This is a genomic window from Allobosea sp., assembly GCF_035999205.1.
GTDB lineage: Bacteria > Pseudomonadota > Alphaproteobacteria > Rhizobiales > Beijerinckiaceae > Allobosea.
Map to the genome: position 1 here is coordinate 791116 of NZ_DASYHA010000025.1, position 112482 is coordinate 903597.

A 112482-nucleotide genomic window follows, 5' to 3' on the forward strand; every position below is an offset into this window, starting at 1 on the left:
CCTCGCCCCGCCATACGGAGGGCAGTCGCTTCTCGCTCGGTGACGGGGCGGCCAGGCCGTAATGGCTCGCCAGCGCCTTGAGCGCCAGACGCAGCACGACCTTGGCCGAGCGCGCTGGCCAGCCGCGCTCGCGCTCGACGCGGTCGAGCCCCTTCAGGAAGCCGCAGACATCGATGGCGAGGCCCGACAGGTCCGGCCCAAGGCGATCGCAGGCGAGCCTGACGCGCTGGCGCGCGGCAATGGCCGCATCCGAGGCCGCGGCCGGCCCGCGGCTGCCGGCACTGCTCCCGTCCGGGACGAGCGAGGCGTCCCAGTTCATTGTCGTGCGCGGCATCATCCGCGCCAGCGTCAGCTCCGCCCGAAAACGCTCGCCGGCAGCGAATTCCTCGGCCGAGATCTGGGGCTTGCCGTCCTTGCCCGGCCGGCGATGCAGCCAGAGCAACGGGCTTTCGCGCTCGTCCAGCATGACCTCCTGACGACCGCCCGCGACCTCGACGACGGCCGGCGCGACCCCGCTTCCCGCCTCGGTCGCGCGAAGGCGCCGGGCGCTGTCCTCCCCGCTCCAGACGGCGAGGCCATCGGCCAGAAGCGAACCAGCCGCGTCGGCCGGGACATAGCCGGCGCCCAGGCTGGTACCGCCGGTCGTCCGGTAGAGCGCGATCCGCCCGCAGCCCAGTGGCGAGACGCATGCGAAGGCTCCGGGCTGGGCCAAATGGCGCAGCAGTCGCGCGCTCGCATCATGGGCCGTGCTATGCTGGCCCGCGTGCTCCTGCCCTGCCCTGGTCATGACCGCCCCTCGACGCGAGCGGTCACCGTGAGCGCGCCGGTCAAGGCACGCAGCCCGGCTTCGAGGGCGGACAAGCCGAACTCCAGTGCCGGATCGTCGCGCCGATCCTCGATCAAGGCGCAGGCATGGCGAACGGTCGTCCGGTCGCGTCCGAAACAGATGCCGACGCGGGTAAAGGTCAGGCCGAAGGCGACATGGGCGAGATACATCGCCATCTGCCGGGCCAGCGCGATCGGGCGCCGGCCTCGGCGCGGGCTGCGCAGGGTCTCGGCCGGCACGTGCGTGACCGCCGCGATGGCCACTTCGGCCAGCCGTGCCAAAGCGGCATGTTGGACGGGGTCATCCGTTTTCGGATCGAGCATGTTCATGATATGTTCCTTCCATCGTTCGCGCCACTCGGCGAGCTCGACGCTCAGGATGCATGAAAATATTCCTATATCAAGGCTGTTGTAGGCCGGCCCCAGCTTATCCCCGCCGGCCATGCCGTGCGCGCACGAAAAAGGCCGCCGGGATGCCGGCGGCCTCTGCAAATTCCAGGCACATCCCGCCGAGGCGGAATTGAATGTCGGCTCAGCGGCGCTTGCGGCGCTGCTGCCCCAGACCCATCTTCTTCGCCAGCTGGGAACGCGCCTCGGCGTAGTTCGGCGCCACCATCGGATAATCCGGCGGCAGGCCCCACTTCTCGCGATACTGCTCGGGCGACATGTTGTACTGCGTGCGCAGATGGCGCTTCAGCGACTTGAACTTCTTGCCGTCCTCGAGGCAGACGAGATAATCGGCCGTGATCGACTTCTTGACCGGAATGGCCGGCTTGGGGGCCTCGGCCGGCACAACCGGAGCGGCTCCGCTGATGACGCGGCTCAACGCGGAGTGAACATCACCGATCAGCGCAGGCAGATCGGCTGCAGGAACAGAATTGTTCGAGACATAAGCAGATACGATGTCCGCAGTCAGCTCGATAAAATCCGATCCGTCATTGTCAGCCATGATGGCGTCGCTCCCTGAGATATGTTTCGTGAGAAACTTCGATTGCCGAAGGCACTATCCTACATAGATACCTTGCGCGATCCTGACCAAGAGCACCAAGCGTTATCGACTCGGACGCAACTCCGGCGGGCCGTTGTCGTTCATTTAGTCGATGGCCTACATCGCCGCAAGTGATCAACCCGGCGCGAATACGATTATCCTACAGAAATATTGCAACGCCTGCCAGATGATCATGGTAACCGAAATTCCGCGGAGCTCGTGTCTGCCTGCAGCGCAGCGGTCTTGCCAGCCCGGGCCCTGCTCTCTACCTGTCTGGGCCCGTTCCTCGTGGAGACGCCGTCGATGCGCTCAAATTCCGTTCCCGGCGCAGCGAGGCCTCGCCGGCGCAAGGTGTCGCCGCCGCGCGCCGAGATCCGCACCAAGAAGACCGTCGTCCACGGCGTCGAACTGCAGGACGCCTACGACTGGCTGCGCGCGCCGAACTGGAAGGAAGTGCTGCGCGAACCGGACGCCTTGCCTACTGACATCCGCACCTATCTCGAGGCCGAGAACGCCTATTCAAAGGCGCAGATGGCGCCGACCCGCACGCTGCAGCGGGACCTCGTCAAAGAGATGCGAGGCCGGATCAAGGAAGACGATTCGAGCGTCCCGCAGCCGGATGGCCCATTCCTGTACTATTCGCGCTACCGCAAGGGCGGCGAACATCCGCTGATCTGCCGCAAGCCCCGCAACGCGGTTGCTGGCAGGAAGACCCGCGAACAGATCATGCTCGACGCCGATGCGCTGGCAGACGGCAAGGATTTCTTCGATCTCGGCGACACCGTCCACAGCCCCGACCACCGCCTGCTCGGCTGGAGCGCCGACGAGGCGGGCTCCGAGTTGCACCTGATCCGGGTCCGCGATCTCGCCACCGGCGCGGATCTGCCGGACGCCATCCCCGACACGACGGGTGACATCGTCTGGGCGGCCGACGGCAGCGCCTTCTTCTATGTCGGCGTCGATGCCGATCACCGCCCCTCCAAGGTCTTCATGCACCGCCTGGGTGATCAGCCCGGACAGGACACCCTCCTGCATGACGAAGCCGATGCCGGCATGTTCGTCGACATCGACGAAACGCAGTCGGGACGCTTTCTGCTGATCTCGATCAGCGACCATGAGACCTCCGAGATCCGGATCGTCGATCTGCTGCAGCCCGACAAACAGCCCGTCACGATCGCGGCACGTGAAGTCGGCCGGCAGTATGACGTCGAGCATCATGGCGAGGACTTCCTGATCCTGACCAATGCCGATGGCGCCGAGGACTTCAAGATCGTCACCGCGGCGGTGGCCGATCCCTCGCCCGCGAACTGGCGCGATCTGATCCCGCACAAGGCCGGCCGGCTGATCCTGAACCATCTCTGCCTGAAGGGCCGGCTGATCCGTCTGGAGCGCGAAGAGGGCCTGCCCCGCATCGTCATCCGCGACCTGGCGAGCGGAAGCGAAAGCAGCATCGCCTTCGACGAGGAAGCCTATGGGCTGGGACTCGACGCCGGTTACGAGTTCGACACCGACACGCTGCGCTTCATCTACGCCTCGATGGCGCGCCCGGCCGAGACCTATGACTACGACATGGCGACCGGCGCGCGCGTGCTGCTGAAGCGGCAGGAGGTGCCGTCGGGTCATGATCCGGCCGCCTACCGCGTGCGGCGCATCTTCGCCACGGCGCAGGATGGCGAGCAGGTGCCGATCTCGATCCTGCACCGCGCCGACCTCGCCCTCGACGGCTCGGCGCCCTGCCTACTCTATGGCTATGGCTCCTATGGCTCGGCGATGTCGGCCTCGTTCCGGACGCGTCCGCTGAGCCTGGTCGATCGCGGCTTCGTCTATGCCATCGCCCATGTTCGCGGCGGCACCGACAAGGGCCGGCGCTGGTATCTGGACGGCAAGCGCGAGAAGAAGCGCAACACCTTCACAGACTTCATCGCGGCGGCCGAAACGCTGGCCGATGCCGGCTTTACGGCGCGCGGGCGGATCGTGGCAGAGGGCGGCAGCGCTGGCGGCATGCTGATGGGCGCCGTCGCCAACATGGCCCCTCGCCTCTTCGCCGGCATCATCGCGGAAGTGCCCTTCGTCGATGTGCTCAACACCATCCTCGACGACACCCTGCCTCTGACCCCGCCGGAATGGCCGGAATGGGGTGACCCGATCCGGGACGTGAAGGCTTTCGAGACGATCCGCAGCTACTCGCCCTATGACAATGTCTCGGCCCAGGACTATCCGCCAATCCTGGCAATGGGCGGGCTGACCGACCCGCGCGTGACCTACTGGGAACCGGCGAAATGGGTGGCGCGCCTGCGGGCGACCATGAGCGGCGGCGGGCCGATCCTGCTGCACACCAACATGGATGCCGGCCATGGCGGCTCGGCCGGCCGCTTCGACTCGCTCAAGGAAACGGCGCTGGCCTACGCCTTCGCCATCCAGGCTGCCGGCGCAGGTTGGCCGGAGGCGAGCGCCTGAGCACTCAGCCGGGCGTCTCATACGCCGAGGCGGCTTTTTTCGCTGGCGAGATAGACCTTGAGCTCGTCCATCGAGCCGAAGCTGTAGTCGCCATCGGGCGTGCGCGCCTGGATCGAGCCATCGGCATAGATCGTGAAATGCGCCTCGCCGACCTGATAGGCGCCGACGATACCCTCTTCGGAGGCAGCGGGGGCGGCATCGCCCTCGGCAGCCGTGGCGTCCGGAACGATCGGCTCCGCCTCGGATCCGCCCTGCTCCTCATCGTCGGATGCAAGCGCGGGAGCTTCTTCCCCACTCGCCTGCTCGCGGCCGGCATCGTTCCAACCCTGCCGTTGAGATGGGGGCGGCGCCGGCTCGAACGGCGCGGCGGCGCGAGCATGTGGCGGCCATTGCGGCAGGTCCCGACCGGGCACATCCGGATCGGTCGCCTCCGGCTCCGGCGCCTCCGGTCGCGATATGTCGAGCTTGGGCCAAACCATCTCGGAAGGGTTGGTGAATTGCGCCGACGTCGTGGGGATTTCGCGGTCCTCCGCGGCGGGTTCCGCGGGGCCGAACCAGGGCGTGCGGCGCGCCAGATCCGGCGTCATCCAGCTTGCGGCAGCGGCGAGATCGTCGTCACGACCGCTCTCGCTTCCGTCGCCGCCCTCCTCCTGACCATCGACCTCAGCAAATGAGGGCTCGATGCGTCCGTCGGTCGGCGCCGGCCCGACTCCCAGCCCCACGAGGCTCTCGCGCAGCAGCCCGAACTCGTCGGCCTCGCGCGAAGCGGCCGATGCCGGCTCGGGCGTCAGCGGATCCTCGATATCGGATGGGACGTACGGCTCAGCAAGGTGATCGAGGGGCTCGGCTGGCGGCGCGGCCGCGTCCAAGGACTCGCTCTGTTCGGCAACGACTCCAAGCGAATCGGGCTCGGGTTCGGACTCGACCTCCGGGGCATCGGCCTCGACCTCAATCTCGGCCTCGAACGTCGGAACCGGGACCAGATCGACTTCAGGCTCACGTTCGGCGGCAACTTCGGACACAGGCGCGGCTTCACCGATCGGGGCCATCGGGCGGAACGGCTCGAAGGCAGGATAGGCTACGACATCGGCCTCGCGCTCCGGATCGGGCGCAGGTTCGACGGGGTCAGCCGGAAGAGTGTCGGCAGGCCCGATTTCGGCGGCGCTGTCCTCGGGCTTCTCGGTCGCGGCAGACGCCGAAATCTGCGTTGCCGCGAGAACAGCGCCGGCGCCGACGAGCGCTCCCGCGCCGGCAACAGCCAGGCCCGGACGCGTCGTGCCGACGATGTCCTCGGGTTCCGAAGGCAGGCGGGGCATCGGGGCGATGTTGTCGGGTGCCGGGCCGCCCACCATCGATGCAACGGAGATCGCAGTCGCGGCATTGGACAGCGTCTTCCTGAGCCGCCGCAGCTCGACCAGGACCCAAGACAAGGCCAGCATCACGACACCGGCGGCCGCCACCACGGTGCCGATGATGACCTGGGTGAAGCCGCGTTCGAGCACCATGTAGGGCAGCCCGTCGACGATGGCTGCGATGCCGCCGCCGAGGAAACCGAGGCCGAGCAAGATGAATAAGGTGATCAACGTCGGGTCCCCGAAAACAACTCTAGCAGCTCAATAGCCGGGCGAGCCTCAGCCACCGCGCCCTGCCATTATGTAACGCATTGAATAAGAGAGAGTTTCAAATTCTAACGACGGTTAGGGCGAGGATTCGGGCGGGAGTGAGGCGCAGCCCCGCAATGACATGGACGCTTCGTCGGTGCGGCGGTTGCCGGAGAGCCGCCGGAGGCTTAACTAGCAAAGCGAATGGCGGGCGCCCCCAGCGGCAATCACCCGGCCCAGGCCGTACAGCGGCAAGCCATTCTCAGTTCAGGAAGTCATTCTCAGTTCAAGCGATTTTATCAGCCCAAGGAGAGGCCCCATGACCTTCACCCTTCCCGACCTGCCCTACGCTCATGATGCGCTCCAGCCCTTCATGTCGAAGGAGACGCTCGAGTTCCACCACGACAAGCACCATCTCGCCTATGTCACCAACGGCAACAACGCGATCAAGGGCACGGAATTCGAGGGCAAGTCGCTCGAGGAGATCGTCAAGGCCTCGCATGGCAAGAACCCGGCCGTGTTCAACAATGCCGGCCAGCACTACAACCACCTGCATTTCTGGAAGTGGATGAAGCCTAACGGCGGCGGCAAGATCCCCGGCGCCCTGGAAAAGGCGATCGTCGATTCCTTCGGCTCGGTCGACAAGTTCAAGGAAGACTTCGTGGCTGCCGGCGTCGGCCAGTTCGGTTCGGGCTGGGCCTGGCTCGAGGTCAAGGGCGGCAAGCTCGCCGTCTCCAAGACCCCGAACGGCGAAAGCCCGCTGGTCCATGGTGCGAGCCCGATCCTCGGCTGCGACGTCTGGGAACACTCCTACTACATCGATTACCGCAACCGCCGTCCCGACTACCTCAAGGCCTTCCTCGAGAGCCTGGTGAACTGGGAATACGTCGCGGAGATGTACGACGCCGCCAAGGCCTGAGCCGCGGCCATCGCACGAACGGAAAACGGGGCCTTGCGGCCCCGTTTTTTGTTCTTCCCATGCGCAGGCGAGAGCCGCGCCCAACCTGTTCAGGCGGCGACGCTGTGGAGGAACTGATCCACCGTCGAGCGCAGGCGCAGGGCCTGGGCCGCAACCTCCCCGGCCGCGCCACGCACATCCTCTGCCGAGCGGCCCGTCTCCTCGACACTGTCGGCCAGCACGCTGAGATCGCTCGACACCGACAGCGCCGAGGAACTCGCCATGGCGACGCCGCTGGCGATCTCGCCGGTGGCGATCGCCTGCTGCTCGATCGAGACGGCGACAGAGTTGGCGAAATTCTCGATCGCGCTCATCCGCTCGGCGATGTTCTGGATCGAGCCGACAACCTCCCCCGTGGCGGACTGGATCGCACCGACCTGGGCGACGATGCGGTCGGTCGCATCCGCGGTCTGCGAGGCCAGGCTCTTCACCTCCGAGGCGACCACGGCAAAGCCGCGCCCGGCCTCGCCGGCACGCGCAGCCTCGATCGTCGCGTTGAGCGCGAGCAGGTTGGTCTGGGCGGCGATGTCGCGGATCAGGTTGACGACCTCGCCGATGGCGCGGGCCGTCTCGTCGAGCGCGTGCACCGAAGTTGCGGTGTCGCGCGAGATCGAGGCCGCCTCGACGATCTCGGTGCGGACGCGGCGCACCTGGAATTCGACCTCGCGGATGGCGGCGCCCATCTCCTCGGCGGCCTGCGCCGCGCTCTCGACATTGCCCGACGCGCCATGGGCGTTCTGGGCGGCGCGTGCGGCACGGCTGGACGATTCGGCAGCGACGCGGGCAAGCCCGACGGAGGCCTCGCTCATGCGGTCGGCATTGCTCTTGAAAGCCTCGAGCGCGACGCCGACCTCACCACGAAACAGCGCGATCGCCTCGTCGACGCGCTGCTGGTGCAGGCGACGCTCGGCCTCGGTGACGTGCTGCTTTTCCTGCAGCGCCGCGCGCTCGGCCAGGCGGAGCTTGAGGACGCCCAGCGCATGGGCGATGGCGCCGATCTCGTCGCGCCGCGCCAGCGCGTCGATCGGCGTGTCGAGCTTGCCGTCCGAGATGCTCACGATGGCCTGCGTCATGCTCTTCAGCGGCTTCATGGTCCGCGACAGCGAGAACCAGAGCAGCGGGCCGAGGATCAGCAGGATGAGCACGCCGAAGCCGATGGTCATCATCTGCTCGAAGGAGACGCGCGCCAGCAGGCGAGTCTTGTCGAAGCGCAGCGCGATGTAGCCGATCTGCTTCTGATGGCCGCCGACCCGGACGACGTGCAGCTTGGTGATGAAGGTGTCGTCCTCGAATTCGGTCGAGGTCACGTCCTTCAGCACGTCCCAGGGCTCGCGACCGAGCTGGGCAGCCACCTTGCGCGGCGTCAGCGCCAGCCTGGCCTGCTCGGTGCGTCCCGCGCTCGCCAGGGCCGCCAGGTCATCGGCAACGAAGCCGGCCTCGAAATCGGGATCGCGCCGCAGCGACTCCAGGATGTAGCCGAGCGTATTGGTGTCGCGCGCAAGGATCAGCGAGGGCGAGGCGTTGACGACCATCAGGACGAGGGCCGTCATCTTCTGCTCGAGATCGTCGCGCGTCTTGGCATCGTTGTAGCGCGCCGCAGCAATCACCACGAACATGATGGCGAGCGCGACGATGGCGACAGCGGCGGCCGCGATCTGGCTGCTCAGGGAGCGGCCGCGCTTGCGTGCCGGGGTCGCCGTCTGCTGCACGGCCGTCTCTACGCTGGCCGCTCGCTTGAACCACGTCATTGCGCTGAAAATCCCTGAAATGGGCTCGGATAGACGACCGCCGCCGGGCATGAGCCTCGACTGCGAAGGTGCCAGAGTTAGGTAAATAATCGATTGCGCGGATGGGGCTCAGCGCAGCTGCGCGAAGCGGACCATCGCCAGTTCCGACGGCACGAAAGCCGCGAGCGCGGCATGCTCGACCGGCCGCGTGGCGACCACCGGATCGAGCCGGGCCAGCTCGTCGTCGATGAATCCGGGATGGCACATCACGAGATGGGCCGGGCCGGGCTTGAGCAGGAAACGCTGCAGATCCGCGGTGAAGTCGCGCCCCGGATCGAAGGGCGCAACACCCGAGAAGCCGCGATTGACGGGTATGCCGCGCCGCAGGGCAGCCCGCCGGAAGCCGAGCGCCAGCGCGGCGATGGTCAGCGCCTTGCCGACAGCGACGCCGCGCGTGCGGATCGCCACCGCCGAATCGGCCGGGTCGCGGAGATAGACACGGCCGGCGGGATAGCGCCGCATGACCGCCTCCAGCACGGCGCGGCGCACGCCCGGCAGCACATGCACATGCTGGTGCCCGTCGAGGTAGTCGGGCGCGCGGCCGAGCTTGTCCTCGAAGGCGTCGAGTTGGCGGGCGATCTCAGCCGCAATCTCCCGGCGCGCCACAGACGAAGTCGCGGCGGCCCGCGCCAGGTCGCGCAACGCCGGGAATTCACCGCCCGGAGCCAGCCGCGGCATGGAGCCAAGTGGTGCGGCGCAGGTCAGGTTGAGATGCAGGCCGAGATCGGCCCGTTCGGCCAGCGCGCCGAAGTCCGCGGCAAAGGTCTGCCAATGCCGCCGGTTGGTCATCGCGCCGGCAGCCGAGAGCTTGCCGGCCTCGATCAACGCCAGGATCGAGCGGCTGACGCCGTCCGTCAGGGCGAAGTCGTCGGCACACAAAACAAATCCGCTCGCCATTCGTGTCTGTTGTCCCCTGTTCAGGCGGCATGCGCTAAAGGCTCAGGCAGGTTTGTGCGCCTGCAAGCTTTACGGTTCCGTGCGGGCCGCGTCATCCGCGATGACCGAGGCTTGGGGCCGGAGGTCGCGAGGCGCCGCCAAGAGGTCGATCGCTGTGTCCGAATTGTCATCCCCTTCCGCCGCGTCGGTGCCAATGCATCCGTCCAGCCGGCCGGAACTCTCGATCGTCGTGCCGGTCCACAACGAGGCCGACAACCTGCCCCTGCTGGTGGAGCGCCTGAAACAGGTTCTCGACGGAGCGGTGTCCTCCTGGGAGCTCGTCTGCATCGATGACGGCAGCCGGGACGGCACGCTGTCGGTGCTCAAACTGCTCAGTGCCCAGGATCACCGGATCAGCGCCGTCTCCTTCAGCCGCAATTTCGGCAAGGAGATCGCGATCGCGGCCGGCCTCGACCATGCCGCGGGCGATGCCGTGGTGATCATGGATGCCGATCTGCAGCACCCGCCGGAGACGATCCTGGTCTTCCTGCAGAAGTGGCGCGAGGGCCTCCTTAACGTCTACGGGCAGCGCTCGGATCGCGCGGGCGAAAGCCGGCTGAAGCGCAATTTCGCCAAGCTGTTCTACCGCCTGTTCGCGAGCTTCGGCGAGACCGAACTGCCGGAAGGCGCCGGCGATTTCCGCCTGCTCGACCGCAAGGTGGTCGATGCGCTGCGTGCGCTGCCGGAGCGGGCACGCTTTTCCAAGGGCCTCTATGCCTGGGTCGGCTTCCCTTCGGCTGGCGTGACCTTCGATGTCGCTGACCGCGAGCACGGCGTTTCCAAGTTCAAGTACCGCAAGCTGTTCAGCTTCGCCTTCGACGGGCTGTCGTCCTTCTCGACGGTGCCGCTGAAGATCGCCACATGGGCCGGCGCGATGATCGCGCTGATCTCGACCTTCACCGCCGCCTTCTTCCTGCTGCGCACGCTGCTCTTCGGAACAGACCTGCCGGGCTTCCCGTCGCTGATCGTCTCGATCATGTTCTTCTCCGGCATCCAGCTCCTCTCGCTGGGGATGATCGGGGAGTATGTCGGGCGCATCTTCGCCGAGGTGAAGCGCCGGCCGCTCTATCTGATCGGCGAGCGTGTCGGTTTCGACGCGCGCACCGTCGACCATCCGCGCGGCGACGCACTGCCGCCGCTGATCCGGTAGACGCCGCTGCGCCGATCTGGAATGACCGGACGGTGATCCCCAGACGAATCGCCCCATCCTGATGCTTCGCAATATTCTCTCCGTCGGCGGCTTCACCCTGGTCTCGCGCGTGGCGGGTTTCGCGCGCGACGTCGTGCTCGCCGCCGTTCTGGGCGCGGGCGCGATGATGGACGCGTTCTCGGTCGCGCTGCGGCTGCCCAATCATTTCCGCGCCATCTTCGGCGAAGGCGCCTTCAACCAGGCCTATGTGCCAGCCTATTCGCGGATCGCCGAGCAGGAGGGGCCGGCCGTCGCCTCGCTGTTCGCGAACCGGCTGTTCACGCTGCTGCTGCTGGTGCAGCTCGTCTTGCTGGCGCTGGCACTGCCCTTCATGCCGGTCATGGTGACTTTGCTAGCCCCTGGCCTGACAGGCGATCCGGCGCGGTTCGAACTCGCAGTGACGCTGACGCGGATCACCTTCCCCTATCTGCTGTTCGTGACGATGGTCACCTTCCTCGGCGCGACATTGAGCGCTGTCGATCGCTTCGCCGCCTTCGCGGCGGCGCCGATTCTGCTCAGCATCAGCATCGTCGCGGCGCTGGCGGTTGCCTTTCTGTTCCCGAGCGCCGCCCATGCGGCAGCCTGGGGCGTGGCCGTCGCCGGCATCCTCGAATGGCTGCTGCTCTACGTCGCCGCGCGCCGGGCCGGCGTCGCAAGCCGGTTGGTCAGGCCCCGCATCGACGCCCATATCCGCAACTTCCTGCGCAAGTTCGGCCCGGCGGTGATCGGCTCGGCCGGCGTGCAGATCGCCCTCTTCGCCGATACGATCATCGCTTCGCTGCTGCCTCGCGGCGCCTATGCCGCGCTCTATTACGCAGAGCGGCTCTACCAGCTGCCGCTCGGGCTGATCGCGATCGCGGTCGGGACGGTTGCGCTCTCCGCGATGAGCCGACACATCGCCCGCGGCGACGAGGCCGGCGCCAACCGTGCACAAAACCAGGCCGTCGCGATCGCGCTCTTCGCCAGTGCTCCCTTCGTCGCCGCCTTCGTCGCCGTGCCGGAACTCGTCGTCGCCGCCCTGTTCCAGCGCGGCGCCTTCGACGCCCAGGCGAGCCAGGCGGCCGGCATGGTGCTGCTCGCCTACTCGCTGGGATTGCCGGCGATGGTGCTGGTGCGGACACAGGTTTCGGCCTTCCAGGCGCGCGGCGACACGACGACGCCGATGATCGTCTCGCTCGCCTCGATCGCCGCCAATCTCGCGCTGAAGCTCGTGCTGTGGCGCGACTGGGGCGCGCAGGGGCTGGCGCTGGCGACGGCTGCCGGTGCCTGGATCAATGTCGGGGCGCTGTTCGTTCTGGCGCTCAGGCGAGGCCTGACCGCGCCACATCCGCGCCTGCCGCAATTCGTGGCGCTGATCACGGCCGCCGCGGCGCTGTCCGGCTGGCTCGCCTGGCGGCTGGCTCCGCTGGCGCTCGGCGCCATGGCCGGCCTGCCCTTCGAGCCCCGGCTCTTCGCGCTGGCCCTGGTCGCGGCCGGCGCGGGGGTGGCCTATGCCACGGTTGCGGGGATTGGACTGAAGCTCTCGCGCCTGTTGCGGCTGCTGCGCTGAGACTTCAGGCGAGGAAGCCCTTCGCCTTCTCGCCGAGTAGCGTTGCCGCCTCGTCGACCATGCGCGTGACGATCTCGCCGGCCGGCGGGATGTCCGCGACGAGCCCGGCCGCCTCGCCGAAGATCACCGCGGCGTTCTGCGCGTCACCGGCAGCAAAGGCCGCGCGATAGGCGGGCGCCTCCTGCTCGATCGCGGCCCTGAACTCGTCATCGCGCCCTGTCCAGCGCTCGATGAAGTCGTTGTCAGCGACTCTAATGTCGAAGGGTTTCGGCCAGTCGAGCTGGCGCGCGATATCGGGCAGCGAAGTCCGCACCGTGCCGTCGCCGGTGGCAGCGACCGCCGCCGCATGGTGGCCGGCATGGACCAGGGCCTCCCGGCTCGCCCAGAAACGGGTTCCGACGAGAACGCCATCAGCGCCAAGCATCAGCGAAGCCGCGAGCCCGCGCCCGTCGGCGATGCCGCCCGCCGCCAGCAGCAGCGTATCCGGGCTCAGGCGGGCGAGCAGGTCGGCGACCTCGGGCACGAAGGGCAAGGTCGCACGACGGTGGCCATGGCCGCCCGCCTCGCCGCCCTGCGCGACGACGATCGAAGCGCCGGCGTCCAGCGCCTGCCGGACATGGTCGAGCGACTGGCACTGGCAGATCAGGGGCACCTCGGCCGCGGCGATGTCCGCGGCGAAGGGCTGCGGGTCGCCGAAAGACAGCATCAGCGCCGCGGGCCGATGCGCCAGCGCGGGAGCCAGCAGATGCGGCTGCTTCGCCAGCGACCAGGTGATGAAACCACAGCCGACACGCGTATTGCCGGCCTGCCCAAACTCGTTTTCGAGCCAGGCTCCGTCACCATAGCCGCCGCCGATCAGGCCAAGCCCGCCGGCGCGCGTGACTGCCGCCGCCAGTGCGCCGCCGGCCGCCAGCGCCATCGGCGCCGACACGACCGGGTGCTCGATGCCGAGACGGCGCGTCAGCCTGGTGACGAGCCGCGCCATGCTCAGACCTTCGCGCTCTTGGCGAAGTCCGTATAGAGCTCGCGCGCCTTGCGATAGAAAGGCCCGGGCTGGAGCTGGCGGTCGTCGATACGACCGACCGGCATGACCTTGGAGTAGTTGCCCGAGGCGAAGATCTCGTCGGCCTGCTCGAAGTCGCTGTAGCGCAGGCTGGTCTCCTCGACCGTGACCCCATCCTCGCGCAGGAGCTTGATGACGCGCTGGCGGGTGATGCCGTTCAGGAAGGTTCCGTTCGGCACGGGCGTCTTCACCACGCCGTCCTTGGCGAGGAAGATGTTCGAGGTCGCGGTTTCGGCGACGTTGCCCTGCATGTCGAGCACAAGCGCATTGTCGAAGCCAGCGGACTTGGCGGCGCGCAGCGTACGGGCGTTGTTGGGATACAGGCAGCCGGCCTTGGCGTCCGTCGGAGCCGTCTCGATGGTGGGGCGGCGGAAGGTGCCCTGCGTCACCGACATACCGGCACCCGGCACGCCCATCGGCGCCTCGAACAGGCACAGGCAGAAGCGGGTCGATTCCTCATCGGGGATGATGGTCGAGACGCCGTCGGCCTCGGCCCAGTACATCGGCTTGACGTAGAGGGCGGTGCCGCCGCTGAACTTCTTGAAGCCCTCGAGCGCCTTGGCGATGATCGCCTCGGTGGTCTCGGTCGGCTTCAGGCCCAGCGCCATGGCCGAGCGGTTGACGCGGGCTGCGTGCAGGTCGAGATCGGGCGCGACGCCATCATAGTAGCGGGCGCCGTCGAAAACGGTGGAGCCCTGCCAGCTCGCATGGCTGCGCGGCCCGATGAACGGCGGATTGCCCTCGAGCCACTCCCCCTCGTACCAGGTCCAAGTCTGCGAATACCAGGCCATTCCGTGCTCCTGCACAATCGGTGTCTTGATGGGCGCCACCGTCTGCCCCGCGTGGGCCGGCGTCAACATGCAGGTCCGCACATCCCAATGACGGGATGTGATGGAAGCGATCGCAAGGGCTGATGAATGCCGTGATGGATCAGAAGCCGAAGGCGCGCAGGGCCGCGATCACACTCATGCCGACGACCAGCGCGAGCAGCTCGCTGCGCCGGAGCACCATGCTGCCGATCGCCGCGAGAAGGGCGATCGCGGCAGCAAGCCCCAATCGTTCGATCAACGGCAGCACGGTCGCCACGATGATCGAGCCGGGCAGCGCGGCGAGCCCGCGCCGGACATGCGGCGTCAGCGGGATGAAGCCCATCAGCACAACGCCGGAGATGCGGCAGAGATAGGTCGCCAGCGCCATGGCGAGGATGGCGAGGATCGCGCCCCAGCTCCCGGGATCAGGCAGCGTCATCGCGGAACGCTCCCACGAGTGCGCCCGAGAGCGAGCCGACGATGATGAAGGCATAGCCGTCGAAGAGCTTGGCCGTGACAAGCGCGACGAGACCGGCGACGACCCAGGGCACGGCCGCGCGCTTGCCACGCCAAAGCGGCACGATCATCGCCGCAAAGAAGATCGGCATGACGAGGTCGATGCCATATTTGCGCGGATCGGAGACCAGGGCGCCGAGCAGATGCCCCAGCATCGTGAACAGCATCCAGACGATCCAAAGTGCGAGGCCCGCCCCGATTAGCACGCCGAGGTCACGGCCACCTTCGGCGCGATAGCGCGTGCCGATGAGCCAGTTGGCGTCGGTGAAGAAGAACAGGTGCAAGGCGTTCAGCGTCTTCGAGTAGGAGGCGAACCAGGGCTGCAACGACGCGCCCTGGAGAATCATGCGTGCATTGACGGTCGCGGTGACGACGGCGAGCCCGGCGATCGCGCCCCAGCTCCATTCCGGCCGCCAGATCTCGAGCGCGACCAGCTGCGAGACGCCGCCATAGACGAGGCCGCTCATCAGCATGGTTTCGAGCAGGCTCAGACCCTTGGCCGAGGCTGCCGCCCCAAAGGCGACCGCGAACACGACAATGCCGGGGATGAGCACCCCGACCTTGCGGATGCCCAGCAGAATGCCGGCCCGCGAGGCCGGAACCGCAGCATTGTCCATCAATCTGGCTCTCCCCGACGGCCGACGTTCGGGCGCCGGCGCGTGCGTCTCCCGGCCCGGTCCGGGGCAAGCGACATCGTTCCCTTCCAAGGACGAAGCCGGTCTGAGGTCAACGGCCCGCGACGAACAGGCCGCATGTGCCTGACACAGGACGACGCCACGCCATGGCAGGACGGTTACGGCAGTGCGGCGACTGCTCTAACCTGCCCGGCATGATCTGGCTCGACACACCCGAGATGACCGCCGCCACGCTGCCGGCCGCCTGGCTGATCGCGACCGGTGCGCGCCCCGGAAACCTGCAGGAGCGGTCGCAATTGCGGCGGGACGTCGCGCGGCAAGTCATCGCCCGGCAGCTCGGGTTGCGAGCGGACGCGGTCACCATCGGACACGACGCGCGGGGCTGCCCTCTGCTCGATCGACCTGGCGGCACGGCGCTGCATCTGTCGCTGGCGACGCGCGCCGGGCTGGTCGCGGTGGGGCTGGCCGAACGGCCGGTCGGCATCGATGTCGAGCGTGTCGACCCGGCTCAGGCGCTGCCACTGGCAGCCCTCCACCCCACGGAAGCCACGCTGCTGCTCGATCTGCCGCAGACTGCGCGACCGCTCGCCTTTGCGCGGCTCTGGGCCGCCAAGGAAGCCTATGTGAAGGCGCTCGGAACCGGCTTTGCCCGTCCGCCAGAGAGCTTCGCCGTGTCGGAGCAGACGTCGGAGCGGTTCACCATCGTCGATCCAGCCCGGCCCGGCGCGACGACCGGCGTCCGCCACACCATTAAAAACGGCGGCCAGGAGACCCTGGCCGCCGCAATGGTGATACTCGGTTGAGCAACCGGCTCAGCCCGGCTGGTCGGCGGGCTTCTTCTTGTTCTTGAGCATGTAGCCGACGGCGCAGACGAAGGCGGCGCCGATGATCGAGCTGACATAGTGCGGCATCGCGGCCAGTCCGATGCCGATCGCGCTGATCTCGGTCGGCACAGGCTTCACCCAGGTCGGCATGTTGACCTCGAGCCAGCGCAGCACGGCGATGTCGCCCAGGATCATTTCCGCAGCGATCCAGCCGAGAAGACCCGCGCCGATCCAGATCAGGATCGGGAAGCGCGCGATGATCGAGGTCAGGAACTGAGCGCCCATGATGATCAGCGGGATCGAGAGCAGCAGGCCGAAGATGAACAGCTCGGGATGTCCGCGCGAGGCCGCAGCGATCGCGATGACGTTGTCGAGGCTCATCACGGCATCGGCGATGGCGATGGTGCGCACGGCCTGCCAGAGCGAGGTCCCACCATCGATGTCGGCATGGGCTTCCTCCTCGCCGACCGCGAGCTTGACCGCAATCCAGAGCAGGAGCAGGCCGCCGACGATCTTCAGATAGGGCACGAGCAGCAGGTAGGTCACCACCAGCGCGAAGATGATGCGCAGGCCGATGGCGGCCGAGGCCCCGAGCCAGATGCCGACCTTGCGCTGTTTTTCAGGCAGCTGGCGGCAGGCGAGCGCGATCACCACCGCGTTGTCGCCCGAGAGGAGGAGGTCGATCCAGATGATCTGGAGTAGCGACACCCAGAATGTCGAGGATGAGAAGTCCATAGGTCGGTCAGTCCCTTTGTCAGAGGGCCGGATCTGGCCGGCGGTTTTTCAGGAGGTAGCCGAGGCCGACGACGAGCAGTGCGCCGATCAGGGCTGCCGGGAATTCGAAGCGATGCAGCGTCTCCGCGCCGAATTTGGTGATGAGCCAGGGGTCGCTGTCGAACATCTCGCCCGCGACCCAGCCGAGCAGGGCAGCGCCCGCCCAGACCAGGATGGGGAAGCGGGTCAGGAGGTTCGTGATCAACGAGGCGCCGAGCACGATCAAGGGGATCGAGATGACGAGGCCGCCGACCAGCAACGGGATCGAGTCCTTCGCGACCGCGGCGATGGCGAGGACATTGTCCAGGCTCATGACGATATCGGCAATCGCGACCGTCTGAACGGCCTTCCAGAGCTTGCTGCTGGCGGCGATCGAATCCTCGTCGCTCTCGCCATCCTCGACGATCAGCTTGACCGCAATCCAGACCAGCAGCAATGCGCCGACGATGTGCAGGAACGGCATGTTCAGCAGCGAAGCGATCAGCACGGTGAAGACCACGCGCAGCACGACCGCGACGCCGGCGCCGAGCGCGATGCCCTTCGCCCGCTGATCGGGCGCGAGTGCGCGACAGGCCAGCGCGATCACGACCGCATTGTCACCCGACAGCACGATGTTGAGCGCGATGATCTCGACCAGCTTGCCCCACAGGGCCGGGTCAAAAAGCGGTAGCGACGACAAATCCATTCCCAGCCCCCTGTTGTTCCCCACCCCTCGGCGGCCCGATGCCGCTGAGGGAACCGCGTTCCAGCGCGGCCGGGGTTCGATGCCTCAATGTGGCCGGCTTGTCACGGCGATGCCGCGACAGGCCGGCGGTGAATCAGGCCAAAGCCTGCTCGACGGCCTTGCCGGCCGCTTCGGTGCCCAGCGAACCGCCAAGATCGCGCGTGCGGGTGCGGGCATCGCCTAGCGCCCGCTCGATCGCGGCCTCGATGCCCCTGGCGGCTTCAGTCTCGCCGAGATGGTCGAGCATCATCGCGGCCGACCAGATCTGGCCGACCGGATTTGCGACACCCTGGCCGGCGATGTCCGGTGCCGAGCCGTGGACCGGTTCGAACAACGACGGAAAATCGCCGGTCGGGTTGATGTTGCCCGAGGGCGCAATACCGATCGTCCCGGTGCAGGCGGGGCCTAGGTCGGAGAGGATGTCGCCGAACAGATTCGAGGCGACGACCACGTCAAAGCGGTCAGGATTCAGCACGAAATGCGCGGTCAGAATGTCGATGTGATACTGGTCGACGGTCACGTCGGGGTACTTCGTCGCCATTTCCTTCACGCGCTCGTCCCAATAGGGCATCGTGATGGCGATGCCGTTCGACTTGGTGGCCGAGGTCAGCTTCTTGCGCGGGCGCTTCTGGGCGAGCTCGAAAGCGTACTTCAGGACGCGGTCGACGCCGACGCGGCTCATCACCGTCTCCTGCATGACGATCTCGCGCTCGGTGCCGGCGAACATGCGGCCGCCGACCGAGGAGTACTCGCCCTCGGTGTTCTCGCGCACGACGAAGAAGTCGATATCGCCGGGCTTGCGGCCGGCGAGCGGGCCGGGCACGCCGGGCATCAGGCGCACCGGGCGCAGATTGACGTACTGGTCGAATTCACGCCGGAACAGCAGCAGCGAACCCCAGAGCGAGATGTGGTCCGGCACCTGCGCCGGCATCCCCACCGCGCCAAAGAAGATCGCGTCATGGCCGCCGATCTTTTCCTTCCAGTCGTCGGGCAGCATCTTGCCGTGCTTGGCGTAGTAGTCGCAGGACGAGAAATCGAACTCATCGAGCTGCAGCTCGAATCCGTATTTCTTGGATGCCGCCTCGAGGATGCGCAGTCCCTCGGGCATGACTTCCTTGCCGATGCCATCCCCGGCGATGGCGGCGATACGATAGACGCGGTTGGTCCGGCTCATGACTTGTCTCCGAAGAATGCGGTGAATTCGGCTGCGACGAGATCAGGGATCTCCTCGGCCAGATAATGCCCGCCCGGCAAGCCGCGGCCTTGGACGTTCTCGGCGCGCCGGCGCCAGAGTTCCACCGGATCGAAGCATTTGCCGATGATGCCGTTCTCGCCCCAGAGCGCCAGAAGCGGCTGGGTCAGCTTTCGGCCGCCATCCTCGTCGTCATGCCGGATATCGATCGTCGCAGCCGCGCGATAATCCTCGCAGGAGCCGTGGATCGTCGCAGGATCGGAGAAGCAGCGGATGTATTCGGCTATCGCCTCAGGCGTGAACGGCTTCAGGCCAGCCGAGCCCGAGCCGCACTTCTTGCGCCAATAGGCTTCCGGATCGGCCCCGATCATCCGCTCCGGAAAGGGCGCGGGCTGGATCAAGAAGAACCAGTGCCAATAGGCGCGTGCAAAGGCATCGGTCGTGCCGGCATACATCTCGCGCGTCGGCGCGATGTCGAGCGTGGCGAGCCGGGTCACACGCTCGGCGTGGTCGAGCGCGAGGCGATGAGCGACGCGGGCGCCGCGGTCATGTGCGCCGACCATGAAGCGCGGATGGCCCAGCACCGTCATGACCTGCGCCATGTCGAGCGCCATGGCACGCTTCGAGTACGGCAGATGCTCGGCATCCGTCGCCGGCTTGTCGCTGTCGCCATAGCCGCGCAGATCGGCGCAGACGAGCGTGAAGCGATCCTTCAGCAGCCCGGCGAGTTTGTGCCAGAGCACATGCGTCTGCGGATAGCCGTGCAGCAGCAGCAGCGCCGGCCCCTGCCCTCCCGTCCGCACGCGAATCCGCGCCCCCGACGTGGCGACGTCGAGCAGGCGAAAGCCGGGAAAGAGGCTGTCGGAGACAGGAAGCTCGGTGATTGACATGCGCTGGCGGGTTTTGGGAACCGAAAGCGCTTAGCTCGAAAACCGAGGCTTTACGCCGTCTGATTATTACACAATTCACAACAATAAAATGGTGCAGCGCAGCAACAATGGAACGAGCCGGGCGCGCGGCATCGTCATGCCCGCGGGTAGCGAGCATGAGCAGAGCGATGTGACTTTGAACGGAACTACGCCGTCATCCCGGACAAGCTGCGAAGCAGCGCAGCTCCGGGATCCATCGTAAAGCTCCGGAGCCCTCCTATGGATCCCGGGCAAGCCCGGGATGACGGAGAGGTTCCGAGAACAATCCGCGGACGCCCGGTCAGCCCCGCAGCGACGCGCCGTAGCGCTTCGCCATCTCGGCGACGATCTTCGCGCCAACCGCCTCGATCTCGGCTTCGGTCAGCGTCTTCTCGACCGGCTGCAGCGTGACCGCGAGCGCCACCGACTTCTTGCCGGCCTCGACGCCCTGCCCCTCGTAGAGATCGAAGACCGAGACGTCCGAGATCAGCGCGCGGTCGGCGTTCTGGGCAGACTTGACCATCTCGCCGGCAGCCTTCGCCTTGTCGACGATGAAGGCGAAATCGCGCGTCACCGGCTGGAAGCCGGAGAGAGAGAGCTTCGGCTTGACCTTGGTCGGCTTGGACTTCGGCAGCGGCAGCGCATCGAGATGGATCTCGAAGGCGACCAGCGGCCCCTTGACGTCGAGCGCCTTGAGCACGCGGGGATGGACCTCGCCAAAGGCACCGATGACGCCCTTCGGGCCGAAACGCAGAGTCGCAGAGCGGCCGGGATGAGCCCAGTCCGGCCCGCCGGGAACGACCTGCAGCCCGCCTACGGGAACGCCGAGCCCTGCCAGCAACGCCATCGCATCCGCCTTGGCGTCGAACGCGTCGACGGCCTTCGCCGCGCCGTCCCAATGGCGGCCGGCACCGTCGAGACGGGCGGTTCCGCGGCGCAGGCCGGTCGCGGCGATGAGCTGGCCTTCCGGCTCGTCGCTCTGGAAGATCTGGCCCACCTCGAACAGCGCCACATCGGCGAAGCCGCGATCGGCATTGGCCTGCGAGGAGCGGATCAGCCCCGGCAGCAGCGAAGGCCGCATGTCCGAGAGCTCGGCCGCGATCGGGTTGGCGAGTGCAAGCTTCTGTGAACCGCCACCGAAGAGCTTCGCGGCATCATGCGAGATGAACGACCAGGTCACGGCCTCGACCATGCCCCGGCTGGCGAGCAGGCGCTTGGCGGCGCGGGTGCGCTTCTGCAGCACGGTCAGAACGGGCTTCAGGACCTCGCCCCTGATGCGCGGCAGCGGCGTCGAGTCGACACGATCGAGCCCGGCGATGCGAAGGATCTCCTCGACGAGATCGGCCTTGCCGCCGACATCAGCACGCCAGGACGGCGCCACCACCTCGACCCGGTCGCCCGCGCCCGAGACGTGGAAGCCGAGCGAGGTCAGGGCCAGCTGCATCTCGACCTGCGGCAGATCGAGCCCGGTCAGGCGCTTGACCTCCGACCAGGGGAAATCGATCGCGCGGGCGCTGTCGGGCAGTTCGCCCGCGAAGACCATCTCGGAGGCCTCGCCGCCGCAGAGATCGAGGATCATCGCCGTGGCGAGATCGAGCCCCGGCCGGCAGAAAGCCGGATCGACGCCGCGCTCGAAGCGGTAGCGCGCATCCGAGGTGATGCCGAGCGCGCGGCCCGAGCGAGCGATGTTGAGCGGATCCCAGAGCGCACTTTCGACCAGCACGTCGGTCGTGCCCTCGTCGCAACCCGAAGCCTCGCCGCCCATGATGCCAGCGAGCGATTCGACGCCGTGCGCGTCGGAGATGACGACCTGCTCCTCGGTCAGCGTGTAAGTCTTGCCGTCGAGCGCGAGGATGGTCTCACCGTCCTTCGCGCGGCGCACGACGAGATCGCCCTTGACCTTGGCCGCATCGAAGACGTGCAGCGGCCGGCTGCGGTCGAGCGTCATGAAATTGGTGATGTCGACCAGCGCATTGATCGGCCGAAGGCCGACGGCGCGCAGGCGCGCCTGCAGCCATTCCGGCGACGGGCCGTTCTTGACGCCGCGCACCAGCCGGAGAGCGAAGGCCGGGCAGAGCGGCTTATCCTCCGGAGCGAAGGATAGTTTGACGTCGACCGGACAGGGGAAGCTGCCGCGGACTGGCTGGACCGCCGGCGTCTTGATCTTGCCGAGGCCGGCAGCGGCGAGGTCGCGGGCGATCCCGGCAACGCCTAGCGCATCGGCGCGGTTCGGCGTCACCGCGATCTCGATCACGGCGTCGCTGAGGCCGGCGTACTCAGTGTAGGAGACACCGACGGGCGCATCGGCCGGCAGGTCGATGATGCCGTCATGATCCTCCGAGAGCTGAAGCTCGGCGGCCGAGCAGAGCATGCCGTTGGATTCGACGCCCCGGATGACACCCTTGCCGAGCGTCATATCCTTGCCGGGGATATAGGTTCCCGGCGGAGAGAACACGCTCTTCATGCCGGTGCGGGCATTGGGCGCGCCGCAGACGACCTGCACAGGCTCGCCCGAACCGGTATCGACCATGCAGACGCGCAGCCGGTCGGCATTGGGATGCTGCTTGGCCTCGATCACATAGGCGACGGTAAAGGCGGCCAGCGCCTTGGCTTTGTCCTCGACGCCCTCGACCTCGAGCCCGACGCGGGTCAGGGCCTCGGCGATCGCATCGACGGAAGCGTCGGTGTCGAGATGGTCCTTGAGCCAGGAAAGCGTGAATTTCATCGTTCGTCGTCCATCAGGCGCAGTGCCGGCAGGGATCGCTGGCGGGCGCACATCGTCATCATCTGAAAAGGGGTAGCGCCGGAAGGCATTTCAGCCGCCATCGCGCGCCACCTGCGTGGAAACGACCGGCAAGGCATCGTTCAGAGCGCTGTCGCCATCCGTGCGGATCTTCATGGCGTTGCCGCGCCAGCTCACCTCGCCGCCGACGAAGGCATAAGCCCAGACTCCGGGAAAGGCGATGTCGCGCACCAGCAGAGCGAGCGGCGTCCGCCAGTTCACGAACCAGCCGACGCCGAGCGACAGCGCGATGTCGCCGGCGTACCAGATCGCGAGCGCCAGAACCGGACCGAGCCAGATCGGCAGACCGAGAGCCGGCATGGCGAAGCCTGCAAGCACCGCGGGCAGGATCGGCGCGGCAAGGATCTCCAGCGCGAAGAAGGGCAGGAAGGTGACGCGACGCAGCCGCGCCCAGCGGAACTGGCGCTGCACGGCGTCCGCCAACCGGCGTGGCCCCAGCGGCTGCTCGAAGGGCTGCCCGACGAGGTGGACGTGGCGGCCGGCTCCCCGCACCAGCTTGGTCGCCGCCGCATCCTCGGCGATCTCGGCGCCGAGAGCCGCGATGCCGCCATTGGCGTCGAGGAAGGGCTTGTTCCAGAGCATCGACTTGCCCTGGGCGAAGCCCAGGCCGAGCGCCTCGCCGACATATTGCCAGCGTGCCTGGAAAGGGTTGAGGAAGGCGCACTCGACCTCGGCGCCAAAGCTCTGTGGCCGGGAGCCGGCCGGCGTCGAGCAGACGAGACCGGTATCGGCTCGCCAGGCCGCCAGCATGCGCTGGATGTAGTCCTTCGGCATGAGCACATTGGAATCGGCGAGGATGACCCATTCGGTCTCTGCCGCTTCCCAGCCGCGAACGCAGTTGTTGAGCTTGGGATTGGCGCTGACAGCGACGTCGCCGACGATCAGGCGGACCCTGTCGGCGCCGTAGACGCGCGCCAGCTCCTCGATCAGCGGGATGATCGGATCATCGGCATCGGCAACGCAGAAGATCGTGCTGTAGCGCGGATAGTCGAGCTCGAGCCCCGAGATCGCCGTCTCGCGGCTGAATGCCTCGATGCCGCGCACGGGGCGCACGATCGTGACCGGCGGCAACTGGTCGAGCAGCGCCGAGCGCGCGAAAGACTTGCGAAAGCGCCAGAAGGCGATCGCCTGACTGAGCAGATTCGTCGCGAGCAGCAGCCCGGCGAAGAGGGCAGCCCAATGCGCCGACGTCACACCGCCCTCCCCTGTGCGCGACGACGGCTCACGACGACAGGCCGCCGGTCAGCGTCGGCAGATCGAGCGGGCGGAAGCCGTAATGTGCGAGCCAGCGCACATCTGCCTCGAAGAAGGGACGCAGGTCCGGCATGCCGTATTTCAGCATAGCGATGCGGTCTATGCCCATGCCCCAGGCAAAGCCCTGATAGACCTCCGGGTCGAGCCCGCAGTTCTTCAGCACGTTCGGGTGAACCATGCCGCAGCCGAGGATTTCGAGCCAGTCGTCGCCCTCGCCGAAGCGGATCTCGCCGCCCTTGCGCGAGCACTGGATATCGACCTCGACCGACGGCTCGGTGAAGGGGAAGAAGGACGGCCGGAAGCGCATCTTGACCGTGTCGATCTCGAAGAAGGCCTTGCAGAACTCCTCGAGAATCCACTTCAGGTGGCCCATATGAGCCCCCTCGTCGATGACGAGGCCCTCGACCTGATGGAACATCGGCGTGTGGGTCTGGTCCGAATCCATCCGGTAGGTCCGGCCAGGGCAGATCACGCGGATCGGCGGCTGCTGCGCCAGCATGGTGCGGACCTGCACCGGCGAGGTGTGAGTACGCAGCAGCTTCCTCTCCCCGTTCTCGTCCGGCGCGAAGAAGAAGGTGTCATGCATCTCGCGGGCCGGATGGCCGACGGGGAAGTTCAGCTTGGTGAAGTTCAGGTCGTCGGTTTCGACGTCAGGGCCTTCCGCGATCGAGAAGCCCATATCGCCGAAGATCGCGGTGATCTCGTCGATGACCTGGCTGATCGGGTGGATGCGGCCACGCGCCTCAGGCCCTTCGCGCACGGGTAGCGAGACGTCGATCGTCTCGGAGGCCAGCTTGGCGGAGAGCGCCGCCTCGGCGAGCGCGTCCTTGCGGGCCGTCAGCGCGGTCTGCACGCGGTCGCGCAGGCCGTTGATCAGCGGTCCCTTTTCCTTGCGCTCGTCGGGCGTCATCGCGCCCAGCGTCTTGAGCAGGGCCGAGATCGAGCCGGCCTTGCCAAGCGCCGCGATGCGCAATTGCTCGAGAACGCCCTCGTCGGGGGCGGCCTCGACGGCGGCGAGGACGTCGCGTTCCAGGGTGGTGAGTTCGGTCATGGATTTCGGTCGCAACGTGCTGAATGCGTGGGAACGGCCGCGTTCTAGCGGGAACGGCCAGCATATGCCAGAGCGAAGCGGCACTTGCTGCTCGCCGAGATCGACGCAGGCAGCAAACGCGCAGCGAGGACCAGAGACCATGCCCGACAGCACCGCCCAGAAGAACTCGCCCTCCTACCGTCTCGCCGCTCTCGACCCGGATTTCATCCTCGGCGATTCGACGCGCGGCGCGCGCTTCATGCTCGAATACCAGAAGGCGGAGGACCACTTACGCGCACGCGGTGTCGTTTCGACCATCGTCGTCTTCGGCTCTGCGCGCGTGCGCGAAGGCGATACCTGGTATGAGGCAGCGCGCGCCTTCGCCAAGCTTGCCTCTGAGCGTGGCGGCGCGCTCGCCAAGGGCAATAGCGGGCGCGACCACGTCATCGCCACGGGCGGCGGTCCGGGCATCATGGAAGCGGCCAATCGCGGCGCGACGGAAGCCGGCGCCCTCTCGATCGGCTTCAACATCACCCTGCCACATGAGCAGGAGCCCAACGCCTGGTCGACGCCGGAGCTGACTTTCCGCTTCCATTACTTCGCGATGCGCAAGATGCATCTGGCGATGCGGGCGGCGGCGTTGGTGGTCTTTCCCGGCGGTTTCGGTACGCTCGACGAGCTCTTCGAGATCATGACGCTGGTGCAGACCGGCAAGATGGGGCCGGTTCCGATCGTGCTCTATGACAGCGCCTACTGGAAGGCGCTGCTCAACCTCGAGGTGATGGCGGAGGCCGGGATGATCCGCCCCGAGGACCTCACCCTGTTCTGCCATGCAGACACGCCGGAGGAAGCCTATGCCCGCATCGTCGAGGGCGCGGGCGAGAACTGGCGGCCGGCGGCCGAGGACAGCGTTCAGACGTGAGGCCACAGGCCTAGCAACGACCTCGATCAGACCGCGCAGCGACCCGTCTGCGTGCGCGGGCAGCGACGCGCCAAAACGCAACTGCCCGCAGCGGATTGACCGGCATTCTTCCATCGGACACCGGCTGGTCGCCCGCCAATTACCCGGCCGCTTCTTCAGTTCGAAACATCCAGCCGAACGACTATGACATTCTTATTTGACGATATCCGCCACCGACTGCCAACCTCGACAGAGAGTGGCAGCGGCTCTGCTGCGCTCGGAAAGGCTGCTTCGCCATGTCTCCAAGTGCTTTGCCCCTCACCCGCCGCTCGGCGATTGCGATTGCGGGGGGCTCGCTATGCGCGGCGATAGCACGTCCCTCTTTGGCGCAGGATCGCTCGCGCGTGCTGCGCTTCGTTCCCCACGCCAATCTGTCAACGCTCGATCCTCTGTGGTCGAGCGCTCTGGTATCCTTCTGCGCCGCCTCGATGATCTGGGAGCGGCTCTACGGGCTGGACGACTCGCTGACGCCGCGGCCGCAGATGGTCGCAGCCCATGAACGCTCCGACGACGGCCTGACTTGGCGATTCAAGCTGCGCGAGTCGTTGGCCTGGCATGACGGGACAAAGGTCACCGCGCGCGACTGCGTCGCCTCCATCGCTCGCTGGGCGCAGAAGGACGGCTTCGGTGTCAGGCTCAAGGCCCAGACCGAGGAGATGCGAGCCATCGACGACGACAGTTTCGAGATCCGGCTGAAGAACCCGTTCCCGCAACTGCTTTTCGCCTTCGGGGCCACCGCCTGCTTCATGATGCCCGAGCGCATCGCCGCCACCCCCGCCTCCTCGGGCGTCACCGAGTTCACCGGCAGCGGACCTTTCGTCTTCCGCAAGGACGAGTGGGTATCGGGCGCGCGCGCTGTCTTCGAGCGCAACGCCCGCTATGTCTCGCGCGACGAGAAGCCCGAATTCTGGGCTGGCGGCCGGCCGGTCCATTTCGATCGCGTCGAATGGCATATCGTTCCCGATCCGGCGACGGCAGCGTCCGCGCTGCAGCGTGGCGAGGTCGACTGGCTGGAGCGCCCGCTGACCGATCTGCTCCCGCTCTTCGCGCAGAGTAGGGATATCCGGACCGAAGTGCTCGACCCATTGGGAACCTGGTCCGCGCTGCGGCTCAACACCGCGATCGCCCCGTTCAACGACCCGAAGGTGGCGCGCGCGATCCTGCCGGCATTACGGCAGCGCGAGTTCCTCGAGTCGCTGCAAGGCGACCGGACCGATCTGATGAACGACCAGTGTGGTGTCTTCCTGCCCAAGACACCGCTGGCCAGCACCGCGGGCCTCGAACGGCTGACCGGTCCGCGCGACCTGGAACTCGCCCGCAGGCTGCTGCGGGAGTCCGGCTATGACGGACAGCCCATCGTCCTGCTCGAAGCCGCCGACCTGGCGGCCTCCGCGGCCTTTGCACCCGTCGCGCATCAGCTTCTCGAGCAGATTGGCTTCAAGGTCGACAAGCAGACCATGGACTGGGGCACCCTGCTGGCGCGGGTGAACACCAGCGGCAGCCGTGCACCGTGGCATTGCTACCCGACGTCCTGGGCCGGGCTGTGGATCACCAATCCGGCGATGCACCTGCACCTCTACGGCACCGCTCCCAACCCGGGCATGCAGGCGTTGCGCACGAACTGGTTCAATGCTCCCGACCTGCCGACTCAAAAGCGAGTGGCCGACGACATGCAGCTGCTGGCTTTCGACGAACCGCCCTTGGTCCCATGCGGGCAATACTTCAACGTTCAGGCCTTCAATGCGCGCCTGACCGGCTTCGTGAAGTCGCCGGTCGCACAGTTCTGGAACCTGCGCAAAGCCTGAGCCCATGCACGAGCCGACAGCGGACGACGCCCCCATCCAGCGTTGCGTCCAAGCACTGCAACCCTACCTTGCGGAGGTCGTTACCAAGGCAGCGGCCTTCCCCGGCAGCATCCTGGTGTGTGAATGGCGCGAGGACAGGCTGGCTGGTTTCGTTCTCGGCCTCGCTCGGCCGACCGGAGCTTTGCTGCGTCTACGCGCAAGCTGGGTGGCGCCAGGAGCTGATGCGGCAGAGATCGCGCGCCAACTCGCGAGCCAACTCGAGACGAGGAGCCGTTCCGCAGGCCTTCTGCTGTGGCGGCGCGACGCCGAGACGCTCATGGATGCCGAGTTGGCGCGGCTCCTCGGCGTCGAGCCGACCGGGCAGCGCTGGCTCGTCAACACCCTGTCCAACGTCGCGGGCCAGGTTCCCTATTGGCGACAGACAACGCGCTTCACCTGTGGGCCAGCCTCGCTGATGATGGGCATCGGGGCCTTGCAGCCGGGCACCCTGCCCGACCGGCACGCCGAGATCGCACTCTGGCGCGAAGCGTCGAGCATTGCCGGTTTGACAGGCCCGGGCGGCTGCGATCCGATCGGACTCGCGCTGGCGGCCGACACGCGCGGCTTCTCGGCACGCGTTTTCCACAGCACGGATCGGCCTATCCTGCTCGAACGGGTCGATACCGAGGAAAAGCGCGAGCTCGTAGGCTTCGTCCAGGCCGAGTTCCGCGAGCGCGCCGCCGCCGCGAAGCTAGCCATCGAAGCGCGGCCGTTCTCGCTGGAAGACGTCAGAGAAGCGCTTGCGCGCGGTGAGGTCGCCCTGGTCCTGATCAATCAGCGCCTGACCCACGGCCGCGACACGCCCCACTGGATCCTCGTGCACGGATACGAAGACGGCTGGTTTCTGGTGAGCGATCCCTGGTCCGAGCCGGAGCGCGGCGAAAGCGCGGCGGACGTCTCGGATCTGCCCGTGGCCTCCGCCAAGCTCGACGCGATGGCCTGGTTTGGCGAGCCACCTTATCGCTGCGCGGTCATGCTAGGCCATCGCCCGACAAGTTGATCGCCGGGGGCGCGCCTGCAGCGGACATCGGCCCCTCTCAACTGAAAAAGGCCGGCATCGCTGCCGGCCTTTTCCAAACTCACATCGAACCGAAGGCTCAGGCGGCCTTGGCTTCGGTGCCCAGCGCGGCCTTGACCGTCTCGACCACCGCCGTGAAGGAGGCGGCGTCGTCGATCGCCATGGCCGAAAGGGTCTTGCGGTCGAGCTCGATGCCGGCCTTGGCCAGGCCGCCGATGAAGACCGAATAGACCAGGCCGTGCTCGCGAACCGCGGCGTTCAGGCGCTGGATCCAGAGAGCGCGGAAGGAGCGCTTCTTGTTCTTGCGGTCGCGATAGGCGTACTGCATCGAACGATCGACGGCAGCCTTGGCAGCGCGGATCGTATTCTTGCGGCGGCCATAGAAGCCCTTGGCGGCCTTGAGTGTCTTCTTGTGCTTGGCGTGGGACGTTACGCCCCGTTTCACGCGAGCCATATCATGATCTCCGGAAGGTTAGGGGGCGTCAGCCGTTGGGGAGGAAATACTTCTTCACGTTGGCCGCATCACCCTCGAACAGGGTGGTGGTGCCGCGGTGATTGCGGATCTGCTTGTTGGTCCGCTTGATCATCCCGTGACGCTTGCCGGCCTGTGCGTAGAGCACCTTGCCGGTTCCGGTGATCTTGAACCGCTTCTTGGCGGCCGATTTCGTCTTGATCTTGGGCATTTCAGCTCCTGATAGGTCGCGAGCGCGCGAACTGCGCCGCTTCATGCTTTTGCTTGCTGGAAGCAAAGAACGATCGCCACGGCAGCCCTTATCAGCCGGGCGATCGAAGGCCGGGCGTATGACAGAAAAGGACGGGCATGGCAAGCCGGATGGCCGCAGCGGCTGCAGCGCGAGGCATCCACGCTCTCCCCGCCCCCCGGCGGCCAATGCTCCCGAGGCCCGCAACCCTATATCCATTCCTCGGCCTGAACGGGTAGAATGCAAGCTCCTCGGCGTGGGGGGTGCCATGAAGCGGCGTGAGTTCTTCACGTTGGTCGGCAGTGCGGCAGTTGCGTGGCCGCGCGCCCTTCCTGCCCAGCAGCGGGACCGGCCCGCCCGTATCGGCGTGCTGAATCCCGGAGCGGTCGACACGCCAGGGGCACTCGGGTTCTACCAGGGGCTGCGGGAACTCGGTTATGTCGAGGGCTCGAACGTCACGATCGAGCGCCGTTACGGGGATTGGGTCCCCGATCGATTCCCGGCACTGGCGGCCGATCTGGTTAGGCTGAAGGTCGATGTCATCCTGGTGGTGAGCACGTCACCGGCTCACGCTGCGAAGCAGGCGACGAACCTGATCCCCATCGTCGTGGGCGGCATGGCCGATCCAGTCGGCGACGAATTGATCGTCAGCCTGTCCCGGCCGGGGGGCAATATCACGGGAGCGTCCTTCCTTGGCCCGGAATTGATCGCCAAGCGCTTCGAACTCCTCAAGGACGCGATTTTGGGCATCTCCCGCGTCGCCGCCCTCTGGCATCCAACCGCGTATGGCAGACGCACGATGGAAAACCTGGTGAAGGAAACCGAGGCAGCGGCAAAGACGCTGAAATTGCAGCTTCACCTCGTTCCGGCCCAAGGCCCGGGAGATCTCGACGGCGCCTTTGACGAAATCGCCCGAGCCCGCGCCGATGCCGCCATCCTGCTGCCGAGTCCGATGCTCTTCGTCGAGCACAGGCGCATCGTCGAGCTCGCCGTGAAGAACCGGCTCGCGACAATGTACGCGGCAAGAGAGTTCGTCGAGGACGGAGGGCTGATGTCCTATGGCGCCAACCAGCCCGAATTGTTCCGGCGCGCGGCCATGCTTGTGGACAAGATCCTCAAGGGGGCCAAGCCAGCCAACCTACCGGTCGAGCAGCCGACGAGGCTGGAGTTTGCCTTCAACATCAAGGCGGCGAAGGAACTGGGACTGGCGATTCCTCGCGAAGTCCTGTCACTGGCCGATTTGGTGATCGAATAGGCGACCCGCGGGACAGGGGGACGCGCGTCCGCTCCCGCCTCCCTCTGCGCCTTACTCCGCCGCCCGAATGAAGTTCTCGGCGCCATCGCCCTGAAGGCGCGCGCCGAGCCGGTCGACATCGAGCAGCATCAGCATCCCGGCCGGCTCACCCTTGGCATTGCGGGTCGCGACCACGCCAAGGGCGGGCACATCCGTCTTCGTCGTCAATTCGCGCAGCGGCTGCAATTCGGAGGTGGCGATCTCCGGGATCAGGCCGAGCGCATCGACGATCAGCCCGAGCGTGCGACCGGCGGCGCGCACGATGACGATCTGCTGCTCCTCGGAGGACGCATCGGGAATGCCGAGCAGGCGCGCCAGCCGCAGCACAGGCACCGGCTGGCCCTGATGCAGCTTGTAGCCGGCGAGCAACCCGTCATCGGCCTTGCGTGCGGACGGCTTCAGGCCGGCGATATCGACGGCTTCGATGACGTCGCGGGCCTTCACGCCGAGCCAGTGGCGGCCGATATGGAAGGTAGCGACCTCGAAGGCCTCGACGCCATTGGCGGGCTTGTGCGCAGCGAGCGCGCCCCGCCCTGCCCCGCTCGCGCCCGACTTTGCGCCGGCGGCCACTTCGCCCAGCGGCACGGCGCAGAGCGCCACAACGTCCGTACGGTGCCCGTCGCTGGTCTTGTATTCGCGATAGCCCTTCGAGAGTGCGGCGCCGACGGCCATGTGCTTGCCCTCGAAGCTTCGGATGCAGGCGAGATCGCCATCGCGCTCCAAAATGGCGGGATCGACCGGCAATGGGCTTTCGGAGCCGATCGCGAAGCGCGGATCGCTCGAGGAGATCACTCGGCCGTCGCTGCCGACCAGGAGCGTGAAGGCGCCGGACAAGGCCGCACCATCCTCGGCAGTCGGCAGGGAATCCGTCAGGATCGCGGAGAACTGCGGGGTCGAATCGAAGACGATGGCGATGCCGCCGAGCGCCTTGCCGCCGGTGGGTGTCTGCACCGCGGCCGTGTAGACCAAGGTCGCGGCATCGTCATAGAGCGGGCTCGGCTCGAAGGCGGAGACGGCGTAGTGCTGGCCCGAACGCAGCGCGAGCGTCCGCGCCACCCATTCGGCATCGAGCGTGCTGCCGACAAGATGGGCCTGCGAGGGCTGCGAGACGGCGACGACGACGCCATACGCATCGAACAGGATGAGGTTGCTGTAGACCGTGTAGAGCGCGTTGATCGTGGCGAGGATCTCGCCGCAGAGCTTGTTGCCTTCGGCTGAGGGCGCCGCAAGCACGCGTGCGAAGCTCGCATTCAGCGCCCACCAGCGGCAGTCATTGGCACGCTCGTAGAGATTGCGGTCCATCACATCGATGGCGAAAGCGGCGCGCGAGCGACACTTCTCCATGATCGCCGCGACGACCGTGCGGTGCAGGTCGCCGATCGACGCGTCGCAAACGGCCTGCGTCTTGCGGCCGGCGCTGGAAATCTCCCAGAGCAGGATCTTGGAGAAGGCGGCGTTGGCGGCGGTCGAGCCGGCCTGGCGGATCGAGCCGTTCCAGACCGAGCGGTTGAGGTCGCCCTGGATCGCCGCGGCCTGACGGGAGACGCTGCGCAGTTCCGCCGAGAACAGGCCGGCCTGACTGGTGACGGCAGCGAGCAGGTCCTCGCTGATCTCCTTGCCGAGTTCGCCATCATCCTGGTCGAAGGCCGCTTCCAGCGGGATCAGGCCAAGTCCGACCCAGCCAGGGCCCATGTAGCCCTGATAGCCCGAGGTCTTGCAGGCCATGGCGAGATATTGCCGCCCACCCAGCCTGACGATCGGATCGCGGCCCTGCAGTGCCGAAGGCGACAGTTTCAGGCCGGCCGGCAGCTGGATCGCGCAGGAGCCTGCAATGACGTCCCCCTCCGGCGAGACGCAGCCGAGCACGGTCCAATCATGCTCCGGCAGGAGCTTGCGGAAGATGCCCGCCATTTCGTCGGCGAGGCGGAAAACCAACACGAGCACGCCGAGCGGGCGCTTGGCGGCATCCTCGACACGCCAAGCATAGACCAGCTTCTGTTCGTCCGAGACGAAATCCAGCACGCCGTAATGCTCGACATAGGCGCCATGCGACGACAGCGCCTCATCGATGATCGCGTGCCGCGCCGTCTGCGCCTCATGCGGCGCGAGCCGGGCCCGGATCGCGCCCGCGCAATCGACCAGCACGATGTCGGAATAGACCGAGTATTTCGCGACATAGTCGCGGAAGCGCGCCTGCATCGCGTTGCGCGCCTCGGACGAGGGCTCGCCCTCCAGCATCTCGCGGATATCGGTGTCGGCAGCAAGGAAGCCGATATCGGCCGTACGCTCAAACAGGTTGCGGACCAGAACGTCGATGGCGTTCTGCGCCTTGGTGCGCAGATCGGTCATGACCTTGTCGCGCGTCTCCTTGGCCAGATGGCCGAGCAGGCTCGCGGTCAGATCCTCGAAGGCCGAGCGCGTGCCCGACATCTCGGTGGCATTGCCGGAGAGCTGGCCGAGCAGGGTCAGCGTGTCCCAGGATGCCTGAAGACGATCGAATACCTGGCGGTAGTCGTCGATCGCCCGCATATGCCGGATCAGGCCGGCCAGCGCCGGGTCGATCTCGATACCCTTGTGCAAAGTCGGCAAAGTCGGCAGCCCTCTCGTCAGCCCGCCGCCGCGACCGCCGGGTCGCAAACGTCGGAAATAGCCGGGCATGACGAAGCTGCCCCCCGCGCGGGATGAGATCACCAAGCCCGCCGATTCGCATCAAATCACGCAGCAAAAATCGCTCAAATTTGAAGCAAAACGCCGCGTTCGACGGCGTTGCCCGACGCATGTCGTGCTAGGGTGGCCAGCCCGGCGGACGCGCAGACGTCCCGTTCCGGAGCCGCGCGGCGGCAAGCCCGCCGCCGCACGGTGCTTCCGACGGAAACCCCGGGGCGGGAGACGTGCCATGACGACCTACATCATGCTGGCGAATTGGACCGACCAGGGTGCGCGCAACGTCAAGGATTCACCGACCCGCCTCGATGCCGCCAAGAAGCTCATCGGGAGCATGGGGGGCGAGTTCAAATCGTTCTTCATGACGATGGGCGAGTACGACATGGTCATCGTCTGCGAGGCCCCGGACGATGCGGTACTCGCGCGCTTCTGCCTGCAGCTTGCCATGCTCGGCAATGTCCGCACGAAGACTCTCAAGGCCTTTCCCGAGGCCGCCTATCGCGAAATCGTCCGTTCGGTGAGTTAGCGCATGCTGGATTCCGTCTGACCACGACGTCATTCCGGACAAGCTGCAAAGCAGCGTTGCTCCGGCCTCCGCCGTAGAGCCCCAGAGCCCTCCGATGGATCCCGGGGCAAGCGCGATGGTGATGTGATTCCGCGCGAGATCCCGAAATTCACAGCCAGATGGCAAGCGGAACCATCGTCACGTCAGGCATGAAAAAGGCCCGGCGCTAGGGCCGGGCCTTTTTGGCAGATCATCTGATCGGCAGGGCTTACTTCGGTGCCAGCACCATGACCATCTGGCGGCCCTCGAGCTGCCAGTCGCTCTCGACCTTCGCCGTCTCGGCGAGGTCCGCCTTGACGCGCTCGAGAACCTTCACGCCGAGATCCTGGTGCGCCATCTCGCGGCCGCGGAAGCGCAGGGTCACCTTGACCTTGTCGCCCTCCTCGAAGAAGCCGAGCATGGCCTTCATCTTGACGTCGTAGTCATGCTTGTCGATGCCCGGACGCAGCTTGATCTCCTTGATCTCGATCGTGCGCTGCTTCTTGCGCGCCTCGGCAGCCTTCTTCTGCTCCAGGAAGCGGAAGCGGCCGTAATCGAGAATCTTGCAGACCGGAGGCACAGAATTGGGGGCGATCTCGACCAGGTCGAGGCCGGCATCCTCGGCAATCTTCAGGGCCTCGAAGAACGAAACCACGCCACGGTTGGCGCCGGTATCGTCGATGAGCTGGACGTCGCGAACGCCGCGGATGTCACGGTTCGAGCGCGGGCCGTCTTTGGTCGGGGTCGGGGCAGCACGGAAAGGACGACGAATGGCAGTATTCTCCTGTGAATGGCGCTTCTCGCGCCCGTGAGCAGACACATTGCACAAAGATGCGCGTTGTCAATGGACGAGGCGGATTTGATCAGATGGTTACCGTCCGAGCAGCGCGCAATAGACGTCGAGCGTCTCGCTGACCATCGCCTCCAGTGAAAAATGGCGCTCGACATGCTGGCGCGCCCGCGAGGCCAGGTTGTCGCGAGCGGAGGGACGCAAGCTCAGCGCCCCTTCGAGCGCCGCTGCGAGCCCGGGGGCATCGCCCGGCGGCACGCGCCAACCGGTGCGCTCGCCGGGGCTGACCTGCGGCGGGGCGAGCACGGTCTCGGGCACGGCGCCGAGATCCGACACGACGACGGGCGTGCCCATCGCCTGCGCCTCGACCGCAACGCGGCCGAAAGCCTCCGGCTCCGTCGAAGGCACGGCTACGACGGACGCCGCGAGCAGGGCGGCCGGCATATCCGCGCAATGACCGACCCTTTTGACGCGCCCTTCCAGCCCGGCCTTGGCGATCAGCTGGTCGAGTTCCTTGACATAGCCCTCTCGCCCCTGCGGATCGCCGGCCAGAATGAAGGCCGTGTCCGTATCGCCGCCGTCGCGCAGGATGCGGGCGGCCTCGATCAGCACGCGCTGGCCCTTCCAGTTGGTCAGGCGGCCGGGCAGCAGCACGATGCGCTGATGCGGCTCGATGCCCCAGGCCCGGCGAAGTGCCTGGATGCGCTCGGGGGTCACCGCCTGCGGGGCGAAGGCGGCGAAATTCGTGCCGCGGTTGACGATGCGGATACGGTCGCGCGCGAAGCCGTGCTTGGTCAGGATCAGCTCGGCCGTGTAGGCGGAGTTGGCAATGACGACATCGCCCCTTGCCATCACCGAGTTGTACAGCGTCTTCACCGCAGAGCGGCTGGCATAGGAGCCGTGATAGGTGGTGACGAAGGGCAGCTTGAGGATGCGCGCCGCGGCGAGCGCCACCCAGGCCGGCGCACGTGAGCGGGCATGGATCAGTTCGACACCCTCATGCCGGCAGAGCAGCACGAGCTTGCGCACGTTCATCGCCATGGCGAGCGGGTTCTTGGAGGCCGCCGGAAAGGGCAACCAGACGCCGCCGACGGCCTGCAGCTCGGCCACGAGCCTGCCTCCTTCGGTGGCGACGAGGGCACGGGCTCCGACATCGGTCAGCCCCTTGGCGATATCGACCGCCGTACGTTCGGCGCCGCCCGCTTCCAGATCGGGGATGATCTGCAGAATCGTCCGTCCGACGAGCGGATGGGTCTCGGTCGAGGGCAGCGAGAGATGCGCGCCTGGCTGGAAGGACATACTCACCGTTTCGGAACGACGCTTTCGGTTTGCGCGAGAATTCCCGCGCGGCTTTCAATTAGCACACCCTGGACCGGCATGCGGATCGCGCGATCATAGCCACGTTCGATTGGCGCGAGTATGCCCGCGTGCGGCCGCGACTTGCAGCCTATATTCGTCCATTACGCCGATTCGTCACAGGAGATTTGGGTTGGAGCGAGAGGCACCGCAATGGCTGGAGGTCGGCGACGGCGAGGAACGCCGGCGCATCGCCCATCTGTCGCAGGAGGGAGTCGGCGCGCCGGTGGTCTGGCTCGGCGGCTTCTGCTCCGACATGCGCGCGACCAAGGCGGAGGCGCTGGCACGCTGGGCGCGCGAGGCCGGACGGGCCTTCATCCGCTTCGATTATGCCGGCCATGGCGAGAGCGGCCGCGACTTCGCCCGCTGGACGCTGTCGCACTGGCTGGAGGATGCCCTGGCGGTGATCGGCGCCCGCTGCGGGCGGCAGCCGATTCTGGTCGGCTCCTCGATGGGCGGTTGGGTCGCGCTGCAGGCGGCGCGGCGCCTGCTCGGCAGCGCGCTCGCGCCCGCTGGCCTGGTGCTGATCGCACCGGCCGTCGACTTCACCGAAGAGCTGATGTGGGCGCGGATGCCCGAGGCGATCCGCGAGACCATCCTGCGCGACGGTGTCTGGATGCGCGCTTCGGAGTATTCGCCCGAGCCGACGCCGATCACGAGGGCACTGATCGAGGATGGACGCCGGCACCTGATGTTCGGGGGAGATATCAGGACGGGGTGCCCCGTCCATATCCTGCAAGGCATGCAGGATCCTGATGTACCCTGGCGCCATTCGCTCAGGCTGGTCGAGCACCTGAGCGGCGATCCGGTCGTGCTGACGCTCGTCAAGGACGGCGACCATCGCCTGTCGGGTCCGGACGACATCCGCCGGCTGACGGCCGCGGTCGCGGGCCTCGCGACCGCGGCGTGAATTGCCGCGTCAGTGAACGCTGACCATCCGGAGATCGTGCTCCCACGCGTTGGCGGTAGCCGCCTCGCGCGAATCGGTCACCAGGATGGGCGCACCATCCGCCGAGAGCAGAGCGAAGAGCTGCAGGCCGGACTGGATTTCCGGAGCCTGCGGAAAGATCCGCTGCAGCTCATCCGAGGTCATCGGCTTGAGATAGGCGACTTCGCCCGTGCCCAGCGCCGCAAACTCGGCGGGGGTCAGGGGGTTCGTCTGGATCATCGTCCTGTCGTTGTTCATCGCGCCCTCCTTCAGAGCAGTGCGAGTGCGGTTATCAAGATACGGTTGCAATTATGAACGGATGCAGAAACCGCGATTGCACCCTTCAGCCGTCGTTCTAGGCACCTTCAGTCACGGCTCATGATATCGATACGCCTGATGAGCCTCTCCGGTTCCGGTCGAACCAGATCAATCGCCAGCAGCCCGTTCGAAAGATCGGCCCCCAGGACCTGCATGCCCTCCGCGAGGAGGAAACTGCGCTGGAACTGGCGCGCCGCGATGCCGCGATGCAGGAACTGCCTGCTCTTGTCGTCGCTTTGCCGGCCGCGAATGGTCAGCTGGTTCTCTTCGAGCGTGATCTCGAGCTGTTCGCGCGCGAAACCCGCTACCGCGAGCGTGATCCGGAGCCGGTCCGGCTCGTCGTCACAACGCGGCATGCGCTCGATATTGTAGGGCGGGTAGCCCTCGCTGGCGCCCTTGGCGACCCGGTCGAGCGCTCTCTCGATATCGTCGAACCCAAGCAGAAACGGGTGCGACAGACTGGGCGTACGCGTCATTTCAGGGCCTTGCCTGACCTTGCCGAAGCCCCCGGAGGGCGCTCCCGATAAACCGGGGCCCGCCAGCGCAGCGCCCCGCAGGCGAAAGGCGAAGCCCTTCCGCTTAAGCAAGATATGGCGAAGGCTGACCGCAGCTTCAAGGGTAGCGATGCCGACGCGGTGGCGCAGCAGGGCTGTGCGGCGGCGGATGGGTGCGGGTGGTACAGCCACCCCGGCTTGAACGGGGGACCTCTAGATCCACAATCTAGCGCTCTAACCAACTGAGCTATGGCTGCCCGCACCCGGTGCTTGGCGATCGACCGCTTTCGCGTGATCGGCAGCGGCGCGGAACCTAGTGCCGACTCCTCGCGATTGCAACCGGGGAATTGCGGGTTTTACCGGAAGTTTCCGGCAAGCCCCGCAAGCACCACTTGAGACCTCGCTTTTCAGCCCTTGGCCAGCGCCTTGCTGGCGATCCGCGCCAGTTCCTTGAGGTGCTCGGCGTAGGATTCGTAGGAGCGGCGCACGGCCTTCGCCTGCAGCGCGACCGCATCGGCGGCGCTGTCGGTGCGCGCCAGCGTCTCGGCGTCGCCGAGCGTCGCCTTAAGCTCGGCGCAGGCGTGGTCCAGCATCTTGGCCTGGAGGGCACCGAATGCCTTCGCCATGACGAGCGCCTGCGTCATCACGGTGGTCGACGTGATCGCGGCGAACTCCGGCGGGCGCGGCAAGGGCATCGTGATCAATGAGGGCGCCGGGGCGGCCTTGGCCGGGACGGGCACAGCCGCCTTGACGGCAGCCTCCACGACCTCCGCGACAGTCTTGACCGGAGCAGCCACAGCTTTCGCGACAGACGCGCGCGTAGCCGGCGCGGCCACGGGAACGGCCGCGACTACCGGCTTGGGCGCAGGCTTGGGTGCGGATTTCGCCACAGGAGCGGGCTTGGAGGCAGCAACCGGCGCGAGCGCCGGAGGCGCTTTCGACGCAGCAACAGGCTTGGCGACAGGCGTGGCGGGCTGCGCGGGCTTCTCGATGCGGAGCTTCGCCGAAGCGACCCGCGTCTCGGCCTTGGGCTTGATCGATCGCGCCGCCTGCTTCGCGGAGGTCGGCTTGGGCGCAGTCTTCGCGGCCGGCTTGGCCTCGGTCGGTTTCGCGACGGGAGGCGCAGGCTGAACGGGCTTGGCAGCCGCGGGAGCAGCCGGCTTCGATTCGAGTGTCTTGACCTCGAGTGGCTTGACCTCGAGCGGCTTGGCTTCGGGCGCCTTGGGCTCCGGCAGCTTCGCTTCAACCGGCTTGGCTTCGGGAGACTTTACCGCAGGAGCCTTGGCTTCAGGAGACTTGACTTCAGCAGGCTGGGTTTCCGCCGGCTTGAGCGCGGGAGCCGGTGCCGGCGCGGCCATAGCGGGCGGCTTCGGCTGCGGCGCACCGGCGGGCTCGAAAGGTTCGGCCGGTACGGCGCCGGAAAGCGCCTTGACCGGGGACAGGCTGATCGGGGCCTTGGACTTGATCCGGGTCGGAGCAGGCTTGACCATCGCGGTTCTCCTTCGGCGCTGGAGCGGCCGGACCGGGCAGGCTGCCCGATCTTCCGCTCGTCATGGGGCGCGCCGGCGCTGTCCGGATGATCAGATCGGCGCAGTCATTCGGAACGGACCACGCTCGAAGCGGCCCGTTCCGTCGATATCGCTGTCGCCGGACTCCCTAGTCTTGCGGGATCGTCCGGCTCTCCGGAAGCACCCGGCCTCGCAGACTCACTTCGTCTTCGTCGCCTTGGTGACGGTCTCGGCGGCCTTGGCCGCAACCTCCTGCGCCACGGTGCCGATCTCCTTCAACTGCGTCTGGAGAGCGACCATCTGCGCCTTCACGAACTCGGACTGATGGGCCATGACCTCGGTCAGGTCCTTCGATTGCACCAGCTTCTGAGCGAGATCGAAGGCCGCAGCGACGTTGGTCTCGGCATAAGTGATCGCCTTGTGAGCGACGTCCATGGTGTTGACGCGGGCGCTCTCGGCCGAGCCGTGAGCGCTGTCGACCGCCTTGTGGGCCGCGCCGATGAAGCCGTCGAAGGCCTTGCGGGCCTGCTCGACGCTGCGCTCGGCGAATTCGCGCATTTCGGTGGGGACTTCGTAGGGGGTGTTGCCTGCCATAGGGTCGTCCTCCGGGTTTGGGTCGGCTATGCTGGCCGTGTGCTTCCGGCCGGTCTCCCGACCAAGCACCGCGCCACGTTATTGTGCGATGCAATATCATTGCTGCGTTGCGATGACAATCATAGCGTCAAGCGCGCCGCGCGTTAACGCTGTTTCGATGCGGGCGGGGACAGCCCGATGCGCCGCATGGCCTTGTAGGCATTTGGCCGCTATTAAGTCTTTGTTAGCCATATTGGCGCGGACCATGATGGCGCGAAGCTAGAGCGGGCGGGCATGAGCGAAGCCGGACAGGACTGGACGCGGCTGGGCGCGTTGGTGGCGGAGGATGCGAATCTCGCCGCCTTCGCGGCTGGCGGTGCGCTGCTGCTCTGGGACCAGCAGTCGGAGCGCCCGGGCTTCGCCAATGCAGCGGGCCAGGCCCTGCTGGGCGGGGACATCGAAGGCAGGGCCCTCCCCGCAGCGACGCGCCAGCGTCTCGCCCTGCTTGCGGGCGGTCTGGCATCGCGCCAGGGCGTCCGGCTGGAGCGGTTGCGGCTGACCTCGGGCTTTGCCGCAACACTCGTGACCTGCGGCTGCAAGCTCGTCAGCGATGGTGAGACCGAGCCAGTCCTGGCGATCGCGGTCCAGGCGGCGGAGTTGCGGCGCCTCGGTATCGTCGTACCCGCAGCGCCCGACCCCGCCCTCCAGGAGTCCACTCCGCTCGTCTCGGCGCCTGTAACGGAGGCGCCCATCGCCTCCCCCGCCCCCGTTGCCGACAAGGCGATCCGCTTTCTCTGGCAGAGCGATTCCGGCGGGCGAATCAGCAGCCTGTCCCCCAACATGGCCGAGCTGATCGGAGCCGAGGGGGTAGCCGCGCTGCGAGACCGCTGCTGGGCCGAGCTGATCGGGACCGAATTGATCGACCGCAGCGGCGACCTGATCGCGCGCCTGTCCGGCAGCGCGACCTGGAGCGGCCACGAGGTGCTGTGGCGGACGGCGCCGGGCGAAGGCGCCCGTGTCGAACTATCCGGCGTGCCTATGCTCGATGTGGCGCGGCAGGTCACGGGCTTCCGGGGCTTCGGCCTGGTGCGCCCCGGCCCACGCGAGCCATTCGTCCTGCCCGTCGACGCCGAGCCCCCGGCCGGGGTCGACGCCGAAGCCCCAGCCCAAGTCGAAGCCGACGAGGCTTCGGGACGCACTGTCGATTCGACGCCGGAAGCGGCGATCGTCGAGGCACTCGACGCCGCCGTCGTCGCGCCCGCACAGGATGATACCGAGACCGAGACGCTCACGCAGACCGGTGCGGACGAGCCTCTCCTTGCCGATCAGCCCGCTAGCGACGCGGTCGCTGAAGCCGCCCTCGACGAGGACGAAACACAGGCCGCCGAGACCGACGGGTCGCCCGTTGAAGCGCAGGCCGCCCCCGCGCGGCAACAACCGGCACAGGGCAATGCCAACATCGTGCCGCTGCATAACGGCCATCTGGCTTCGGTGCGCCCCGTGCTGGAGCCCTCGAAGGCCAATCTGAGCTCGGCGGAACGCAATGCGTTCCGCGAGATCGCCAAGGCGCTGGGCGCTCGGATCGCCGGCGACGACGAGGCGTTGGCGCCACGGCTTCCACCCGTCGCACCGTTGCAACTGAAGGAGAGCAAGGCGACCGCTGCCGCCGAGGCGCCTCCGCCCGGCGAGGCGACACAGGCCGCGGGATCCCCCGATCTCGTCGCCAGCACCCGGCCGCGCCTGCCCAATTCCCATGCCGACGTGCTCGACAAGCTGCCGATCGCAGTGCTGGTCAATCGCGACGAGGAAGCGCTCTATGCCAACCGGACGCTGCTCGATCTGCTTGACTACGCCGACCTCGATGACCTGACCGCCGGCGGCGGCGTCGGCCGGACGATCAGGGAAGCGACCCGCACCGATGGCGGCAGCATGATCCTGATCGACCGGCTCGGGCACCTCGTCAGCGTCGATGCGGTGCTGTCCAGCGTCGCCTGGCAGGGCGAACCGGCGACCTTGATGGCCTTCCGGCATCCTGCAGGCGGTGGCGAGGTCAAGGTGTTGACGCCGGAGGAGGCTGAAGAGGCTGAACTGGCGGCGGAGTTCGAGGCCGAGGAGCGTGAGAGCGCGGCGCGCGTCGAGGCGCTCAGGCTCGATGCCGGTGCCCGCGATGCGCGCATCAACGAACTCGTCGCGATGCTCGACACCGCGACGGACGGCGTCGTCACGGTCGACGAGCGTGGCCGCATCCTTTCGCTGAACAAGACCGCCGAGGCGCTGTTCGGCTACGATCAGCGCGAGGTCACCGGCGAGCTGTTCACGCTGCTCTTCGCGGCCGAGAGCCATGCGCCAGCGCTGGATTATCTCGAAGGACTCAAGGGCGGTGGCGTCGCTTCGGTGATGAATGACGGCCGCGAGGTCGTCGGCCGCGTCCGGCAGGGCGGCAAGATCCCGCTGTTCATGACCATGGGCCAGATCGCCGAGGGGCCGGAGCGCCGCTTCTGCGCCGTGCTGCGCGACATCACCGCCTGGAAGAAGACAGAGGGTGAGCTGGTCGAGGCGCGCAAAGCAGCCGAAAAGGCCAGCGCCCAGAAATCGGACGTGCTTGCCAAGATCAGCCATGAGATCCGCACGCCGCTGAACGCGATCATCGGCTTCGCCGAGGTGATGGCGGAGGAGCGCTTCGGGCCGATCGAAAACGAGCGCTACAAGGAGTATCTGCGCGACATTCACCAGTCCGGCGGCTACGTGATCAGCCTCGTCAACGACCTGCTCGACCTCGCCAAGATCGAGGCCGGAAAGCTCGACCTCGACTTCGTCAGCGTCAACCTGAACGAGATCGCGCTGTCGGCGGTGAGCCTGCTACAGCCGGAGGCGCAGCGCGGCCGCGTCGTGCTGCGCTCGGGGCTCTCGCCGAAGCTGCCGCCGGTCGTAGCCGACCAGCGCTCGATCCGACAGATCGTGATCAACCTCCTCTCCAATGCGGTGAAGTTCACCGATGCGGGCGGGCAGGTCATCATCTCCACCGCGCTGGGCGACCAGGGCGAGGCGGTCCTGCGGGTGCGCGACACCGGCATCGGCATGGACGACAAGGAGATCGAGCTCGCGCTCGAGCCCTTCCGGCAGGTGCCGACGACGCGCCGTGCCGGCGGCACGGGTCTCGGCCTGCCGCTGACCAAGGCGCTGGTCGAAGCCAACCGCGCCGCGATGTCGATCACATCAGTCAAGAAGGAAGGCACGCTGGTGGAGATCACCTTCCCGCCGCAGCGGGTTCTGGCGGGCTGAAGAAGGCGTATCACCCGACCGACTCTACGTCAGCCCAGACGCCTCAGAGACCGACGCAAGGGTTGGGCGGCCGCTTTTTCTGACGCGCCCGGTTGCTGAGGCCGGGTCAATCTGCCAAGAGCACGCGATCCGCCACCCTGGTCTTGTCGTTGTTCTGCCGAACGTCCCTGCTTTAGCGGGGATGGGATGCAGACGTCTGGATGAGTTGCCCCTTCCAATGCGTCCAGACAGCGAGAGTGCCGGGGGACGCCGCTTTTCATTAAGTCGCACAACCCTGCAGCAGCGCTTCCTGGCGGCCATCGCCGTCATCCTGGCCTGTTCGCTTGCATTGGGCTGCACGCTCATCGCCGGGTTTCATCGTAACCTGCAAGCCAACAGCGACAGCATCGCCAGGCTGACGGCCTTCCGGGAGGTCATGACCGCCGCCAACCGGCTGTCGGCAGAGCGCGGGCCGACCAATGCCGTTCTGGGCGAAGAGCCCACGCCCGACAGTCCCTCGCAGCAGAAGCTGCTGGCCTATCGGGCCGCAAGCGATGCCGCGCTGGCCGGCGTCTCCACGAGCGCCTCCATGGCCGAGGTAACCGCCGCGCTGCGGGAACGGCTGACGGCAGCGCGGCGGCAGGTCGATGAGCTGTCCGGGCTGCCTTTTTCGGCGCGCAGCAGTGCCGATATCGAGCGCGTCATCGAGGCGATGTTCGGCGTCTTTGACGCGTCGCAGCCCCTCATCGATGCAGCCATGACCGATCTGCTGGCCGACGCCCCCGTCCTCATCGGCCGGGCCCTGGTCGCCCGCATGCTCAGCGAACTGCGTGAGCATGCGGGCCGCATGGGCTCCCACCTCGTCATCCCGATCGCCCATGCCCGGCCGATCGACCCGGAGCGCCGCGCTGCCTTCGAGCAGACTCGCGCACGTGTCGTCGCAATCTGGCAACTCGCCCAGCAGCAGACGGGCACGCATGCCGATCCGCCGATCGGCGCCGCGCACCGGGCCGTCGTCGAACGCTTCTTCGGCGAGGGCATGCCGCTGCTGGAACGAACACTCGATGCCGGCCGAACCGGCCAATTCGGGCTGAGCCCGGCCGAATTCACCAACGCAATCGTGCCCAGCTTCGCGCCGCTCGAACAACTTCGCGACTCGTTCCTCGACGCTGCTGTGACGCAGCTGCATGTCGAGGGCGCTGCGGCCCGGACAGCGCTGATCACGGTCATTGCGGCGACCGCCCTCGTGCTGCTGGTCGAACTCGCGCTTCTCGCTGCCAGCCAAACGCTGCTGTTTCGCCCCCTGCTCGCCGCGCGCGACCACATCGTCGCGCTCGCCGCAGGCAAGGTCGACGAGCCGATCATTGCCCGGGGCGCGCAAAGCGAGATGCGCAGCCTGTTCCAGGCGCTCGATGCGTTGCGGCTTCAGTTGATCGAGCGCAACGGTCTCGATCGAGAACGCACCGCCCTCGCCGCCCAACTGAAGCAGCAGGCCGACACGGACGGGCTGACCGGCGTGCTGAACCGTGGCGCTCTGGAAAGACTGGCAGCACATCTCGCCGAGACCGGAGCGATACCCAGGCGGGTCGGCCTCATCCTTCTCGATATCGACCGCTTCAAGGGGATCAACGACGCCTTCGGCCACGCTGCCGGCGACGAGGTTCTCAAAGAAACGGCGCGACGGCTGCGCGCCGCGCTCAGGCCGGGCGACATTATTGCCCGGTTCGGCGGCGAGGAGTTCGCCGTCCTGCTGCTCGGTCAGGGCGGCGAATCGCCGTTCGGGATCGCCGAACGGCTGCGGCTGGCCATGCAGGTTCCGCATTATACGCTTGAGGGCGGCCGAAGCCTGGAGGTGACCGCCAGTTTCGGTACCGCCCTGATCGAGAATCGGCACTGCGCTTGGCCGAAGCTTGTCGCGGCCGCTGACCGCGCCCTCTACCGGGCCAAGGCAGCCGGCCGCAACCGCGTCGTCGCGGATGGCGACGACGCCTAGGCTTTGCCGTTCAGAGCAGCGTCCCGCTCAGGATCGCCGCCGCGACACCGAAGTAGATCACCAGGCCGGTGACATCGACCAATGTCGCGACGAAGGGCGCCGAGGCGCTGGCCGGATCGAATCCGAGCCGTTTCAACGCGAAGGGCAGCATCGAGCCGGTCAGCGAGCCGAAGGCGACGATACAGACCAGCGTCGCGCCGATCGTCGCGGCAACGAGCACCCAGTGCGGGCCATAGTCATAGAAGCCGACCGTCTGCCAGAGCACGATGCGAGCCATGCCGATCACACCGAGGATGGCGCCGAGCGTCAGGCCGGTCGGCAGTTCGCGCAGGGCGACGCGCCACCAGTCCCGCAGCGAGACCTCGCGCAGTGCGAGGGCACGGATGATCAGCGACGTCGCCTGCGAGCCTGAATTGCCGCCGGCCGACATGATCAGCGGGACGAACAGCGCGAGCACGATCGCCTTCTCGAGCTCAGCCTCGTAGACCTGCATGGCTGAGGCGGTCAGCATCTCGCCGACGAGCAGTACGGAGAGCCAGCCGGCGCGCTTCTTGATCATCGGCAGGAAGCCGATCTGGTCATAGCGTGCGTCCAGCGCCTCCATGCCGCCGAGCTTCTGCACATCCTCCGTGGTCTCCGCGATCATCGCGTCGATCACGTCGTCGACGGTGACGATGCCGATGACGTGCCCGCCTGCATCGACCACCGGCACGGCCAGGAGATTGTACTTGGAGATCAGCCGGGCGACGTCCTCGCGGTCGACCTCCGGCCCGACCGTGACCGGCTTGTGCTCGGGCGCGAGCGTCGCGATGGCGGCCTTCGGATCGCCGCTGATCAACCGGCGCAGCGACACGGCATGCAGCAGCGCCCCTTCGGCCGGATCGACGACATAGATCGCATAGACCGTCTCGCGCGAGCGCTCGACATGGCGGATGTGGTCCAGCGTCGCCTTGACCGTCCAGTTCGAGGGGACGCTGACGAATTCGGTGGTCATCAGCGAACCGGCGCTGTGCTCGGGATAGCTCAGGAGATGCGTCACCGCCGCATGGGTCTCGCGATCGAGATGCCGCAGCAGCCTCGCGCGCAGCGGCTCGTCGACCTCGTCGACGAGGTCGGTGACACGGTCGGCCGACATCGCGCCGAGAAAGGCGGAGGCCTGCGCGTCAGGCAGCAGGGCGAGCACGGCCGGCGCCGCGATGAACTCGGGCTGGTCCATCACCTCTACGGCGCGCTCGAACGGCAGCGCCAGCAGCACGGCGGCGGCGGTCTCCGCATCCTGGTCGTCGAGCGCTTCGACAATGTCGGCGACATGCTCGCCCGCGAGGCTGACCGCCAGCGTCCTGGCGAGCAGATCCGCTTTTGGATCGAGTCGGGGCTCGACCCGATCCTTGAAATCAGTGGTGTCGTTCATCGGCTTGTTCCTGTGAGCGGCCGTCATCGGCCGATCACAGGCGAGCCGGTTCCCCGGTCAGACCCGCTTCTCGGCGGCAGACGGCATCGACTGTCGACTGGGACTGTCGCTTGGCATCGGGGTAAGGGTTCCTGTTGAGCGGACGGCCTGAAGCGGTCGCCACGCGGCCGCATTGGACCCGCGCAGGACGCGCGTCAACCGGAATCTCTGCGGCCCTCGAGCGGCGTCAACCGGATAGGCCGGACGTCCGGCGACATAGGGAGCAATGGAGATCATCCGCCCCGGAAGCGTCATGTCACAGGACAAATATTCTTCCGGACGTGATGCGCGCGAACGGTCTCTGCTGTAACCACAGCCCGTCACATCTCTCCTGCAAAGGCCGCCTTCCCATGACCCTGACGATCTATGGCTGCTACCGCTCGCGCGCCACGCGCAATGTCTGGCTCGCCAACGAACTGGGCCTTGCCTTCAAGCATGTCCCGGTGATCCAGGCCTATCGCCTGGCCGATCCGTCGGCGCCGGATGCGCCGCTGCATACGAAGAGCGCCGACTTCCTGAAGGTCAATCCGAACGGGCATATCCCGAGCATCGATGATGACGGCTTCAAGCTGCATGAATCGCTCGCGATCAACCTCTATCTCGCCCGCAAGCATGGTGGCCCGCTGGCGCAGAAGGACGCCAAGGAGGAAGGCCTCGCGGTGATGTGGTCGCTCTGGGCCGCCACCGAATGCGAGACCCATGCGCTGAACATCCAGTACCACATGGCCGCCTATCCGCCGGAGAAGCGCGATCCGAAGCTGGTCGAGGCGGCGCTCGCCGCCCTGCCCGCTCCCTTCGCCGTGCTCGACAAGGTGCTGGCCGAGGGCGGCGGCTTCGTCATGGGTGGCCGCTTCACCGTCGCCGACATCAACGTCGCCGAGATCATCCGCTATGCGAAGCCGGCGACGTCGCTGTTTGACGCGGCGCCCCATGTCAAAGCCTGGCTCGACGCCTGCCATGCCCGCCCCGCCTTCAAGGCGATGTGGCAGGCGCGGGAAGCCGAAGCCGCCTGAGGCCGCCCTGCTCATCGGATCGCCTCATGTTCGATCCGGTGAGCAACTGCCCTCGTTCCTGCATCGGCCTGCCGCACTCCAGTTCTCGGTCCGATGCTTGCGGGAATCGGGTGGCCGGGCCCTGCCCGGCCGCCTACTGACGCAGGATGACCCGCTCCGCGAGCACAGTTCCTGCCATGACACAGCCAACGCCCGCTCCCTCGCTGCGCATGGGCCCGACCGAGTGGCTCCTGCTGGTCGCCCTGTCGATCCTGTGGGGCGGCTCGTTCTTCTTCAACAAGCTCACCGTGACGGAATGGCCGCCTTTCGCAGTGGTCCAGGTCCGCGTCGGGCTGGCGGCGCTGGCGCTGCTGCTGGTGGTGCGGATCAGCGGGCATTCGATGGCGGTGGGACGCAGCCTCTGGCTCGCCTTCTTCGGCATGGGCATCCTCAACAATCTGGTCCCGTTCAGCCTGTTCCTGTGGGGGCAGCAGCAGATCGCCAGCGGCCTCGCCTCGATCCTGAACGCGACGACGCCGATCTTCGCAGTGCTGGTGATGCATTGCTTCGGCAATGAGAAGGCGACCGGGCCAAAGCTCGGCGGTGTGCTGGCCGGCCTGATCGGTGTCGGCATTCTGATGGGCCCCGAAGCGTTCGGCGGCCTCGGCTCCAATCTGGCGGCGCAGCTCGCCTGCGTCCTCGCTGCGGTCTCCTATGCCTTCTCGGGCCTGTTCGGGAAGCGATTCCGCGGCCTGCCGCCGCTGGTCGCCGCGACCGGACAGCTTTCCGCCTCCACCATCATGATGATCCCGGTCGCCTTCGTCCTGCATCCACCCTGGACGCTGCCGGTGCCGTCGCAACAGGCGGTTCTCGCAGCAGTTGGCCTGGCGCTGATCTCGACGGCGCTCGCCTACATCATCTTCTTCCGGATCATGCGCGCCGCCGGGCCGAGCAACGTCATGCTGGTGACCTTCCTGATTCCGGTCAGCGCCATCCTGCTCGGCGTCGGACTGCTCGGCGAAACCCTCCTGCCGCGCCATTTTGCCGGCATGGCGGCAATCTTCGCAGGGCTGGCACTGATCGACGGTAGGCTGGTCCAGCGGCTGCGTCGCCCCGCCGCGGCCTGATCCGCCAGCTTTCCCAACAAATCGCGCCGAGCTTTATTTCCCAAAGATTATGAATTGTTCTAGGGTCGCTTTCGCGGCGCGAGCCGCTAATCGACTTGACGACAACGGCTGGAAGATATCGGTCAAACGATACGCCAGAGGGGAACAGAGGGACGCTTATGGATGTTCGGCAACTGCGATGTTTCATCGCGGTGGCGGAGGAGCTGCATTTCGGCAGAGCGGCAGAGCGACTCGGGCTCGCGCCTCCCGCCCTTTCCCGGCAGATCAGCACCCTCGAGGAAGAACTCGGTGCCGTCCTCCTGACGCGAACCACGCGGCAGGTCGCTCTGACGCGCGCCGGCCTCGTCCTTCTTGAGGAGGGCCGGGCGATCCTGGCCCGGATGGAATATGCCGCGCGCGCCGTGCGCGATGCGTCGCTGGCCTCCGGCAAGCTGCTCCGGATCGGCGCGATCGATGCCGCCTCGTCGAGCTTCGTCCCCGAGGCGCTCGTCGCTTTCCGGGAGCGCTATCCCGGCGTCGAGATCAAGTTCGTCGAGGCCATGACGGCACCGCTGATCCAGATGCTGGAGGCAGGCAAGCTCGATCTCGCCCTGACACGCCCGCCACGCAAGCCCACCGACTGCGCCTATGAGGTGCTGCGCGTTGAGCGCCCGATCGTGGTGCTGAACGAGGCTCACCCCCTCGCCGCGCGCGACGGCCTGACGATGCAGGATCTGGTCGGCGAGCCCTTCGTGGTGCCGTCGAAGCGGATCCGCCCCTTCGCCTACGACCTCGTCATGGCCTATTTCGAAAGCGTCGGCGCCGTGCCCAATGTCGTGATCGAAGCGACCGAAAAGCCCGCCATGATGTCGGCCGTCGCGGCCGGGCTCGGCATGGCGCTGGCGCCGGACTGGGTCTGCCGGCTGAGCTTCCCGGGCGTGACGCTGCGGCGCCTGCGCGGCGCGATGCTCGATCCGCCGCCGCCCGGCGCCCTCGTCGGCGTCGCCTGGCGGCCGCACCAGAAGCTCTCCGCCCGCGACGACTTCCTCGCCATCCTGCGTGAGAGCGTCACGCTGATCGACGAGGGCAGCCCGCTGCCCTTCACCATGCCGGCGCAGGCCCGAAAGCCCGCGACACGCGCCGCCGCCCCCCAAACCGGAGGACATTGATGAGTCTCAACAGAATCGAGGCGGCCCGGAGCCTGCGCATACGCTCGACACAGGATTTTGCGGCCGGCCTATTCATGCTGGCCCTGGCCCTGCTGGCACTCTTCCTCTCGCGCGACCTGCCAAGCGGAACCCTGCGCCAGATGGGGCCGGGCATGCTGCCCAAGGCCTTCGCGACGATCTGCGCCGTCCTCGGCCTGCTGCTGTCGGTGAACTCGCTGCGCTACAACGGCGAGAAGCTCACCGCCCTGTCCTGGCGCGGGATCTTCTTCGTGCTCGGCGCAGCCTGCCTCTTTGGCCTGACCATCCGCGGCTTCGACATCGGCTCGCTCAAGGTCCCGCCGCTGGGCATGTTGGTATCGGGCCCGATCGTCGTGATCTGCTCGGGCCTTGCAGCCCCGGATGTGAGGATCAAGGAGCTCCTGATCTTCGCCGCGGCGATGACGATCGGCTGCGCGCTCCTCTTCAAATACGCGCTCGGCCTGCCGATCCCGCTCGCGCCCTGGCTCCTGGGAATCTGATCCATGACGGAAATGTTCGCCCATCTCGGGCTCGGTTTCGGGGTCGCGCTTACCCTCAAGAACGTCGCGCTGTGCTTTGTCGGCTGTCTCGTCGGCACGCTGGTCGGCGTGCTGCCCGGCGTCGGCCCGGTGGCCACCATCGCCATGCTGTTGCCGATCACCTTCGGGCTCGACCCGGTCGGCGCGCTGATCATGCTCGCGGGTATCTATTACGGCGCCCAGTATGGCGGCTCGACCACTGCAATCCTGGTCAACATTCCCGGTGAGGCGACCGCCGTCGTCACCACGCTCGACGGCCACCAGATGGCCAAGCAGGGCCGTGCCGGTGTCGCACTCGGCACCGCCGCGATCGGCTCCTTCGTCGCCGGCTGCGTCGCCACCGTGGTCATCGCGGCGCTCGGTGCCCCGCTGACGCGGCTTGCCCTGCTGTTCGGCCCTGCCGAATACTTCTCACTGATGGTGATGGGTCTGTGCTTCGCCGTGGTGCTGGCGCGCGGCTCGATCCTCAAGGCCTTCTGCATGATCATGCTGGGCCTGCTGCTGTCGACCATCGGCACCGACCTCGAGACCGGTCAGGAGCGCATGACCTTCGGCTTCGCGCCTCTGGCAGACGGCATCGACTTCGCCGTGCTGGCCATGGGCGTGTTCGGCTTCGCCGAGGTGCTGCGCAACCTGGAGAACCCGGAAGCGCGCGACGTCGTCAGGCAGAAGATCGGACGCCTGCTGCCGGACTGGAACGACATCAAGCAGTCGACCGCTCCGGTGCTGCGTGGCACCTTCATCGGCAGCATTCTTGGCATCCTGCCCGGTAACGGCGCCGTGCTCGGCCCCTTCGCCAGCTACACGCTGGAGAAGAAGATCGCCAAGGATCCCTCCCGCTTCGGCAAGGGTGCGATCGAGGGCGTCGCGGGGCCTGAATCGGCCAACAACGCCGGCGCGCAAACCGCCTTCATCCCGCTGCTGACGCTGGGCATCCCGCCGAATGCGGTGATGGCGCTGATGGTCGGCGCCATGACGATCCACGGCATCATCCCCGGCCCTCAGGTCATGACCAAGAACCCGGACCTGTTCTGGGGCATGATCGCATCGATGTGGATCGGCAACCTGATGCTGCTGGTGATCAACCTGCCGCTGGTCGGGCTCTGGGTGAAGTTGCTGCAGGTGCCCTACCGCCTGATGTTCCCGGCGATTCTGATCTTCTGCTCGATCGGCATCTACTCGGTGAACAACCAGCCGGTCGACGTCGCCTTCACCGCCTTGTTCGGCCTGTTCGGCTATCTGCTCATCAAACTCGGCTTCGAGCCGGCGCCGATGCTGCTCGGCTTCGTGCTCGGCAAGCTGATGGAGGAGAAGCTGCGCCAGGCCCTGATCATCTCGCGCGGCTCGTTCATGACCTTCATCGAGCGGCCGATCTCGGCAGGATTGCTGGTGGTCGCGGTCGCGATCCTCGTCATAGCGCTCCTGCCGTCCATGTCGAAGAAGCGCGACGAGGTCTTCACCGAATGACGGGGTTGCCGCGCCTCCGGCGCGGCCCCACCTTGGCCCCAACGATAACGAGGAAGGATTCACCCATGAAGAAGCTCGCACTCGGCCTCGCGGCCGCCGTGTCGCTGGCCTTCGCCGGCAACGCTGGCGCCCAGGGCTACCCGAACAAGCCGGTCACCATGATCGTTCCGTTCGCCGCCGGCGGACCGACCGACATCATCGCCCGCATCGTCAGCGACCACATGTCGAAGACGCTCGGCCAGCAGATCGTCATCGAGAACGTCGCCGGCGCCGGCGGCACCACGGGCATCACCCGCGCCCTCACCGCCGCGCCTGACGGCTACACCATCGCGATGGGCCATCTCGGCACCTTCTCGGCTGCGCCCGCCACCTACCCCAACCTGAAATACGATCCGCTCGACGGCATGCAGGCGATCGGGCTTGCCGGCGGCACGCCGATCCTGATCGTCGCCCGCAAGAACCTCGAGGCGCCAGACCTCAAGGCCTTCGTCGCCGCGGTCAAAGCCACCCCGGACAAGTTCAACGAAGCCCATGCCGGCCTCGGCTCGGTTTCCTGGACGACCTGTACCCTTCTGAAGGGTCAGCTCGGCGTGCCGAAGCTCAACGCCGTCGCCTATCGCGGCACCGGCCCGGCGCTCAATGATCTCGTCTCGGGCCAGATCGACTTCATGTGCGACCAAATCGTCAGCGTCGCCGAGCAGGTGAAGGCCGGCACGATCAAGGCTTATGCCATCGCCTCGGCCGAGCGCTCGCCGGCCCTGCCGGACGTTCCGACCACGAAGGAGGCCGGCCTGCCGGAGTACCAGATCGAGGCCTGGAACGGCATCGCCGCCCCGAAGGGCACGCCGAAGGAGGTCGTGGACCGGCTGGTCGACGCGCTCAACAAGGCGCTGAACGACGACAACACCAAGAAGCGCCTGCTCGAGCTCGGCACGGTCTTGCCGACCACGGCCGAACGCACGCCAGAGGGTTTCTCCGCCCTGATCAAGCGCGACGCGGCCAAGCTCGACCCGGCCCTGAAGGCTGCTCCCAAGTAGGCTCGATCGTATCGAGAGCATCATGACGGCGGGCCTCGGCCCGCCGTTTTCGTTTGCGGCGAGGCTTTTCCTCCGCCGAACCGATAACGTCTCAACCTCTTGATAAGCCGCTTCTTTCGAGCGCGCCCTGCGCGATTGTTACACGTCGTGACCGATTCTTGCGGAACCGCGACCGCCTGCGCCGGTTGTCCCCCCGAACTTTCTCTCGGAAGGAGAACAACCATGATCAAGAAGTTTGCTCTCGTCGCCGCCATCGTCGCGATTCCCGCCACGGCCTTCGCTCAGACCCAAGTCCAGCAGCAGCCCTCGGGCGGCGCAACGGGCGGTGCCGTCAGCGGCGCGACCTCGGGCGCCATCGGCGGCGCGATCGTCGGCGGCCCGGTCGGCGCGGCTGTCGGCGGTGTCGGCGGCGCGGTAGTCGGCGCGATCATCGGTGACGCTGCGTCGCCTAAGTTCCGCACCTATGTGGTGGAGCAGAACGTCCCGTCCTACACCTATGCGCAGCCGGTCGCGGTCGGCACCGTGCTGCCCGAGCAGGGCGTGGTCTATCGCGAGGTTCCGACCGAATACGGCGCGCCGACCGGCTATCGCTACACCGTCGTGAACGATCGTACGGTCGTCGTTGAGCCGCGGACCCGCCGCGTCGTGCAGATCATCAACTGATCGCAAGGCTGCGCTTGCAGCGCGGCGCCGCGGCCCGCCCTGGCAACGGGGCGGGCCGTTCTACGTTTCGCATGGGGTCATGCGGATCGAGGCTTCGTTGACGCTGCGGCCTCCTGCACACTCGGCTTTCCGCCCTTTTCCCGGCAGTTTGCGATCTCTCTTCGGAACTTGGCCGCCGCAGCTTCGTTGGTTCGGTAATCCCCAACCGATCAAGGAGACCCAGGATGATGAAGAGACTTGCCCTTGCCGCGGCACTCGCCGTGTTTCCTGCCGCAGTCTTCGCCCAGAGCACGGGTCCGGTCATTCGCGACCCGGCCGGCGGCTCCACGCGTGATCCGGCACTGGGCGTCGTGGTGCCCGGCCCTGCAATGGTGCGCGATCCTGCCGGTGGCTCGATGATCGACGACACCCCGCGCTTCCACACCTATGTCGTCGAGCAGCGCATCCCGTCCTACAACTACGCGCAGCCGGTCGTCGTCGGCACCGTCCTGCCCGAGACGGGAGTGGTCTATCGCGAGGTCCCGGTCGAGTACGGCGTCCACGGCTATCGCTACACCGTGGTGAACGAGCGCGCGGTCGTGATCGATCCGCAGACGCGTCGCATCGTGCAGATCATCAATTGATCGAAGGGGCTGCGCTTGCAGCCTTGCGCCCTGTCCGCCTCGGAAGCGGGGCGGGCTCTTTTTCCTCTCTCTGCTCGCCTCACGGTGGAACCGCGGCAGGGCGGTCGCGTTGTTATGGCTGTTCCAACCCAGCCAGGAGGTGAGCCATGATGAAGAGCATCGCATTTGCGGCCGCGCTCGCGATCATTCCGGCCAGCGCCTATGCCCAGAGCTACGGCCCGATCATCCGGGATCCGGCCGGTGGCTCGATGCGCGATCCGGCACTCGCCGGATATGGCTGGTACGGCGGCGCCTACGGCACATACGGCACGTACGGCGCCATCAACGAGTCGCCGCGTGTCCGGGTCTATGTGATGGAGCAGCCCGCGCCTGCCTATCGCTACGGGCAGCCTGTCGTGGCGGGCCCGGTCCTGCCGCGCGGGAACGTCGGCTATCGCGAAGTCCCGATCGACTACGGGTATCGCGATACGGCGGTGAACGACGACATCGTCGTGATCATCCAGCCGCGCAGCCGTCGCGTCGTGCGCACCATCGACTGAGTTTCCGAGATCCGCCGGGCGCTCGCGTCATCGCGACCTGATCGTTCGTCCGGATGCGAGCCCGCCCCCGCAAGGAGGCGGGCTTCGTCAGGGTGTTATCGAGCGAAATGGACACTTGGTCGCGTCAGGACGTGACCCAGCGAGCCTCAGCGCGTGCCGAACATGCGGTCGCCCGCATCGCCCAGCCCCGGCACGATGTAGCCGTGATCGTTCAAGCGCTCGTCGATCGCGGCTGTCCAGATCCGGACATCCGGATGGGCGCCACGCAGGCGCTCGACGCCTTCCGGCGCCGCCAGCAGACAGACGAAGCGCAGGTCCTTGGCGCCGCGTTCCTTCAGCCGGTCGATCGCGGCGACGGCGGAGTTGGCGGTCGCCAGCATCGGGTCCATCACCACGATCATGCGATCGGCGACGTCGGAAGGCGCCTTGAAGTAGTACTCCACCGCCTGCAACGTGTCGGGGTCGCGGTAGAGGCCGATATGGGCGACGCGGGCCGCCGGCACGAGTTCCAGCATACCGTCGAGGAAGCCGACGCCGGCGCGCAGGATCGGCGCGAAGACCAGCTTCTTGCCGGCGATGATCGGCTGCATCGACTTCTGCAGCGGCGTCTCGATCTCGACCAGTTCGGTCGGCAGGTCGCGCGTCACCTCGTAGCAGAGCAGCATGCCGATCTCGTTGAGGAGCTGGCGGAAGCTCTTGGTCGAGCGGTCCTTCTCGCGCATCAGCGTCAGCTTGTGCTGGACGAGAGGGTGATCGACGACGGTGACCCCGTCCGAATGCATGGTCATGCGGTCCGTTTCCCTTCTTATCTGCCCTCAACAGGCATCCTGCGGAGCCGTGCAGCGGCGTCTCGACGGATGATCCAGTGCGCTCTGGAGCATCCTTCGAGGCGCAAGGCTCACGCCTTGCTCCTCAGGATGAGGGCTGAGTCTGCTTTTCCAGATCTAGAATACCGTGCCGTCGCTGACGATCGTCAAGGGCGGGCCACCGCCCTCGCGCTTCTGGGCCGCGATGCGCCGGCCGGCCGCCCAGGTGCCGCCTTCCAGCACCTTCGCCAGCGGCAGCTCATCGCGGGTGCGGCCGAGGCGCTTGCGGATCAGACTGCCGATCTCGTCGAGCAGCGCCACCGTCAGCGCGCGCCATTCGACGACGAGTTCCGAACCGGCCTCATGGGCGCGCACAGCGTCGGCCTCGTCCTTCAGCGCAATCACGCCCAAGTCGAGCAGGAGGCCGCCATTGCGGTACTCGGGCAGGCCGGTGAGCTCGTCGATGTCGATGACCGTGACGCCGGCCCATTGCAGCGGCTCGATCAGCGAATAGGTCAGCCATTGCGAGAGCTTGTGGAAGGGCACGAGCCCGGCCGTCGTCGAACCCGGCGCGATGAGCGGATGGCGCCAGGTGTCGCCGAGCGCGACGCCCGCCAGCGTCAGCCGCGACGGCCAGATGCCGCCGAAGCAGGCAAGGACCTCGCCCAGCATGTGGCTGGCGCGCAGGGTGCCGGTTTCGGCCGCGGCAAGGAAGTGGTCGAACAGGTCGCCAGGCCGACTCATCCCCTGGCGCTCCAGCTCCTCGCCGAGCCGGTTGAGCAGTGCGGCACGCCCCTCGACGGCAAGCAGGGGATTGGCCGGTCCGGCCTGGAAACCGATGGCTAGCGCCTCGGGCTCCAGCCGCTTCAGCGCCGCCGCATCGACACGCAGCGGATCGCCCGGATCGCTCGAGAACAGGCCGGCTGCGAACATGTCGAGCGAGGCGAGCGCCAGCCCCTCGGAGCGCGCGACCTGCTTGCCGGTGACCACATCACGATAGGACCAGTCTGGCCCGGCTCCGGCGTCGAGCAGGACGCTGACGATGGCGAGGTCATAGGCCGCACGTCCTCGCTCGGTCGCGTCGCGGAAGTTCGCGCCGAGATCGAGCACGCTCCAGCGGTCGATGCCGGCGACGACGAAATGGCGCCAGCGGGCATGGAACGGGATATCGAGCGTCGGGTAGTTCAGTCGGATCGTGTCGAGCACGTAGTCCGCGCAGGCCTCCAGCCGCTCGGGATGAACGGCAAAGTGCAGCAGGCGGCCGGCCAGCCCCAGTTCCAGCATTTCCTGGGCACGGTTACGGATCGAGGCCGGTTTCAGAAGAAGGCGGATGGCCTCCGGATCGCGGTCTGCCATTGGTTCAGAACTTGTCGAGGTCGCGGCCGACCGTCGCCTTGAGGGCATTGTCGCCCGGGGTTCCATCGGGCGAGTAGTAGCCGGCCGCCTTCTTGGCCTCGATCTCGACCGAGGCATCGGGCGGGATCAGCTCGGGCGGGATCGCGACGCGCTCGCCGATCTCGATGCCGGATTCGACCATCGCGTCGTATTTCATGTTCGACATCGACATCAGCCGGTCGATCCGGGTGACGCCGAGCCAGTGCAGCACATCCGGCATGAGCTGCTGGAAGCGGGCATCCTGCACGCCGGCGACGCATTCGGTGCGCTCGAAATAGGTTGCGGCGCTGTCGCCGCCCTCCTGGCGCTTGCGGGCATTGTAGACAAGGAACTTCGTGACCTCGCCGAGCGCCCTGCCCTCCTTGCGGTTGTAGACGATCAGACCGACGCCGCCGCCCTGCGCCTCCTTCACCGCCTCCTCGATGCCGTGGATGAGATAGGGCCGGCAGGTGCAGATGTCGGAGCCGAAGACATCGGAGCCGTTGCATTCGTCATGGACGCGGCAGGCGACGCGCTTCTTCGGGTCGGTGATGGCCGAGACCTCGCCGACGACATAGGCCGTGATCGAGCCGATCGGCGGCAGGAAGACGCGCAGGTCCGGCCGCGTCACCAGCTCGGGATACATGCCGCCGGTCTGCTCGAAGAGCGTGCGGCGGAGCTCGTTCTCGCTGGTGCCGAAACGCTCGGCGATGCCCGGCAGGTGCCAGACTGGGTCGATCGCGATCTTGGTGACACTGATGTCGCCCGAGGTATGCAGGATATGATCATCGGGTGCCAGCCGGTGCGCCGCCATCGCAGCCAGGATCTCCGGGAGGTTCAGCCGCGCCTTGGTGATGGCGATGGTCGGGCGGATGTCGATACCCTCGCCGATCCACTGGCCAAAATCCTGCGCGACGCGATGTCCGAACGGGTCCATCGAGACGATCTTCCCCGGCTGGAACCATTGCGGCTGCTCGGGGATGTCGACGGTCGGATAGGTGTTGCGCAGGTCCGGTCGCTGCGACGGGTTCATCGCACGGGCCGAGATCGCGAGCGCACGGTAGACGGAATAGGAGCCGCCATGGGCGCCGATGACGTTGCGGTCTCCCGGCGTCGTGGTCGACGCGATGATCGGGCCGCGCTCGGCCGGCGTCGCGGCACCCCATCGGATCGGAAACCGCGCCGCGGCGCTGCCGGGCTCGGGGTGCGAGGTCAGCCTGATATGGGTCGTGCGGTTCGACGCGCTCATGGCGATTTCGCCTGCAATAGGAAAGGGCCCCGCGACGGAACCGTCCGGGGCCCTCTGGACCTATCGAAGTGTGCATCAGCGCAGGCTAAGCGTCAATTGCGTCGTCATTTCCGGCCGCAGCGCAGCGAAGCGCCGAGAATCTCCCGCATGAGATGCTCGGGTCTTCGCCCGAGCATGACGTCGAGCCTCCTCAGAACACCGCGAGATAGCGCAGCAGCGAGATGATGCCGATGACGATGACGATGATCTGAACGACGTTCTTGATCTGGGCGTCGAGCGGCAGCATCCGCACGAGATAGAGCACGAGGCCGATGACGAGGACCGTGATCAGCAGCGAAATGAGAATGCCCATTGAAATGAACCTTTGAATCGGCCGTCAGCCGGCCCCCCGGAGCCGATGCCGCGACGCATTTCGCGGCACCCCAATCCGATGACAGAACGTCGCAGGGTGGGAATAGGTTCCGTGGGGGCGGCGAACGCCGACAAAGGGGCTCGTCATGGTCGGGGTTGACCCGACCATCTCATGAACCAGAGCCATCTCGTCACGAGATGCTCGGGGCAAGCCCGAGCATGATCGCGGCGTCAGCCCGCAATCCGCCCGAAATCGGCCACGGCGAGCGTCGCCGCGCGGAGCTGGTTCAGCAGCTTGAGCCGATTGGCACGCAAGGCCGGATCGGGGTCGTTGACCGTGACCTTGTCGAAGAAGGCATCGACCGCCGGGCGGATTTCGGCCAGCGCCGACATCGCGCCCTCATAGTCCTCGGCGGCGACGGCAGCCTCGGCCTTCGGTGTCGCCTGCGAGAGTGCGACGGCCAGCGCCTTTTCCTCGATCAGCCCGGCATCGGCGATGAGCTGGAGATCGGCCGCGCCCGCAAAGGCGCCCTCGCCGTCCTTCTTCTCCTCCGCCTTGAGGATGTTGGCTGCGCGCTTGTAGCCGGCGAGCAAGCTCTTGCCGTCCTCGGTTTCGAGGAAGCGCGACAGCGCCGCAACACGGCGGGTGATGAGGAGCAGGTCGTCACTGCCGGACGCCCCCTCGCCCAGAACGGCGTCGACGAGATCATGCCGCGCGCCCTGATCGCGGAGCATGACCTTCAGACGGTCGTGGAAGAAGGAGAGGAGATCGGCATCCTTGACCACCTGCGCCAGAGGCAACCGCACCCCGTTTTCCACCACCAGGCGGATCACGCCCAGCGCCGCTCGCCGCAGCGCGTAAGGGTCCTTGCTGCCGGTCGGCTTCTCGTCGATGGCCCAGAAGCCGACAAGCGTGTCGAGCTTGTCCGCCAGCGCCACCGCGACTGAGACCGGATCGCTCGGGACGCGGTCGGAGGGGCCGAGCGGCTTGTAGTGCTCCTCGATCGCCGCGGCGGCGGACGCGTCCTCGCCCTGCAGTTCGGCATATCTCCGGCCCATCAGGCCCTGCAGCTCGGGGAACTCGCCGACCATCTCGGTCGGCAGATCGGCCTTGGCGAGCTTGGCGGCGCGCTCGGCCTTCTCCGCGTCGGCGCCGGCGATCGGCGCGAGTTCCCGCGCCAGCGCGGCAATGCGCTGGACGCGCTCGCCTTGCGTGCCGAGCTTGGCGTGGAAGACGACGCCGAGCTTGTCGAGCTTGGCCATGCGCTGGTCGAGCGGCTTCGACAGGTCGAGCCCGAGCTTGTCGGCGCTCGCCTGCAGGGTGTCGAGGTCGGGCAGCGGGCCGCGATCGGTCTGCCAGAAATAAGCGGCATCCGAGAGGCGGGCGCGCACGACGCGGCCGTTGCCGGCGGTGATCGCCGTGCCGCCATCGCTGGCGACGAGATTCGCGGTCAGCAGGAAGCGATTGGCGAGATTTCCGGTCGCCGGATCGCGCAGCACGAAGCATTTCTGGTTGGCGCGGATGGTGGCGCGGATCGTCTCGGCGGGGATGTCGAGGAAGCGTTCCTCGAAGGATCCCATCAACACGACCGGCCATTCGACCAGCCCCGCGACCTCCTCCAGCAGGCCCTCGTCCTCGACCAGTTCGAGCCCCTGCGCGAAGGCGAGCGTCTTGGCGTCGGCGAGGATGATCTCCTTGCGCCGGTCGGCATCGAGCACGACCTTCGCCTTCTCCAACGATGCGACGTAGTCGTCGAAACGCTTGACCGTGATCGCGCCCGGCGCATGGAAGCGATGACCATAGGTGACGTTGCCCGAGACGATGCCGTCGACATCGAAGGCGACCACCTCCGGATCCTCGGTCTCGGCGCCGAAGGTGCAGAGGATCGAATGCAGCGGACGCACCCAGCGCAGGCTGGCGCCGGCGGCCGAAGCCTTGCCCCAGCGCATCGATTTCGGCCAGGGGAAGGATCGGATCACGGCCGGGACGATCTCGGCGATCGCGGCGATTGTTTCCTGGCCGGGTTTCTCGATGACGGCGATGTAGCTGTCGCCCTTCTTGGGGTCGCTGACGATCGTCGCCTGGTCGAGCGAACTCAGGCCGGAGGCCTTGAGGAAGCCCTGGATCGCGGCATCGGGCGCGCCGACGCGCGGACCCTTCCGCTCTTCGCGGACATCGCGGCCTCGCACGGGCAGGCCGGCGACGTGCAGCGCCAGCCGGCGCGGCGTGGCGAAGGCCTTGGCGCCCTCATAGACGAGGCCGCGTTCGACCAGCGCATCGGTGACGAGCTTGCGCAGATCGTCCGCCGCCTTGCGCTGCATGCGGGCGGGGATCTCTTCGGAAAAGAGTTCGAGCAGGAGATCGGGCATCAGTTGGCTCCCCCGCCGGCGGTCTTCAGCCAGGCGGCGCCGCAGGCCTTGGCGAGCTCGCGGACACGCAGGATGTAGCTCTGCCGCTCGGTGACCGAGATCACCCCGCGCGCATCAAGCAGGTTGAAGGTGTGTCCGGCCTTGAGGCACTGGTCATAGGCCGGCTGGACCATGAGATGCCGGTCGCCGGCCTCGCCTTTTTCGAGCAGGGCACGGCACTCGGCCTCCGCTTCGGCGAAGCGCCGGAACAGCGCGGCCGTGTCGGCATGCTCGAAATTATAGCGCGAGTACTCCTGCTCGGCCTGCAGGAAGACATCGCGATAGGTGACCTTCTGGTCACCTTCGAGGCCGTTGAAGTTGAGCTCCATGATGCTCTCGACGTTCTGCAGGTAGCAGGCGAGGCGCTCGAGGCCGTAGGTCAGCTCGCCGGAGACGGGCGCGCATTCGATACCGGCCACCTGCTGGAAATAGGTGAACTGGCTCACCTCCATGCCGTCGCACCAGCACTCCCAGCCCAGGCCCCAGGCACCCAGCGTCGGGTTCTCCCAATCGTCCTCGACGAAGCGGATGTCGTGCACGGCCATGTCGATGCCGATCGCCTTCAGCGAGTCGAGATAGAGCTCCTGCAGGTTCGGCGGGTTCGGCTTCAGGATGACCTGGAACTGGTAATAATGCTGGAGCCGGTTCGGGTTTTCGCCATAGCGGCCGTCCTTCGGGCGGCGCGACGGCTGGACATAGGCCGCGTTCCAGGGCTTCGGGCCGAGCGATCGCAGCATCGTGCCGGGATGCGAGGTGCCGGCGCCGACCTCCATGTCATAGGGCTGCAGCACGACGCAGCCACGCTCGGCCCAGAAGCGCTGCAAGGTCAGCAGCAGCCCCTGGAAAGAGCGCGTCGGGTTCAGAGCGTCGGGCAGTGCGGCGGGGGACATGTCTGGGGCGGCCAAGACTGAAGCCTTCCGAATTCTTTGGGATCGCCGCGTGCTTAGGGTCTGCCGCCCGCCCCGGTCAAGCGCGGGAGGGAACCGAACCGGACAGCTTCCGTTCATCCTTGGCACGATAAAGACCAAGCATCCGCTGGATTCGCGGCGTTCGGGGCGAGCGCTTGAGCCGGATCGGCGGTCTGTACGAGTAGGAGACCAACATGCTGCCAACCCGCATCGCCGCCGCCACACTCGGCGCTCTCGCCCTTGCGGCCACCGCCTTTGCTGCCGCTCCCGCAACGGCCGCGCCCATTTCCGCCGGCACCTTCCAGACCGCGCCGGCCGAGGGCGGGCTGGTCCAGGAGGCGCAATATTACGGCCCACGGCGCTATTACGGGCCGCGCCGCTATTACGGCCGCCCGGCCTATCGTCCGCGCTGCTTCTGGAGCGATCGTCGCGTCTGGAACGGCTATCGCTGGGTCGTGCGGCCGGTGCGCGTCTGCCGCTGAGGCGGGTTTCGCGCGCCGAGATGTGGCCGCAATGTGAAGACAAGCTGAACGGCGCGGCATGGTGCCGTTCAGCACCGGGGACCTAGAGTCACCCCACTCAGGACGGCGGTCGACCGCTTAGCGGAAGCTGGCGGCACCCTTTCGAGGAGGATCACATCCATGTTCCGCAAGGCGCTTCTCGCGATCGCAACGGCGACGACCCTCGGGGGTCTGGCGCTCGCCGCAGCCCCCGCCAGTGCGGCGCCTGTCGCTGCCGGCCAGACCGTTCAGACAGATGCCGGCCTGCTCGAACAGGCCCAGTATTACTATGGTCCGCGCCGCTATTATGGGCCGCGCCGGTATTACGGCCCGCCGCGCTACTACGGACCGCGCTATTATGGCCCGCGCCGCTACTACGGGCCGCCGCGTTACTACGGGGCGCCGCCGCCGGTCTTCGTACCGCCGGTCGCGCCGTTCTACGGGCCGCGCTACTACTACTGATCGCGGGATGGCGGCTCGGTCTCTGCCGCCATCGAAAGCCCCGCCCTGCCCCGGTGCAGCGCCTCGCTCTCCGGCGTGAAGCCGCCACCGCGCAGGTTGAGAACCAGAGCCGGCAGCAGCGCTGCCGGCTTTTTGCTGCCGAGCACGGCGGTCACCAGGATGCGGATCGCCGGGCGCTCGGCCAGGGCGTGAACCGGCCGGATCGCGACATCGCCGAAGCCGGTGGCGAGGCCGTCCAGCACCTGCGCCAGCGCCTCGGCCCGGTGGATCAGCACAATCCGCCCGCCCGGCCGTAGCAGCCGGCGTGCCGCCTTGAACCAAGGAGCGAGCGTGCCTTCCACGACATGGGCGCCTCGTCGGTTCGGCACGGGCGAGGCCTTGTGTTCCCCGCGCGGATAGAAGGGCGGGTTCATCGCGACGCAGGCGAAGCTTGCCGCGCTCAGGCCGAGCGCAGCCGCCGGGCCAGTGACGTCGCCGGCGACGACCGAAACCCGGTCATCAAGGTGATTCAGGCTGATGTTGTCGGCGGCCAAGGCCGCCAGCGCGGGATCGCGCTCGAGCAACACGACCCGCAACTCCGGCTGTGCCAGTGCAGCGGCCAGACCGATCGTGCCGACGCCGCTGCCGATGTCGAGCAGCGGGCCTTCGCCGAGTTTTGGCAGCGCCGCCGCGAGCAGAACCGCATCGCTGCCGGCGCGATGGCCGCGCTTCGGCTGGCGCAACAGGAGACGCCCGTCGAGAAGGTGATCCTCAACGATTTCGCCCAGCCCCCGGGTGTCGTCATTCATCGCGCAATTCGCCGCCGAAGCCAGCCTCGATCAAAAGAGCGCGAGCCCGCATGCGGTCGGCATCGCGCACAAGCAACCGGCGCGGGAAGGCACCGATCATGCCTTCGAGCGCGCTGATGTGCTGGTCGGCGACCAGGCAGTCGAGATTGGCCGAAGCCAGAAGCGCCTCGATGGCGCCAAGCAGGACGAGATCGTTGGTGCGGACGAGTTCATGCATCGTCTGATGGAGCCCATCCGCAGCCTTGCGCGCAAGTCCCCGTTTGCGCCTGCGGCGACATTGCCGGTTTGCGGGGGCTGGTCACCCATGCAAGGGATGTGGCAAGGCTTTACTGCGCCGCAAAATGCGCAGGCCAGCGGAGTGGATCGAGATGGGTGTCGTCGTCGCGTTCGAGGACAAGGAAGCTGGACAGGGCGCCGGAAACGCCCGGATCGAGACCCTGGTCGATCTCGTTCGCGCCGATATGGAGCGCGTCAATGCGATGATCCTGTCGCGCACCGGCTCCGATGTGACGATGATTCCGGAGGTGGCGAACCACCTGATCTCGTCGGGCGGCAAGCGCCTGCGGCCGATGCTGACGCTGGCGACGGCGGGCCTCTGCGGCTACCGCGGCGAGGGCCATGTCAAGCTCGCGGCCTCCGTCGAGTTCATGCACACGGCGACGCTGCTGCATGACGACGTCGTCGACCAGAGCGACATGCGCCGCGGCAAGCTCGCCGCGCGGATGCTCTGGGGCAACGAGGCCAGCGTGCTGGTCGGCGACTTCCTGCTCGGACAGGCGTTCAGGATGATGGTCGAGGTCGGCTCGCTGCGCGCGCTCGACATCCTGTCCACGGCTGCCGCCGTGATCGCCGAGGGCGAGGTTCTGCAGCTCTCCGTCGCCAAGAACACGCAGACCACCGAGGACGAGTATCTCGCCGTGATCCGCGGCAAGACGGCTGAACTCTTCGCCGCCGCCTGCGAGGTCGGCCCGGTGATCGCCAACGGCTCCAAGGCCGATGCCGCCGCCTGCCGCAGCTATGGCCTCAATCTCGGCATCGCCTTCCAGCTCATCGACGACGCGCTCGACTATGGCGGCGTCGCCGCCAAGCTCGGCAAGAACACCGGCGACGACTTCCGCGAGGGCAAGATCACGCTGCCCGTCGTACTCTCCTTCCGGCGCGGCAGCGATGCCGAGCGCGCCTTCTGGAAGCGCACGCTGCAGGACGGCGAGATCCGCGACGGCGACCTCGAGGAGGCGCAGGCGATCATGAAGCGCCATCGCGCGCTGGACGACACGATCGAGCGTGCCGAGCACTATGCCAAGATGGCCAAGGACGCGCTCGGCCTGTTCCCGGCATCGCCGATGAAGCAGGCGCTGAACGAGACGGTCGACTTCTGCGTGGCCCGCGCTCATTGAGCGGGCCAGAACGGGTCGGCTAGGGCACTCCCCAAGCACTGCTGCGCTGGCGTGGCGGACTCGATTTGCCTATCAGGCTCTGTGGTTCAGGGCTTGAGGGACGAGGCATGCGCGCCAACCGGGATGCGGTACAGCCAATGGCCGCACGAGCGCGCCGACTCGGGCTTGCAGGCAAGTTCGATGACGCGCATGCGCTGCTGGACGAGGCCGAGGAGTTGGCTGAGGGGTGCGCCGGCTCGCTGGCCTCCTGCGCCATCGAGCGCGGAAGACTTCAAAACAGCGCCGGCTTCCCACAGGAGGCCCTGCCCTTTTTCCTGAAAGCGTGGGAGCTGGCACGCGAGGCTGGTGAGCACGGCCCGGCCGTGGATGCTGCTCATATGGCCGCGATCGTCGCGCCTGTGGATGAAGCTGCTGCCTGGGTCCGGACCGCCCTCGCCTATATCGAGGCGCATCCCGGCACCGAGCACTGGCGCGGCCCACTCTACAACAACCTCGGCTGGAGCTATTTCGAGGCCAACCGCTTCGAGGAGGCTCTGGCCGCCTTCCGCCAGGGTGTGCTGATCCGCGAGGCATCAGGCCAGCCCCGTGAGCTGCGGATCGCGCGCTATACGGTGATCCGCAGCCTGCGGGCGCTGGCGCGGTACGAGGAGGCGATCGCGCTCGGCGAAATGGTCATCACGCTCGCAGACGCCAGCGGTGAGGCAGCCCCGTTCGTCTATGAGGAACTGGCGGAATGTCATGCAGCGACACGGGACGAGGCCATGGCGAAGGCTTATGCCAAGCGGGCCGTCGCGGCTTTCGAGCACGACATCCAGTTCCGCAGCAACGAGCCAGCGCGGTTCGCGCGGTTGCTCGACCTCGCCAGCAGTTTCAGTCCGGCGACGCAGTAAATCTAGCTCAGGGACCGGCCAGAAAGCGGTCGTGACCATTGCGATCCGGAACCGGCTGTTGGCGGGCGCCGTTGATCCACCGCCAATGGAGACATCCGGCGGAGGCGAAGAGATGACCATGAAACTCTCGGGCGGCTGCAATTGCGGACAGGTTCGCTACGAACTCGACGGCGATCCCATTCGCGTCGGCATCTGCCATTGCGAGACTTGCCGGAAGGGGTCCGGCTCGGCCTTTTCCTTCTTCGGCATTTGGCCCAAAGCCAGCGCAAGCTTCTCGGGTGAGCTCGGATGCTGGGAAAGTCGTGCGGGCGGCGAACGCTTCTGTCCGCAGTGCGGCTCGCCCCTGTTCTGCTGGGCGGACGATGCCAACGAGATCGAAATCAAGCTGGGCACGCTTGACGGCGGACCCAGCGAAATGCTGCCGGCCTATGAGCTCTGGACCATCCGCAGGGAGCACTGGTTAGGACGGCTCGAGTGCGCCGAACAGCATCAACGCGATCGGCATGAGCCTGCGGATTGACCGCGGCGCCCCTCAGCGCAGCATGGTCGGCTTCACCCACCAACCCGGCTGCGCCCGAGCCAGCGCCTTTCCGGCAGTGGCGCTGGCGCGGCAATCGTCGAAGAGGGCGAAGCAGGTCGCGCCCGAGCCGGACATGCGGGCGAGCCGGCAGCCCGGAAGGTCGCGGAGCTGGTCGAGCACGGTGTCGAGGACCGGCGCGACGCGTCTTGCCGGCGCTTCGAGATCGTTGCCGCCCTCCGCCAGCGACGCGACCAACCCGGGGACGTGGTCGTGCCGGAGCGCATTCGCCTTCCCTGCCCCTGGGCCGACGTCGCCGGCACGCAGCCCCAGCGCCCTGAAAACGGCCGCTGTTTCGACAGGCACGCCCGGATTGACCAGCAGTGCGAAGAGCGACGGCAGGGGCAGCGCCGGGCCGAGTCGCTCGCCAATGCCGGCCATGATGCGCGCACGTGACTCGAGGCAGACGGGGACGTCGGCGCCGACACTGGCCGCCGCGCGAAACAGTGCGGGATCGTCCGGCTTCAAACCGTTCAGCCGCGCGAGCAGACGCAGCGCGCCGGCCGCGTCGGCCGAGCCGCCGCCTATTCCGGAAGCCACAGGCAGCCGCTTGACGAGGTGAAAGCTGCCGCTGCGGAACTGGCCGGCGGGGCCCGCGACCTCGGCGGCAAGGGCCCGCGCCGCGCGCAGGACCAGATTGCCGTCATCGACCGGCAAACCCGCACCCTGCGGGCCTGCGATGGTCAGGGCGAGACGACGGCCGGGTTCGAGCGAGAGCACGTCACCGACGCCCGCAAAGGCGACGAGGCTTTCCAGTTCATGATAGCCATCGGCGCGACGTCCAAGCACGCGCAGCGTCAGATTGACCTTGGCGCGGGCGCGAGTGCTCAGCGATGCAGGCACGAAGGGCTCGGCGGCAGCGTTCAGCCGCCGTCCTTCTTCGGCTCGGTCTCGTCCTTGGGCTCGACCGCGTTGTTCGCCGAGGGGCCGTCCTCCATGCCACGCTCGATCTTCCGCTTGATCTTGACGAGATCCTCGGGCTCGGGATTGAGGTCGCGGGCATGGTTCCACTGGAAGCCGGCCTCAAGCCTGCGACCGACCTTCCAGTAGACATCGCCGAGATGGTCGTTGATCACCGGGTCGGAGGGGCGCAGTTCCATGGCGCGCTCCAGTTCGCGCGTTGCCTCGGCATAGCGACCGAGACGGTAATAGGCCCAGCCGAGCGAATCGGTGATGTAGCCATCGCGCGGGCGCAGTTCGACGGCGCGGCGCAGCATCTCGAGCGCCTCGTCGAGCTTGAGATGCTGGTCGACCAGCGAATAGCCGAGATAGTTCAGCACCAGGGCGCGCTCGCGGCCGAGCGGCTCGGGCAGCAGGTCGAGCGCCTTGCGCAGATCGGCCTCGGCCTCGGGCCAGCGCTTGATGCGCTCGCGGGCGATGCCGCGGAAATAGAACAGGTCCCAGTTGGCGCGGCCGGGCGAGGCCAGCTTGGCGATCGCCTTGTCATAGGTATCGGCCGCCTCCTGGAACATCTTGCGCGAGCGATAAATGTTGCCGAGCGCCGAAAGCGCGTCGATATCGTCCGGCCGCTCGGCGATCAGGGCCGTGAGGTGCTTCACCGCCTCATCCGCCTTGCCGAGATTCTCCAGAGCGAGCCCGGCCTGGATCTCGGCATTGGGACGCAGCGGCGAGGTGGTCGGCATCTTCTCGTAGACGGCGACCGCGTCCTCGGGCTGGCGCGCGCGCTCCAGGATGTCGCCCAAAGTCAGGATCGCGAGGTCGTGATTCGGGTCGAGATAGATGGCGAGGCGCAGATAGAGCAGCGCGGCCGCCTCATCGCCCTGACGATTGCCGGCGCTGGCGAGGCCGTAAAGCACTTCGGCCGCGCCCTGCTGGGCGTTGCCGACCTGCCGCGGGGGCGCCTGCTTCGCGGCGACCTTGGCGAGGCCGTCGCGGACGATCGGGTGATTCGGCAGCAGGCGATCGAAATCGCCATAGGTCACCGCCGCGGCTTCGAAGTCGCCGTTGCGCGCCTGCATGCGGGCCCAGAGATCGACCAGGCGGAGCGTCGTCTTCTCCGAATCATAGGCCGCCTTGAGGCGCTTCTCGGCATCGGCCTTGCGGCCGGCGGCATCGAGGATGAGGCCGGCGTGATAGTCGCGGAAGAGATTGTAGGAGGGCTCGCCCTTCAGCCGCTCCAGCGTCTCGATGGCGCGTGTCGCCTGGTTGGAACCGAGATAGGACCAGGCCGAGAGCAGCGTCGCCGTAATGTCGGCCGCACGGCCACGGCCGCCGCGCTGGAGATGGTTGCGGGCGGTCTGGTAACTCTTCTGCTTGAGCGCGCGGATGCCGATGGCCAATTGCGCCAGGCCGTTGCTCGGATCGCGCTGGATCAGCTTGTCGGCGGCGCGGAAGGCATCCGGCATCGCGCCATCGGCCAGGAAGGCCACGAAAGCGCGTTCGAGAAGATCGTTGTTCTGCGGATCGCCCTTGATCGCCTCGCGCAGATAGACCGACGCCGCGCCGAGATCGCGCCCGGCGCCCGCCACGATCGCGGCAAGGTAGTTGCCCTCGAGGCTTTCGGCCGTGTCCAATTGCTCGTTCGTGCGCGGGGTAGCCCCCTGCGCCGCCGCACCGACGGGCAAGGCGATGAGCAATGCCAAGGCAGCCGCCGTGATCGGGCCACGGCTCTTCATTCCAAATACCACGACTGCCATTCTCCCTCGGTCCGCCGCCACGATCATCGCGGGGGGCGTGGTCGTCAGCGCGACCGTGACCGCTTCGCGTATTGACGCAAGATGGCCCTTTCCAGGCAGGCGGGCAAGCCGTGCACCACCCGAAAGGCGCCGTTTCGTAGCAGGCGTGCCACAGTGGCGCGATGCGATGTGCGGCTATCGGGCCCGGCCAGAGATATCGCCCCGCCCGATCCTTGCTGCCCGCAAGAAAAAAGGGCGCGCCATCGTCGGCACGCCCTCCATTTACCCGCGCTTCGCGGCGAAACCGCGATGGCTGGCCGCGATAATCGGCCGCAATCACATATTCGCGTAGCCGGGCCCGCCGCCACCCTCGGGCGTCGTCCAGGTGATGTTCTGTGCGGGGTCCTTGATGTCGCAGGTCTTGCAATGCACGCAGTTCTGCGCGTTGATCACAAAACGCGGCTCGGTCTTCGCCTCGGCATCCTTGTAGACGACCTCGTAGACGCCGGCTGGGCAATAGAGCCGCGCCGGCTCGCCATAGAGCGGCAGATTCTTTTCGATCGGGATCGACGGGTCGGTCAGCTTCAGATGCGCCGGCTGGTCCTCCTCATGATTGGTCGAGGAGAGGAAGACCGAGGACAGCTTGTCGAAGGACACCTTGCCGTCGGGCTTGGGATAAGTGATCGGCGTGACCTCGGCGATCGGCTTCAGCGTCGCGTAGTCGGGCTTGCCATGTTTCAGCGTGCCGAAGGGCGACCAGCCAAAGAGCTGGTTCAGCCACATGTCGATGCCGCCGAGCGCGATGCCGGCGAAGGTGCCCCATTTCGACCAGAGCGGCTTGACGTTGCGCACCGGCTTGAGATCGGCGCCGATGGCGCTTTCGCGCCAGCTCGTCTCGATCTCGACGACCTCGTCATGCGAGCGGCCAGCGGCGAGCGCAGGCACCAGTTTCTCGGCCGCTAGCATGCCGGAAAGCACGGCGTTGTGGCTGCCCTTGATGCGCGGGACGTTGACGAAACCGGCCGCGCAGCCGATCAGCGCGCCGCCCGGGAAGGTCAGTTTCGGAACCGACTGGAAGCCGCCCTCGGTGATGGCGCGCGAGCCGTAGGACAGTCGCTTGCCGCCCTCGAAGACGTCGCGGATCAGCGGGTGCGTCTTGAAGCGCTGGAACTCGTCGAAGGGCGACAGAGTCGGATTGCTGTAGTTGAGATGGACGACGAAGCCGACCGAGACCAGGTTGTCGTCGAAATGGTAGAGGAACGAGCCGCCGCCGGTCGTGTTGTCGAGCGGCCAGCCGAAGGAGTGCTGCACGCGGCCCTTGTGGAACTTCTCCGGCTTGACCTGCCAGATCTCCTTGAGGCCGATGCCGTATTTCTGCGGCTCGCGCCCCTCGTCGAGGCGGAACCTGCGGATCGCGATCTTGGAGAGCGAGCCACGGGCCCCCTCCCCCAGCAGCGTGTAGCGGCCGCGCAGTTCCATCCCGCGGGTGAAGCGCTCGGAGACCGTGCCGTCCTTCGCAATGCCCATGTCGCCGGTGGCGATTCCGGCGACTGAACCGTCTTCATTGAAGAGGAGTTCGGCGGCGGCGAAGCCCGGATAGATCTCGACGCCCAGCGCCTCGGCCTGCGCGGCGAGGTACTTCGTCACCAGACCGAGCGAGCCGACGAAATTGCCGTGGTTATTCATCAGCTTCGGCATGCCGAAATTCGGCAGGCGAATGCCGTTGGGCGCGGTCAGGAAATAGAAGATGTCCTCGCTGACCTCGGTCGTCAGCGGGCGCGCCTCGTCCTTGCGCCAGTCCGGCAGGAGCTTGTCGAGACCAATCGGATCGATCACCGCGCCCGACAGGATATGCGCACCGACCTCGGCGCCCTTCTCTACGACGACGACGGAGATACTCTCGTCGAGCTGCTTGAGACGGATCGCCGCCGAAAGTCCCGCGGGGCCGGCACCGACGATGACGACGTCATAGTCCATGCTCTCGCGCGGTTCGGCCTGTGCCTGTTCGAGATCCATCCTGCCCTCCGAAGGCCCCGCACGGCCTCAAAGCCAATTAGTTTACATATGAACTATCTTGCTTGCCCGTTCAAGCCGGCCGGCGCGACAGTCTGGAAACCCTCTATCCAAGTGCGCGGTTCAATTTGCAACCGCATCCGCTCGCGAAGTCGCAGCCAGCCGTGATAGACAGAGCGACGATGTCCCTGACCGCAGCGCCCGACCCCGCCGAGCTCCTCGCCTGGTATGCCGATATGGGCATCACCGAGGCGCTGGACGAAGCGCCTCACGACCATTTTGCGCCTCCACAGGCCGCTTCGGATGCGTCGCGCGCCCGGCGGACACTGCCCCCGCGCGCCGGGCAGGACGCTGCCGTGATGCGCCCCAATGCCGCGGCCGCCACGGCACCCGACGACGCCACACTCAGCGCTAAGGCGCTGGCGCAGGAGGCGATGACGCTCGATGCGCTGAAGGATGCGCTGGCCCGGTTCGACGGCTGTGCCCTGAAGGCGACCGCGAAGAACCTCGTCTTCGCCGACGGCAACCCGGAGGCGCGGGTGATGATCGTCGGCGAGGCGCCGGGCGCCGACGAGGATCGCATCGGCCTGCCCTTCGTCGGGCGCTCCGGCCAGTTGCTCAACCGAATGCTGGCGGCGATCGGGCTCAGCCGCAAGGACGACGTCTACATCGCCAACGTCGTGCCGTGGCGGCCTCCGGGCAACCGCACGCCGACGCCGCAGGAGGCTGCAATCTGCCTGCCCTTCATCCAACGCCAGATCCAGCTCGCCGACCCCGACATCCTGCTCTGCCTCGGCGCGCCCTCGGCCCAGGCCCTGCTCGGGTTCAAGGGCATTACGGGTTCACGTGGCAAATGGGTGGAGTATGACACCGGGACACGGCGGATCCGCGCCGTCGCCTCGCTGCATCCGGCCTATCTGCTGCGCCAACCCTTGCAAAAGCGCTTCGCCTGGCGCGACCTGCGCGCGCTGAAGGCCGCGCTCGAAGCCGGTGCGGACGCCGGAACCGCAGGCGACAGCGCGGGTTGAATGACCGCTTGAGTTCCTGCCGTCCCTCGCTGAGATTGCGGGCAGGCTTGGAATGCGGGCAAGCTTCAAGATTGCAGGCAGGCTTGCGGGGATGACGCCATGCAGTGGGAAGATTATCGCCAATCGGAGAACCTCGAGGATCGGCGCGGCGGCGGCGGCAGTTTCGCCGGTCTCCCGGGCGGACGCGGCGGGATCGGCATCGGCACCATGGTCGTGCTCGGCCTGGTCGGCTGGGCGCTCGGCATCGATCCGCGCCTGCTGATCGGCGGGGCCGAGCTCATCGGTGGCATTGGCGGGCGCCAGGCGCCGACACAGGAATCGCGCCGCTCATCGGGGCCGCCCCAGGACGAGATGGGCCGCTTCGTCTCGGCCGTGCTCGCGCAGAACGAGGACATCTGGTCGAAGGTCCTGCCGCAGCAGGCGAATATGCGCTACGAGGCGCCGCGGCTCGTGCTGTTCTCGGGCGTCGACCGCTCGGCCTGCGGCACCGCGCAATCGGCGATGGGGCCGTTCTATTGTCCGCCGGACAAACGCGTCTATCTCGACCTCTCCTTCTTCCAGGAGATGCAGCGCAAGCTCGGCGGCGGCGGCGACTTCGCCTATGCCTATGTCATCGGCCACGAGGTCGGCCACCACATCCAGAACCTGATCGGCATCCTGCCCAAGGCCAATGCCCTGCGCGAGCGCTCGGACGAGCGGCGCGCAAACGAGATCTCGGTCCGGATCGAGCTGCAGGCGGATTGCTTCGCCGGCGTCTGGGCCCACAACATCCAGGCGATGGGGCGCATCGATCAAGGCGACATCGAAGAGGCGATGCGCACGGCGGCGGCGATCGGCGACGACAAGCTGCAGAAGGCCTCGCAGGGGGTCGTCGTGCCGGATTCCTTCACGCACGGCTCCTCGGCGCAGCGCCAGCGCTGGTTCAACACGGGCTTCCGCACCGGTTCGATGCAGAGCTGCGACACGTTCAAGACGCAGCAGCTCTAGGGGCCGTCGCATCCGTCATTGCGGGGAGCGAGAGCGACGAAGCAATCCAGGCAGACGTCTGACTCTGCCGCTGGATGACTTCGCTTGCTCGCAATGACGGGAAGGGCCCGCGCACCTCAGCCGCGATATTGCACGTCGCTGACATGCTCGAGCCAGTCGACCGGCGAGCCGTTCAGCTTCTCCTGAAGCGCGATATGGCTCATCGCGGTCGTCGCGGTCGCACCATGCCAGTGCTTTTCGCCGGGCGGGAACCAGACAACGTCGCCGGCGCGGACCTCCTCGATCGGCCCGCCTTCACGCTGGACCCAGCCGCAACCGGCGGTGACGATCAGCGTCTGACCCAGTGGGTGCGTGTGCCAGGCGGTGCGGGCTCCGGGCTCGAAGGTGACGAGCGCCGTCGCGATGCGGGCGGGTTCGGGCGGGTTGAACAAGGGATCGATCCGAACCGAACCCGTGAAATACTCGGCCGGCCCCTTCCCGGAAGGCTGCGAGCCGCTGCGCTTGATCTCCATCGTCGTTCTCTCCTGCCCTACTTCGGGACACCGTTGATGACGAAGAGGGCCCGGATGAACTGATCCGGCGGGAAACTGCCGAAGCTGCGGGCATAGATCTGCTTCACACGATCCGTGCGATAGAGCTCGGCCAGCGTGGCATCGACGAGCAGGCGCAGCTTTTCATCGCCGCGCGGCAGGGCCAGCGCATAGGTCTCGAAGGTGAAGTACTGGTCGGACAGCTTCATCCCGGCGCGGTTCTGGCTGTTCGTCAGATGATAACTCAGAATGCCACGGTCGGCGAAGTAGGCGTCGATCCGTCCCGCAGCCAGGCTGCGAACGCCGTCGGGATGCGTCTGCATCGGGATGACCTCGGCCTGGATCTTGAGTTGCGACAAGGTCGCCTTCAGCACGTCCTCGGTCGTCGTGCCCCGGAGCACTCCGACCTTCTTGCCGCGCAGTTCTTCGAGTCGGTAAAATTCGCTGGCCCGGTGAAGCACTCCGGCGCCATCAATGAAAGTCGGAAGGGAGAAATCGACGATGGCGCGACGCGACATGGTCATGGATGTCGGGTCGCACAGAAGATCGATCTTCCCATCTCGCACGGCGTCGAACCGCGAAGCGGACGAGACCTCGACATACTCGATCTTCAGGGCTGGAATCGCCTGCGAATTCCTCACGGCCTCAGCGACCTCTCGGCAGAGATCGACGATGTAACCTGACGGCTCACCGCTGGTCGTGCGATAGGAATAGGGTGGCGCATCGGCCCGGATACCGAGCCGCAATGTGCCGGTCTCACTTGCCCGCGCGAGAGTGTCTGCCGCCAGGCTTGCGGTCGACATCGCCATGCACAGCAGCGCGGTCCAAAATATTGGCATGGTCGCCATCCCCCTTTGGCAAGGGCGCAGAATAGACCAGCTGGATCGGATTGAAAAACGTCGTTTCCGCGACTGATCACCGGTGGCGCACGCCGCAACGACGATACGTGCCGCATCCCGGGGAGGTGCCGAGGCGTGACCTTCCGGCCGCCCTCGCCTCAGCCTGCGACCGCGCGCTCGCGCCTGACGCCCAGGCGGCGCGGCGCAGACCCGAGCCGGCCGGCCAGGACATGCCCCTTCGGCACGATCAGACCTGGTCGCAGGCGGCGCGGACCGAAGGAGATCGCCGCGCGCTCGCGCAGCGAACCGGCCACGCCGCGCAGCGCGATCAGGGCCGGCGCATCCGGCGCGACGATGAGATGGCGCTCGACGGCCTGGGTCCAGTGCGGCTGAGGTACATCGCCGGACTCGAGCAGGAACAGCCAGTCGCCACGGGCCTGGGCGGCGCCGAGATGCCAGCCCTCCGCCCCGCCGGCGCGGAGATAGCTCGCGCCGGTCGCGTCGGCGAGACGTTCTATGTCGGTCCGTCCAGCGGCATCGATCACTACGGCATGGCCGAGGAAGCCATCCGCTACGGCCGGGATCAGGACGGAGAAGGTCGCGGCAAGCGCCTCGACCGAGCCACCGACCCGCGAACCATCGACCCTTATGACCGCCGTGAGCATGCGCAATCCCTTATGGCGCAGCGCAGCATGTCGCAATCCTGTCACTTGCAATTCGTTCTCTTTATGTTCACATTGAACGTCAAAGAAGCGACCGATTCCGACGATTTTTCAGGGAGGGTTCAGCGCCATGAGCCAGAGCAGACCCTCATTGCGGCCGATTCCGGCCCAACCGCTGAAGCGGCAGGACAGCGTCCCCATGTCGGTATCGGCCCCCATGCCGATCTCCGCGCGCGTGGCGCCGAGCGAGCCGCTGGCCTATGCCGGCCATCGCATCGATCCCGAGCGGCGGCGTGGGCGCGGCGCGACCATCAATCCTGGCGGGCGTTTCGAGGCCGAGCAGCGCATCGACGAGGATGACGGCTGGGGCTCGTTAGGCGAACTGCCCCCGTTCAAGACCGAAGTCGCGGTCGAGAAGGCGCGGACGATCATCACGAGGAACGATTCCCCGGATATTTCCTTCGACCGCTCGATCAACCCCTATCGCGGCTGCGAGCATGGCTGCGTCTACTGCTTCGCCCGGCCGAGCCATGCCTATCTAGGCCTGTCGCCAGGGCTCGACTTCGAAAGCAAGCTGACAGCCAAGCCGGATGCGGCGCTGCTGCTCGAAAAGGAGCTCTCGGCCGCCTCCTACCAGCCGCGCACCATCGCGATCGGCACCAACACCGACGCCTACCAGCCGATCGAGCGCAAGCTCAGGATCATGCGCCAGGTCCTGGAGGTGCTGGCCAAGTTCAATCACCCGGTCGGCATCGTGACGAAGTCGGCGATGGTCCAACGCGACATCGACATCCTCGCGCCGATGGCGGCGAAGGGGCTGGCCAAGGTGGCGATCTCGATCACGACGCTCGACCCGAAGGTCGCGCGGGGCATGGAGCCGCGCGCAGCCTCCCCGGCGAAGCGCCTGGAGACGGTGCGCAAGCTCTCGGAGGCCGGTATTCCAGTGACCGTGCTGGTCGCGCCAATCATCCCGGCCATCAACGAGCACGAGATCGAGCGCATTCTCGATGCCGCCAAGGCCGCCGGCGCGCGCCAGGCGGGTTATGTGTTGCTGCGGCTGCCGCTTGAGGTGAAGGACCTCGTGCAGGACTGGCTGCTGACGCATCATCCGGACAAGCTGCGCCATGTCGTCTCGCTGATCCGCTCGACGCGCGGCGGCAAGGATTACGACGCCGCCTGGGGCCAAAGACAGGTCGGCTCCGGCCCTTACGCGTGGATGATCGGCCGGCGCTTCGAGATGGCGGCCGAGCGACTCGGCTTCAACGGAACGCGGACGCGGTTGCGCAACGACCTGTTCGTGAAGCCGGAGAAGGAGAAGGCGCAGTTGAGTCTGTTCTGAGGGAAACGCGTCCCGGAGCCGTCGTTGCGAGGAGCGGAGCGACGACGCAATCCAGGCGCGGCAGCGCTCCACGCCTCCCAAGATTGCTTCGCTTACGCTCGCAATGACGGGGATGACTCGTCGAGACCGCTGGTTTCCGGCCTGTAGCTCCGCCATAACGCCGCCATGACCACCGACTTCCTTCGCGAAACCCAAGCCATCTCGAAAGGCCTCTGGCCGCTCGCCGGGATCGACGAAGTCGGACGCGGACCGCTGGCCGGGCCGGTGGTGGCGGCGGCAGTGATCCTCGATCCGGCGCGGGTGCCGGAGGGGCTGGACGATTCGAAGAAGCTGAGCGCGGCACGGCGCGAGGAGCTGTTTGCGATCATCGCGGAGACCGCACTCGCCGTCGGTATCGCCAGCGTCACAGCCCTGGAGATCGACAGCATCAACATCCGGCAGGCGACGCTGCTCGCCATGCGCCGCGCGGTAGCCGCGCTGCCGATCCAGCCCGCAGGTGTCCTGGTCGACGGCAATGATCCGCCGGTGCTCGCCTGCCCCTGCGAGGCCGTGATCGGCGGCGATGCGCAGATCGCATCGATCGCGGCCGCCTCGATCGTCGCCAAGGTGACACGCGACGCGATGATGGCGCGGCTGTGCCAGCGCTATCCGGCCTATGGTTTCTCGGCCCATGCCGGCTATGGCACGCCACAGCATCGCGCCGCCCTGCAAGCGCATGGCCCCTGCCCCGAGCATCGCTACTCATTCGCACCGGTGAAGGGCGTCTGGCGACGCTGACATCCGCCTGCCGACGTTAACCAGCCCTTAGGAATCTGCCTTTTCTGCCAAAGGGCTGGGCAAAAATTGCAGCCCCAGAATGGGACGCATTTTTTTCAACTTGGAAACCCGGCTTTTACCCTGTCTGGCCAATATCGCGACTGTTGAAGTTGCGTAACGGTCTTGGGGCGTCATGAGTATTTTGCGTACCGGGACCACCAGCGCCGCCGTCCGGATTCAGGTTCCGCGTACCGGGCGGCCCGCGCTGCAGTCACCTGTAAAGCCTGCTCGGTTCAAGCCCGCAGGCCTTCCGATGGAACTGCCGCTCGATCAGGTCCTCGTCGGCGACTGCGTCGCTGCGATCGAGCGCCTGCCCGCGGCGAGCGTCGACCTCGTCTTCGCCGATCCACCCTATAATCTCCAGCTCGGCGGCGATCTGCGCCGGCCCGACGACAGCCTCGTCGATGCCGTCGACGACGACTGGGACAAATTCTCGTCATTCGGCGAATACGACGCCTTCACCCGCGCCTGGCTTGCTGCCTGCCGGCGCGTGCTGAAGCCCGATGGCGCGTTGTGGGTCATCGGCAGCTATCACAATATTTTCCGCGTCGGCTCGATCCTGCAGGATCTCGGCTATTGGATGCTGAACGACATCGTCTGGCGCAAGGCCAATCCGATGCCGAATTTCCGCGGCCGGCGCTTCACCAACGCGCATGAGACGCTGATCTGGGCGGCGCGCGGCGAGAACTCGAAATACACCTTCCATTACGAGGCTCTGAAGGGTGGCAACGACGACCTGCAGATGCGCTCGGACTGGTATCTGCCGCTCTGCACCGGCGAAGAACGCCTGAAGAACGACGCCGGCTCCAAGGTGCATCCGACGCAGAAGCCGGAAGCGCTGCTCGCCCGCGTCATGCTCTCCGCCAGCAATCCCGGCGACGTGATCCTGGACCCGTTCTTCGGCACCGGCACGACCGGCGCCGTCGCCAAGGCCTTGGGCCGGCGCTTCATCGGGATCGAGCGCGAGACGATCTATGCCGAAGCCGCGCGCAAGCGTATTGCGGCGATCGAGCCCCTTCCGCCGGAAGCCTTCTCGACCGCGCCTTCCAAGCGCAGCGAGCCGCGCGTGCCGTTCCTCTCCCTGGTCGAGGCTGGCTTGGTCAAGGCTGGCGAGGTCGTCACCGACGACAAGCGGCGCCACAAGGCTGTTATCCGCGCCGACGGCACTCTGATGCTCGGCCCCGCAGTCGGCTCGATTCACAAGGTCGGCGCGCTGGCGCAGGGGCTGCCGAGTTGCAACGGCTGGACCTTCTGGCATGTCGAGCGCCCGGCGGGGCTGACGCTGCTCGACAACCTGCGCGGCGAGATCCGGGCACAGATGGCGGCCGCCTGAGAGGCCGCCCTGATTTTAGGCCGCGGGTTGAGAGAGCCCCGCGGTCTCCAGCACCTTCAGCATCACGCTCGATAACGGCTCCTCGCCTAGGCGCGCCGCCGGCGTGAAGCGCATGCCCGGCGGCTCGGCGGTCCCCGTCGGCGCCTTCGCCATGAAGACGGTCAGTTCCAGCGGGAAATGCGTGAAGACATGGCGCACCCGCGGCGCCAGTTCGCGCCAGCGCGTCACCACGGGGGCGTCCTGCGCGGCGCCATCCAGCTCGTAATCGGCACGCCATTCGCTGGTTGGGACCTCCGCCATGCCGCCGAGCAGCCCCTTCGGCGGGCGCGTGCGCAGCAGCAGCGCGCCATCCTCACGCAGCAGGACGAAGGCGGCACCATAGCGGGTCGCGCCCGCCTTCTTCGCCGCCTTGCGCGGAAAGCTCTCTTGCGTGCCCCCGGCGCGGCCGACGCAAGGCGAGCGCCAGGGGCAGAGGCCGCAGGCCGGGTTGCGTGGCGTGCAGATCGTCGCCCCGAGATCCATCAAGCCTTGAGCGAAGTCACCCGGCCGATCCTGCGGCATCAGGGCGAGCACGCGCTCGCGCACCAGCGGGCGGGCGCCTGGCAACAGATCCGCAATGGCGAAGAGCCGCGTCATGACACGCTCGACATTGCCGTCGACGGCTGCCGCCGGGCGGTCGAACGCGATCGCGGCGACGGCGCCCGCCGTGTAAGCGCCGATGCCCGGCAAGGCGCGCAGCCCCTCCTCCGTATCGGGAAAGCGGCCGCCGTGGTCGCCCATCACCGCTCGCGCGCAGGCATGAAGATTGCGGGCGCGCGAATAATAGCCGAGCCCGGCCCATGCCTGCATCACATCCTCAGAAGGGGCCGCGGCCAGTGCGGCGACCGTTGGGAAGCGGGTCATGAAGCGCTCGTAGTAGGGCTTCACCGCCGTGACGGTCGTCTGCTGCAACATGATCTCGGAGGCCCAGACCCGATACGGATCGGCCCGTTCGCCGGCTGCCGCGCGCCAGGGCAGGCTGCGGCGGTGACGGTCATACCAGGCGAGGAGATCGGCAGCAGAGGGCGCGGTCATGGTGCTGATGTAGCGTCTTCGCCCGGGCGGGCAAGCCGGGACGAGGCGGTTCAGGTCCGGACAGCGCCCGGCCATGCCCGCATGGCGTGGCGAGCCGCGGCCTCGAGTTCGGCGCGGCCGGCGCCATCGCGCGCCAGGATCGACATGCCGTTCTGCACCGCCACGAAGAAGCGTGCGAGACCGGGGACATCAGTGCCTGCCTCGAGCTCGCCATCCGCAACCGCCTGGCCGAGGCGCTGCTCGACGCGCGTCACGGCCATGGCCCGGGCCGCCCGGACGCGCTCGCCGAGTTCGGCATGGCCTTCGCTGCCGACGGCGGATAGCGTCACCATGCAGCCAAGGGGATCGTTCCGGCCACAGGAGCCGGAGAGCGCCGCGGCCGAATCCATGAGGAGTGCGGCGATGGCGTCATGTGCCGTCGACGCCGCGCGGAAATTGCCCCAGACCAGGGCCTCGAAACGCTCCCCGAAATGGCGCAGCGCCTCGGCATAGAGCTGCTCCTTGGAACCGAAAGCGGCATAGAGGCTCGGCGAACTGATGCCCATCGCCTCCGTAAGATCGGAGATTGAGGTCGCGGCATAGCCCTTGCGCCAGAACAGCCGCGTTGCGGTATCCAGCGCGGCCTCGCGATCGAAGGCGCGCGGACGGCCGCGGCTACGCACCGCTTCCTTCACGGCCACGATACCCAAATCCTGTCCACCCGATTTCTGCATCGTTCGCTATATAATTCTCTTGACGCGATGACGCAACGCTCCTAGCTATTTCTGTATCAATCAACACAGAAAGATCAGACCATGAGTGAACTGACTGGCAAGCGTGCTCTCGTCACCGGCGCATCGCGCGGCATCGGGGCGGCGATCGCCCTGGCGTTGGCGGAGAAGGGCGCGGATGTCGCCATCACCTATGAGCGTTCAGCCGAGCGCGCAGCGGAGGTGGTACGCGCCATCGAGGCAAAGGGCCGGCGCGGCTTCGCGATCCAGGCAGACAGCGCCGATGCGGATGCTGTGAAGCGCTCTGTCGATCAGGCGGCTCAGAGCCTCGGCGGGCTTGACATCCTCGTGAACAACGCCGGCATCGCCCGTGGCGGCCCCGTGGCCGAGCAGAGCCTCGCCGATATCGACGCGCTGCTTGCCGTCAACATCCGCTCGGTCGTGCTGGCCTCGCAGGCCGCGATCAAACATCTGCCGGAAGGCGGGCGCATCATCTCGATCGGTTCCTGCCTCGCCGAGCGCGTGCCCTTCCCGGGCGTCACCGTCTATTCGATGACCAAGTCGGCGCTGCTCGCCTTCACGCGCGGATTGGCTCGCGAGCTCGGACCGCGCGGCGTCACCGTCAACCTCGTTCATCCCGGCCCGACCGACACCGACATGAACCCCGCCGCGGGCGGGCAAGCAGACGCACAGCGCGCGATGACGGCGCTGGGCCAGTACGGCAAGCCGGAAGATGTCGCGGCGGCGGTCGCGTTCCTCGCCAGTCCGGGTGCGCGGCAGATCACGGGCACGGGAATCGTCGTGGATGGCGGCGCGAACGCCTGATCGAAGGGCGAGAGAACCTCAAGACCACGGGCCCGTTAAATGGACGCGGCGATCTCCGAGGTTCTCGTTCGGGTCCAACCGAGGGGGCTCAATGCCTCGGCTTCAAGATGCATCCCAGAAATCGGCTGGGATCGACTCGTCGTTTCGAATCATAATGTCCAGTGGCGACATGGTTTCCGTTGCGGTCGCAGCGACGGATGTTCGATGCGGAGGCGACGCGAATTCCACGGCGATCAGAATCGCGACGCCGGCGAGTATGCATAGCCCGGCGATACGGAGCGGCTTGGGCATTTTGAGTTCGGCCATCGAACTGCCTCCTTGATCTGAGTTGCAAGTGCTTGACCAACCGGGGCGGCTTCAGATCGCGTTGTCGCGCAGCACAGATACCCCCTCGGGCCAGCCCACCTTTGCAGGCAGGTGGCCCGTGAAGCGGCTTTGACACCCTGCCACGCGGCACGCCGTCGATCTGAAGGCTGTTACCCGGCGCCACCATCTGCCTTGGTCTGGGCATTGAATGTGATCGTCATCACAGAGGATGCGGGGTGCACTGCCTGTGAAATACTCGGGCCGAATGTCGTGTTCGGTCCGAGGACCTGGCATGTTGATCGAGCAGGACGGAGCCCGTTTCCGCTGATCGTCACGATCTGACGGTCAGCCCTCCGCACGTCGGCTGGGTTCATCAGTGCCTCCCACCGGGGCCCGACGCACCGTCATATGTGACCTGCGTCACTGAGCGGAGCTGTGAACTGGCGCAGATATGGGGTGGCTGAGGGGGCGCATCGAAAGAACCACCCTTCCGGGAGGAGCCATCATGCCTGCGCAAAGTCTCGCGACACTGGCGGCTGGAATGAAGACCATCGCCGCTCCGGCCATCGACGCGCTTGCCTCACAGCTAAGCGGCGGCATCCTGACCGCCTCCGACGCATCCTATGATGAGGTCCGCGCGATCTGGAACGGCATGGTCGATCGCAGGCCCGGCCTGATCGTTCGCTGCTCGGCCGCAGCCGATGTCGTCGCTGCGGTCCGCTTTGCTCGGGATAATGGCCTGCTCGTCTCGGTGCGGGGAGGCGGTCATGGCATTGCCGGAAACGCCGTCTGCGACGGCGGGGTGATGATCGATCTTTCACCAATGAAGTCGGTCCGTGTCGATGCTGCGGCGCAGCGAGCCTGGGCCGAACCAGGCGCAACCCTCGCGGATCTCGACAGAGAGACGCAGGCCTTCGGATTGGCCGTGCCGACAGGCATCAATTCGACCACCGGCATTGCCGGGCTGACACTGGGAGGCGGCTTCGGCTGGCTCACGCGGAAGCTTGGGCTGACCCTCGACAATCTGGTGTCGATCGAGGTGGTGACGGCCGATGGCGAACTCCGGAGGGCAAGCGAATCCGAGAATCCGGATCTGTTCTGGGCCCTGCGCGGCGGTGGTGGCAATTTCGGCGTCGCGACCGGGTTCGAATTCCGCCTGCACAAGGTCGGGCCGCAGGTTCTGGCTGGCCTCGTCGTGCATCCGTTCAGCGAGGCCGAGACGGTGCTGAGGGCGTACCGCGACGCACTCGAAGTCGCTCCCGACGAACTGACCTGCTGGGCGGTGATGCGGCAGGCCCCGCCTCTGCCGTTCCTGCCGGCAGAGTGGCATGGCAAGGAGGTGCTGATCCTCGCCATGTGCTACTGCGGCGACCTGGCAGAGGGTGAAAGAGCGACCAAGAGATTGCGCTCGATTGGAACGCCGATCGCCGATGTGGTCGGCCCCGCGCCTTTCACCGCATGGCAACAGGCCTTCGATCCGCTGCTGACGCCCGGCGCCCGCAACTACTGGAAGAGCCACGACTTCACGACTCTTTCGGACGCGCTCATCGGTATCCTGACCGGTGCCGTCCGCCGCCTTCCCGGGCCGGAATGCGAGATCTTCATCGGGCATGTCGGCGGTGCGGCCGGCCGTATTCCGGCCGATGCGACAGCATTTCCGCAGCGCAGTTCGCATTTCGTCATGAACGTGCACGCGCGGTGGCGCGAGCCGGCGATGGATCAAGCTTGCATCGGCTGGGCCCGCCAACTGTTCGACGCCGCCAAGCCGTATTCGGCCGGAACGGCCTATATCAACTTCATGCCTGCCGACGAGGGCGGTCGCGTCCAGGAGGCGTATGGAGCCAGCTATCAACGGCTGGCCATGCTGAAGCGGCGCTACGATCCGTCGAACCTCTTCCGCATGAATCAGAACGTGACGCCGGCGACGCATTCGCAGGCGGCATGAGTCCGGACGGTCCAATGGGTTAGGAGAACTGAACGGCGGACCGGTTCGCAGCCGTGGCGCAACGCCCCTGCGGACCGGCCTCGCCTGGGCCGCCCCCTTGCCGCTTGCACCCCTCCCCCCGCCGCCGCAGAATGGCGCATGGCCGCATCACCCCTCGCAGACCTGATCGATGACCTGCTCGCGCCTGCGCTCGCCGCGCAGGGCTTTGCGGGGCGTGCCATCGTCTCGCTCTGGCCGGAGATCGTCGGCGAGCGGCTGGCCGCGCGCACGCGACCCCTCAAGATCGACTGGCCGCGTCGCAGGCCTGCGCCCGGCGAAGCGTCCGAACCCGCGACGATGGTGGTGCGGGTGGAGAGCGCCTTCGCGCTCGAAATGCAGCAGCTCGGGCCGATCGTGCTGGAACGGGTCAACACACATCTCGGCTGGCGGGCCGTCGGCAAGCTCGTGCTCAAACAGGGGCCGGTCGAGGCGCCTGCCCCCAAGCGCCCCCCACCACCGCTCGCTCCGGGCAGCGTTGCGCGTGTCGAGCAGCAGGTCGCGGGCGTGGCGGATCCGGGCCTGCGCGCCGCGCTCGAACGGCTTGGCCGCCATGTCGCGCAGAAGCAAGCCGAGAACACGAAACACGGTGGGATCGACACGGCTTCGTGAGCACCGGCCCTGCGGCATGGTGACGATCTTGCCACAATCGTCGCGGCCTCTATGTTCCCGGCGACCGAAAGCCGATTTCCACCCTTTGCACTTGCAGGAACAGCGACGATGACGAACAGGCGACAGCTTCTGACGGCGACGGCCGGACTCGCGGCAGCCGCGATGCTGGGCTCGCCCGCTGCCCGCGCGCAGAGCGATCTCTCCACGCCCGGGCCGCTCGGCGACGTCTGGCTCGGCCCGGCTGACGCCAAGGTCACGATCATCGAATATGCCTCGCTGACCTGCGGCCATTGCGCGTCCTTCCACAAGGACACCTGGCCGGCGCTGAAGGCGAAGTACATCGACACCGGCAAGGTGCGCTTCACCCTGCGCGAATTCCCGCTCGACCCGCTGGCGACGGCCGGCTTCATGCTGGCGCGCTGCAACGGCAACGACAAGTATGTCGCGATGACCGACCTGCTCTTCGCCCAGCAGCGGGCCTGGGCGTTCACCGACAAGCCGGTCGATGCGCTCTCGAACATGGTCAAGCAGGCCGGTTTCACACAGGATTCGTTCGAAGCCTGCTTGAAAAGGCAGGATATCTATGACGCCGTCACAGTTGTGAAGGATCGTGGGGCCAAGGCTGGCGTGGATTCCACGCCGACCTTCTTCATCAACGGGCAGAAGCGTTCAGGTGCGCTCTCGATGGCCGAGTTCGACAAGATCCTGGAACCGCTCGTCGGCGGCTGAGCGCGTTCGCCCGATCAACACACTCGTTATCCCGGATGCAGCGAAGCGGAATTCCGGGATCCATCGTAGGGAACTGAGCCCTCCGATGGATCCCGGAACGGTGCGGCTGCGCGACTTGTCCGGGATGACGGGCGCGGTTGTTGCAAGGGCGCGTCCATGCAGCTGACGCGCCTCAAGCTCACCGGCTTCAAGACCTTCGTCGAGCCGACCGAGTTCCTGATCGAGCCCGGGCTGACCGGAGTCGTCGGGCCCAATGGCTGCGGCAAGTCCAATCTCGTCGAAGCGCTGCGCTGGGTAATGGGCGAAAGCTCGTTCAAGAACATGCGCGGCTCGGGGATGGACGATGTCATCTTCGGCGGCTCGAACGAACGCCCGGCCCGCAACATGGCCGAGGTCGCCCTTACGCTCGACAATGCCGACCGGCGCGCGCCCGCCGCCTTCAACGAGACCGACGTCCTCGAAGTCACGCGCCGGATCGAGCGCGAGGAAGGCTCGACCTACCGCGTCAATGGCAAGGAGGTGCGGGCCCGCGACGTGCAGCTCCTCTTTGCCGATGCCGCAACCGGTGCGCGCTCGCCGGCGCTCGTCCGGCAGGGACAGATCAGCGAGATCATCTCGGCCAAGCCGCAGTCGCGCCGGCGCATCCTGGAGGACGCCGCCGGCATCGCCGGCCTGCACAGCCGCCGCCATGAGGCCGAGCTGCGTCTCAAGGGTGCCGAGGAGAACCTGACCCGCCTGGAGGATGTGCTCGGGGAGATCGACGGGCAGATCGACGCGCTGCAGCGCCAGGCGAGGCAGGCCTCGCGCTATCGCAGCCTCGCCGCCGATATCCGCCGTGCCGAGGCGACGCTGGCGCTGATCGCGCATCACGAGGCGCGGGCGCAGGAAACCTTCGCGCAGCGGGCGCTGGAGGAGGCGCAGCGCGGCGTCGCCGACCAGACCGGCATCCAGGCTGAGGCCGCGAAGCGACAGGCCGTGGCCGCGCATGAACTGCCCGCCCTGCGCGAGATCGAGGCCGGCGCGGCTGCCGCGCTGGTCAGGCTCAAGCGCGGGCTCGACGAGCTGGAAGCCGAGAACCGGCGCGCCAAGCAGAGGGCCGAGGAGCTCGGCCGACGGCTTGCCGAACTGCAGGGCGACCTCGCCAGGCAGGAGAGCGTCGCGAGCGACGCAAGCGAAAGCCTGGCGCGGCTGTCTGACGAAGATGCCGCGCTCGCCCGTGACGGCGAAGGTGCGACCGGCGGCACAGAGGCGGCAACGGCCGCACTGGCAGAAGCGGAAGCCGCATTGGCTGCTGCCGAGACCGAACACGGTACTGCACAGGCTGCCCTGTCCGAACTCGGCGCCAGGCGCGGTGCGCTGGAGCGTGCCTTGCGCGAGACGAAGGAGCGCGAGGCGCGCGCGGCTTCGGAGCGCGAACGCCTGCTGCGCGACCAGGCAGCGCTCGACGCCAGCAGCGCGGCGGTGCCACTCGAAGCGCTGCGCGCCGCTGTCGTGGCGAGCGAGGTGTCCATGCGCGACAGCGACGGCGCGGCCGCCGCCTCCCGTTCGGCGCTGGCGACGGTCCGTGAGCGCGAGACGCAGTTGCGCGCGCCGCTGGCCGAAGCCGACCGCGCGGCACAGCGGCTCGAAACCGAGATCCGGACGCTGCAGAAACTGCTCGCGCCGGCGAGTGGCGGCCGCTGGCCGCCGATCCTCGAGTCACTCACTGTAGCCAAAGGCTACGAGGTCGCGCTCGGCGCTGCACTCGGCGACGATCTCGACGCAGCGACGGATATCTCCGCGCCGAGCCATTGGCGCGACAGCGGTCCGGGGCACGACGATCCGGCCTTGCCCACAGGCAGCGAGCCGCTGGCCACGCATGTGCGCGGCCCCGCCGCGCTGAAGCGACGCCTGTCCCAGATCGGCGTCGTACCTCGCTCGGATGGCCAGAGGCTGCGCGATCTTCTCAAGCCGGGGCAGCGGCTGGTCTCGCGCGAGGGCGACGTCTGGCGCTGGGACGGCTTTACCGGCGCGGCCGAGGCGCCCTCCCCCGCCGCCCGCCGCCTGGCCGAGAAGAACCGGCTCGGCGACCTCGAACGCGAGGCCGCGCGGGCCAAGGAGGCGGCGGAGGCCGCAAGGGCGGCGCTCGAAGCGCAAAGCTCCGAGGCCAGGACGGCCGCTCAGAGGGAGGCCGCAGCGTTGGACGCAGCGCGGCTCGCGCGGCGGGCCCTCGACCACGCGCGCGAGCAGCTCACCGTAGCCGAACGCAAGGCCGGCGAGACGGCGGCACGGCGCTCGGCCCTGACCGAAGCCATCAACCGCCTCGGCCGCACCATCGCCGAGACCTCAGCCCAGGTGGCGACGCAGGAACAGTCCGTCACCGAACTGCCACCTACGGCCGAACTCGAAAGCACGCTGCTGAAGGCGCGCGTCGCACTCGGCGAGCAGCGAATCGCGGCCTCCGACGCTCGCGCGCGGGTTCAGACCCTGTCGCGGGAGGCGGAGCTGCGGGCAAGGCGGCGCGCCGCGATCGCCGCCGACGTCAAGGCCTGGCAGGAGCGTGCTGCCGCGAGCGGGCAGACGGCGCAGGAGACACGGCGCCGAATCGAGGCCGTCGGAGCCGAGCGGACCGCGCTGCTGGAGGCGCCCGACACCTTCCTCACCGAGCGGCGCCGCCTCGTCGCCGAGATCGAGAGCGCCGAGACACAGCGCCGGCAGGCTGCCGACCGGATGGCCGTCGGCGAGGCCGCTCTGGCCGAGGCTGACCGCCATGCGCGCATCGCGCTCGAGGCGCTGGCCGGCGCCCGCGAGATCAGGGCTGCTGCGGAGGCGAAGCTCGAGGCGGCGCGCCAGCGTGTCGCCGATGTGACGCGGCAGATCGAGGATGGGCTGGAAACCGGCCTCTCCGGGCTCGGCGCCCTGGCCGGACTCAAGGCCGGCGAAAACCCGCCAGATCAGGACAGTGTCGAGCGCCGACTGTCGGGGCTCAAGGGAGAGCGCGAGCGGCTCGGCGCGGTCAACCTGCGAGCGGAGGACGAACTCACCGAGGTCAAGACCAAACGCGAGGGGCTGACGACCGAGCGTGACGACCTCGGCGAGGCGATCAGGCGGCTGCGCCAGGCGATCGGTGCGCTCAATCGTGAAGGACGCGAGCGGCTGCTCGCCGCCTTCGAGATCGTCAACGGCCAGTTCCAGCGCCTGTTCGGCGTGCTGTTCGGCGGCGGCACCGCCGAGCTCAGGCTGGTCGATGCCGAGGATCCACTGGACGCCGGGCTCGAGATCTTCGCCCGGCCGCCCGGCAAGAAGCCGCAGGTCATGACCCTGCTCTCCGGCGGCGAGCAGGCGCTGACCGCGACTGCGCTGATCTTTGCTGTATTCCTGACCAATCCTTCGCCGATCTGCGTGCTCGACGAGGTCGACGCGCCGCTCGACGACGCCAATGTCGAGCGCTACTGCGACCTGCTCGACGAGATGGCGCGCGACACCCGCACGCGCTTCATCCTGATCACCCACAATCCGATCACCATGGCGCGAATGGACCGGCTCTTCGGAGTGACGATGGCGGAGCGCGGCGTCAGCCAGATGGTCTCTGTCGACCTCGCAACGGCCGAGCGTATCCGCGAGGCGGGTTGAGCCTGCTGATTTTGGACGCCCCCTCGTCATCCCGGACGAGTTGTGCAGCCCGGGACAGGCCTGAGGTGACTGCGTGGTTCCGAGAAAACCCGGCATGCTCCGGCCGAGTCCGGCTGAAAAAACGCCACAATCGCCTTTGCAATGCGGCAAGAATGTCGCAGTTGGGCTGAATTTATATATATTCCAATGCGTTAGCATCAACTCGACTGTCTTGACAGCTTAGGGGGCGGGCAATAAAGGAGGCCGTGCTGACGACGGCTCGATGCGCGGGCTCGAACAAGGATCGTGTGGTTTTTTGCAGGATCGTGGCCATTCCACGATCAGGTATGGAGCTACCGCCATGTCCGAACCCGACAAAAACGCTTCAGACTCGGAGTTGCGCGCAAGACTGGGTTCTTTGAAGGCCGCCCTCGGGAAGGCCGAAAAGGACGAAAAGCCGGGCGCGAGCCAGGCTGGACCGGACGGTGCCCTCGCAGGCGCCATGTCTTCAGGCTTTCGCGCCGCGACGGATCTCGCAGGCGGCATCATCGCAGGCGCCCTGATCGGGGTCCTCGCAGACCGGTGGCTGGGAACATCTCCGTTCCTGCTGATCGCCTTCCTGGTGATCGGATCCATCGCGGGGCTGCGCTCCGTCTATCGGCTCGGTTCGCGTCCGACCTCCGGGTCGAAGGACAGTGCACCGAAGGAATGACCGAGGCTGGCGGCCGAGAGGCCGCAGGACAAAGGGCTGGTAGAGACATGGCGGCTGGCGGCGGAATCGATCCGATCCACCAATTCGAGATCAAGCCGATCGTCGGCTTGCGGCCGTTCGGCCTCGATCTGTCCTTCACCAATGCGTCGCTGCTGATGGTTCTCATCGTGGCGGTGATCTCGATCATCATGATCTATGGCTCGAGCCAGCGTTCGGTCGTTCCCGGCCGGCTGCAGTCGCTCGCCGAGATGATCTACGAATTCGTCGCCTCCACCGTCACCGGCGTGATGGGCAAGGAAGGCATGAAGTTCTTCCCGCTCGTCTTCTCGCTGTTCATGTTCGTGCTGACGGCCAACATGCTCGGCATGGTGCCCGGCTCGTTCACCGTGACCAGCCACATCGTCGTCACGGCTGCCTTCGCCTTCCTCGTTATCGGCACCGTGCTGGTCTATGGCATCGTCAAGCATGGCAGCCATTTCTTCGGCCTGTTCGTGCCGTCAGGCGTGCCCGGCTGGCTGCTGCCGTTCATGGTGCTGATCGAGGCCGTCTCCTTCGTCTCGCGGCCGATCTCGCTGTCGCTGCGCCTGTTCGGCAACATGCTTGCCGGCCATATCGCGCTCAAGGTGTTCGGCGGCTTCGTCGTCGCCCTGCTCGCCGCCGGCGGCGCTGCCACCGTGATCGCGCCGCTGCCGCTGCTGCTGGCCGTCGCGCTGACCGCCCTCGAATTCCTCGTCGCTTTCCTGCAGGCCTATGTCTTCGCGATCCTGACCTGCGTCTATCTCAACGACGCTCTGCATCCGGGCCACTGAGCCGGTCAGAGTTCGCGAGAGCTTTCAACCCCGCCTTCTAGCTTTTCACACTGGAGAAAGACCATGGATCCCGTTGCAGCCAAGTACATCGGCGCTGGCCTCGCCTCGCTCGGCATGGGCCTCGCCGCCATCGGCGTCGGCACCATCTTCGGCAACTTCCTCTCGGGCGCGCTGCGCAACCCCTCGGCTGCCGACGGCCAGTTCCCCCGCGCGTTCATCGGCGCGGCGCTCGCCGAAGGTCTGGGCATCTTCGCCTTCGTCGTGGCGCTCGTCCTGCTCTTCGTGGTCTGACGCGCTTCGACCATCTGCTTCCCGTCGCGCCCGGCCACCCGTTCTCGGGTTCGGGCGCGGCTTTTCATCTCCTTCCGCTGAAAGGCAGTCCATGCCGGTTCGATCTTCACAGTTCGCCAGGCGCGGATGGGCCGGTCTCGTCGCCTCAGTGCTGCCCGCCACGCTGCTGGTGGGGACGGCCGCAGCCGCGACGTCGCCCGTGAGCGGCGAAAAGTCCGCCTTCCCTCCCTTCGACGCCTCGACCTTCGCAGGTCAGCTGTTCTGGCTCGCCATCACCTTCGGCGTGCTCTACTGGCTGATGTCGAAGGTTGCCCTGCCCCGCGTCGGAGCGATCCTCGAAGAACGCGCGGACACGATCTCGCGCGATCTTGACAATGCCGCCCAGATGCAAGCCAAGGCCGAAGAGACGGCCAAGGCCTATGAGACGGCCCTGACCGAGGCTCGCAAGAATGCCCAGGGCATCGCCCAGGCATCGCGCGAAGCCGGCGCCAAGGCATCGGACGAGCGCCGTCACGCCGTCGAGGCCGAACTGTCGGCCAAGATGGCCAAGGCCGAGACCACGATCGCCGCCACCAAGACCAGCGCCATGAGCAATGTGCGGGGTCTCGGCAGCGAGGTCGCGATCGCCATCGTCGAGAAGCTGACCGGCAAGGCCCCGAGCGCCAGCGAGGCGTCCGAGGCGGTCGAGCAGGTTCTGGCGCGCGGCTGAGGAGAAGACAGATGGATACGTTCTGGGTCGCCGTTTCGCTCGTCATCTTCCTCGCCATCCTCGCCTATTTCGGCGTGCCGAAGGCGATCGTCGCCGGGCTCGACTCGCGCGGCGAGAAGGTCGCGCAGGAGCTGGCCGAGGCGCGCCGCCTGCGTGTCGAGGCCGAGAAGCTGCTTGCCGAGTACGAGGCGAAGCGCAAGGCGGCCGAAACCGAGGCCGCCAGCATCGTCGCCGCCGCCAATGAGGAGGCCAAGCGCCTCGCCGAGGAGGCGGAGGCCAAGCTGAACGATTTCGTCGCTCGCCGGACCAAGTCGGCGGAAGACAAGATCGCTCTGGCCGAAAGCCAGGCCGAGGCCGAGGTCCGTGCGGCCGCGGCGGAGGCTGCGACCAAGGCTGCCGAGGTCATCATCCGCGCTCAGGTGGGCGGCAAGACCGGCGACACGCTGTTTGCCTCCGGCCTGAACGAGGTCAAGGCGAAGCTGAACTGAAGCCCGCCGCACCGATAGAGATACCGACGCCGCGATCCCCCGGGATCGCGGCGTCGTCGTTTCTGACGCAGCCCAACCGAAGCGGATCTCCCATGTGGCTCCTGCGCAGTCTCGTCGCCGTGTTCCTCGGGCTGGCAGCACCCGCGCAGGCGCTGGAACAGGTCGCCTTCGCCTCACGTGACGGAACCAAGCTCTCGGGCTGGCTGGCCAAGCCGGAAGGCGCAGGCCCCTTCCCCGCGGTCGTCATCCTTCATGGCTGCGCGGGGCTGTGGAACGCCTCCGGCAAGCTGGGCGCCCGCGACGCGGACTGGACCGCGCGGCTCGTTGGCGCCGGATACGCCGTTCTCCTGCCCGACAGCTTTCGCCCTCGCGGCGTATCAGCACTCTGCAATGATCGCGATCGCAGCCTAACGCCCGCAGACCGGGCGCAGGATGCGCTCGGCGCCCGCGACTGGTTGGCAGGGCAAGCGTTCATCGCCTCAGGGCGCGTCGGGCTGATCGGCTGGTCTAATGGCGGATCGACCGTGCTCGAGGCCGCCGGAAAACCCGCAGCAGCTGGCCCAGGCGGGTTTCGCACGGTCATCGCGTTCTATCCGGGCTGCCGCGTCCTGCTGAGGCGCGGCTGGACGGCGCAGGTCCCGACCACCATCCTGCATGGCCTGGCCGACGACTGGACCCCGGCCGAGCCTTGCGAGAGGCTCGCCGGCAAGGGCGGCGCGCGGTTTGTCGGCTATGCCGGAGCCTATCACGACTTCGACCATCCCAGCCTGCCCCTGCGCGAGCGCAAGGCGGCCTATTCGGAACGCGCGGACGGGATGGTGACACTCGGCACGCAGGCCGAAGCCCGCACGCAGGCGATCGCCGCGACGATGGCGATCCTGAAGGGAATGTGAGGTGCCTCAGTTCGAGACCGTCAGCGTCCTGGCCGGACCGGCCTCCGCCTTGGCGGGGCGCGCGGGCGGAATGGCGGCGGGTTTCGCCTCGCCCGCCGGCTGCACCGGCTTCGGCTTGGCCTTGCGCGCCACGATCGTCGAGGTGACGATGCCCTGCGGCGTGTCGAGGCTGTAGATGTCGTCGCGGAACTGGACCTGGCCGTCGGCCCCCTGCCAGCCGGTGAGATAGACCCAGGCCACCGGCACGGACTTCTTCAGCGAGATGTTCTTGCGCTCGCCCTTGGCGATCTCGTCCTCGATCGCCTGACGGCTCCATTCGCTGCCCTCGAGCAGCCAGGCGGCAAGGTCGCGAACGCCTTCGATACGGGCGCAGCCCGAGGAGTTGAATCGCACATCGTTGCGAAACAGGCTCTTCTTCGGCGTGTCGTGCATGTAGACGGCGTCGGAATTCGGCATGTCGATCTTGAGCTGGCCGAGCGAATTCGTCGGCCCGGGCTCCTGCCTGACATAGAAGTACGGATTGTTCAGCGTGGCCCAGTTGACGCTTGCCGGGTCGATCTCCTTGTTCTCGGCGCCGAGCAATTTCATGTTCGACTTGGCAATGAAGCTCGGATCCTTGCGCATATGCGGGATGATGTCGGCCTTCACGATCGACATCGGCACCGTCCAATACGGGTTGAGGTTGACCGAGGTGATGTTGGCCTGGATCACCGGCGAGGGCCGGTCCGGCCGGCCGACGACGGCGAGATGGCGCTGCTGAACTGTGCCGTTCTCCACCGCCTCGACGCTGGCACCGGGGATGTTGACCACGACGTAACGGCTGGCGAAGTTGAAGCCGTTGCCTTTCAGCCGCTCCAGCGTGGCGGTGAGCTGGTTCAGGCGGATTTCTACGGGCGTGTTCATCGCCTTCAGGGTCAAGCGGCCAACCGTGCCCAGATCGGAGAGGCCGTGGCGGAGCTGGAAGCGCTTCACCGCCGCGACGACATTGGCGTCGTAGACATCGCCCGGCAGCGCATCCGGCGGCAGATCCCCGCTCAGCATCAGCCGCTGCTTCAAGGCCACGACATCGGGGCCTTGAGCATCGGGCTTCAGTGCGCTGACGCTGGAAGGCACCTTCGGCCAGCCGCCGCGACCGGCGATGTCCTCGTGCGCGATCAGCGCCTCGAGCGTGCGGTCATAGGTGTTGGGGCCGTAGCTCGGCTCATTCGCACGGGAGGCAGCAGTCGAGGCCAGCAGGAGTGCTGCCACTGCGGCGAGGATGGAGGGACGCACGGACATACAAAAACCCCCGGGCCGCAGAGAGCGGCACCGGGGGATCATTCCCCGACATGGTCAAGGAATGCTTAAGAAACGTCCTGCGCCCTTCACCATGCTGACGAATGCCGTCAGCATGGCTGGATCCCCTACTCCGCCGCTTCGGCGACTGGAGCCGGCTTGACCCATTTCAGCACCGGCTGGCGCGCCGCGCGGGTCTCGTCGAGGCGGCGGATCGGGGCGTGATGCGGGGCACTGGTGAAGCGCTCCTTGTCGTTGCCCTTGGCGGCCATGGCGAGGTCGCGCAGCGTCGCGATGAAGAGGTCGAGCGAGGCCTTCGATTCCGATTCGGTGGGCTCGATCAGCATGGCGCCGTGGACGACGAGCGGGAAATACACCGTCATCGGATGGTAGCCCTCGTCGATCATCGCCTTGGCGAAATCGAGCGTCGAGACGCCGGTGCCCTTGAGCCATTCATCGTCGAACAGCACCTCATGCATCGAGGGATGGTCCGGGAACGGCAGCGACATCAGGTCCGACAGGCAGGCGCGGATATAGTTGGCATTGAGCACAGCATCCTCCGACGCCTGCTTCATGCCGTCGGCGCCATGGCTGAGCATATAGGTCAGGGCGCGGACATACATGCCCATCTGGCCGTGGAAGGCGGTCATGCGGCCGAAGGGCTTGTTGCCCTCGGGGGCCTCCTCGCGCGTCTCGATCAGATGCGGCCTGTCGTTCACGACATTGATGAAGGGAACGGGCGCGAAGGGCGCAAGGCGCTCGGACAGAACGACCGGGCCAGCGCCCGGGCCGCCGCCGCCATGCGGCGTCGAGAAGGTCTTGTGCAGGTTGATGTGCATGGCATCGACGCCAAGATCGCCCGGCCTGGCCTTTCCGACGATCGCGTTGAAGTTCGCGCCGTCGCAGTAGAAGTACGCGCCGGCCTCGTGCAGCGCGGCGGCGATCTCGACGATCTGCGGCTCGAAGATGCCGCAGGTGTTCGGATTCGTCAGCATGATCGCGGCGATGTCCGGGCCGAGCAGGGCCTTGACGTCCTCGACGGCGACCGTGCCATCAGGCCGCGCCGGGACGGCCTTCACCGAGAAGCCGATCAGCGCGGCAGTCGCGGGGTTGGTGCCGTGCGCCGACTCGGGCACGAGCACGACATTGCGGGTCGCGCCCTCGCCCTTCGCCTCGATCGCAGCCTTGATCGCCATCATGCCGCAGGCCTCGCCATGGGCACCGGCCTTGGGCGAAAGCGCGACGGCCGGCATGCCGGTCAGCGTCATCAGGTAGCGCGCGAGTTCGAGCATCACATCGAGCGCGCCCGGAACGGTCGAGAGCGGCTGCAACGGATGCACGTCGGAGAAGCCCGGCAGGCGCGCCGTCTTCTCGTTGAGGCGGGCATTGTGCTTCATCGTGCAGGAGCCGAGCGGGAAGAGCCCGGTATCGATGCCGTAGTTCTTCTGGCTCAGGCGCACGTAATGACGCATCGCCTCGGGCTCGGAGAGGCCGGGCAGGCCGATCTCGCCCTGGCGCGCATGCTTGCCGAGGCGCGACTTGAAGGGCGCCGGCTTCTCGATGTCGACGCCGGTGGTCTCATGGTGACCGATCTCGAAGATCAGCGGCTCGATCTGCTGGAGGGCCTTGTTGCCGGTGAAGGTGGCGCGGTCCTCATGCGAGGCCCCGCCGGCCTGGGTAGGACGTCCCTGACGGTTCAGCATCACAGCACCTCCACGAGCGCCGCCACGAGGGCCGCCCGGTCTTCATCCGTGTTGATTTCGGTATTGGCGACGATCAGCAGGTCGTCGAGGCCGGCATGCGGCAGCAGCCGCGAGACCGGCACGCCCGCGAGGATACCCTTGGCGGCCAGCACCTCGACCACCTCGGCCGCGGGCTTGTTCAGCTTCACCGTGAATTCGTTGAAGAAGGTCTCGTTCAGCACCGTGACGCCGGTCACGCGCGACAGCATGTCGGCGAGCTTGACTGCATTGGCGTGGTTGACCTCGGCGAGACGGGTAAAGCCGGCCTGCCCGAGCAGCGTCATGTGGATGGTGAAGGCCAGCACGCAGAGGCCCGAATTGGTGCAGATGTTCGAGGTCGCCTTGTCGCGGCGGATATGCTGCTCGCGGGTCGACAGCGTCAGCACGAAGCCGCGCTGGCCGTCGGCATCGACTGTCTCGCCGCAGAGCCGGCCCGGCATCTGGCGGATGTATTTCGACTTGGCGGCGAAGAGGCCGACATAGGGGCCGCCGAAGTTCAGGGCGTTGCCGATGGACTGGCCCTCGCCGACGACGATGTCAGCGTCCTGAGCGCCAGGCGGCGTCACCGCGCCGAGCGAGACGACCTCGGTGAAGACCGCGATCAGCAGCGCGCCATGGGCATGGGCCTTCTCGGCGATCGGCCTCAGATCGCGCAGATTGCCGAAGACGTCGGGCGACTGGACGACGACGCAGGAGACGCTGTCGTCGATCTGCGAGAGGATATCCTCGCTCGCCGTGACATCGGGCGAGAGCGCGACGATGTCGTCATTGGCCATATCGGAGAGCGTGCGGACGGTTTCGGTGTAGTGCGGGTGGAGCCCGCCCGAGAGCACGGCCTTGCGGCGCTTGGTGACGCGGTGCGCCATCAGCACGGCCTCGGCGGTGCCGGTCGAGCCGTCATACATCGAGGCGTTGGCGACCTCCATGCCGGTCAGGGCCGCGATCTGGGTCTGGAACTCGAACAGATATTGCAGCGTGCCCTGCGCGATCTCGGGCTGGTAGGGCGTGTAGCTGGTCAGGAACTCAGAGCGCTGGATCAGGTGGTCCACCGTCGCCGGGACATGGTGCTTGTAGGCACCGGCGCCGACGAAGAAGGGCACCGAGGAGGCGGCGGTGTTCTTTGCCGACATGCGGGCCATGATGCGCTCGACCTCGAGCTCGCCCTTGGCGCGCGGCAGGTCGAGCGGCGCCTTCAGCAGCTGGCCGCCTGGCACGTCGGAGAACAGCGCGTCGATATCGGGGACGCCGATACGCGCGAGCATGTCCTCGCGGTCGGTGTCGGTGAGGGGAAGATAGCGCATGGCAAATGTCCGTTTGCGGGTGTTGGCGCCGAACCGTTTAAAAACCGCGCCGTCATCCCGGGCGAAGACCCGGGATCCATCGGAGGGCGGCGCGCTCTACGATGGATCCCGGAACGGCGCGGCTTCGCCGCTTGTCCGGGATGACGCAGAGGTTCAATTCAAAGCGTCTTGACGTAGTTCTGGTACTCGGCCTCGCTCATCAAGCCGTCGACTTCGGCGGCGTCCTTGAGCTTGAGCTTGAGGAACCAGCCCTTGCCGGCCGGATCCTCGTTGACGGTGCCGGGCGCGGCTTCGAGCTCGGCATTGACCTCGACGACCTCGCCGGAAACCGGCGCATAGACTTCGGAGGCCGCCTTGACGCTCTCCACCACGGCGGCTTCGGCGCCCTTGGTCAGTGCCTTGCCGACGGAAGGTAGTTCGACGAAGACGACGTCGCCGAGCTGGCCCTGGGCGTAGTCGGAAATGCCGACCGTTCCGGTATCGCCCTCGATGCGGATATATTCGTGGTCCTTGGTGTAGCGGGTCTCGGCCATGGGATCAGGTCTCCGGGAGCAGAAAACGGGGTTTGGTCGGGTTCAGCGCTTGTAGCCGTTGGGCACGAAAGGCATGGCGGCAACGACGGCGGGCAGCGGCTTGCCGCGCACGATCAGGTCCAGCCGCGTGCCCGGCGCGCTATGGGCTTTGGCGACATAGCCCATGGCACAGGGGCCGTTCAGCGTCGGCCCGAAGCCGCCGGACGTGACCTTGCCGACGATTTCGCCTTCCGGGGTCGCAATTTCCGTGCCCTCCCGCGCCGGCGCCCGGCCTTCCGGCAAGAGGCCGACGCGAACGCGCGAGACGCCCTCGGCGAGTTCGCGCTGGACGCGGGCCGCACCGGGGAAGCCACCCTCCTCGCGCCGACGCTTCTGGATCGACCAGGTCAGCGCGGCTTCGACAGGCGAGGTCGTGGTGTCGATGTCGTGGCCATAAAGGCAAAGGCCGGCTTCCAGGCGCAGCGAATCGCGGGCGCCGAGGCCGATCGGCTTGACGGGGGCGTCGAGCAGCAGCGTGTCCCAGATCTCGCCGATCCGCTTGGCATCGGCCGAAATCTCGTAGCCGTCCTCGCCGGTGTAGCCCGAGCGGCTGACATTGGCCTTGATGCCTGCGACCTTCATGGTGCGGGAGGTCATGAACCCCATCTCGGCCGCTTCCGGCGCGATCGCGGCCAGCGCGGTCTGCGCGGCCGGCCCCTGCAGCGCGATCAGGCCGCGATGCTCGGCCTTGATCAGCTTCACATTGGCGGGCAGCCGCGCCTCGATATGGGCGTAGTCGTCGGTCTTGCAGGCCGCGTTGACGACGAGATAGAGCGCGCCGTCCTCGTCGGGATCGATCGAGCGCGTCACCATCAGATCGTCGAGCATGCCACCCTCCTCGTTCAGCAGCTGCGAATAGCGCTGCTTGCCGGGGGCGAGGTTGACGATATCCGCGGGGATCAGGGCTTCGAGGGCGCGCGCCGTGGTCTCGTGGTCCGGGCCGACCAGAAAGCACTGGCCCATATGCGAGACGTCGAAGAGCCCGGCCTTCTCGCGCGTCCAGTTATGCTCGGTCAGGATGCCGGTCGGATACTGCACCGGCATGTCGTAGCCGGCGAAGGGCACCATGCGGGCGCCGAGCGCGACATGGCGGGCATGGAGCGGGGTCTTGAGGACGATGGCCTCGGGCACAGCCCCGGCATCGGCAATATCGGCGTCGGCAGCCATGGACGGCCCCTTCCAGAATCGAGCGCAAGCCCCGGACGGAACTGTCCGGAGCGCGCCCCCTCTGTCTTGGGACCTGAGAGATTTCCCCGCACCGGCCAAGCAGCCGGACAGGTTACACCCGTCGGTGGGCGGAGTTGCCTCCGCCGCTTTCCAGAGCGCCAGTTCCCACGCGGTCCGTTTGCCTGAGCGTTTCCGGGGCGGTTGCGCCTTCGGCGCCGGAACCGGACAAGTCCGGACCCGGTCTCTCCCGCGGGGATGTTACGGCTGCAGGCACAGATACAAGACGCCGCGTCTTAGTCAATCGCGACGCTGCCTCGTTTGTCGGCAATTCACGCGAGTCTTCGGAAGCGCCGCAATCCGGCGCTTCGCGTCTACCGGCGGCGCGCGCGAGCCGGCGTGGCCGCGCCACCGCCCAGGCCGACGATGATCTCGACGTCGCCGCGACCGGCCGGAACGACGATGCCATCCTCGATATGCGAGAAGTCGGCGCCGCCCTGACCGGACGCGATCGTGCCGCCGATGCGGGCGGCGCGGCGGGCAACCTGGGTCGTGCCGCGCAGGACCGTCGTCGTCAGCGTCGCGCCATAGCTACCGGGGCTGCCGGCGGGACCGAGCAGCACGCGCCCCTCGACGCCGACCTTGAGGCGGAAGCCGCCATTGCCGGTCGGCGTGCATTCGCGCGCGACCTGGAGAATCGAGATCTGGTGCCGCAGGCTGCCGCTGTCCTGGCCGCCCTGAGCGCGCAGCGCAGCGCCGCCATCGGCGATGATGACCTGAGGACAGACGAACTCGTCATCCTCTTCTGTCGCCCGCTGCTCCCGTGGCTGCGGCTTTGCCACAGGAGCCGTCGTCGATTGGAACATCACGACATTGGCGACCTTCTGCATCGCAGTCGGTTCACCGGCTGAATAGGAAGATCCGCAGCCGGCCAGGCCAAGGCAGAGGAACGGCACAGCAAGCAGGCTGTGCCGACGAAGAAGCGCATCACTCACGGCAGGGTCTCCACGCCGGGGCCAAAACCGTTGAGGGAGACAGGAACGCCCACCCCCTCTTCCGGCGTCTGAAACACGATGAAAGTGGCATTCTTGCCTGATTTGAGCTGGCCGAGCAGATTGTCGTCCATGACGACCTCGGCAACGCAGCCCGTGGTCAGGCAGCGCACGAATCCGGCGCGGCCGATATCCTTGTCGTCGATCTTGAGGCCGAGGCCCGAGGGGAGCAGCACGCCGAGCGGGGCGACCACGCGCAACAGCCGGCTCTTCTGATCGGCGGTCTTGAGCACGATGACGAGCAGCGTCAGATTCGGCCGATCCTCGGCCGCGACATTCTGCACCAGCGCACATTGCTCGGTCTTGGCGCCGGGCGGCACCTCGCAGCGCATCTGCCAGTCGCCATGCGTCGATTTGACAGCGCCCTGAGCCAGCGCCTGGCCCGCGGCCAGAGCAACCCCCGCCAGCGCGAGAGCGGCCGCGCAGACAGGTCCGATGATCCTACCCATCCCTGCGATTCCTCCAAACCGGCGACCTTCGCCGGACCTGCACCCGAGCTCCAGCGCCCAAAACAAAGCGCGAAATTCAGGCAGAAAGCCGGTCCCGCCAAGCGGAATCCGGCTTCACTCCATATTGGAGTGCGTTGGGACCATGCAGGCCCGGTCCTGTCAAGGCGGGGATCCGTCATCCCGAGGCCGCGGCATCGGCACTCGCGCGATTATGCCGCACAAGTTGGGTTGGCGCCCCGCATTGTGCCACTGGCGCAAGCGTGATCTTTGATTTATCGCAATCCCGAAGAACAAGGTGGCCTCGCGGCCGCACTGGCCAGGCATGGAACAAGCCCTTCATCAGCGCTCCCGACGGACGCTTCATGACGGGCGCCATGTGGGGGCGCGATAAGGAGCTATGTCGGATCGATGCGTTTTCTGAGCAGGACCCTTGCAACCGTGGCCGCATCGGCCCTTGCCGTCGCGACGACGGCGATCGTCTCCGACAGTGCACTCGCCGGAACCGGCATGCCGTCCCCCTGGCAAATGAATCTGCAGGGTGCGGTGACCGAGGTCGCGCACTACATCCACTGGTTCCATGACTGGCTGAACATCATCATCGCCGTGGTCACGCTCTTCGTGCTGGCGCTGCTGGTCTATGTGGTCTTCCGCTTCAACGAGAAGGCCAACCCTGTCCCCTCCAAGACGACGCACAACGCCCTGCTCGAGGTCGCCTGGACGGTGATCCCGGTGCTGATCCTCGTCGTGATCGCGATTCCCTCCTTCCGCCTGCTCAAGCTCCAGCTCGAGATTCCGAAGGCCGACATCACCATGAAGGTGACCGGCAAGCAGTGGTATTGGTCCTACGAGTACGCCCAGGACGGCAACACCGGCGGTTTCGGCTTCGATTCGCTGATGCTCGACGAGAAGCAGCGGGCCGAGGCGATCGCGTCCAAGAAGATCGCCGCCGACGAGGCGCCGCGCCTTCTCGCCGTCGACAACGAGGCGGTCGTACCGGTGGGCAAGATCGTGCGCGTGCAGGTCACCGGCGCCGACGTCATCCACAAGTTCACGGTGCCGTCCTTCGGCATCAAGATCGACGCCATTCCCGGCCGCCTGAACGAGACCTGGTTCAAGGCCGACCGCGAGGGCATCTATTACGGCCAGTGCTCGTTCATCTGCGGGCAGAACCACGCCTATATGCCGATCGCTTTCCGCGTCGTCAGCCAGGAGCGCTACGCCGCCTGGCTCGCCGAATCGAAGCAGAAATTCGCCAATGCCGGCGATGCCGCCGGCAAGGTCGCTGCCGCCGGCGAGTGACGGCCATTAACCTGCCACGGGCTGCGAGGCCCGCGGCGAACCTGATTTGACTGACTTCGCGAAGCGATTTCGCACGAGGAGACCAAGGCGATGGCAACAGCGGCTCCGCACGCTCACGCCCACGGACATCATGACGAGGAACACGCGCATCCGACCGGATGGCGTCGCTGGCTGCTGTCCACCAACCACAAGGACATCGGCACGCTCTACCTGATCTTCTCGATCATGGCCGGGCTCGTCGGCGGCTTCCTCTCGATCATGATGCGCATCGAGCTGCAGCAACCCGGCATGCAGATCTTCGCCAACGGCCAGAGCTACAACGTCTTCGTCACCGGCCACGGCCTGATCATGATCTTCTTCATGGTCATGCCCGCCGTCATCGGCGGCTTCGGCAACTGGTTCGTGCCGCTGATGATCGGCGCGCCGGACATGGCCTTCCCGCGCATGAACAACGTCTCGTTCTGGCTGACGGTCGCCGCCTTCATCCTGATGGTGATCTCGATGTTCGTCGAGGGCGCCCCGGGCGCCAAGGGCGTCGGCACGGGCTGGACGGTCTATCCGCCATTCTCGACCTCCGGCCACCCCGGTCCCTCCGTCGATTTCGGCATCCTGTCGCTGCACCTGGCCGGTGCTGCCTCGATCCTGGGCGCGATCAACTTCATCACCACGATCCTGAACATGCGCGCGCCGGGCATGACCATGCACAAGATGCCGCTGTTCGCCTGGGGCGTGCTGGTCACCGCCTTCCTGCTGCTGCTGTCGCTGCCCGTCCTCGCCGGCGCGATCACGATGCTGCTGACGGACCGCAACTTCGGTACGACCTTCTATGATCCGGCCGGCGGCGGCGACCCGATCCTCTACCAGCACCTGTTCTGGTTCTTCGGCCACCCCGAAGTGTACATCATGATCCTGCCGGCCTTCGGCATCGTCAGCCACATCATCTCGACCTTCTCGAAGAAGCCGATCTTCGGCTATCTCGGCATGGCCTATGCCATGGTCGCGATCGGCGTCGTCGGCTTCATCGTGTGGGCGCACCACATGTACACCGCCGGCCTCTCGCTCAACACGCAGCGCTATTTCGTCTTCGCGACGATGGTGATCGCGGTGCCGACCGGCATCAAGATCTTCTCCTGGATTGCGACGATGTGGGGCGGCTCGATCCGCTTCACCGCCCCGATGACCTGGGCGATCGGCTTCATCTTCCTGTTCACGGTCGGCGGCGTCACCGGCGTCGTGCTGGCCAATGCCGGTGTCGACCGCTCGCTGCACGCGACCTACTACGTCGTGGCGCACTTCCACTACGTGCTGTCGCTGGGCGCCGTGTTCGGCATCTTCGCGGGCTTCTACTACTGGTTCCCGAAGATGAGCGGCTATGTGATGCCGGACTGGATCGGCAGGCTGCATTTCTGGGTCGCCTTCGTCGGCGCCAACCTGCTGTTCTTCCCGCAGCACTTCCTCGGGCTCGCCGGCATGCCGCGTCACTATGCCGACTATCCGGATGCCTTCGCGGGCTGGCATTTCTGGTCGTCGATCGGCTCGTACATCTTCGCGGCCGGCCTGCTGATCTTCTTCTACGGGCTGTTCGTCGCCTTCACGCGGAAGGAACTCGCCGGCGACAATCCGTGGGGCGAAGGCGCGACCACGCTGGAGTGGACCCTGTCCTCGCCGCCGCCCTTCCACCAGTTCGAGACGCTGCCGCGCATCACCGGCTCGGACCACTGATATCGAGGCGGCGGGCCCACCGGGCCCGCCGCCGCCCCTCCCCCGAGCGCCTCCAAGGGCGCTCCGGAGACGGGCGGCACAGCCGCTGAACAAGGCCGACAGGCGCATTCGCCGCGCCTTCAGGAATCGAAACGACGAAGCTCATGTCCGCTGCCTTCGACACCCGTGACAACGGCGTCGCGCTGACCTCCACCGGCGAGGCCCGCGATTTCTTCGCGCTGCTCAAGCCGCGCGTGATGTCGCTCGTCGTGTTCACGGCCCTGGCCGGCATGGCCACCGCGCCGGGCTCGGTGCATCCGGTGATCGGCCTCGCCTCGCTGCTGGCGATCGCGGTCGGCGCCGGCGCGTCGGGCTGCCTCAACATGTGGTACGACGCCGATATCGACGTGCTGATGAGCCGCACGGCCAAGCGTCCGATCCCGGCCGGCCGGGTGCTGCCCTCCGAGGCGCTCTCCTTCGGGCTGACGCTGTCCGTCGGCTCGGTCCTGGTGCTGGGGCTCGTCGCCAACCTGCTCGCGGCGGCGCTGCTCGCCTTCACGATCTTCTTCTACGCCGTCGTCTATTCGATGTGGCTGAAGCGTTCGACGCCGCAGAACATCGTCATCGGGGGCGCCGCCGGCGCCTTCCCGCCGATGATCGGCGAGGCTGTCGTCACCGGCGATCTCGGCTGGCATTCGATCGTTCTGTTCGCGATCATCTTCATGTGGACGCCGCCGCACTTCTGGGCACTGGCTCTGGTGAAATCGGCCGACTACGCCCGCGCCGGCATCCCGATGATGCCGAATGTCGCAGGCCCGGCCTCGACCCGCCGGCAGATCGTGCTCTACTCGCTGGTGATGGCGCCGGTCGCCGTGCTGCCGGCACTGATGGGCTTCGGGGGGCTCGCCTACCTGGTCGTCTCCGTCACGACCGGGCTGGCCATGATCGCGCTCGCCATCCGCGTCTGGCGGACGACCGAAGGCCCGGCGGCGACGAAGGCCTGCTATTCGCTGTTCGGCTTCTCAATCTTCTACCTGTTCGGACTGTTCGCCGTGCTGCTGGTCGAGAATGGCCTAGGCCTGATGTGGGCACTGCCGAAGGTGATCGGATGAGCGAGTCGCGCAGAAAGCCACCCGCGCCGGCCGCCTTCTCCCCGGAGGACATGGCGCGCCGCCGACGCCGCTCGATCGCGCTGGCGCTCGTGCTCGGCGGCCTGGTCGTGTTCTTCTTCGTGGTGACGCTGGTTAAGACCGGTCCCGCCATCCTGAACAGGCCGCTGTGATGGAGAACGCCCGCCCGCCCGTCCAGAAGCCGGCCAATCTCGGCCGCACCGCGCTGATCTGCGCCGGTGTCGCCATGGGCATGACCGGGCTCTCGTTTGCGGCAGTTCCGCTCTACGACATGTTTTGCAGGGCGACCGGCTTCGGCGGCACGCCGATGGTCGGCACGGCCGCGACGGGCACGATCCTCGACCGGACGATGTCGGTGCGCTTCGACGCCAATGTCGCGCCGGGGCTGGGCTGGAAGTTCGAGGCGGAAAGCCCCGAGATCTCCTTGCGCGTCGGTGAGACCAAGACGGTGTTCTACAAGATCACCAACAAGACCGACCGCGCCTCGACCGGTATCGCGAGCTACAATATCGCGCCCGAGAAAGGCGCTGCCTTCTTCGTCAAGATCCAGTGCTTCTGCTTCACGGAGCATACGCTCCAGCCGGGCGAGAGCCTGGAAGCGCCGGTCGTGTTCTACATCGACCCCGAGATTGCGGCCAATCGCGAGCTCGACGGGCTGAAGGCGATCACGCTCTCCTATACCTATTTCGCCTCCAAGGCGGGCCAGCCGCTCGCCCAGGGCGCCGGCACCCCCGCCAAGGGTGACGCAAGCAAATCGAACCTGTAAGAAACGGCGCCGGAAACGAGCGCTGCAAAGTCGGACGCGGAGACTGATTACGATGGCCGGGGCCCATACCAAGAACCACGACTACCACCTCGTCGACCCGAGCCCCTGGCCGCTCGTCGGCTCGATCAGCGCGACGACCATGGCGATCGGCGCCGTGATGTGGATGAAGGCGATGGCCGTGGGCGGCATGAAGCTCGGCCCGCTCGTCTTCGGCATCGGCGTGCTCGGCGTGCTCTACACCTTCCTGGCCTGGTGGATGGACGTGGTGCGGGAGGCCGAGCATGAGGGCCACCACACCCGCGTCGTGCAGATGCATCACCGCTACGGCATGCTGATGTTCATCGCCTCTGAGGTGATGTTCTTCGTCGCCTGGTTCTGGGCCTTCTTCGATGCGAGCCTGTTCTCCGGGGAAGCGATCAACTTCACCCGCAAGGAGTTCACCGGCGGTGTCTGGCCCCCGGTCGGCATCCAGACCTTCGACCCCTGGCACCTGCCGCTGCTCAACACGCTGATCCTGCTGACCTCGGGCACCACCGTGACCTGGGCACACCACGCCCTGATCACCGGCGATCGCAGGGGGCTGAAGCAGGGCCTGTGGCTGACCGTGATCCTCGGCGTCCTGTTCACGATCTGCCAGGCCTACGAGTATGCGCACGCCTCCTTCGCCTTCTCGGGCCACATCTATGGCTCGACCTTCTTCATGGCGACCGGCTTCCACGGCGCGCATGTGATCATCGGCACGATCTTCCTGGCGATCTGCCTGTATCGGGCCTATCTCGGCCACTTCAAGCCGCAGCAGCATCTCGGCTTCGAGTTCGCCGCCTGGTACTGGCACTTCGTCGACGTGGTCTGGCTGTTCCTGTTCGCGGCAATCTATGTCTGGGCTGCGGGGACGCCCGGCGCTCACTGAGCCCGCCGCCCGACAGAACCATTCTTGGAAGGCGGCCTCGGCCGCCTTTCGCATTTCGGGAAGCCGCCATGGCCGACGACCACCAGCACAATCTGCCCTCGCCCTATTCGACCGGCCTCTCCGGCCGTTGCCCGCGCTGCGGTGAGGGCAGGCTGTTCGACGGCTTCCTGAAGGTGCGGCCGCGCTGCTCGGCCTGCGGGCTCGATTTCAGCTTCGCCGATTCCGCCGATGGCCCGGCCGTGTTCATCATGCTGATCGCCGGCTTCGTCGTGCTGGGCGCGGCGCTCTATGTCGAGATCGCCTACGAGCCGCCAATCTGGCTGCATCTGGCGATCTGGCTGCCACTTTCCGTGATCGTCTGCCTTGCCTTGCTGCGCCCGATGAAGGGCCTCGCCGTCGCGCTGCAATACGCCCACAAGGCCGAGGAAGGCCGGTTGGACAAGGACGGACCTCGTTCGTGAACGCCCCCGCTTCCACCGCCGGAACCGGCCGGCACCTGTTCTGGCCGGCGCTGCTGTCGCTGCTCGGCGTCAGCATCCTGTGCACGCTCGGCACATGGCAGTTGCTGCGGATGAGCGAGAAGCGCGTCTTCATCGAGCGGCTTTCAGCACAGGCGGCCGGCCTGCCGGCAGCGATGCCGGCCTCGTCGGGCTGGGCCGGTCTCGATCTGGCGGCGCTAGACCTGACCCGCGTGACGGCACAAGGCAGCTTCATCGACGGCCCTGTCGCGAGCGTTCGCACCACCATTGCCTCGGGCGGGCCGGGAACGCGCCAACTCACCGGCTTCGGCCGCTGGATCTTCCAGGGCTTTCGGCTGAACGACGGCGGCGTCGTGCTGGTCAATCGCGGCTTCGTCCCGGAAGGCCGACTCGGCGAGATCAAGCCGTCGAGCGGCCCGGCGACCGTGACGGGCTTCCTGCGGGCGCCGGAAGCGCGCGGCTCCTTCACGCCAGCGGACCTGCCTGCACAGCGCGAGTTCTACACGCGTGATCCCGTCGCGATCGCCTCCTCGCTGGGATTGGGAGCCGCCGCGCCGTTCTATCTGGAGGCCGAGCGGCAGGGCGACGGGCTAACGCCGCCTGCCGGGGTTGATGCCAAGGAGCTGATCGCGCGCATTCCCGACAACCACCTCTCCTACGCCCTGACCTGGTTCGGGCTGGCTACGACGCTGATCGGGGTGTTCGCGGCCTTTGCCTGGCAGGGGCGCCGCAGGCCGGAGGGGGCGACGCGCTGACGCTCCTTCGCTTTTGCCCAAATTGGCAGAGCGGCCTATAGCTTCTGACAAGATCACCACAAGTCCAGATCATCGAGACCCGACGCCGTGCTGCATGTGTCCACCCGCGGGGAAGCGCCCGCCCTCTCCTTCTCCGATGCCCTTCTGGCCGGGCTTGCTCGCGATGGCGGCCTCTACGTGCCGAAAGCCTGGCCGCAATTGACGAGCGAGGAGATCGCCAGCTTCTCCGGCCGCAGCTATGCACAGGTCGCAGAGCGCATCGTCGGGGCGCTGGCCGATGGCGATATCGAAGGAACGGCACTCTCGACGATGATCGCAGAGGCATATGCGACGTTCCGGCATCCAGCCGTCTGCCCGCTGACGCAGATCGGCGACAACCTGTTCGTGCTCGAACTCTTCCACGGCCCGACGCTGGCCTTCAAGGACGTGGCGATGCAGCTGCTCGGGCGGCTGATGGACCATGTCCTGAAGCTGCGCGGCGAACGCGCCACCATCGTCGGCGCGACCTCGGGCGACACCGGCGGCGCCGCCATCGACGCCTTCAAGGGGCTGGAGCGCGTCGACGTCTTCATCCTGTACCCGCAGGGCCGCGTCTCGGACGTGCAGCGCCGGCAGATGACGACGGTCGAGGCCGACAACGTCCATGCGATCGCCGTCGAGGGCACCTTCGACGATTGCCAGAACCTGGTGAAGGCGCTGTTCAACCACCACTCGTTCCGCGACGAGATCGGGTTGTCGGGCGTGAACTCGATCAACTGGGCCCGGATCGCGGCGCAGGTGGTGTATTACTTCACCTCGGCCGTTTCGCTCGGCGGGCCCGGCCGCAAGGTTTCCTTTGCCGTTCCGACCGGCAATTTCGGCGATGTGCTCGCCGGCTTCGTCGCCAAGCGGATGGGGCTTCCGGTCGAGCGCCTGCTGATCGGCACCAACAGCAACGACATCCTGGCCCGCACGCTCGCCAGCGGTGCTTATGAGATGAAGGGCGTGCATGCGACGACCTCGCCGTCCATGGACATCCAGATCTCGTCGAATTTCGAGCGGCTGCTGTTCGAGGCGCATGGCCGCGACGGTGCCGCGGTGCGCCGGCTGATGCAGTCGCTGCAGCAATCCGGGCGCTTCGAAATCGCGGCCGGGCCGTTGGCCGCGATCCGAGCTGAGTTCGATGCTACCGGCGTCGACGAGTCCGCGACCTCCAACGAGATCGGACGGACCTGGCGCGAGGCCGGCTATCTGCTCGACCCTCATACCGCCGTCGGCGTCGCTGCCGCGCGCGGGGGGCTCGCCAAGGATCCGGCTACGCCGATGATCGTGCTCGGCACCGCCCATCCGGCCAAGTTCCCGGCGGCGGTGAAGGCCGCGAGCGGCGTGACGCCTGCCCTGCCCGCCCATCTCGGCGACCTGATGGAGCGCAAGGAGCGCTTCACCCTGCTGCCGAACGACCAGGGGGCGGTCGAGGCCTTCGTCCGGGCCAAGGCACGGGCGGTGGGAGCGGCGGCATGAGCGCCGAGATGACCGCGACCGGGCCGGCCGAGGTCGCCGAAGTCGCGGCCAGCGGCAAGCGCGGCGCGCATGATCCCGATGTCGGGCTGACGACGCTGCCCTCCGGGTTGCGCATCGTCTCGCAGCGCATGGACCATGCGGCGACCGTCTCGCTCGGCATCTGGATCGGGGCGGGCTCGCGCGACGAGCTGCCCCATGAGCATGGCCTCGCCCATATGCTCGAGCATATGGCCTTCAAAGGCACCGCGCGGCGCAGCGCCCTGCAGATCGCCGAGGAGATCGAGAGCGTCGGCGGCGATCTCAACGCCGCCACATCCGTCGAATACACCTGCTATACGGCGCGCGTTCTCGGTACCGATCTGCCGCTGGCCGTGGACATCCTCGCGGACATCCTGACTGCGTCCTCCTTCTCAGAAGAGGAGCTGAAGCGGGAGAAAGGCGTGATCCTGCAGGAGATCGGCGCCGTCCAGGATACGCCCGACGACCTCGTCTACGACCGCTTCCTGCAGGCTGCCTTTCCCGACCAGCCGCTCGGCCGACCGATCCTCGGCACCGCAAAGACGGTGAACAGCTTCACGCCGGACGCCATCCGCGCCTATCTCTCGCGCAACTACCATGCCGGCAACATGGTGCTGGCCGCCTCCGGCGCCGTCGACCATGACGAGCTGGTCGCGCTGGCGAAGACGCATCTCGCCGCGCTGCCGGCAAGTCCCGCACTCCTGCCCGCTCGCGAGGACGGCCGCTACCTCGGCGGCGAGGCCCGGATTGGCAGCGACGAAGAGCAGGTCCATCTCGTCTTGGGCTTCCCCGGCCAAGCCTTCAAGGATGGCGCGCATTATCCGCTGCAGATCTTCTCGTCGGTGCTCGGCGGCGGGCTGTCGTCGCGGCTGTTCCAGGAGGTCCGCGAGCGACGCGGGCTCGCCTACGCGGTAGACGCCTTCCACTGGCCGTTCTCGGATTGCGGCGTCTTCGGCATCGGTGCCGGTACTGCACCGGAGGACGTCGGCGAACTGATCGAGGTCGCGCTCGCCTGCCTGCGGCAGGCCGCTGACGACACCACCGAGGCCGAGGTGGCGCGCGCGCGGGCCCAGATGAAGGTCGGGCTCCTGGCCGCGCTTGAGAGCCCCGGCGGCAAACTCGAGCAGATGGCGCGGCAGGTGCTGCTCTTCGGCCGCGCCATCCCCCGCGAGGAACTTGCAGCGCGGCTGGATGCGGTCACACTCGAGGACGTGCGCGCGGCCGGTCGCTCGCTGCTCGGCCACCAGCCCACCGTGGCAGCCGTCGGACCGCTGCAAGGATTGCCGCCGGCGAAGATGCTGCGGCATGCCGCCCGATCGGCGGATTAGGGCCCGGCCATGGCGCTCTTCCGTTTCTCCACCGAGCCACCGACGCGGCCTCTGCTGCGGACACAGAACCTGATCCTGCGGGCACCGCAGGCAACAGACTATGCCGCCTGGGCCGTGCTGCGGATGGAGAGCCGGGCCTTCCTGACGCCCTGGGAGCCGGTCTGGAACGAGGACGACCTGACGCGGACCTCGTTTCGCCTGCGGGTCAAGCGCGCCGCCCGCGAGATTGCGGCCGACGAAGCCTATTCGCTGTTCATTCTCGACGCGCGCTCGGAGACGCTGCTCGGCGGGCTGACGCTCGGGCTCGTCCGGCGCGGCGTCGCCCAAGCCTGCACGCTAGGCTACTGGATGGGCGAGCGCCATGCCGGCAAGGGTCATATGACCGAGGCGGTCCGCGGCGCGCTGCGCTTCGCTTTCCAGGACTTGGCCTTGCACCGCGTCGAGGCCGCCTGCCTGCCCAACAACGAAGCCTCTCGCCGATTGCTCGAGCGGGTCGGCTTCCATCAGGAAGGCTTGGCCAGGGCCTATCTCCGGATCAACGGCAACTGGGCCGACCACCTGCTCTATGCGGCGCTGGCGAGCGACAGGCTGCCGGGCGAATTCAGGTGACGGGACGCGGCCGTGCATGGCCCACGCTCGTGGACGCGGATGCCTTGCCCTCGCCACGAGCCGCCGATAGGACTGACGCCCGAAGACGCATGACCGTTCCCTGCCGAAGATTCGAGCGCCGCTTGACCCTTTCCGACCGACTTCTCCGGTTCGGCCTCGCCATCGCCGGGCTGGCGCTCTGGCTCGCCGTCACGGCCGCCAGTCCGGCGGCGGCGGTCGAGGCCGTGCGTGTGCCGGTCGACGCCACCGTGCTCGACCTGACCAATGTCGTCGAGCGCAACCGTTCGGACGGCGACGTCATCCAGATCTCGACCGCGCCGGGGCCTGACGGAATCGTGCGCCGGATCGCGGTCCGGGCGCGGGAATCCGGCGCGCGGCCGGACTGGATCGTGTTCGCGCTGACCAACGATTCCGATGAGCAGATCGACCGGCTCCTCGTCGCGCCCTTCCACCGGCTGATCGGCTCCGGCGTGATCTGGCCGGATCTGGGCGACCGCCGCATCGAAGCGGTGACCGCGAGCCAGGGCCTCAGCCCCGAGCGCGAGGTGAGCCCAGACGCCGACGTCTTCCTGATCACGCTGGATCCCGGCACGACGGTGACCTTCGTCGCCGAGCTGAAATCCTCCAACCTGCCGCAGCTCTACCTCTACGAGCAGGAAGCCTATCGCCAAAAAACCAATGGCCTCACCCTCTATAAGGGCATCATCATCGGCATCGCCGGACTGCTGGCGCTGTTCCTGACGATCATCTTCGTGGTCAAGGGCGCGGTGATCTTCCCGGCAGCGGCGGCGCTCGCCTGGGCGGTGCTGGCCTATGCCGGTCTCGATTTCGGCTTCTTCCAGCGCATCTTCCCGCTGACGCCGGCGATCGAACGGATATACCGCGCCGGCGCGGAGGTCGTGCTGGCGGCGACGCTGCTCGTCTTCCTTTTCGCCTATCTCAACCTGGCTCGCTGGCATGTGCGCTACAGTCACGTCACCTTCGTCTGGGTGCTGGGGCTCGCAGCGCTGGTGGGGCTCGCCGTCTTCGACGCGCCGATGGCGTCGGGCATCGCGCGCATCTCGATTGCGGCCGTTGCCGCCGTCGGCTTCGTCCTGATCCTGCATCTGGCGACGCATGGCTTTGAGCGGGCGGTGATGCTGATCCCAACCTGGTTCCTGCTCGCGGTCTGGGTGACGGCGGCAGGCTTCACCGTCACCGGGCAGTTCCAGCGCGACCTCGTGGCGCCTGCCCTGCTGGGCGGCCTCGTACTGATCGTGCTGCTGATCGGCTTCACCGTGATCCAGCATGCCTTCGCCGGCAGCGGCCTGTCGCAGGGCCTCGTCTCCGACACGGAGCGGCGCGCGCTGGCGCTGTCGGGCTCGGGCGATCTCGTCTTCGACTGGGACGTCAGCGCCGACAAGATCTTCGTCTCGCCGCAGATCGAGACGCTGCTCGGCCTGGCCCGCGGCGCGCTGGAAGGCTCGGCTGCCCGCTGGTTCGAGCACATGCATGTCGCCGACCGCGACCGCTACCGCGTCTCCCTCGACGCCGTGCTGGAGCAACGGCGCGGCAAACTCAATCTCGACCTGCGCCTGCGCGCGGCGGGCGGCAACTATCACTGGTTCAACCTGAAGGCCCGGCCGGTGATCGGCTCGGACGGCGAGGTCATCCGCGTCATCGGCACGCTCGCCGACGTGACCGAGCAGCGCACCGCGCAGGAGCGCATGCTGCACGACGCCGTCCACGACAACCTGACCGGCCTGCCGAACCGCAAGCTCTTCCAGGACCGGCTCGGCGCCATTTTCGGCTTCACCCGCGCCGACGAGTCGATCCGCCCGACGGTGCTGGTGATCGACATCGACCGCTTCAAGCAGGTCAACGAATCGGTTGGCTTCTCGGCCGGCGATTCGATCCTGCTGACATTGGCGCGGCGGCTCGGCCGCTTGCTGCGGGCACAGGACACGCTGGCACGCATCGGCGGCGACACCTTCGCGATGATCCTGGTTTCCGAGCGCGACCCAGAGCGCATCCTGGCGCTGGCCGAACTGGTGCGGCGCGCCGTCTCGACGCCGATCACCTTCGCCGAGCGCGAGATCCTGCTGACGCCTTCGGTGGGCCTGGCCCTGTTCGACCCGGCTCCCGCCGCCCGCAAGG

Annotated in this window: 107 protein-coding genes, 1 tRNA gene and 1 riboswitch (2 of these 109 cut by a window edge); of the genes, 55 read left to right on the top strand and 53 right to left on the bottom strand. The window is 67.0% G+C overall.

Going from position 1 to position 112482, the window contains the following annotated elements; translation table 11 throughout:
* The 3 genes in view from VGN82_RS19130 to VGN82_RS19140 are tightly spaced (at most 40 nt apart) and all read right to left on the bottom strand, a layout consistent with a single transcriptional unit that may run on beyond the window.
* Positions 1-787, bottom strand: partial view of a DUF6456 domain-containing protein gene (locus VGN82_RS19130; RefSeq protein WP_327528625.1) — the 5' portion only. Its footprint begins 38 nt before the window's first position; the window shows 787 of its 825 coding nt (coding positions 1-787); its start codon is at positions 785-787; the stop codon falls past the left edge of the window.
* The gene (locus VGN82_RS19135; RefSeq protein WP_327528626.1) at positions 784-1317 is read right to left on the bottom strand and encodes a helix-turn-helix domain-containing protein; all 534 of its coding nucleotides are present in this window, start codon (positions 1315-1317) and stop codon (positions 784-786) included. Before VGN82_RS19135 ends, VGN82_RS19130 begins: the two co-directional genes overlap by 4 nt.
* Positions 1318-1357: 40 nt before the next feature.
* A complete protein-coding gene (locus tag VGN82_RS19140) occupies positions 1358-1774 on the bottom strand; it encodes a Ros/MucR family transcriptional regulator (RefSeq protein WP_327528627.1) in 417 nt (138 codons plus the stop codon).
* 342 nt (positions 1775-2116) lie between these two features.
* Here VGN82_RS19140 and VGN82_RS19145 point away from each other — a divergent pair, with 342 nt between their 5' ends.
* Entirely contained in the window at positions 2117-4270 is a 2154-nt protein-coding gene (locus tag VGN82_RS19145) for a S9 family peptidase (RefSeq protein WP_327528628.1), read from the top strand.
* Between the two features lie 17 nt (positions 4271-4287).
* Here the strand turns inward: VGN82_RS19145 and VGN82_RS19150 are convergent, their stop codons facing one another.
* Positions 4288-5853, bottom strand: a complete 1566-nt coding sequence (locus tag VGN82_RS19150; RefSeq protein ID WP_327528629.1) for a hypothetical protein — start codon at positions 5851-5853, stop codon at positions 4288-4290.
* A gap of 337 nt (positions 5854-6190) precedes the next feature.
* Here VGN82_RS19150 and VGN82_RS19155 point away from each other — a divergent pair, with 337 nt between their 5' ends.
* Positions 6191-6790 carry a superoxide dismutase gene (locus tag VGN82_RS19155; RefSeq protein ID WP_327528630.1) on the top strand — a complete coding sequence of 200 codons (600 nt, stop codon included), beginning with the start codon at positions 6191-6193 and terminating at the stop codon, positions 6788-6790.
* Positions 6791-6879: 89 nt separating this feature from the next.
* Here VGN82_RS19155 and VGN82_RS19160 read toward each other — a convergent pair whose 3' ends face one another.
* Both VGN82_RS19160 and VGN82_RS19165 read right to left on the bottom strand, forming a co-directional pair.
* Positions 6880-8577 carry a methyl-accepting chemotaxis protein gene (locus VGN82_RS19160; protein ID WP_327528631.1) on the bottom strand — a complete coding sequence of 566 codons (1698 nt, stop codon included), beginning with the start codon at positions 8575-8577 and terminating at the stop codon, positions 6880-6882.
* A gap of 108 nt (positions 8578-8685) precedes the next feature.
* The gene (locus VGN82_RS19165; protein ID WP_327528632.1) at positions 8686-9513 is read right to left on the bottom strand and encodes a ChbG/HpnK family deacetylase; all 828 of its coding nucleotides are present in this window, start codon (positions 9511-9513) and stop codon (positions 8686-8688) included.
* Positions 9514-9706: 193 nt separating this feature from the next.
* On the opposite strand from VGN82_RS19165, the gene VGN82_RS19170 reads away from it, so the two are divergent.
* Both VGN82_RS19170 and murJ read left to right on the top strand, forming a co-directional pair.
* Entirely contained in the window at positions 9707-10702 is a 996-nt protein-coding gene (locus VGN82_RS19170; protein WP_327528633.1) for a glycosyltransferase family 2 protein, read from the top strand.
* A gap of 61 nt (positions 10703-10763) precedes the next feature.
* Positions 10764-12290, top strand: coding sequence for a murein biosynthesis integral membrane protein MurJ (gene murJ, locus VGN82_RS19175; protein WP_327528634.1), 1527 nt, complete (start codon positions 10764-10766; stop codon positions 12288-12290).
* Between the two features lie 4 nt (positions 12291-12294).
* Here murJ and VGN82_RS19180 read toward each other — a convergent pair whose 3' ends face one another.
* The 4 genes from VGN82_RS19180 to VGN82_RS19195 all read right to left on the bottom strand — a co-directional run bounded on the left by VGN82_RS19180 (position 12295) and on the right by VGN82_RS19195 (position 15295).
* Entirely contained in the window at positions 12295-13275 is a 981-nt protein-coding gene (locus VGN82_RS19180; protein WP_327528635.1) for an NAD(P)H-dependent flavin oxidoreductase, read from the bottom strand.
* 2 nt (positions 13276-13277) lie between these two features.
* Entirely contained in the window at positions 13278-14144 is an 867-nt protein-coding gene (locus VGN82_RS19185) for a branched-chain amino acid aminotransferase (protein WP_327528636.1), read from the bottom strand.
* A 139-nt stretch (positions 14145-14283) separates the two neighbouring features.
* Positions 14284-14601, bottom strand: coding sequence for an AzlD family protein (locus VGN82_RS19190; RefSeq protein ID WP_327528637.1), 318 nt, complete (start codon positions 14599-14601; stop codon positions 14284-14286).
* On the bottom strand, positions 14588-15295 hold the full coding sequence (locus VGN82_RS19195) for an AzlC family ABC transporter permease (protein WP_327528638.1): 708 nt from the start codon (positions 15293-15295) through the stop codon (positions 14588-14590). Before VGN82_RS19195 ends, VGN82_RS19190 begins: the two co-directional genes overlap by 14 nt.
* Positions 15296-15531: 236 nt before the next feature.
* Here VGN82_RS19195 and VGN82_RS19200 point away from each other — a divergent pair, with 236 nt between their 5' ends.
* Positions 15532-16116 (top strand): 4'-phosphopantetheinyl transferase family protein, encoded by a 585-nt coding sequence (locus tag VGN82_RS19200; RefSeq protein ID WP_327528639.1) that lies wholly within the window; start codon positions 15532-15534, stop codon positions 16114-16116.
* 9 nt (positions 16117-16125) lie between these two features.
* On the opposite strand, the gene VGN82_RS19205 is transcribed toward VGN82_RS19200, so the two are convergent.
* The 7 genes from VGN82_RS19205 to pheS form a co-directional block, all read right to left on the bottom strand.
* Positions 16126-16872: a TerC family protein gene (locus VGN82_RS19205; RefSeq protein ID WP_327528640.1), complete on the bottom strand. Its 747-nt coding sequence runs from the start codon at positions 16870-16872 to the stop codon at positions 16126-16128.
* A gap of 19 nt (positions 16873-16891) precedes the next feature.
* Positions 16892-17596, bottom strand: coding sequence for a TerC family protein (locus tag VGN82_RS19210; protein WP_327528641.1), 705 nt, complete (start codon positions 17594-17596; stop codon positions 16892-16894).
* 133 nt (positions 17597-17729) lie between these two features.
* Entirely contained in the window at positions 17730-18809 is a 1080-nt protein-coding gene (locus VGN82_RS19215; RefSeq protein ID WP_327528642.1) for a tartrate dehydrogenase, read from the bottom strand.
* Positions 18806-19717, bottom strand: a complete 912-nt coding sequence (locus VGN82_RS19220) for an alpha/beta fold hydrolase (RefSeq protein WP_327528643.1) — start codon at positions 19715-19717, stop codon at positions 18806-18808. Before VGN82_RS19220 ends, VGN82_RS19215 begins: the two co-directional genes overlap by 4 nt.
* Before the next feature lie 319 nt (positions 19718-20036).
* Positions 20037-22460, bottom strand: coding sequence for a phenylalanine--tRNA ligase subunit beta (pheT, locus tag VGN82_RS19225; protein ID WP_327528644.1), 2424 nt, complete (start codon positions 22458-22460; stop codon positions 20037-20039).
* A 90-nt stretch (positions 22461-22550) separates the two neighbouring features.
* On the bottom strand, positions 22551-23732 hold the full coding sequence (locus VGN82_RS19230) for a ceramide glucosyltransferase (protein WP_327528645.1): 1182 nt from the start codon (positions 23730-23732) through the stop codon (positions 22551-22553).
* Positions 23733-23760: 28 nt separating this feature from the next.
* Entirely contained in the window at positions 23761-24843 is a 1083-nt protein-coding gene (gene pheS, locus VGN82_RS19235; RefSeq protein WP_327528647.1) for a phenylalanine--tRNA ligase subunit alpha, read from the bottom strand.
* Positions 24844-24907: 64 nt separating this feature from the next.
* Between pheS and VGN82_RS19240 the strand changes: the two genes are divergently transcribed.
* From VGN82_RS19240 to VGN82_RS19250, 3 genes are all read left to right on the top strand, one after another.
* On the top strand, positions 24908-25744 hold the full coding sequence (locus VGN82_RS19240; protein ID WP_414644330.1) for an LOG family protein: 837 nt from the start codon (positions 24908-24910) through the stop codon (positions 25742-25744).
* Positions 25745-26127: 383 nt separating this feature from the next.
* The gene (locus tag VGN82_RS19245) at positions 26128-27588 is read left to right on the top strand and encodes an ABC transporter substrate-binding protein (RefSeq protein WP_327528649.1); all 1461 of its coding nucleotides are present in this window, start codon (positions 26128-26130) and stop codon (positions 27586-27588) included.
* Between the two features lie 4 nt (positions 27589-27592).
* The gene (locus VGN82_RS19250) at positions 27593-28627 is read left to right on the top strand and encodes a peptidase C39 family protein (RefSeq protein WP_327528650.1); all 1035 of its coding nucleotides are present in this window, start codon (positions 27593-27595) and stop codon (positions 28625-28627) included.
* A gap of 97 nt (positions 28628-28724) precedes the next feature.
* On the opposite strand, the gene rplT is transcribed toward VGN82_RS19250, so the two are convergent.
* Positions 28725-29099: a 50S ribosomal protein L20 gene (gene rplT / locus VGN82_RS19255; protein ID WP_327528651.1), complete on the bottom strand. Its 375-nt coding sequence runs from the start codon at positions 29097-29099 to the stop codon at positions 28725-28727.
* Positions 29100-29127: 28 nt separating this feature from the next.
* The gene (gene rpmI / locus VGN82_RS19260) at positions 29128-29328 is read right to left on the bottom strand and encodes a 50S ribosomal protein L35 (RefSeq protein ID WP_066718776.1); all 201 of its coding nucleotides are present in this window, start codon (positions 29326-29328) and stop codon (positions 29128-29130) included.
* Positions 29329-29614: 286 nt separating this feature from the next.
* On the opposite strand from rpmI, the gene VGN82_RS19265 reads away from it, so the two are divergent.
* Positions 29615-30601: an ABC transporter substrate-binding protein gene (locus tag VGN82_RS19265; protein WP_327528652.1), complete on the top strand. Its 987-nt coding sequence runs from the start codon at positions 29615-29617 to the stop codon at positions 30599-30601.
* Positions 30602-30652: 51 nt separating this feature from the next.
* Here the strand turns inward: VGN82_RS19265 and VGN82_RS19270 are convergent, their stop codons facing one another.
* Positions 30653-33331 (bottom strand): chemotaxis protein CheW, encoded by a 2679-nt coding sequence (locus tag VGN82_RS19270; protein WP_327528653.1) that lies wholly within the window; start codon positions 33329-33331, stop codon positions 30653-30655.
* 205 nt (positions 33332-33536) lie between these two features.
* On the opposite strand from VGN82_RS19270, the gene VGN82_RS19275 reads away from it, so the two are divergent.
* Positions 33537-33830, top strand: coding sequence for a GYD domain-containing protein (locus tag VGN82_RS19275; protein WP_327528654.1), 294 nt, complete (start codon positions 33537-33539; stop codon positions 33828-33830).
* A gap of 247 nt (positions 33831-34077) precedes the next feature.
* Here the strand turns inward: VGN82_RS19275 and infC are convergent, their stop codons facing one another.
* Both infC and VGN82_RS19285 read right to left on the bottom strand, forming a co-directional pair.
* The gene (gene infC / locus VGN82_RS19280) at positions 34078-34620 is read right to left on the bottom strand and encodes a translation initiation factor IF-3 (protein WP_327529183.1); all 543 of its coding nucleotides are present in this window, start codon (positions 34618-34620) and stop codon (positions 34078-34080) included.
* 99 nt (positions 34621-34719) lie between these two features.
* Positions 34720-35937 carry a glycosyltransferase family 4 protein gene (locus VGN82_RS19285; RefSeq protein WP_327528655.1) on the bottom strand — a complete coding sequence of 406 codons (1218 nt, stop codon included), beginning with the start codon at positions 35935-35937 and terminating at the stop codon, positions 34720-34722.
* A gap of 190 nt (positions 35938-36127) precedes the next feature.
* Between VGN82_RS19285 and VGN82_RS19290 the strand changes: the two genes are divergently transcribed.
* Entirely contained in the window at positions 36128-36904 is a 777-nt protein-coding gene (locus VGN82_RS19290) for an alpha/beta hydrolase (RefSeq protein ID WP_327528656.1), read from the top strand.
* A gap of 9 nt (positions 36905-36913) precedes the next feature.
* On the opposite strand, the gene VGN82_RS19295 is transcribed toward VGN82_RS19290, so the two are convergent.
* The 5 genes from VGN82_RS19295 to VGN82_RS19315 form a co-directional block, all read right to left on the bottom strand.
* Entirely contained in the window at positions 36914-37180 is a 267-nt protein-coding gene (locus VGN82_RS19295; RefSeq protein WP_327528657.1) for a BQ00720 family protein, read from the bottom strand.
* A 107-nt stretch (positions 37181-37287) separates the two neighbouring features.
* A complete protein-coding gene (locus VGN82_RS19300; protein ID WP_327528658.1) occupies positions 37288-37716 on the bottom strand; it encodes an Hsp20 family protein in 429 nt (142 codons plus the stop codon).
* 198 nt (positions 37717-37914) lie between these two features.
* Positions 37915-37991 (bottom strand) — tRNA-His (locus VGN82_RS19305).
* Between the two features lie 150 nt (positions 37992-38141).
* Entirely contained in the window at positions 38142-39224 is a 1083-nt protein-coding gene (locus VGN82_RS19310; RefSeq protein WP_327528659.1) for a phasin family protein, read from the bottom strand.
* Positions 39225-39440: 216 nt separating this feature from the next.
* Positions 39441-39836 (bottom strand): phasin, encoded by a 396-nt coding sequence (locus VGN82_RS19315; RefSeq protein WP_327528660.1) that lies wholly within the window; start codon positions 39834-39836, stop codon positions 39441-39443.
* Between the two features lie 273 nt (positions 39837-40109).
* Here VGN82_RS19315 and VGN82_RS19320 point away from each other — a divergent pair, with 273 nt between their 5' ends.
* Together VGN82_RS19320 and VGN82_RS19325 are read left to right on the top strand one after the other, a co-directional pair.
* Entirely contained in the window at positions 40110-43097 is a 2988-nt protein-coding gene (locus tag VGN82_RS19320; RefSeq protein WP_327528661.1) for an ATP-binding protein, read from the top strand.
* 217 nt (positions 43098-43314) lie between these two features.
* Positions 43315-45069, top strand: a complete 1755-nt coding sequence (locus tag VGN82_RS19325; protein ID WP_327528662.1) for a GGDEF domain-containing protein — start codon at positions 43315-43317, stop codon at positions 45067-45069.
* Between the two features lie 10 nt (positions 45070-45079).
* Here VGN82_RS19325 and mgtE read toward each other — a convergent pair whose 3' ends face one another.
* On the bottom strand, positions 45080-46480 hold the full coding sequence (mgtE, locus tag VGN82_RS19330) for a magnesium transporter (RefSeq protein ID WP_327528663.1): 1401 nt from the start codon (positions 46478-46480) through the stop codon (positions 45080-45082).
* Positions 46481-46869: 389 nt separating this feature from the next.
* On the opposite strand from mgtE, the gene VGN82_RS19335 reads away from it, so the two are divergent.
* From VGN82_RS19335 to VGN82_RS19375, 9 genes are all read left to right on the top strand, one after another.
* The gene (locus VGN82_RS19335) at positions 46870-47532 is read left to right on the top strand and encodes a glutathione S-transferase family protein (protein ID WP_327528665.1); all 663 of its coding nucleotides are present in this window, start codon (positions 46870-46872) and stop codon (positions 47530-47532) included.
* Between the two features lie 176 nt (positions 47533-47708).
* Complete coding sequence (locus tag VGN82_RS19340; RefSeq protein WP_327528666.1) at positions 47709-48638, top strand: DMT family transporter; 930 nt, start codon at positions 47709-47711, stop codon at positions 48636-48638.
* Positions 48639-48796: 158 nt separating this feature from the next.
* Positions 48797-49786, top strand: coding sequence for a LysR family transcriptional regulator (locus tag VGN82_RS19345; RefSeq protein WP_327528667.1), 990 nt, complete (start codon positions 48797-48799; stop codon positions 49784-49786).
* A complete protein-coding gene (locus VGN82_RS19350; RefSeq protein ID WP_327528668.1) occupies positions 49786-50304 on the top strand; it encodes a tripartite tricarboxylate transporter TctB family protein in 519 nt (172 codons plus the stop codon). The genes VGN82_RS19345 and VGN82_RS19350 overlap by 1 nt, the downstream gene beginning before the upstream one ends.
* A 3-nt stretch (positions 50305-50307) precedes the next feature.
* A complete protein-coding gene (locus VGN82_RS19355; protein ID WP_327528669.1) occupies positions 50308-51810 on the top strand; it encodes a tripartite tricarboxylate transporter permease in 1503 nt (500 codons plus the stop codon).
* Between the two features lie 65 nt (positions 51811-51875).
* Positions 51876-52847, top strand: a complete 972-nt coding sequence (locus VGN82_RS19360) for a tripartite tricarboxylate transporter substrate-binding protein (RefSeq protein ID WP_327528670.1) — start codon at positions 51876-51878, stop codon at positions 52845-52847.
* 222 nt (positions 52848-53069) lie between these two features.
* Positions 53070-53510, top strand: coding sequence for a DUF1236 domain-containing protein (locus tag VGN82_RS19365; protein ID WP_327528671.1), 441 nt, complete (start codon positions 53070-53072; stop codon positions 53508-53510).
* Between the two features lie 227 nt (positions 53511-53737).
* A complete protein-coding gene (locus VGN82_RS19370) occupies positions 53738-54133 on the top strand; it encodes a DUF1236 domain-containing protein (RefSeq protein WP_327528672.1) in 396 nt (131 codons plus the stop codon).
* 146 nt (positions 54134-54279) lie between these two features.
* Positions 54280-54672 carry a DUF1236 domain-containing protein gene (locus VGN82_RS19375; protein WP_327528673.1) on the top strand — a complete coding sequence of 131 codons (393 nt, stop codon included), beginning with the start codon at positions 54280-54282 and terminating at the stop codon, positions 54670-54672.
* 146 nt (positions 54673-54818) lie between these two features.
* Here VGN82_RS19375 and upp read toward each other — a convergent pair whose 3' ends face one another.
* The 6 genes from upp to VGN82_RS19405 all read right to left on the bottom strand — a co-directional run bounded on the left by upp (position 54819) and on the right by VGN82_RS19405 (position 61751).
* Positions 54819-55454 (bottom strand): uracil phosphoribosyltransferase, encoded by a 636-nt coding sequence (gene upp / locus VGN82_RS19380; protein ID WP_327529184.1) that lies wholly within the window; start codon positions 55452-55454, stop codon positions 54819-54821.
* Positions 55455-55616: 162 nt separating this feature from the next.
* Positions 55617-56834, bottom strand: coding sequence for a URC4/urg3 family protein (locus tag VGN82_RS19385; RefSeq protein ID WP_327528674.1), 1218 nt, complete (start codon positions 56832-56834; stop codon positions 55617-55619).
* A 4-nt stretch (positions 56835-56838) separates the two neighbouring features.
* Entirely contained in the window at positions 56839-58101 is a 1263-nt protein-coding gene (locus VGN82_RS19390) for a GTP cyclohydrolase II (protein ID WP_327528675.1), read from the bottom strand.
* Between the two features lie 190 nt (positions 58102-58291).
* On the bottom strand, positions 58292-58453 hold the full coding sequence (locus VGN82_RS19395; RefSeq protein ID WP_181300606.1) for a Thivi_2564 family membrane protein: 162 nt from the start codon (positions 58451-58453) through the stop codon (positions 58292-58294).
* A 230-nt stretch (positions 58454-58683) separates the two neighbouring features.
* A complete protein-coding gene (gene glyS, locus VGN82_RS19400) occupies positions 58684-60822 on the bottom strand; it encodes a glycine--tRNA ligase subunit beta (protein ID WP_327528676.1) in 2139 nt (712 codons plus the stop codon).
* The gene (locus tag VGN82_RS19405) at positions 60822-61751 is read right to left on the bottom strand and encodes a glycine--tRNA ligase subunit alpha (RefSeq protein ID WP_327528677.1); all 930 of its coding nucleotides are present in this window, start codon (positions 61749-61751) and stop codon (positions 60822-60824) included. Before VGN82_RS19405 ends, glyS begins: the two co-directional genes overlap by 1 nt.
* A gap of 212 nt (positions 61752-61963) precedes the next feature.
* Here VGN82_RS19405 and VGN82_RS19410 point away from each other — a divergent pair, with 212 nt between their 5' ends.
* Complete coding sequence (locus VGN82_RS19410) at positions 61964-62251, top strand: hypothetical protein (protein WP_327528679.1); 288 nt, start codon at positions 61964-61966, stop codon at positions 62249-62251.
* 159 nt (positions 62252-62410) lie between these two features.
* On the top strand, positions 62411-62731 hold the full coding sequence (locus tag VGN82_RS19415; protein ID WP_327528680.1) for a hypothetical protein: 321 nt from the start codon (positions 62411-62413) through the stop codon (positions 62729-62731).
* Here the strand turns inward: VGN82_RS19415 and VGN82_RS19420 are convergent.
* Positions 62725-63519: a tRNA1(Val) (adenine(37)-N6)-methyltransferase gene (locus VGN82_RS19420; protein WP_327528681.1), complete on the bottom strand. Its 795-nt coding sequence runs from the start codon at positions 63517-63519 to the stop codon at positions 62725-62727. The genes VGN82_RS19415 and VGN82_RS19420 overlap by 7 nt on opposite strands.
* Positions 63512-63736 (bottom strand): putative signal transducing protein, encoded by a 225-nt coding sequence (locus VGN82_RS19425; protein ID WP_327528682.1) that lies wholly within the window; start codon positions 63734-63736, stop codon positions 63512-63514. The genes VGN82_RS19420 and VGN82_RS19425 overlap by 8 nt, the downstream gene beginning before the upstream one ends.
* Positions 63737-63887: 151 nt before the next feature.
* On the opposite strand from VGN82_RS19425, the gene VGN82_RS19430 reads away from it, so the two are divergent.
* A complete protein-coding gene (locus VGN82_RS19430) occupies positions 63888-64916 on the top strand; it encodes a polyprenyl synthetase family protein (RefSeq protein ID WP_327528683.1) in 1029 nt (342 codons plus the stop codon).
* A gap of 86 nt (positions 64917-65002) precedes the next feature.
* Here the strand turns inward: VGN82_RS19430 and VGN82_RS19435 are convergent, their stop codons facing one another.
* Positions 65003-65293: a hypothetical protein gene (locus VGN82_RS19435; protein WP_327528684.1), complete on the bottom strand. Its 291-nt coding sequence runs from the start codon at positions 65291-65293 to the stop codon at positions 65003-65005.
* Between VGN82_RS19435 and VGN82_RS19440 the strand changes: the two genes are divergently transcribed.
* Positions 65294-65806 (top strand): tetratricopeptide repeat protein, encoded by a 513-nt coding sequence (locus tag VGN82_RS19440; protein WP_327528685.1) that lies wholly within the window; start codon positions 65294-65296, stop codon positions 65804-65806.
* 118 nt (positions 65807-65924) lie between these two features.
* Positions 65925-66326, top strand: coding sequence for a GFA family protein (locus VGN82_RS19445; protein ID WP_414644354.1), 402 nt, complete (start codon positions 65925-65927; stop codon positions 66324-66326).
* Positions 66327-66338: 12 nt separating this feature from the next.
* Here the strand turns inward: VGN82_RS19445 and VGN82_RS19450 are convergent, their stop codons facing one another.
* The 3 genes from VGN82_RS19450 to VGN82_RS19460 all read right to left on the bottom strand — a co-directional run bounded on the left by VGN82_RS19450 (position 66339) and on the right by VGN82_RS19460 (position 71035).
* Positions 66339-67226, bottom strand: coding sequence for a 4-(cytidine 5'-diphospho)-2-C-methyl-D-erythritol kinase (locus tag VGN82_RS19450; RefSeq protein WP_327528687.1), 888 nt, complete (start codon positions 67224-67226; stop codon positions 66339-66341).
* A 20-nt stretch (positions 67227-67246) separates the two neighbouring features.
* A complete protein-coding gene (locus tag VGN82_RS19455; RefSeq protein WP_327528688.1) occupies positions 67247-69019 on the bottom strand; it encodes a tetratricopeptide repeat protein in 1773 nt (590 codons plus the stop codon).
* 336 nt (positions 69020-69355) lie between these two features.
* Positions 69356-71035: an electron transfer flavoprotein-ubiquinone oxidoreductase gene (locus tag VGN82_RS19460; RefSeq protein WP_327528689.1), complete on the bottom strand. Its 1680-nt coding sequence runs from the start codon at positions 71033-71035 to the stop codon at positions 69356-69358.
* A 179-nt stretch (positions 71036-71214) separates the two neighbouring features.
* On the opposite strand from VGN82_RS19460, the gene VGN82_RS19465 reads away from it, so the two are divergent.
* Together VGN82_RS19465 and ypfJ are read left to right on the top strand one after the other, a co-directional pair.
* Positions 71215-72060: a uracil-DNA glycosylase gene (locus VGN82_RS19465; protein WP_327528690.1), complete on the top strand. Its 846-nt coding sequence runs from the start codon at positions 71215-71217 to the stop codon at positions 72058-72060.
* 99 nt (positions 72061-72159) lie between these two features.
* Entirely contained in the window at positions 72160-73047 is an 888-nt protein-coding gene (gene ypfJ / locus VGN82_RS19470) for a KPN_02809 family neutral zinc metallopeptidase (RefSeq protein WP_327528691.1), read from the top strand.
* Positions 73048-73163: 116 nt separating this feature from the next.
* Here the strand turns inward: ypfJ and VGN82_RS19475 are convergent, their stop codons facing one another.
* From VGN82_RS19475 to VGN82_RS19485, 3 genes are all read right to left on the bottom strand, one after another.
* Positions 73164-73559, bottom strand: coding sequence for a (R)-mandelonitrile lyase (locus VGN82_RS19475; protein WP_327528692.1), 396 nt, complete (start codon positions 73557-73559; stop codon positions 73164-73166).
* A 17-nt stretch (positions 73560-73576) separates the two neighbouring features.
* Positions 73577-74416 carry an amino acid ABC transporter substrate-binding protein gene (locus tag VGN82_RS19480; protein WP_327528693.1) on the bottom strand — a complete coding sequence of 280 codons (840 nt, stop codon included), beginning with the start codon at positions 74414-74416 and terminating at the stop codon, positions 73577-73579.
* 158 nt (positions 74417-74574) lie between these two features.
* Complete coding sequence (locus VGN82_RS19485; protein ID WP_327528694.1) at positions 74575-75081, bottom strand: glycosyltransferase family A protein; 507 nt, start codon at positions 75079-75081, stop codon at positions 74575-74577.
* A 214-nt stretch (positions 75082-75295) separates the two neighbouring features.
* On the opposite strand from VGN82_RS19485, the gene VGN82_RS19490 reads away from it, so the two are divergent.
* The 3 genes from VGN82_RS19490 to VGN82_RS19500 all read left to right on the top strand — a co-directional run bounded on the left by VGN82_RS19490 (position 75296) and on the right by VGN82_RS19500 (position 78566).
* Entirely contained in the window at positions 75296-76417 is a 1122-nt protein-coding gene (locus VGN82_RS19490) for a PA0069 family radical SAM protein (RefSeq protein ID WP_327528695.1), read from the top strand.
* A gap of 165 nt (positions 76418-76582) precedes the next feature.
* Positions 76583-77194 carry a ribonuclease HII gene (gene rnhB, locus VGN82_RS19495; protein WP_327528697.1) on the top strand — a complete coding sequence of 204 codons (612 nt, stop codon included), beginning with the start codon at positions 76583-76585 and terminating at the stop codon, positions 77192-77194.
* 172 nt (positions 77195-77366) lie between these two features.
* Positions 77367-78566, top strand: coding sequence for a site-specific DNA-methyltransferase (locus VGN82_RS19500; protein ID WP_414644332.1), 1200 nt, complete (start codon positions 77367-77369; stop codon positions 78564-78566).
* Positions 78567-78581: 15 nt separating this feature from the next.
* On the opposite strand, the gene mutY is transcribed toward VGN82_RS19500, so the two are convergent.
* Entirely contained in the window at positions 78582-79640 is a 1059-nt protein-coding gene (gene mutY, locus VGN82_RS19505) for an A/G-specific adenine glycosylase (protein WP_327528699.1), read from the bottom strand.
* 50 nt (positions 79641-79690) lie between these two features.
* Positions 79691-80353 carry a TetR/AcrR family transcriptional regulator gene (locus VGN82_RS19510; RefSeq protein ID WP_327528700.1) on the bottom strand — a complete coding sequence of 221 codons (663 nt, stop codon included), beginning with the start codon at positions 80351-80353 and terminating at the stop codon, positions 79691-79693.
* Positions 80354-80434: 81 nt separating this feature from the next.
* Between VGN82_RS19510 and VGN82_RS19515 the strand changes: the two genes are divergently transcribed.
* On the top strand, positions 80435-81175 hold the full coding sequence (locus VGN82_RS19515) for an SDR family NAD(P)-dependent oxidoreductase (RefSeq protein WP_327528701.1): 741 nt from the start codon (positions 80435-80437) through the stop codon (positions 81173-81175).
* A gap of 102 nt (positions 81176-81277) precedes the next feature.
* Here the strand turns inward: VGN82_RS19515 and VGN82_RS19520 are convergent, their stop codons facing one another.
* Positions 81278-81481 (bottom strand): hypothetical protein, encoded by a 204-nt coding sequence (locus tag VGN82_RS19520; RefSeq protein WP_327528702.1) that lies wholly within the window; start codon positions 81479-81481, stop codon positions 81278-81280.
* Between the two features lie 505 nt (positions 81482-81986).
* On the opposite strand from VGN82_RS19520, the gene VGN82_RS19525 reads away from it, so the two are divergent.
* The 10 genes from VGN82_RS19525 to VGN82_RS19570 all read left to right on the top strand — a co-directional run bounded on the left by VGN82_RS19525 (position 81987) and on the right by VGN82_RS19570 (position 92296).
* The gene (locus VGN82_RS19525) at positions 81987-83426 is read left to right on the top strand and encodes an FAD-binding oxidoreductase (protein WP_327528703.1); all 1440 of its coding nucleotides are present in this window, start codon (positions 81987-81989) and stop codon (positions 83424-83426) included.
* A 138-nt stretch (positions 83427-83564) separates the two neighbouring features.
* Positions 83565-84074, top strand: coding sequence for a DUF721 domain-containing protein (locus VGN82_RS19530; protein WP_327528704.1), 510 nt, complete (start codon positions 83565-83567; stop codon positions 84072-84074).
* Between the two features lie 108 nt (positions 84075-84182).
* A complete protein-coding gene (locus tag VGN82_RS19535; protein WP_327528705.1) occupies positions 84183-84803 on the top strand; it encodes a DsbA family protein in 621 nt (206 codons plus the stop codon).
* 156 nt (positions 84804-84959) lie between these two features.
* Positions 84960-88415: a chromosome segregation SMC family protein gene (locus tag VGN82_RS19540; protein WP_327528706.1), complete on the top strand. Its 3456-nt coding sequence runs from the start codon at positions 84960-84962 to the stop codon at positions 88413-88415.
* Positions 88416-88677: 262 nt separating this feature from the next.
* Positions 88678-89106, top strand: coding sequence for an AtpZ/AtpI family protein (locus VGN82_RS19545; protein WP_327528707.1), 429 nt, complete (start codon positions 88678-88680; stop codon positions 89104-89106).
* 47 nt (positions 89107-89153) lie between these two features.
* Positions 89154-89915 carry a F0F1 ATP synthase subunit A gene (locus VGN82_RS19550; RefSeq protein WP_327528708.1) on the top strand — a complete coding sequence of 254 codons (762 nt, stop codon included), beginning with the start codon at positions 89154-89156 and terminating at the stop codon, positions 89913-89915.
* A 63-nt stretch (positions 89916-89978) separates the two neighbouring features.
* The gene (locus tag VGN82_RS19555) at positions 89979-90206 is read left to right on the top strand and encodes a F0F1 ATP synthase subunit C (protein ID WP_043231023.1); all 228 of its coding nucleotides are present in this window, start codon (positions 89979-89981) and stop codon (positions 90204-90206) included.
* A 199-nt stretch (positions 90207-90405) separates the two neighbouring features.
* Positions 90406-90915 (top strand): F0F1 ATP synthase subunit B family protein, encoded by a 510-nt coding sequence (locus VGN82_RS19560; RefSeq protein ID WP_327528709.1) that lies wholly within the window; start codon positions 90406-90408, stop codon positions 90913-90915.
* Positions 90916-90926: 11 nt separating this feature from the next.
* Positions 90927-91403: a F0F1 ATP synthase subunit B family protein gene (locus tag VGN82_RS19565; protein ID WP_327528710.1), complete on the top strand. Its 477-nt coding sequence runs from the start codon at positions 90927-90929 to the stop codon at positions 91401-91403.
* Positions 91404-91495: 92 nt separating this feature from the next.
* Positions 91496-92296: a dienelactone hydrolase family protein gene (locus VGN82_RS19570; RefSeq protein ID WP_327528711.1), complete on the top strand. Its 801-nt coding sequence runs from the start codon at positions 91496-91498 to the stop codon at positions 92294-92296.
* A 6-nt stretch (positions 92297-92302) separates the two neighbouring features.
* Here the strand turns inward: VGN82_RS19570 and VGN82_RS19575 are convergent, their stop codons facing one another.
* The 7 genes from VGN82_RS19575 to VGN82_RS19605 form a co-directional block, all read right to left on the bottom strand.
* Positions 92303-93574 (bottom strand): L,D-transpeptidase family protein, encoded by a 1272-nt coding sequence (locus VGN82_RS19575; protein ID WP_327528712.1) that lies wholly within the window; start codon positions 93572-93574, stop codon positions 92303-92305.
* A 125-nt stretch (positions 93575-93699) separates the two neighbouring features.
* Entirely contained in the window at positions 93700-95274 is a 1575-nt protein-coding gene (gcvPB, locus tag VGN82_RS19580; protein WP_327528713.1) for an aminomethyl-transferring glycine dehydrogenase subunit GcvPB, read from the bottom strand.
* A complete protein-coding gene (gene gcvPA / locus VGN82_RS19585; RefSeq protein WP_327528714.1) occupies positions 95274-96614 on the bottom strand; it encodes an aminomethyl-transferring glycine dehydrogenase subunit GcvPA in 1341 nt (446 codons plus the stop codon). Before gcvPA ends, gcvPB begins: the two co-directional genes overlap by 1 nt.
* 158 nt (positions 96615-96772) lie before the next feature.
* Complete coding sequence (gcvH, locus tag VGN82_RS19590) at positions 96773-97147, bottom strand: glycine cleavage system protein GcvH (protein WP_327528715.1); 375 nt, start codon at positions 97145-97147, stop codon at positions 96773-96775.
* Positions 97148-97189: 42 nt separating this feature from the next.
* On the bottom strand, positions 97190-98353 hold the full coding sequence (gene gcvT / locus VGN82_RS19595) for a glycine cleavage system aminomethyltransferase GcvT (RefSeq protein ID WP_327528716.1): 1164 nt from the start codon (positions 98351-98353) through the stop codon (positions 97190-97192).
* Positions 98354-98513: 160 nt separating this feature from the next.
* Positions 98514-98613, bottom strand: a riboswitch (glycine riboswitch).
* Between the two features lie 111 nt (positions 98614-98724).
* Positions 98725-99345: a hypothetical protein gene (locus VGN82_RS19600; RefSeq protein WP_327528717.1), complete on the bottom strand. Its 621-nt coding sequence runs from the start codon at positions 99343-99345 to the stop codon at positions 98725-98727.
* Entirely contained in the window at positions 99342-99851 is a 510-nt protein-coding gene (locus tag VGN82_RS19605) for an invasion associated locus B family protein (protein WP_327528718.1), read from the bottom strand. The genes VGN82_RS19600 and VGN82_RS19605 overlap by 4 nt, the downstream gene beginning before the upstream one ends.
* Positions 99852-100259: 408 nt before the next feature.
* Here VGN82_RS19605 and coxB point away from each other — a divergent pair, with 408 nt between their 5' ends.
* From coxB to VGN82_RS19665, 12 genes are all read left to right on the top strand, one after another.
* Entirely contained in the window at positions 100260-101150 is an 891-nt protein-coding gene (gene coxB / locus VGN82_RS19610) for a cytochrome c oxidase subunit II (RefSeq protein ID WP_414644333.1), read from the top strand.
* Between the two features lie 90 nt (positions 101151-101240).
* Positions 101241-102872, top strand: a complete 1632-nt coding sequence (gene ctaD, locus VGN82_RS19615) for a cytochrome c oxidase subunit I (RefSeq protein WP_327528720.1) — start codon at positions 101241-101243, stop codon at positions 102870-102872.
* Between the two features lie 143 nt (positions 102873-103015).
* A complete protein-coding gene (locus VGN82_RS19620; RefSeq protein ID WP_327528721.1) occupies positions 103016-103963 on the top strand; it encodes a heme o synthase in 948 nt (315 codons plus the stop codon).
* On the top strand, positions 103960-104133 hold the full coding sequence (locus VGN82_RS19625; RefSeq protein ID WP_327528722.1) for a hypothetical protein: 174 nt from the start codon (positions 103960-103962) through the stop codon (positions 104131-104133). The genes VGN82_RS19620 and VGN82_RS19625 overlap by 4 nt, the downstream gene beginning before the upstream one ends.
* Entirely contained in the window at positions 104133-104747 is a 615-nt protein-coding gene (locus VGN82_RS19630) for a cytochrome c oxidase assembly protein (RefSeq protein WP_327528723.1), read from the top strand. The genes VGN82_RS19625 and VGN82_RS19630 overlap by 1 nt, the downstream gene beginning before the upstream one ends.
* Before the next feature lie 52 nt (positions 104748-104799).
* A complete protein-coding gene (locus tag VGN82_RS19635; protein WP_327528724.1) occupies positions 104800-105657 on the top strand; it encodes a cytochrome c oxidase subunit 3 in 858 nt (285 codons plus the stop codon).
* Positions 105658-105725: 68 nt separating this feature from the next.
* Positions 105726-106118 (top strand): DUF983 domain-containing protein, encoded by a 393-nt coding sequence (locus VGN82_RS19640; RefSeq protein ID WP_327528725.1) that lies wholly within the window; start codon positions 105726-105728, stop codon positions 106116-106118.
* Positions 106115-106891, top strand: coding sequence for an SURF1 family protein (locus VGN82_RS19645; RefSeq protein ID WP_327528726.1), 777 nt, complete (start codon positions 106115-106117; stop codon positions 106889-106891). The genes VGN82_RS19640 and VGN82_RS19645 overlap by 4 nt, the downstream gene beginning before the upstream one ends.
* 87 nt (positions 106892-106978) lie before the next feature.
* On the top strand, positions 106979-108391 hold the full coding sequence (thrC, locus tag VGN82_RS19650) for a threonine synthase (protein WP_327528727.1): 1413 nt from the start codon (positions 106979-106981) through the stop codon (positions 108389-108391).
* The gene (locus VGN82_RS19655; protein WP_327528728.1) at positions 108388-109737 is read left to right on the top strand and encodes a M16 family metallopeptidase; all 1350 of its coding nucleotides are present in this window, start codon (positions 108388-108390) and stop codon (positions 109735-109737) included. Before thrC ends, VGN82_RS19655 begins: the two co-directional genes overlap by 4 nt.
* 9 nt (positions 109738-109746) lie before the next feature.
* Entirely contained in the window at positions 109747-110346 is a 600-nt protein-coding gene (locus VGN82_RS19660) for a GNAT family N-acetyltransferase (protein ID WP_327528729.1), read from the top strand.
* A gap of 89 nt (positions 110347-110435) precedes the next feature.
* On the top strand, positions 110436-112482 hold the 5' portion of the coding sequence (locus VGN82_RS19665; protein WP_414644335.1) for an EAL domain-containing protein. The gene runs 896 nt beyond the window's last position; the window shows 2047 of its 2943 coding nt (coding positions 1-2047); it begins with the start codon at positions 110436-110438; the stop codon falls past the right edge of the window.

What these genes read in the sequence shown, in the direction of transcription:
- VGN82_RS19140 (WP_327528627.1), bottom strand. Translation starts at nt 1,774, where the DNA reads ATGGCTGACAATGACGGATCGGATTTTATCGAGCTGACTGCGGACATC.
- VGN82_RS19145 (WP_327528628.1), top strand. Translation starts at nt 2,117, where the DNA reads ATGCGCTCAAATTCCGTTCCCGGCGCAGCGAGGCCTCGCCGGCGCAAG.
- VGN82_RS19155 (WP_327528630.1), top strand. Translation starts at nt 6,191, where the DNA reads ATGACCTTCACCCTTCCCGACCTGCCCTACGCTCATGATGCGCTCCAG.
- VGN82_RS19160 (WP_327528631.1), bottom strand. Translation starts at nt 8,577, where the DNA reads ATGACGTGGTTCAAGCGAGCGGCCAGCGTAGAGACGGCCGTGCAGCAG.
- VGN82_RS19165 (WP_327528632.1), bottom strand. Translation starts at nt 9,513, where the DNA reads ATGGCGAGCGGATTTGTTTTGTGTGCCGACGACTTCGCCCTGACGGAC.
- VGN82_RS19170 (WP_327528633.1), top strand. Translation starts at nt 9,707, where the DNA reads ATGCATCCGTCCAGCCGGCCGGAACTCTCGATCGTCGTGCCGGTCCAC.
- murJ (WP_327528634.1), top strand. Translation starts at nt 10,764, where the DNA reads ATGCTTCGCAATATTCTCTCCGTCGGCGGCTTCACCCTGGTCTCGCGC.
- VGN82_RS19180 (WP_327528635.1), bottom strand. Translation starts at nt 13,275, where the DNA reads ATGGCGCGGCTCGTCACCAGGCTGACGCGCCGTCTCGGCATCGAGCAC.
- VGN82_RS19185 (WP_327528636.1), bottom strand. Translation starts at nt 14,144, where the DNA reads ATGGCCTGGTATTCGCAGACTTGGACCTGGTACGAGGGGGAGTGGCTC.
- VGN82_RS19190 (WP_327528637.1), bottom strand. Translation starts at nt 14,601, where the DNA reads ATGACGCTGCCTGATCCCGGGAGCTGGGGCGCGATCCTCGCCATCCTC.
- VGN82_RS19195 (WP_327528638.1), bottom strand. Translation starts at nt 15,295, where the DNA reads ATGGACAATGCTGCGGTTCCGGCCTCGCGGGCCGGCATTCTGCTGGGC.
- VGN82_RS19200 (WP_327528639.1), top strand. Translation starts at nt 15,532, where the DNA reads ATGACCGCCGCCACGCTGCCGGCCGCCTGGCTGATCGCGACCGGTGCG.
- VGN82_RS19205 (WP_327528640.1), bottom strand. Translation starts at nt 16,872, where the DNA reads ATGGACTTCTCATCCTCGACATTCTGGGTGTCGCTACTCCAGATCATC.
- VGN82_RS19210 (WP_327528641.1), bottom strand. Translation starts at nt 17,596, where the DNA reads ATGGATTTGTCGTCGCTACCGCTTTTTGACCCGGCCCTGTGGGGCAAG.
- VGN82_RS19215 (WP_327528642.1), bottom strand. Translation starts at nt 18,809, where the DNA reads ATGAGCCGGACCAACCGCGTCTATCGTATCGCCGCCATCGCCGGGGAT.
- VGN82_RS19220 (WP_327528643.1), bottom strand. Translation starts at nt 19,717, where the DNA reads ATGTCAATCACCGAGCTTCCTGTCTCCGACAGCCTCTTTCCCGGCTTT.
- pheT (WP_327528644.1), bottom strand. Translation starts at nt 22,460, where the DNA reads ATGAAATTCACGCTTTCCTGGCTCAAGGACCATCTCGACACCGACGCT.
- pheS (WP_327528647.1), bottom strand. Translation starts at nt 24,843, where the DNA reads ATGACCGAACTCACCACCCTGGAACGCGACGTCCTCGCCGCCGTCGAG.
- VGN82_RS19240 (WP_414644330.1), top strand. Translation starts at nt 24,908, where the DNA reads ATGCCAGAGCGAAGCGGCACTTGCTGCTCGCCGAGATCGACGCAGGCA.
- VGN82_RS19250 (WP_327528650.1), top strand. Translation starts at nt 27,593, where the DNA reads ATGCACGAGCCGACAGCGGACGACGCCCCCATCCAGCGTTGCGTCCAA.
- rplT (WP_327528651.1), bottom strand. Translation starts at nt 29,099, where the DNA reads ATGGCTCGCGTGAAACGGGGCGTAACGTCCCACGCCAAGCACAAGAAG.
- rpmI (WP_066718776.1), bottom strand. Translation starts at nt 29,328, where the DNA reads ATGCCCAAGATCAAGACGAAATCGGCCGCCAAGAAGCGGTTCAAGATC.
- VGN82_RS19265 (WP_327528652.1), top strand. Translation starts at nt 29,615, where the DNA reads ATGAAGCGGCGTGAGTTCTTCACGTTGGTCGGCAGTGCGGCAGTTGCG.
- VGN82_RS19275 (WP_327528654.1), top strand. Translation starts at nt 33,537, where the DNA reads ATGACGACCTACATCATGCTGGCGAATTGGACCGACCAGGGTGCGCGC.
- VGN82_RS19285 (WP_327528655.1), bottom strand. Translation starts at nt 35,937, where the DNA reads ATGTCCTTCCAGCCAGGCGCGCATCTCTCGCTGCCCTCGACCGAGACC.
- VGN82_RS19295 (WP_327528657.1), bottom strand. Translation starts at nt 37,180, where the DNA reads ATGAACAACGACAGGACGATGATCCAGACGAACCCCCTGACCCCCGCC.
- VGN82_RS19300 (WP_327528658.1), bottom strand. Translation starts at nt 37,716, where the DNA reads ATGACGCGTACGCCCAGTCTGTCGCACCCGTTTCTGCTTGGGTTCGAC.
- VGN82_RS19310 (WP_327528659.1), bottom strand. Translation starts at nt 39,224, where the DNA reads ATGGTCAAGCCTGCTCCGACCCGGATCAAGTCCAAGGCCCCGATCAGC.
- VGN82_RS19315 (WP_327528660.1), bottom strand. Translation starts at nt 39,836, where the DNA reads ATGGCAGGCAACACCCCCTACGAAGTCCCCACCGAAATGCGCGAATTC.
- VGN82_RS19320 (WP_327528661.1), top strand. Translation starts at nt 40,110, where the DNA reads ATGAGCGAAGCCGGACAGGACTGGACGCGGCTGGGCGCGTTGGTGGCG.
- VGN82_RS19325 (WP_327528662.1), top strand. Translation starts at nt 43,315, where the DNA reads ATGCGTCCAGACAGCGAGAGTGCCGGGGGACGCCGCTTTTCATTAAGT.
- mgtE (WP_327528663.1), bottom strand. Translation starts at nt 46,480, where the DNA reads ATGAACGACACCACTGATTTCAAGGATCGGGTCGAGCCCCGACTCGAT.
- VGN82_RS19335 (WP_327528665.1), top strand. Translation starts at nt 46,870, where the DNA reads ATGACCCTGACGATCTATGGCTGCTACCGCTCGCGCGCCACGCGCAAT.
- VGN82_RS19340 (WP_327528666.1), top strand. Translation starts at nt 47,709, where the DNA reads ATGACACAGCCAACGCCCGCTCCCTCGCTGCGCATGGGCCCGACCGAG.
- VGN82_RS19345 (WP_327528667.1), top strand. Translation starts at nt 48,797, where the DNA reads ATGGATGTTCGGCAACTGCGATGTTTCATCGCGGTGGCGGAGGAGCTG.
- VGN82_RS19350 (WP_327528668.1), top strand. Translation starts at nt 49,786, where the DNA reads ATGAGTCTCAACAGAATCGAGGCGGCCCGGAGCCTGCGCATACGCTCG.
- VGN82_RS19355 (WP_327528669.1), top strand. Translation starts at nt 50,308, where the DNA reads ATGACGGAAATGTTCGCCCATCTCGGGCTCGGTTTCGGGGTCGCGCTT.
- VGN82_RS19360 (WP_327528670.1), top strand. Translation starts at nt 51,876, where the DNA reads ATGAAGAAGCTCGCACTCGGCCTCGCGGCCGCCGTGTCGCTGGCCTTC.
- VGN82_RS19365 (WP_327528671.1), top strand. Translation starts at nt 53,070, where the DNA reads ATGATCAAGAAGTTTGCTCTCGTCGCCGCCATCGTCGCGATTCCCGCC.
- VGN82_RS19370 (WP_327528672.1), top strand. Translation starts at nt 53,738, where the DNA reads ATGAAGAGACTTGCCCTTGCCGCGGCACTCGCCGTGTTTCCTGCCGCA.
- VGN82_RS19375 (WP_327528673.1), top strand. Translation starts at nt 54,280, where the DNA reads ATGATGAAGAGCATCGCATTTGCGGCCGCGCTCGCGATCATTCCGGCC.
- upp (WP_327529184.1), bottom strand. Translation starts at nt 55,454, where the DNA reads ATGCATTCGGACGGGGTCACCGTCGTCGATCACCCTCTCGTCCAGCAC.
- VGN82_RS19385 (WP_327528674.1), bottom strand. Translation starts at nt 56,834, where the DNA reads ATGGCAGACCGCGATCCGGAGGCCATCCGCCTTCTTCTGAAACCGGCC.
- VGN82_RS19390 (WP_327528675.1), bottom strand. Translation starts at nt 58,101, where the DNA reads ATGAGCGCGTCGAACCGCACGACCCATATCAGGCTGACCTCGCACCCC.
- VGN82_RS19395 (WP_181300606.1), bottom strand. Translation starts at nt 58,453, where the DNA reads ATGGGCATTCTCATTTCGCTGCTGATCACGGTCCTCGTCATCGGCCTC.
- glyS (WP_327528676.1), bottom strand. Translation starts at nt 60,822, where the DNA reads ATGCCCGATCTCCTGCTCGAACTCTTTTCCGAAGAGATCCCCGCCCGC.
- VGN82_RS19405 (WP_327528677.1), bottom strand. Translation starts at nt 61,751, where the DNA reads ATGTCCCCCGCCGCACTGCCCGACGCTCTGAACCCGACGCGCTCTTTC.
- VGN82_RS19410 (WP_327528679.1), top strand. Translation starts at nt 61,964, where the DNA reads ATGCTGCCAACCCGCATCGCCGCCGCCACACTCGGCGCTCTCGCCCTT.
- VGN82_RS19415 (WP_327528680.1), top strand. Translation starts at nt 62,411, where the DNA reads ATGTTCCGCAAGGCGCTTCTCGCGATCGCAACGGCGACGACCCTCGGG.
- VGN82_RS19420 (WP_327528681.1), bottom strand. Translation starts at nt 63,519, where the DNA reads ATGAATGACGACACCCGGGGGCTGGGCGAAATCGTTGAGGATCACCTT.
- VGN82_RS19425 (WP_327528682.1), bottom strand. Translation starts at nt 63,736, where the DNA reads ATGCATGAACTCGTCCGCACCAACGATCTCGTCCTGCTTGGCGCCATC.
- VGN82_RS19430 (WP_327528683.1), top strand. Translation starts at nt 63,888, where the DNA reads ATGGGTGTCGTCGTCGCGTTCGAGGACAAGGAAGCTGGACAGGGCGCC.
- VGN82_RS19435 (WP_327528684.1), bottom strand. Translation starts at nt 65,293, where the DNA reads ATGAGCAGCATCCACGGCCGGGCCGTGCTCACCAGCCTCGCGTGCCAG.
- VGN82_RS19440 (WP_327528685.1), top strand. Translation starts at nt 65,294, where the DNA reads ATGGCCGCGATCGTCGCGCCTGTGGATGAAGCTGCTGCCTGGGTCCGG.
- VGN82_RS19445 (WP_414644354.1), top strand. Translation starts at nt 65,925, where the DNA reads ATGAAACTCTCGGGCGGCTGCAATTGCGGACAGGTTCGCTACGAACTC.
- VGN82_RS19455 (WP_327528688.1), bottom strand. Translation starts at nt 69,019, where the DNA reads ATGAAGAGCCGTGGCCCGATCACGGCGGCTGCCTTGGCATTGCTCATC.
- VGN82_RS19460 (WP_327528689.1), bottom strand. Translation starts at nt 71,035, where the DNA reads ATGGATCTCGAACAGGCACAGGCCGAACCGCGCGAGAGCATGGACTAT.
- VGN82_RS19465 (WP_327528690.1), top strand. Translation starts at nt 71,215, where the DNA reads ATGTCCCTGACCGCAGCGCCCGACCCCGCCGAGCTCCTCGCCTGGTAT.
- ypfJ (WP_327528691.1), top strand. Translation starts at nt 72,160, where the DNA reads ATGCAGTGGGAAGATTATCGCCAATCGGAGAACCTCGAGGATCGGCGC.
- VGN82_RS19475 (WP_327528692.1), bottom strand. Translation starts at nt 73,559, where the DNA reads ATGGAGATCAAGCGCAGCGGCTCGCAGCCTTCCGGGAAGGGGCCGGCC.
- VGN82_RS19480 (WP_327528693.1), bottom strand. Translation starts at nt 74,416, where the DNA reads ATGCCAATATTTTGGACCGCGCTGCTGTGCATGGCGATGTCGACCGCA.
- VGN82_RS19485 (WP_327528694.1), bottom strand. Translation starts at nt 75,081, where the DNA reads ATGCTCACGGCGGTCATAAGGGTCGATGGTTCGCGGGTCGGTGGCTCG.
- VGN82_RS19490 (WP_327528695.1), top strand. Translation starts at nt 75,296, where the DNA reads ATGCCGATCTCCGCGCGCGTGGCGCCGAGCGAGCCGCTGGCCTATGCC.
- rnhB (WP_327528697.1), top strand. Translation starts at nt 76,583, where the DNA reads ATGACCACCGACTTCCTTCGCGAAACCCAAGCCATCTCGAAAGGCCTC.
- VGN82_RS19500 (WP_414644332.1), top strand. Translation starts at nt 77,367, where the DNA reads ATGAGTATTTTGCGTACCGGGACCACCAGCGCCGCCGTCCGGATTCAG.
- mutY (WP_327528699.1), bottom strand. Translation starts at nt 79,640, where the DNA reads ATGACCGCGCCCTCTGCTGCCGATCTCCTCGCCTGGTATGACCGTCAC.
- VGN82_RS19510 (WP_327528700.1), bottom strand. Translation starts at nt 80,353, where the DNA reads ATGCAGAAATCGGGTGGACAGGATTTGGGTATCGTGGCCGTGAAGGAA.
- VGN82_RS19515 (WP_327528701.1), top strand. Translation starts at nt 80,435, where the DNA reads ATGAGTGAACTGACTGGCAAGCGTGCTCTCGTCACCGGCGCATCGCGC.
- VGN82_RS19520 (WP_327528702.1), bottom strand. Translation starts at nt 81,481, where the DNA reads ATGGCCGAACTCAAAATGCCCAAGCCGCTCCGTATCGCCGGGCTATGC.
- VGN82_RS19525 (WP_327528703.1), top strand. Translation starts at nt 81,987, where the DNA reads ATGCCTGCGCAAAGTCTCGCGACACTGGCGGCTGGAATGAAGACCATC.
- VGN82_RS19530 (WP_327528704.1), top strand. Translation starts at nt 83,565, where the DNA reads ATGGCCGCATCACCCCTCGCAGACCTGATCGATGACCTGCTCGCGCCT.
- VGN82_RS19535 (WP_327528705.1), top strand. Translation starts at nt 84,183, where the DNA reads ATGACGAACAGGCGACAGCTTCTGACGGCGACGGCCGGACTCGCGGCA.
- VGN82_RS19540 (WP_327528706.1), top strand. Translation starts at nt 84,960, where the DNA reads ATGCAGCTGACGCGCCTCAAGCTCACCGGCTTCAAGACCTTCGTCGAG.
- VGN82_RS19545 (WP_327528707.1), top strand. Translation starts at nt 88,678, where the DNA reads ATGCGCGGGCTCGAACAAGGATCGTGTGGTTTTTTGCAGGATCGTGGC.
- VGN82_RS19550 (WP_327528708.1), top strand. Translation starts at nt 89,154, where the DNA reads ATGGCGGCTGGCGGCGGAATCGATCCGATCCACCAATTCGAGATCAAG.
- VGN82_RS19555 (WP_043231023.1), top strand. Translation starts at nt 89,979, where the DNA reads ATGGATCCCGTTGCAGCCAAGTACATCGGCGCTGGCCTCGCCTCGCTC.
- VGN82_RS19565 (WP_327528710.1), top strand. Translation starts at nt 90,927, where the DNA reads ATGGATACGTTCTGGGTCGCCGTTTCGCTCGTCATCTTCCTCGCCATC.
- VGN82_RS19570 (WP_327528711.1), top strand. Translation starts at nt 91,496, where the DNA reads ATGTGGCTCCTGCGCAGTCTCGTCGCCGTGTTCCTCGGGCTGGCAGCA.
- VGN82_RS19575 (WP_327528712.1), bottom strand. Translation starts at nt 93,574, where the DNA reads ATGTCCGTGCGTCCCTCCATCCTCGCCGCAGTGGCAGCACTCCTGCTG.
- gcvPB (WP_327528713.1), bottom strand. Translation starts at nt 95,274, where the DNA reads ATGCTGAACCGTCAGGGACGTCCTACCCAGGCCGGCGGGGCCTCGCAT.
- gcvPA (WP_327528714.1), bottom strand. Translation starts at nt 96,614, where the DNA reads ATGCGCTATCTTCCCCTCACCGACACCGACCGCGAGGACATGCTCGCG.
- gcvH (WP_327528715.1), bottom strand. Translation starts at nt 97,147, where the DNA reads ATGGCCGAGACCCGCTACACCAAGGACCACGAATATATCCGCATCGAG.
- gcvT (WP_327528716.1), bottom strand. Translation starts at nt 98,353, where the DNA reads ATGGCTGCCGACGCCGATATTGCCGATGCCGGGGCTGTGCCCGAGGCC.
- VGN82_RS19605 (WP_327528718.1), bottom strand. Translation starts at nt 99,851, where the DNA reads ATGGGTAGGATCATCGGACCTGTCTGCGCGGCCGCTCTCGCGCTGGCG.
- coxB (WP_414644333.1), top strand. Translation starts at nt 100,260, where the DNA reads ATGCGTTTTCTGAGCAGGACCCTTGCAACCGTGGCCGCATCGGCCCTT.
- ctaD (WP_327528720.1), top strand. Translation starts at nt 101,241, where the DNA reads ATGGCAACAGCGGCTCCGCACGCTCACGCCCACGGACATCATGACGAG.
- VGN82_RS19620 (WP_327528721.1), top strand. Translation starts at nt 103,016, where the DNA reads ATGTCCGCTGCCTTCGACACCCGTGACAACGGCGTCGCGCTGACCTCC.
- VGN82_RS19625 (WP_327528722.1), top strand. Translation starts at nt 103,960, where the DNA reads ATGAGCGAGTCGCGCAGAAAGCCACCCGCGCCGGCCGCCTTCTCCCCG.
- VGN82_RS19630 (WP_327528723.1), top strand. Translation starts at nt 104,133, where the DNA reads ATGGAGAACGCCCGCCCGCCCGTCCAGAAGCCGGCCAATCTCGGCCGC.
- VGN82_RS19635 (WP_327528724.1), top strand. Translation starts at nt 104,800, where the DNA reads ATGGCCGGGGCCCATACCAAGAACCACGACTACCACCTCGTCGACCCG.
- VGN82_RS19640 (WP_327528725.1), top strand. Translation starts at nt 105,726, where the DNA reads ATGGCCGACGACCACCAGCACAATCTGCCCTCGCCCTATTCGACCGGC.
- VGN82_RS19655 (WP_327528728.1), top strand. Translation starts at nt 108,388, where the DNA reads ATGAGCGCCGAGATGACCGCGACCGGGCCGGCCGAGGTCGCCGAAGTC.
- VGN82_RS19660 (WP_327528729.1), top strand. Translation starts at nt 109,747, where the DNA reads ATGGCGCTCTTCCGTTTCTCCACCGAGCCACCGACGCGGCCTCTGCTG.